This window comes from Allobrachymonas denitrificans DSM 15123, assembly GCF_900110225.1.
Classification (GTDB): Bacteria; Pseudomonadota; Gammaproteobacteria; order Burkholderiales; family Burkholderiaceae_C; genus Brachymonas; species Brachymonas denitrificans.
Genome location: NZ_FOCW01000007.1, coordinates 1 through 91,014, shown reverse-complemented (window position 1 = coordinate 91,014; position 91,014 = coordinate 1). Strand labels below are relative to the sequence as shown.

The following is a 91,014-nucleotide window of genomic DNA, read 5'->3' as shown; positions in this document are numbered from 1 at the left end:
CGAATCCGGTAAAGACCATGAAGTCCAGGCGTACGCGCAGGGCCTGTTCCAGCTGGGCATCAGACAGGCCGTGCCACTGACCGAGCAGCATGAGCTTGAACATGCCCAGGCGGTTATAGGGCTCGGGGCCACCGGCACCCGACTTCTCACGCTGGTACAGTCCCTTGAGGTGGCCGGCGATGGAATGCCAGTCCAGCAACTCGTGCAGCTTCATGCTGGGACTGTCCTGCACCAGCGGCTTGGCACCCATCAAGAAGAAACTGTCCATCGCGATCATCCTCCTGCTGTCATTGGAACATGGTTTGTTGGGCTTCCGGGGGGTTATGCAACGGTCTTAGGCTGTGCAAGCTGCATCAGGGGCCGCGAGCGGCGCCAGCGCAGCCGCCTCGGCACCCGTCGCCATTGATTACAAGACCTTTACCGGCACCCTCTTCCACGCCGACCACTACGGCCCCTTCATGGCCACCATCACCAACGGCAAGCTGGAAAAGGTCACCCCCACCGCGCACGATAAGATGCCCACGCCCATGCTGACCGACGGCGTGCTGGCCCGCACCTACGACAAAACCCGCATCGCCGGTCCCATGGTACGCAAGTCCTATCTGGAATGGGTGCAGAAGGGTAACAAGGGCAGCAACAAGCCGGAATTGCGCGGCCAGGATGAATGGGTGCAGGTGAGCTGGGATACCGCCCTCGGTCTCACCGGCAAGGCCATTCTGGACACGATCGAGAAGCACGGCAACGAAGGCTGCTTCAGCAGCTCCTACGGCGGTTGGTCGCACGGCGGCATCTTCCGCCCCAATGTGCTGCAGGGCCGCTTCTTCAACCTGCTGGGCGGCTCGTCCATGACCACGGGCGACTGGTCCGCCGGAGCCGGCCAGATCATCATGCCCATGGTGATCGGCGACATGGAGGTGTACTCCGCCCAGACTTCCTGGGAACAGATGCGCGACAACACCGAGGTCTTCCTGCTGGTAGTCTGCGATCCGGACAAGAACAACCGCATCGAATACACCGCCTGCGACCACGAAATGTACAGCGGCTGGGATGCCATCAAGCAGGCCGGCTGCAAGTTCATCTCCATCAACCCGCAGGTCACCACCACCGACGAGAAGATGGGTGCGGAATGGGTGAAGATCATCCCCAACACCGACACCGCCCTGTTCCTCGCCATGAGCTACCACCTGCTCGAACAAGGCAAGCACAAGCAGGATTTCATCGACCAGTACACCGTCGGCTTCGACCGCTTCAAGACCTACCTGCTGGGCAAGGGCAAGGACAAGGACGGCACCCCGCCCAAGACCCCTGAATGGGCCAGCAAGATCACGGGCATTCCGGCCGACAAGATCCGCGAGCTGGCTGACCTGATGGCCAGCAAGCGCACGCAGATCGGCGGCTCTTGGTCGATCCAGCGCGCGCACCACGGCGAGATGCCCTACTGGGCCATCGTCAACTTCGCCTGCATGCTGGGCAACATCGGCCTGCCTGGCCAGGGCGTGGGTTTCAGCTGGCACTACGGTGGTGGCGGCATGCCGCAGTCTGGCGGCACCGCACCCACCGGTCTGTCGCAGGGGCGCAATCCGGTGAAGAAGATCTGTCCTGCCTCCCGCATCACCGAGATGCTGGAAGGTCCGGGCAAGCCCTTCGTCTACAACGGCACTACCTACACCTACCCCAAGGTCAAGCTGATCTACAACGCCGGCAACAATTTCATGAGCCATCAGCAGGACACGAATGCGCTGATCCGTGCCATGCAGAGCGTGGACACCGTGATCGTGCAGGATTGCTGGTGGAATGCCTCCTCGCGCTGGGCCGACATCGTGCTGCCTGCCACCACCACGGTGGAGCGCGACGACATCACCTCCGCCGGCACCTACAGCATCGACAAGGTGTTTGCCATGAAGCAGCTGATCGCCCCGGTAGGTGATGCGCTGGATGATTTCGAGATCTTCCGCCGCCTGTCCGCCCTGTGCGGCATCGAGTTCGCCTTTACCGAAGGCCTCAAGCCAATGGATTACATCAGACAGGCCTACGAGAAATCCTCGGCGGTCAAGGACACCCCCTTCGCCAAATTCTGGGAAGAAGGCCATGCTCCCATCAAGGTGCCCGAGGAGGCACGCAAGTGGGTGCGCCATGCCGAATTCCGCGCAGACCCCGCCAAGCACCCGCTGCATACCCCGAGCGGCAAGATCGAGATGTATTCCGCCACCATCGACAAGATGCGTCTGGACGACATGCCACCCATGCCCAAGTTTCTGCCGCCGGCCGAATATCTGGGCAACGCCAAGCCGGACGAGGTGCACGTGGTGAGCCCGCACCCCTACTACCGCCTGCATTCGCAGATTGCCAATGCCGAACCGGTGCGCAAGCTGTACGAGATCCAGACGCGCGAGCCGCTCACCATCAGCCGCGCCGATGCCGAAAAGCGCGGCATCCAGGACGGCGATCTGGTCGAACTGTACAACGAGCGCGGCGCGCTGGTGGTGGGCGCCAAGGTTTCCGACAAGATCATGCCCGGCGTGGTGAGCATCTACGAGGGCGCGTGGCCGCAGCTGGACAGCAAGGGCCGCTGCAACAACGGCCTGGTCAACTTCATCACCTCCAACCGCCGCGCCAGCAAGCTCACCCAGGCCACCACCGCCAACACCTGCCTGGCCAGCCTGCGCAAATGCACCGATGCCGACCCGGGTGGCAGCAAGGCCTTCGAGCCGCCCGCCATCACGAAGAGCGACATCGCCTTCGACGCGAAGTTCTACGCACTCGATCGTGCCGCCGCACTGCGTGCAAAAGCCACGGCCTCCATGGGCAAGGGCGAGAAGATCTTCTACCAGCGCTGCACCGTCTGCCACGGCCCGCGCGATCCGGCCCAGTACACGCTCAAGCAGTGGCAGGGCATCACGCCCAGCATGTTCCAGCGCGCCGGCCTGAATGATGGCGAGAAGCAACTGGTGATGGAGTTCCTGCAGAAGAACGCCAAGCAGGGCTGATGTGAACAAGTCGTCCCGGCCATGCTGCTGCGTGCCGGGACTGTTTGCAGAGGCTCAAAACGCGTAACGCGCCATCACGAACGCAATGTTGCCGTAGCGCCTGTCCTTGTACTTGCCACCTGGAATATAGGTGGCATACAGCGAAAAGTCGCCGTAGCCCAGTTCCGCCACCGGCAACACGGCCGGAAACGGCAGGTAGTTGTGGAAATACCGGCGTGCGGTGACAAAAGCCGTGTAGCCCAGGCCGGCAAAAAGTCCGGAAGGCTGGGTACGCCAGGTTTGCAGATAGCCGGCCACCGGCTGCACATCCCCTTCCGAATCCCTGAAGGCCAGTGCGTAGAAGCTGTAGTGGCTTCGGCCATCCGGCGTTGTGGCGCTGCGCCCAATGCCCAGCCCCCAGGGCTGTTCGTTCAGGCTGGATCGCTCCTCTGGCGTGTAGGTATTGCGGTCATGCCAGGCATGCAGGGGCAGATAGAGATCCACCTTGCCGTTTTCGCCGGCCGCGTTCCAGCGATTGGACACCGTGTCGATGGCGCGATCCAGCAAGGAATCCGCATGCGCCAGGGCTGGCATCGCACACAGCAGGAACATCAGGACAGATCGGCGCATGCAAGCTCCAGGAGAATCGCTCTGCCGACGCGGCAGAAGCCGCCATATGTTGCAAAACGTATATGACACTTTCGAGACAGCTTGCGGCCGGATGCCCCCACACTGCAGTGCGCCGCAGCATGGCTTGGGGAAACCCCCGCTGCACACGTTAAAATAAGTAAATTCGTCTGTACAACCATGCGCCACACAGGCGCGCGTGCCGGAGCAAGCATGAACATCGAACAAGCCCGTTTCAACATGATCCAGCAGCAGGTCCGCCCCTGGAACGTGCTGGATGATCAGATTCTGGAACTGCTGGAAGAGGTCAAGCGGGAAGACTTCTGCCCTGCCGAACATCGCGACATGGCCTTCATGGATCTGGAAATCCCGATCGGCCACGGCCAGGTCATGCTGACCCCGCGCGTACAGGCCCGCCTGGTGCAGGACCTGCAACTCAAGCCCACCGACAAGGTGCTGCAGATCGGTACCGGCACCGGCTACATGACGGCCCTGTTGGCCAGCCGCAGCCAGCAGGTACAGGCTTTCGAAATCCATCCCGAACTGGTCAAGCAGACCGCCGACAACCTACGCAAGGCAGGCATTTCCAATGTAGACCTGCGCCACGGCGACGGCTTGGCTGGTGCACTGGCAAACGGCCCCTACGATGCCATCGTGCTGTGCGGCTCCGTGCCTGCCATCCCGCATGAACTGCAGGACAAGCTGGCCACCGGCGGCCGCCTGATCGGCGTGGTCGGTCACGAGCCCATGATGCACGTGCACCTGGTCACGCGCGCCAACTCCGGCACCTTCGACACCGTCAAGCCCTGGGACGTGATCATTCCGCGCCTGGAAGGTTTCCCCGAGGTGTCGCGCTTCCGTTTCTGATTCCCGGCGTCCCGCCGTGACTGTTTCCGAACTGGCTCCGGCCCAGGTTGCCGACTGGGCCGCACAGGTGCGCGCCAGCGGCCTGACGCCCTACGTGCTGGACGTGCGTGAAGACTGGGAGCGCGACGCTGCCCATGTGCAGCCTCAGGCGGCAACTCAGGGCTTTGTGCTGCTGACCGAACCGCTGTCCCGCCTCGGCGCTTCGCTCGACCGCCTGCCCGACGACCCCGACACGCCCATTGCCTGCCTCTGCCACCATGGGGTGCGCAGTTTTCATGTGGCGCATTTTCTGGCACAGCAGGGGCATGATGCGGTGTGGAACATCACGGGTGGGATTGATGCGTGGGCTTTGGTGGATCCCACCATCGGGCGTTACTGACCCAGCAAACCTGACAAGGATGTACCGTGATTCCAGACTATCAATCCCTGATGCTTCCAGTCTTGAAAGTCACGGGCGATGGCAACGAGCACCACATGAAGGAGCTCGTCAGCACCTTGATCGATCAGTTCGGAATGACCGACGAGGAGAAAACACGCCTGCTTCCGAGCGGCACGACGCTGGTATTTGCCAGCAGGGTAGCCTGGGCCAAGACATACCTGAAGCAGGCTGGCCTGCTCTCCGCGCCCAGACGAGGCGTATTCAGGATTACGGAAGATGGCCGCGCACTCTTGGCCACGAATCCGGGGGCTATCGACAACACCCTGCTGAACAATTACGCATCCTTCAGGGACTTCCGGGATCGTTCCAGACAGGCTGAAGCAGAGCCCGCTTCGCCGACTGCAGGCGGGGATCTGTCCATCGAATCCACGCCGGAAGACGCAATGGCAGCGGCTTACAAGCGTCTTCGTACGGAATTGGAATCCGAGTTGCTACAGCAGGTGCGACAGGCGACACCTGCATTTTTCGAGCAAATCGTGGTCGACCTGATTGTGGCGATGGGCTATGGCGGTTCGCATCAGGATGCAGGAAGAGCCATCGGAAAGTCCGGTGATGGTGGCATCGACGGAATCATCAAGGAAGACAAGCTTGGCCTCGACACCATCTTCCTGCAAGCCAAACGCTGGGAAGGTGTCGTCGGGAGGCCTGAGATCCAGAAGTTTGCAGGCGCCTTGCAAGGGCAGCGTGCAAGCAAAGGCATTTTCATCACGACCTCCAGTTACTCTCGTGAAGCATTGGACTATGTCCAGCACATTGCGAGCAGGATCATTCTCATCGATGGCCCTGCCATGGTGCGCCATATGGTCGACTACAACGTCGGTGTTTCGGTCGCAGGCAGATATGAGATCAAGAACATTGATAGCGATTACTTCGAAGCCGATTGACCCCTACTCCGGCCGGTACGGTACGAAATTCCTGCCCTGCTGAGCGCATCGCACTAGGCGAGCCAGCCCCGTGCCTCAATGTCTCGCACAATCCGTTGCGCTGCCCCTTGGTGACGCTGACTGAATTCGAGCGCAGCCACCTCCATCCGGGACAATTTTTCGGTTGCAGACATCCCGTTCTTGCAGACCTCTCCAAGCTCCAGAGCCTGTTTCACTGCCTCGGCCATGCCTTCACAACGCAACGCAGCCCCTGCCTCGATGGCCTGCTCGCTGGCTTCGGCAAAGTTGAAGGTGTGCGGCCCCAGCAGCACAGGGCAACCGCAGGCGCAGGCCTCGATCAGGTTCTGCCCGCCCAGCGGCGCGAAGCTGCCGCCCATCAGGGCCAGATCAGCCAGAGCGTAGTAAAAAACCATCTCGCCCATGCTGTCGCCCAGCCAGACTGTGGGGGTGGCATCATTCCCAACGCTGACGGGAAGCGCCAAGGCTTTGGATGGTTGAGAAGCCTCGGTACCAGCAGGCGCACCCGGGTTGCCATCCGTAACTCCCCATGCACTGCGCCTGCGTACCTTCCACCCCGCCTGCTCCAGCAGGGCTGCGATTTCGTCGAACCGCTGCGGATGGCGCGGCACCAGCAACCACTGCGCAGCCAGGCGTTGTTCTGCAGGCAAGGCCGCCAAGGCATCGACCCAGAGCTGCTCCTCGCCCTCTCGGCTGCTGGCCAGCATCAGCACCGGTGTAGGCTTCTGCCCTGCCGCGGACATGGCAGCATCGCGCTCCGAGCGCAGCCGGTGTCCCAATGCCAGTTGCCGGGGATCGGGCCGGGCATCGAATTTCAGGTTGCCCGTCACGACGATCTCGGGCACGCCCAGCTGCTGCAGACGCCCGGCATCGCCTGCCGTCTGCGCATAGGCAACCTGCAACAGGCCGTAGATACGGCGCGCCAGCGAGGCAAAGCGCAGCGACTGGCGCAGGGTCTTGTCGCTCATGCGCGCGTTGGCCAGCACCACCGGAATGTCGGCGGCATCGCAGGCCGCCAGGATTTCCGGCCAGATCTCGGTTTCCATCAGCAGACCCAGGCGCGGCCGGAAGGTCTCGACAAAGCGGCGCGTCGCCGCACGGCTGTCCCAGGGCATCCAGACCTGCAGGTCACCGGGCTGCAGCAGCTTCTCTCCTTCCTGGCGCCCGGTCGCAGTGCCGTTGGTCAGCAACAGCCGCATGCCCGGGCGCGCCTCACGCAAGGCCTGCACCAGCACGGCAGCCGCACGCGTTTCACCCAATGACACGGCATGCAGCCAGACCCATTCCCCAGCATGACCCGCCGCGGCCTGCATCTCCTCAGACGTGTACTCGGCAAAACGCTGATGCACTGCATGCAGGTACAGCGGCTCCTGCGCCCCACGCCGGCGCAGCTTGCGCATCAGCAGGGGCCGGGCCAGTGCCATGGCCGTGCGGTAGAGGGTCAGCTGCATGGGCAGGAAGCGTTCAGTGCGCCGCAGCTCCCAGCACGGCATCCGGCTTCACACGGCGCAGCAGTTCCAGCATGGCATTCTGGATCCGCTCCAGCGCCTCGGGCGTGTGGCCCTCAAAGCGCAGCACCAGCACCGGCGTGGTGTTGGAAGCACGGATCAGGCCGAAGCCATCCTCCCAGTCCACACGCACGCCGTCGATGCCGTTGACCTGCGCCTGCCCGGCAAACTGCTGCTGCGCCAGCGGCAGCAATTCGGCAGCCAGACGATGCGGCTCGCCTTCGGCACACGCCACGTTGATTTCCGGGGTGGAATAGCTGGTCGGCAAGGCATTGAGCACGGCGGAAGGATCATCATGGCGGCTCAGGATTTCCAGCAGGCGCGCACCGGCATACGTGCCGTCATCAAAACCGAACCAGCGCTCCTTGAAGAAGATGTGCCCACTCATTTCGCCACCCAGCGGCGAATCGACTTCCTTCATCTTGGCCTTGACCAGAGAATGGCCGGTCTTGTACATCAGCGGCACCCCGCCGGCTGCAGCAATGGCCGGCGCAAGACGCTGCGAGCATTTCACGTCGAACACAATGGTGCCACCTGGCACGCGCTGCAGCACATCCTGCGCAAACAGCATCATCTGGCGGTCCGGGTAGATCACGTTGCCATCCTTGGTGACGATGCCCAGACGGTCGCCATCGCCATCGAAAGCCAAGCCCAGCTCCACATCGGTGTCGCGCAGGGCGCGCTTCACGTCCTCGAGGTTTTCCAGCTTGCTCGGATCGGGATGGTGGTTGGGAAAATCACCGTCCACTTCGCTGTACAGCTCGCTCACCTGGCAGCCCAGGGCACGGAACACCGACGGGGCCGTGGCACCTGCCACGCCATTGCCGCTGTCCACCACGATCTTCATCGGGCGCGCCAGCTGCACGCTGCTGACGATCTTGTCGCTGTAGGCGGGGAAGATGTCCTCCTGGCGCACGCTGCCGCCTTCGGCCAGCTGCCAGCTTTCCTGCTCGATGATTTCGCGCAGACCCTGGATTTCATCGCCATAGATGGCCTTGCCGGCCAGCACCATCTTGAACCCGTTGTGGTCCTTGGGATTGTGGCTGCCGGTCACCTGGATGCCGCTGTCGCACAGCGTATGTGCTGCAAAGTACAGCATGGGCGTGGTCACCATGCCCACGTCGATCACCTGTACGCCCACGTCCATCAGGCCTGCGATCAGCGCCCGGGCCAGCTCCGGGCCGCTCAGGCGACCGTCACGCCCGACGGCAACCACCTGACTGCCCTGCGCACGGGCACGCGTACCAAAAGCACGACCAATGGCGCGTGCCCCGTCCGCGGTCACGGTCGTAGGCACCACGCCGCGGATGTCATAGGCCTTGAAAATGGAAGCAGCAACTTGCATGAGGAGAAAGCCCGCTTGCGGACTGGTATTGTTGGATCGGCCCATTGTAAGGGGAGTAAACTGGATCATTCCCTGCGCGCACCGCGCCATCCACCACCGTTTACCAGCGAGCCCGCCATGCCTGCCGTTCCCTATCATCGCCTGCTGCAGGCGCGCAGCATCTACGCTTCTCCGCTGGGATCGCTTCACCTGGGCGCCACGGCAGATACCCTGGCCGGCGCCTGGTTCGAACCGCAAAAATACTTTTCGGTAGACGAGTTGGATGGTGTCCCCGTCGATCCGACACATCCGGTACTGAAGCAGGCCGCACTGGCGCTGGATCGCTACTTTGCCGGCGAGGAGCTGCAGAATCCCCCGCTCACCTTCGTTGAAGGCAGCCCGTTCCAGCAACGCGTCTGGCACGCGCTGGTCGGCATTCCGCAAGGGCACACCAGCAGCTACGGAGCCTTGGCCCATGCACTGGGATGCCCCGGTGGTGCCCGGGCGATCGGCATGGCGGTATCGCGCAATCCGATCAGCCTGTTCGTGCCCTGCCATCGGGTGGTGGGGGCGCGCCAGCAGCTTACGGGATACGCAGGGGGACTGGATCGCAAGATCGCCTTGCTCGAACTGGAGCATGCTCTGGTATCCGAAAAGAAGCCTGCATTGTTCGACGCCTGAGTTTTGGCGGGCCTCATCAGACTGTTTCCTTTGATTCTTTTTCTATTTTTATTAGAACTTTTTAATTAAAATGATGGGATGTGCAGACGCATCCCGTATCTCCACCGCCTTCACCGCAACCAGGGATTCAGCCTGATCGAAGTGCTGGTCACGCTGGTGCTGCTCGGCGTCGGCCTGCTGGGCGCACAGCAGATGCACGCCAATGCCTTGCGCCAGCATCGCGAAAGCCAGCAGCAGGCGCGCGCCGATCAGCTCGCGGCCGCTCTGGCGGAACGCCTGCGCGGCCATGCCGCCATGGCGCAGTTGCCCGGTGGCCCTTATGTGCTTGATGCCCGGCTGGATCATGCGCCTTCCGTGCCAGCCGATTGCGTCAGCACGCCTTGCCTCCTGCCCGAACAAGCAGCAGCGCATGACATCGCAAGCTGGATGCAGCGGGTCGCGCAGGAGTTGCCCGGCGCCCGCGTGCAGGTGTGCCCGGATGCGCAACCGCTGGATGCACAGGGTTTGCCGGACTGGAGTTGCGACGGAGCCAGCACGGGCCCCATCCGTCTGCTCGCCATCAAGCTCGGCTGGCCTACGCGCCACGACGCTGAGATGGTCCGTCCCGGCACCGTGCTTCTGGCAAGCACCGGAGCGCCGCCATGAGGCCCCTGCGTCGCCCCGCCCAGGGCTTTACGCTGGTGGAACTTCTGGTTGCCATGGCGCTGGGGCTGACCGTGATCGCCCTCGCCAGCTCCGGACTGCTGCTGGCGCGACAAGGCATGCAGCTGGTGGACCAGTCAACCCAGCTGCAGGACCGCGAGCGTCTGGCAAGGGATGTGATCACACGCCTGCTGCGGCAAGCCAGTGCAGGCCTGAACGGCGATCAGCCTGCCTTGTACGGCTGGGACAATGCCGCTTATCGCAAGCCGGAAACACTGGATTTTCTTTCCATACACAAGATCCACAATGGCAGCCGCCCCGGCCATTGCGGCAAGGTGCGTGACAGCAGCTGCCTGAATGGCAGCGACATCGTGGCCGTCCGTCTTCCATCCGGCTCCGCGCTATCCCATTGCGGGGGCACGAGTGCCCCGGTGCATCCGGTCAACCTCCTTTACCTTGCGCGCAGCAGCACGGGGGAGCCAGGCTTGTACTGCGCATACCCGAGCGCCAACGACTGGGTATCGGTGCCCCTGATCGAAGGGGTGGAAAGCCTGCAGTTTCTTTTCGGGCTGCAATCGGAGGATGCCGGCTCTTCCCACATCGTGCAGTGGAAACACGCAGGGGAACTGGAGATTTCCGGTGATGCCGCGGCCACGCGCTTGAACTGGCAGCGTGTGCACGCCGTGCAGGTGGCTCTGGTGCTGCGCAGTGCGGATGGCGTTGCGGCTCCCGGGCCAACAGTGCTGCATCCGTGGGGTGCCAGCCATGCAGAAATCGCTCCCACCGATGCGGGCGCCTCGCTGGAGTTGGCAGCAGACAGACGCCTTCGCCACATGGTGCAGTGGAGCGTCCATCTCCCCGCAGCGAAGGCCCCATCATGAAGGTGCTGACCTTCGATGAAACGCGAGGCAGCAAATGCCTTGTCTTCGACAGAGGTCCAGCCCCATGGGATCTCCGCAAGAACGGCGCACGCAAAGCCCTTGTTTCGAGTCACTGCACCAAGGTGCACCCTTCTCGGCTTCAGACAATCAGCGCCACAGGTTTCACCCTGATCCCCACCTTGATCCTGCTGCTGGCAGTCGCCCTGCTGGGCAGTGCCACCGCGCAGTGGATCACCTTGTCGGCGCGCTCCATCCACAGTGATCGCCAGCAGCAAATCGCTTACCACGCTGCAGCGGCGGCTCTCGACGATGCCGTCAGGGATGTGCTCCGCACTACGGGAGAAGCTCCTGAACGCATCGCCCTGCTTCAGTCTCTGGAATCGGCTGCCTCCTGGCCGCACGAAGGGTGTGGCAGCGTTGGCTTGCAAGGCTTGTGCGCACACCTGAATACGGAGCAGGCTGTCTTCTCCCTGACCCATGGGTCCGGCAACAGCGCCACAGGGATCGACTGGCTTGATCCGGATGCCAGTGTGGTATTCGGCACCTTCACCTCTGCCCGATACCCAAGTGGTGCTGGCGCACAGGCCGCCATGCCACCGCGTTATCGCATTCAACGCGTGATCGTTCCGACGCAGGATCAGCTTTCAAACACAACACCCTCCTACCGCATCACTGCGCTCGGTACAGGCCCGGCCCCTGCCCGCATCACGGTGCTGCTTCAGGCCGATTTCGAGCTGATCACAGGCCCTCCGCCCTCTCAGGAGCCTGACACCGCTACGGCAGCAACATCCCCACAGCTCCGCCAGCTTTCCTTCCGCCAATTGCCGGGCCCAGCCCTGACTTCCGATGACTGAATTCCGCATGCGGGGCTTTACCCTGCTCGAAACCCTGCTGGTGCTGACTCTGGTCGGCATTCTCGCCAGTCTGGCCTACCCCTCGTATGCACGCCATCTGCAAAGAGGCGAACGTCAGACCATTCAGACCGCATTGCAGGAGCAATTGCTGCAACAGGAACAGTACCGTGCACAGCATCAGCACTATGCCGCCTTCGAGGCAGGCGCGCCGGGGGATCTGCCGTTCCGTGCCGACACTGGCCATGGTAATGCGCGCTACCTGCTCGGCGCACGCGCCTGCAAGAACGACAGTGGCGAGGATCTGCCGTTGAGCGAATGCATCGACGCTTTTGCCGAGCTGGCCTCTACCACTGCGCCCAGCCCTGCCAGCCGCAATGCATTTGCCATCAACAGCTACGGTCAACGCAGTTGCCCCGACAACAACGCCCCCCACTCATGCCGGGACTGATGCCATGACACGTTCCCGCGGCTTCACCTTGCCCGAGCTGCTCGTCACGCTCACCCTGCTCGCAACGGCAAGTACCCTGGCGATCCCTGCCTATCGGGACTGGCAATCGCGCATCGAACTGCAGGAGGCGAGCGCCAGTTTCATCGCGGCAGCCCACGCGGCGCGCAGTCATGCACTGGCCACCGGCCGCAATGCACTGGTGCAGGCGCATGACGGCGACTGGAATGCCGGATGGAGGGTCTTTGGCGACGCCGACGGCGATGGCGAATGGAATGCCGATGTCGACACACTGTTGCAGGAGCGCAGCTATCCGAAGCAGGCCATCAGCATTTCTGCTCCGGCCACCGCTACCGGCAACGCCAATACCCTCAAGCAGGGCTATCTGGCGTTCAACGGACAGGGTTTTGCGCGCAACCGGGAAGGAAGTCTTGCCAATGGCCGGCTGGAGTTCCGCTTACATGACCGGTTACGCGCCGTTTTCTTCTATCGCACCGGGCGCATACGCACCTGCGATGACGAGGCCTGCTCGTAGGCGGCAGAAACTGCAATCAAGGCAATGTAGGATTAGCGAAACATCCTGCATCACTTGGGAGAGCATCACGCATTCAGCGGTCCGGCGCCCGGATCTGCACCCCAACCTGCCGCGCGCGTCCCTCGGAAAAAAAGACAACAAAAAACCGCCTGTTCACAAGAAACAGACGGTTCTGAAGAGGTGGCGGAGTGGACGGGACTCGAACCCGCGACCCCCGGCGTGACAGGCCGGTATTCTAACCAACTGAACTACCACTCCTGGTAGCTGGCCGCCTGCCGGAGCAAGCTGCCTGCCAGATGCCTTTTGCAGGCATTGTCTGGCGACCCTACGGGGATTCGAACCCCGGTACTCACCGTGAAAGGGTGATGTCCTAGGCCTCTAGACGATAGGGTCAAAACCTGGGAACTGACTAAAAAGCCTTGCACGAGTGCAAGGCTTTCGATGTTGGCGGAGTGGACGGGACTCGAACCCGCGACCCCCGGCGTGACAGGCCGGTATTCTAACCAACTGAACTACCACTCCTGGTGGTTCGCATGCTGTTTCCAGCCTGCTTGCCAAGACTGCTGTTGCCAGCAGTTTGTTTGGCGACCCTACGGGGATTCGAACCCCGGTACTCACCGTGAAAGGGTGATGTCCTAGGCCTCTAGACGATAGGGTCAAAACCTAGATTTGGTGGAGGTAAGCGGGATCGAACCGCTGACCTCTTGCATGCCATGCAAGCGCTCTCCCAGCTGAGCTATACCCCCAAATTTTGCTTCGCTTTCAACGAACTTCGTTTGCTGCGAAGACTTGAATTATAGGCCAGTTTTTAGACTTTTTGCAAGTCCCGCAAAACTTTTTTGCGTTGTTGCAATGTCAGCACGGCATCGAGGGAAGGCGTCTGGGAAGTCCCCATGACCAACACGCGCACCGGCATGGCCAAGTGCGGCATTTTAAGCCCAAAATCAGCCAGAATTTGCTTGATGGCTGCAGAAATTGCTTCCTGCGTCCAGTCACAGGTCTCCAGTTGCGTTGCCAGTGCTGCAATCGCCGGGCGCACGGCGTCCGTCAGGTGCTTGGCCTTGTCTTCTTCCGAAGCCTCCACCGACACATGGAAGCGCTCGATCCAGTCGGCCAACGCCACCAGCGTGTCGCAACGGTCCTTCAGCAGACCGCACATGGCCGGCAGGCGGCCATCGTCCAGCAGTGCGGCATCAATGCCCTTCTGCAGCAGGAACGGACGCACCAACTCGGCCAGGCGTGCATCGTCCATCGCCTTGATGTGCTGGGCATTCACCCAGCGCAGCTTGGCTTCGTCGAACTGGCCGGCGCTGCGGCCGAGGTGATCCAGATCGAACCACTCCAGGAACTGTGCGCGCGAGAAGATCTCGTCATCGCCGTGGCTCCAGCCCAGGCGCGCCAGATAGTTCACCATGGCATCGGGCAGGTAGCCTTCGTCGCGGTACTGCGTCACGGCCTTGGCACCGTTGCGCTTGCTCATCTTCTCGCCCTGCTCATTCAGCACGGTGGGCAGGTGAGCAAACACCGGCACCTGGGCACCCAGCGCCTCGAAGATGTGGATCTGGCGCGGCGTGTTGTTCACATGGTCGTCACCACGGATCACGTGGGTGATCTGCATGTCCATGTCGTCCACGCAGACGCAGAAGTTGTAGGTGGGCGTACCGTCCGGGCGCGCGATCACCAGATCGTCCAGCTCGGCGTTCTGGAACTCGATGCGGCCCTTGCACTTGTCATCCCAGCCAACAACGCCCTCTTTAGGCGTCTTGAAACGCAGCACGGGCTGCACGCCTTCGGGAATGGGCGGCAACACCTTGCCCGGCTCGGGACGCCAGGTGCCGTCGTAGCGCGGCTTTTCCTTGTTGGCCGTCTGGCGCTCGCGCAGGGCGTCCAGTTCTTCCATGCTCATGTAGCAGGGATAGACATGGCCGGAAGCCTGCAGCTGGGCCAGCACTTCCTTGTAGCGGTCCATGCGCTGCATCTGGTAGAACGGGCCTTCATCAGGCGTCAGGCCCAGCCATTCCATGCCTTCCAGAATCACGTCGACGGCTTCCTGCGTGGAACGGGCCACGTCCGTATCCTCGATACGCAGGATGAAGTCGCCCTGCTTTGCGCGGGCAAACGCCCAGGGGTACAGGGCGGAACGGATGTTGCCGAGGTGGATGAAACCGGTGGGCGACGGGGCAAAACGGGTACGGACTTGGCTCATGGGTGTCGGAGGAAAACAGGAATGGGGAACAGGACAAGCGGTACCGCCCGGCCAGCTTGCGCGTCACCCCTGCCGGGGCAGGCACAAGCACTTCGGCAAGGTCGACCTTCAGGCCAGCGTGGACAGGCCGCGCAGCAGGTCGGCCTTGAGGTCGTCCAGATGCTCCAGGCCCACGGCCACGCGGATCAACCCTTGTACCACACCGGCAGACTGGCGCTGCTCTTCGCTCAGGCGGCCGTGCGAGGTGCTGGCCGGATGGGTGATGGTGGTCTTCACATCGCCCAGGTTGGCGGTGATGCTGCACAGCTGCGTGCTGTCGATCACATGGAAGGCGCGGGCACGGCCCTGCTCGGGCGAATCGGCCTTGACGGTGAAGGACAGCACGGCGCCGCCCAGACCGTTCTGCTGGCGCATGGCCAGCTCGTGCTGCGGATGCGAAGCCAGGCCGGGATAGAACACGCGCTCCACCTGCGGCTGCTGTTCCAGCCACCGGGCCAGTTCCAACGCCTGCGCGCACTGCGCCTTCACGCGCAGCGACAGGGTTTCCAGCCCCTTCAGCACCACCCAGGCATTGAAGGGCGACAGCACCATGCCCGCAGCGCGGATGATAGGGTTGAAGCATTCGTCCACCAGTTTGCGGCTGGAGCAGATGGCGCCGGCCATCACCCTGCCCTGGCCGTCCAGGAACTTGGTGCCGGAATGAATCACGATGTCGGCACCCAGGCTGAGCGGGCGCTGCAGCACCGGCGTGGCAAAGCAGTTATCCACGGCCAGCAGCGCGCCAGCGTTATGGGCGATCTCCGCCAGTGCAGCAATGTCGCACAGGTCGGTCAGCGGGTTGGTCGGCGTTTCGGCAAACAGCAGGCGCGTGTTGGGGCGCACGGCGGCACGCCAGGCTTCGGCATCGGTCTGCGGCACAAAGGTGGTTTCGATACCGAAGCGCGCCATGTCCGTGCCCATCAGCTTGATGGTGGAGCCGAACATGGACTGCGAGCAGATCACATGGTCGCCGGTCTTGAGCAGGCCCATGGCCATCAGCAGCACGGCGGACATGCCGCTGGCGGTGGCGATGGCCGCCTCCGCACCTTCCATTGCAGCCAGGCGCTGTTCGAAGGAAGTCACCGTCGGGTTGGCCGTGCGCGTATAGGTATAGCCATCGGCCGGATGGGCAAAGTTGTGCGCGGAGGTTTCGCTGTCGGGCTGGACAAAGCTGCTGGTCAGGTACAGCGCTTCGGAGTGCTCGCCGTACTGGCTGCGCGGCAGGGCCTGGCGCACGGCCAGGGTATCGACATGCCAGCCGGTTTCGGCTGGCGCATGGAAATCTTGGGACATCGGAAAGGCAATCGGATAAAACGGCAGAGGGGACTCAGCCCTGGATTTCGGCGTTGGGCAGCGTCAGGCGCGAGGTGGAGTCACCCTCCTCACCCGTCTTGGGACGTTCCTGCTGCATGCGCGCAATGTCGCCATCGCAGATGTCGCCCGTCACGTACACGCCATCGAAGCAGGAGGCATCCATGTTCGCGATGGACGGATTGAGTCCATGCATGGCGGCCTTCAGCGCGCCGAGGTCCTGGTAGATCAGGGCATCGGCACCGATCAGGGCACGCACTTCCTCGTCCGTGCGGTTGTAGGCCACCAGTTCCTGCTGGGTTGGCATGTCGATGCCATACACGTTGGGGTAGCGCACCGGCGGCGCAGCGCTGGCCAGGTACACCTTCTTGGCGCCGGCATCACGCGCCATCTGCACGATTTCCTTCGAAGTGGTGCCGCGCACGATGGAGTCGTCCACCAGCAGCACATTGCGGTCCTTGAACTCGCTGGCCACCACATTCAGCTTCTGGCGCACCGATTTCTTGCGCACGGCCTGGCCGGGCATGATGAAGGTGCGGCCCACGTAGCGGTTCTTGACGAAGCCTTCGCGGTACGGCAGGCCCAGCACATGCGCCAGTTGCATGGCGCTGGGGCGGCTGGATTCGGGAATCGGGATCACGGCGTCGATCTCGGACGGCGGCACCATGGAAATGACACGCTTGGCCAGTGCCTCACCCATCTTGAGGCGGGCGCGGTACACGGACACACCATCCAGTTCAGAATCGGGACGGGCCAGATAGACATACTCGAACAGGCAAGGGTTGAGCACCGGATGCTCGGCGCACTGCTGGGTATGCACATTGCCTTCCAGATCGACGAACACGGCCTCGCCGGGCGCCACGTTGCGGTCGAACGGCACGCCCACGCCCTCCAGCGCCACGGATTCGCTCGCCACCATCACGGTGCCATCTTCGCTCTTGCCCATGCACAGCGGACGGATGCCGTGCGGATCACGGAAGGCCAGCATGCCGTGGCCGGCGATCATGGCGATCACGGCGTAGGAACCTTTCAGGCGACGGTGAGCAGCACGCACGGCGTCGAACACGTCCTGCACTGCGGGCGTGCGGCCGTTGCTGGTCACCTGCAACTCGTGCGCCAGCACGTTGAGCAGTACTTCGGAGTCGCTCTCGGTGTTGGTGTGGCGGTGGTCGGTGGAGCTGAGCTCTTCACGCAGGCTGCGCGCGTTGGTCAGGTTGCCGTTGTGCACCATCACGATGCCGAAGGGCGCGTTCACGTAGAAGGGCTGCGCCTCTTCCTCGCTGTAGGCATTGCCCGCCGTGGGGTAGCGCACCTGGCCCAGGCCGCAGTTGCCCGGCAGCGCACGCATGTTGCGGGTGCGGAACACGTCGCGCACCATGCCCTTGGCCTTGTACATGAAAAACTTGCGGTCCATCTGCGTGGCAATGCCCGCCGCATCCTGGCCGCGGTGCTGCAGCAGCAGCAAGGCGTCATAAATCAACTGGTTCACCGCCGAACGGCTGACCATGCCCACGATTCCACACATAATCTGTACCCTTCCTTGCTGCAGAGCTGTCCGGCTGCAGCACCCGATTCATTCACGCTTTCGCATCAAGAGCCGGCGGCAGCCAGCCCCGTATTTCGTTCGGCAGCAACGGCGACACCTGCTGCAGCGACGCCGTCAACCAGCCAGCTGCCGGCGACTGCGTCCACCAGCTGCCCTGGTGCAGGGGCGTGGACCACACGGCCACCGTCAGCAGCCACAGTAGCACCACGGCGCGCAACGCGCCAAAGCCGGCACCCAAGACCCCGTCCACGGCACCCAGCCCCAGGCCCTGCAGGCTGCGCCGTATCGCGCCGGTAAGCAGGCTGATCAGCAGCAGCACCAGCACGAACACCAGCGCAAAGGCCAGTACATACTGGGCCTGCTCGCTCCAGCCACGCATCAGTTCGCTCGCGCCAAACCAGATCTTCACGGCCGGCGCCGCCCAGCGCGCAGCCAGGAAAGCCGCCACCCAGGACAGCACGGAGGCCAGTTCTGCCACCAGCCCGCGCACCATGCCCAGCGCAATCGACAGCAGCAGGACCGCGATGCAGATGGCATCGAACAATCCCGCCGACTGCCACAGGCTCAGCACGCTATCCATCACGATTCAACCCTGCCGTCAGTAACTGTACATCGACACCGGCAAGCCGAGCGCCTTGACCTTCGCGGCCACGCGTTCCATTTCCTTGCGGGTGGTAAACGGACCCATGCGCACGCGGGTGACTTCCTTGCCACCGATCTTGACCTTCTGCGTGAAGTTGCTGATGCCGGCGGCGGACAGCTTGCGGCGCGTTTCTGCAACGCGCGCGTCCTCGACAAAAGCACCCACCTGCACCACGAAGCGGCCCTTTTCCGGGAAGTCATAGTTGACAGCCGGCTTTTCTGCGGTCTTCTGGGCTTCTTCACGCGCCTTCTGTTCAGCCAGCTTGCGCTGCTCCGCTTCCTTCGCCTTCTGCTCGGCCAGGGCACGCTGTTTCTCGGCTTCTGCCTCGCGGGCGGCCTTTTGTTCGGCTGCACGCTCTTCCGCTGCCTTTTGCTGCGCCAGACGTGCTTCGGCTGCCTTCTCTTCCGCAGCCTTCTTGTCGGCGGCACGCTTTTCAGCCGCCTTCTGCTCGGCCAGACGGCGCTCCTGCGCCTTCTTGTCGGCAGCGCGCTTCTCGGCAGCCTTGCGGTCTGCCTCTGCCTGCCTGGCAGCCTGTTCCTCATCGGCCTTGCGTCTGGCTTCAGCTTCCTTCTCTGCCTCGGCAGCCGCCTTGTCCTGTTCGGCGCGCTGCGCCGCTTCGTCGTCACGGCTGGCGGCATCATCGGCAGCAGGCTGGGCAGCCTGTGCGCTGCCGGCATCGGCCACGATTTCCTCGTTGTCGGCCAGGCTCTTCTGCACGTCCACGCGCGCGGCAGGCGAACCGGCCGCCACCACGTCGACCTTGTCATCCATCACAATCGGGATGGTGGGCGATACGGTGCGCGGCTCAGCGTCGAACACGAGGGGAAACAGGATGACGGCAGCCACCACCAGAACGGCGGAACCGATCAGGCGATGACGCGCGCGACGGCGCAGGTCTTCGGCAGACGGCACCAGCCCGGCAGGAGCACGGCTCTTGTCGGCGGCAGCGTCGGCCGGAGCCGGATTTTGGGGGCTGGAATTTCGGTTTGAGAAAATTGCCATGCAACAACCAGTGGTTCAGGATCCTGCAGGTGCGGCCTTGTGGGCGATGTGCACCTGCTTGCGGGTGCGGCGGTTGCCGCGCTCAGTCCGCCACATGTGGAGCCGAAAGGCGGGGCAAAGGTTCCCGCAACACTTCACCCACCGTGTAGAAGGATCCGAAAACCACAATTCTATCAGCCGGGTCTGCTGCCGCAATGGCGGCTTGCAGTGCCTGTTGCGGGCTGGAATAAGTCTCTGCCTGCGATTGCACCACGCGCCCGCCCTGCCCGCTGCAGCATTCCTGCCACTGCGCCAGCAGGCCTGCCGCGGTTTCGGCGCGCGGCGTGGGCAGATCGGTGAAATACCAGCGGTCGATCACAGGATGCATGCGGCGCAGCATGTCGCCCAGATCCTTGTCGGCCATGGCACCGAAAACGCCGTGCGTGGTCGGGTAATACGGCATGGCATCCAGGTTGGCCACCAGTGTTGCCGCGGCATGCGGGTTGTGGGCCACATCGAGCACCAGCGTCGGCTGGCCGGGCACCATCTGGAAGCGGCCCGGCAGCTCCACGGTGGCCAGACCCAGCCGCACCGCCTGCGCCGGCACCGGCAGGCGATCACGCAGTGCCGTGAGCGCGGCCAGCACGCCAGCCGCATTGACCAGCTGGTTGGCACCGCGCAGGCCGGGATAGGCCATGCTGCTGTAGCGGCGGCCACGACCGGCCCAGCTCCACTGCTGCTGGTCACCGGCAGTGTTGAAGTCGCGCCCCACCAGCCACAGGTCGGCGCCCAGCTTTTCGGCGTGCTGCACGATGCTCTGCGGCGGCATCGGATCACTCACCACCGCCGGCTTGCCGGGGCGCATGATGCCGGCCTTTTCCACGCCGATGGTCTCGCGGTCGTTGCCCAGGAACTGCACGTGGTCGATGTCGATGCTGGTGATGATGGCGCAGTCGGTATCGATCAGGTTGACGGCATCGAGGCGGCCGCCCATGCCCACCTCGAGGATGACGGCATCCAGTCGGGCGCTGGCCAGCGCATCCAGAATGGCCAGCGTGGTGAATTCAAAATAGGTCAGGCTGATGTCGCCGCGAGCCTGTTCCACGGCCGCGAAGTGCTGGCACAGCACGGCCTCGTCCAGCGGCTCATTATTGATGCGGCAACGCTCGTTGAAATGCACCAGGTGCGGCGAAGTGAACAGGCCGGTGCGGTAGCCGCCCTGACGCAGAATGCTTTCGAGCATGGCGCAGGTCGAACCCTTGCCGTTGGTGCCGGCCACGGTGAACACCGGACAGTCGAAGTGCAGCCCGGCGCCGTCATGCATGCGCGCAGCCACGGTGCGCAGGCGGTCCAGGCCGAGATCGATGGTGACGGGGTGCAGCTGCTCGCAGTGGGCCAGCCACTGGTCAAGAGTGGTGAAGGATTGCATGGCGCATATTGTCCCAGACTCGACCCCGGCCTGACGCACTGCATCACGCGAACCCGGCCGATAATGCGGGCATGAACGACAGCAGCACCCCCACCATTACCGTCTACGGCATTCCCAACTGCGACAGCGTGAAAAAGGCCCGCGTCTGGCTGGACCAGCAAGGGCTGGCCTACCAGTTTCATGATTTCAAGAAGCAGGGAGTTCCAGCTGAAGCCCTGCAGCACTGGCTGGACAAGGCAGGCTGGGAACGGGTGCTGAACCGCAAGGGAACCACCTGGCGCAAGCTCGATGCAGAGACACAGGCCGGCGTGGTCGATGCCGCCTCTGCCGCTGCCCTCATGCAGCAGCAGTCCAGCGTGATCAAGCGGCCGGTGATCGACTGGGGCCAGGGGAGCCTGACGGTGGGCTACACGCCCGATGAGTGGCCACCGGCGGCCTGACTGGCCACTGGAAAAACGCCCGGAGATTGCACTGCAGCGATGTGGGAAGGCTGCACCACTCTGGCGCTATGCCTTCCGCTACACGTACTCAGACGGCCTGCCGACGCTGCAGCATCCGGCAAGCCGCGAACGCCGCTATCACCGGTGGAACTGGCCCTCGGCCTCGGGCTGGGAAATCACCTCGAGGATGCGCAGTTCGAGCGTGCGGCCGCCCGGCATCGGCCAGGCGATGGATTGCCCCACCGACAGACCCAGCAGCGCACTGCCGGCCGGCGCCAGCACGGAGATCGTGTCCGGCGCTCCGGCACCCTTGGGATAGACCAGGGTCAGCGCATGCTGGCTGCCGGTCTTGACATCCTCGAAACGCACGGTGGAGTTCATGGTGACCACACCGGCAGGCATGTCCTGCGGCTCCACCACGCTGGCACGCCGCAACTCCTGCTCCAGCGCGTCCACGCCCGGCAGGCCGTGGGCCAGGTCGGACTCCAGCAATTGCTCGATGCGATCGTAATCCAGGCTGGACACGATGATGGGCGGATGGGAAGAAGGTGCAGCTTGCATGTTGTTCTCGGTGTGCGGGGTTGCCAGACGCAAAAGCTTCCCATGCTAGCCGTAATTGCGGCCTTTTGACAACTCTTGCGCAATCATCCGTGTTACTCAGTGCGTCTTTTCAGCGGCTTGGCACGGCAAGCGACCACGCAACTGATGCCGTGCACTGAAAAACCATCGCCATTCGCGTTCACGGCGGCGGACTCTGCTAATCTCGACGCATTCTCCGCTCCCTGACCGCCTCCCTGCCCTGTCGATGCAAGCCGCCCTGAACTTCCTGATGCTGCACTGGAAAAGCCTGCTGGGCTGGGTGTGGCTGTTGACGGGCATCTATCTGGCGATCCGCATCGTGTGGCAACAACGCTCGCCGGCGGCGACGCTGGCCTGGATTCTGGCGCTGTGCCTGATTCCGCCGGTGGGCCTGGTGCTGTACCACTTCGTCGGCCCGCGGCGGGTGGAGCGGCAATCCCTGCGCCGCATGCGCAGCCGCGCGTTGCTGGCCTCGGAAACCGATCTGCAGGCACTGCGTGCCAACAATCCGCATCCGCCGGTCTGGGCCACGCAGCACAGCCGGCTGATCGAAGCCAGTTCGGGCATTCCGCCTTCCAGCTGCTCGAAGGTGGAGCGGCTGCTGGGCGGTGCAGCCACGCTGCGCTCCATCCTGCAGGCAGTGCAATGCGCCTGCCAGCACATCCATCTGGAGTACTACATCTTCGAGCCGGACCAGACCGGCAAGCGCCTGCTGAGCGCCCTGACCGAACGCGCACGCAACGGAGTGAAAGTGCGCCTGCTGGTGGATGGTGTGGGCTCGTCCGCCCTACTCGGCTGGCGCGGCCGGGCCATGCTGCAGGCCTTTGTGCAGGCGGGCGGCGAGTTTGCCGTGTTCCACCCCGCGCGGCTGGACCGCTGGCGCCCGCTGGTGAACCTGCGCACCCACCGCAAGATCGTGGTGGTGGACGGCAGCATCGGCTTTACCGGCGGCATCAACATCACCGACGAGGAAAACGAGGAGCAGCTGCCCAAGACCGCCTACCGCGACACGCATCTGCGCATGGAGGGCGCCGGCGTGCGCTGGCTGCAGTACGTGTTCATGCAGGACTGGGTATATGCCAGCGGCAAGCACCGCTTCGAACCGGAGGTGCTGGCGCCGCACGCGCCCGGCCCGTTTGCCGTGCATGTGGTGGCCTCTGGGCCGGACAGCGATGGGCAGTCCATCCACCAGAGCGTACTGCACGCCATCAGCATTGCCGAGCAGCGCATCCTGCTCACCACGCCCTACTTCGTGCCGACCGAGCCGACCTTCTTCGCCCTGATGAATGCAGCGCTGCGCGGGGTGAACGTGCAGATCCTGGTGCCGCGCCGCAGCGACTCCTGGCTGGTGACGGTGGCGGCACGCTCCTATTTCGGCGTGCTGCGCGAAGCCGGCGTGAAAATCTTCGAGTACCAAGGCAACATGCTGCATGCCAAGACGCTGGTGGTGGACGACAACTACAGCATGGTGGGCACGGCCAACTTCGACAACCGCAGCTTCCTGCTCAACTTCGAGATTGCCGTGGCCCTGTTCAGCCCCGAGCTGAATCGCCAACTGGCCGACGACTTCGTGCATGACCTCGGACGGGCCCGGCTGGTGGCCTTCAACCCGCGCAGCACGCAGTGGTATCACCGCCTGCCGGCCTCGTTTGCGCGCCTGCTGTCGCCACTGCTGTGAGGCGCCGCCGGTTCCGGCCCGGCGCAAAAAAAGGTAACATTCACACTTTGCCGCAATTGCGCCGGCAATGTCTTCGCACGAGAACCGCATCCATGACTTCCCCCCTGAGCAACGTGGCCCTGGATCCCAAGGCCAATGTCTATTTCGACGGCAAGTGCGTCTCGCACAATTTCACCCTGGCTGATGGCACCAAAAAATCCGCCGGCGTGATCCTGCCCGCGACGCTGACCTTCAATACCGGCGCTCCCGAAATCATGGAATGCGTGGCGGGCTGGTGCGAATACAAGCTGGCCAGCAGCGATGCCTGGCAGCGCAGCAATGCTGGCGAGAGCTTCAGCATCCCTGGCAATAGCGCCTTCGACATCCGCGTGACCGAGCCCTACCACTACATCTGCCACTTCGGCTGATCGGTCCGCCCTTTCCGTATTTCCACTGACGACACGCCATGTCCAACACCATCCTGCAATCGATTCCCGCCGGCCAGAAGGTCGGCATTGCCTTCTCCGGCGGCCTGGACACTTCCGCCGCCCTGCTGTGGATGCGCCAGAAAGGCGCCGTGCCCTACGCCTATACCGCCAACCTGGGTCAGCCTGACGAGTCCGACTATGACGCCATCCCGAAGAAGGCGATGGAATACGGTGCCGAACAGGCCCGCCTGATCGACTGCCGCACGCAGCTGGCACACGAAGGCATTGCCGCCATCCAGTGCGGTGCCTTCCACATCAGCACCGGCGGCATCTACTACTACAACACCACCCCGCTGGGCCGCGCCGTGACCGGCACCATGCTGGTGGCCGCCATGAAGGAAGACGACGTCAACATCTGGGGTGACGGCTCCACCTTCAAGGGCAACGACATCGAGCGCTTCTACCGCTACGGCCTGCTGACCAACCCGGCGCTGAAGATCTACAAGCCCTGGCTGGACCAGCAGTTCATCGACGAACTGGGCGGCCGCGCCGAAATGAGCGCCTTCATGACCGCCAACGGCCATGGCTACAAGATGAGCGCCGAGAAGGCCTACTCCACCGACAGCAACATGCTGGGTGCCACGCACGAAGCCAAGGATCTGGAAGAGCTGAACAGCGGCATCCGCATCGTCAACCCGATCATGGGCGTGGCGTTCTGGAAGCCGGAAGTGGAAGTGAAAGCCGAGGAAGTGCGCGTGCGCTTCGAGGAAGGTGTGCCGGTTGCCCTTAACGGCAAGGACATCCACGATCCGGTGGAACTGTTCCTGGAGGCCAACCGCATCGGCGGCCGCCACGGCCTGGGCATGAGCGACCAGATCGAGAACCGCATCATCGAAGCCAAGAGCCGCGGCATCTACGAAGCCCCTGGCATGGCGCTGCTGCACATTGCCTACGAGCGCCTGGTGACCGGCATCCACAACGAGGACACCATCGAGCAGTACCGCATCAACGGCCTGAAGCTGGGCCGCCTGCTGTACCAGGGCCGCTGGTTCGATCCGCAGACCCTGATGCTGCGCGAAACCGCCCAGCGCTGGGTGGCCCGTGCCGTGACCGGCGAAGTGACGCTGGAACTGCGCCGCGGCAACGACTACTCGCTGCTGAATACCGAGTCGCCCAACCTGACCTACGCGCCAGAGCGCCTGAGCATGGAAAAGGTCGAGAACGCGCCCTTCTCTCCGGCCGACCGCATCGGCCAACTGACCATGCGCAACCTGGACATCGTCGACACGCGTGACAAGCTGGGCATCTACGCCAACAGCGGCCTGCTGCAACTGGGCGAAGGCGCTGCCATGCTGAAGCTGGAAGGCAAGAAGGACTGATTTCCTTCTGTCATCTGCTGACAAGCCGCCTGTTGCGCAAGCCGGGCGGCTTTTTTGCGTCCGTTGCGCCAGTCCGTGCAATCCTGCTTTGCGCGGCACGATTCGGAAACACGGGCGTGCCACTCGTATTGCGGCCAGACCGGGTAGACCGACCGGGCGCACCAGCTTCTTGAATCAGGACTTTTCACCCTGCAAGAGCCCTTTGCCTGCCGCGCGATCGTTGTGAGCTGGAACACAAGCAAGAACGCCCGCAAGCAAAGCCATGCGGGCGTCTTGAAACACCAAACCCCAAGCTGATCCGGTCAACGATCAGCCACTGGGGGGCAGCGTTGTGATCAGCGGCGGCCACCCAGGAAGGTGGCGCCCATCTTGAGCAGGTCACCCAGACCCACCTGGCCGTCACCGTCCTGATCCAGCACGGCGTTCATCAGAGTGCCGCCCAGGCCACCCTGCTGCTGCACCTGCGCGCGTTCCTGGCCGAGCATGCCGCCCAGGGAACCGGAGTTCATGCCGCCTGCCATCACCTTCTTGGCCAGGAAGGCCATCACAATGGGGGCCAGAATCTTCAGTAGCTGCGCCGACTTGTCGGAACCGATGCCAGTTGCCTGACCCAGGCCTGCTTCGGCACGTGGCTGGGCACCACCGAAGATGTGGCCGAGGATGCTGCCGCCGTCCATCTGGCGCGAGGGAGCGGCCATGGCGCCACCACCCAGCAGGGAGCCGAGCAGACCGCCCAGATCCAGGCCGCCTGCGGCTGCCGGAACATGATCACGTTGCAGCGCGCCGAACAGGTCTTCCGCGCCCTGCGGAGACTGGGCGTTGCGGCCCAGTGCACCCACGATCATGGGAATCGCGGCGGTAATGGCGTTCTGTGCCTGGGAGTTGTCGGTGCCCAGCTGGCCGGCGATCTGGCCCAGCAGCGGTCCTTGCAGCTGGCCCAGCAGCTCGTCGACGATGGAGTTGTTCATGGTTGGCATCCTTCCTGAAATAAGGGATCACGTTTTCTGATCATACGATGCCGTCCGCTTCAAAGTGTGCGCATGCGCCTGCGACAAAACCGAAATAGGTGAAAACCTTCACACTACGCGGAGCCGACGCTCGCGCTCTTCAGGCAATCCGTGCGCACGGACATGCGCAAGGAGATGAATCAGAGCCCCTCACACCACCACCGGCTCCGGCTCCAGCCGTATGCCGAAGCGCTCGTACACGCTGGCCTGGATGGCACCGGCGAGAGTCATCACTTCGCCACCGGTCGCGCGGATGCCGGTTTCGCCAAAGCGGTTGACCAGCACCAGCGCCTGCTTCTCGTACACGCCGGCATTGCCCATGCTCTTGCCGCGCCAGCCGCAGGCATCGATCAGCCAGCCGGCAGCCAGCTTGATGGTCCCATCGGGCATCTCGTAGTGCACGATGTTGGGCTCGCGGTTGATGATGTCGCGGCATTGTTCAGCCGTAACCACCGGGTTCTTGAAGAAACTGCCGGCATTGCCGATCACGGCGGGATCGGGCAGCTTGGCGCGGCGGATGGCCACCACCATGTCGAACACCTGCTGCGCGCTCGGATCGGTGATCTGCAACTCGGCCATCTTGCGCTGGATGTCCAGATAGCCGATTTCGGCACGCCATTGTTTGGGCAGCGCAAAGCGCACATGGGTGATGACGGCCTTGCCGGCCAGCCCATGGTCGCCCGGCTTGACCGGGGCGTGCTTGAACACGGAATCGCGATAGCCGAAGCTGCACTGGGCCGCCGTCAGCGTGAAGGCGCGGCCGGTTTCGATCTCGACGGCATCCAGGCTGTGGAAGCGGTCCTGCAGCTCCACGCCATAGGCGCCGATGTTCTGCACTGGCGAGGAGCCCACCACGCCGGGAATCAGTGCCAGGTTTTCCAGGCCCGGGAAGCCCTGCTGCAGCGTCCATTCCACGAAGCCGTGCCAGTTCTCGCCAGCGCCGGCCTGCACGATCCAGTACTTGTCATCCTCGTCCACCAGCGCCTTGCCCATGATCTCGATCTTGAGCACCAACTGGCGCACATCGCCGGTCAGCACCAGATTGCTGCCGCCACCCAGCGCCAGCCAGCCCTTGGTCAGCAGTTCGGGCTGCTCGCTGAGCGCCTGCAGCTCGGCGGCGGAGCGCACGTGCAGCAGGTCGTAGGCGCGTGCGGAAATGCCGAAGGTGTTGAAGGTATCCAGAGAGGCGTTGCGTTCGAGGCGGAGAATAGTCATGGGGGATAATTGTCCCACCAATCCCACAAGACACACTACGAGCCAGGAGCCCTCATGCCCTCTTTTGATACCGTCTGCGAACCCAATCTGGTCGAAGTCAAGAATGCCGTCGAAAACACTGCCAAGGAAATCGGCACCCGCTTCGACTTCAAGGGCACCAGCGCCGCCATCGAGATCAAGGACAAGGAAATCACCCTGTTCGGCGATGCCGACTTCCAGCTGCAGCAGGTGGAAGACATCCTGCGCAACAAGATGACCAAGCGCAACGTGGACGTGCGCTTCCTCGACCTGGGCAAGGTCGAGAAGATCGGCGGCGACAAGGTCAAGCAGGTGCTCAAGGTGCGCAACGGCATCGAGAGCGAGCTGGCCAAGAAGATCCAGAAGCTGATCAAGGACAGCAAGATGAAGGTGCAAGCCTCCATCCAGGGTGATTCGGTGCGCGTGACCGGCGCCAAGCGCGACGACCTGCAGGCCGCCATGGCGCTGATCAAGAAGGACGTGACCGACGTCCCCCTGAGCTTCAACAATTTCCGCGATTAAAGCGCGGCAGTCGCCACCACTTCGATGCGCCAGTCCGGATCGGCCAGCGCCGCCTGCACGGTGGCGCGCGGCGGGCTGTTGGCGCTGTCGACCCAGGCATCCCATACCTGGTTCATCACCGCGATGTCGGCCATGTCCGCCAGGAAGATCTGGCACATGAGGATGCGCGACTTGCTGCTGCCGGCTTCCTGCAGCAGGCGATCGATGGTGGCCAGCACCTGGCGCGTCTGGCCGGCCATGTCGGCGCTGGCGTCGTCAGGCACCTGCCCGGCCAGATAGACCACACCGTTGTAGATGGCGGCGTCGCTGTAGCGCGGTTCGACGTTGAGGCGGCGGATGGATTCGGTCATGGCAGTGGCTCCTCGGCTTATTTCTTGCTGCCGAGGCGGCCTTCCTGGCCGGCCAGCAAGCGACGGATGTTGTCACGGTGGCGCCACAGCAGCAGCATGCTCATGACGATGATGGACATCAGCACCGGCCCTTCCACCTTCCACCAGCCATTGATGCCCAGCATGTAGACCAATGGCGCCGCCATGGCTGCCACCAGCGCGGCCAGCGAAGAGTAGCGGAACACGAAGGCCACGATCAGCCAGATGGCCAGCACCAGCAGGCCCAGCCAGGGGCCGAAGCCGATCAGCACGCCAGCCGCCGTGGCCACGCCCTTGCCGCCCTTGAAGCGGAAGAACACCGGGTACAGGTGCCCCAGGAAGGCGGCCAGGCCCACCAGCGCCACATCGGTGGCGCCCAGCCCCCACTGGCTGCCCCAGTGCTGCACGATGAACACCGGCAGCCAGCCCTTGAAGGCATCCAGCAGCAGCGTGAAGATGGCGGCCTGCTTGTTGCCGCTGCGCAGCACGTTGGTGGCACCGGGGTTGCCGCTGCCATAGCTGCGCGGGTCGTTCAGGCCCATGGCCTTGCTGACGATGACGGCAAAGCTGAGCGAGCCGACCAGATAGGCCAGCACGATGGCGATCAGGGAAGAGGTTTGCATGGTGTCCGGAAAAGAGGTTGCAGGTTCAGGCGCTATTCTGCCAGTGCGCAGTCCACCGGCTGCGCCTGCAGCAGCTGGATGCACACTTGCGGATCGATGCCGAGCAGATAGCCGCGCCGGCCGCCGTTGATGGCAATGCGGGGCAAGTCCAGAATGCTGCGTTCGATATAGACCGGCATGGCACGGCGCGTGCCGAAGGGCGAGGTGCCGCCCACCAGGTAGCCGCTGTGGCGCTGCGCCACTTCCACGGCGCACGGTTCCACCTGCTTGGCACCGATCTGGCGCGCCAGCTGCTTGGTGGACACGCTGCGATTGCCGTGCATCAGCACGATCAGCGGCTGGCGGTCCTGGTTCTGCATCACCAGCGTCTTGACAACGCTGAAGGGATCGAGCCCCAGCACCTCGGCGCTGTGGCGTGCGCCGCCATGCGGCTCCCACTCGTAGCTGTATTCGTCGAATGCGATGCCTTCTGCACGCAAGAGATGCGTGGCAGGGGTTTCGCTCACATGCTGTTTCTTGGCCATGCCCCGATTATCAGGCTTGCCAACCCTGCTCCTGACCCCCCCTTGCCGGCCTGTCAACGGCCGGGCACCTGCAAGGGGCCCGCAAAAACAACACCGGATCCTCGGTCCGACGCAGCATTTGCAACGATTCGCAAGCACGGGCGTGCCGCACCATTCAAGCGCAGCGATTTATTCTTCAAGCCATTGAATACATTGACACTTCACCCTGCCTCACACGTCATCAACCTGTCAGAACCCTGACAAGGGAGAAGCAGGGTTTTCGTGATGTTTTTCCCGCTTTGCTTGCGAATATGCTCGGGAATCGGTGATTTGCACGCTGCTGCGATACAAACAATTACCAGTCCGATCAGTGCCGTCCTACAAATTGGTCATGATCCGCTGCCTAGAATGTAACCGTTGCGAGCAAAAACCCCCTGCAAGCAATCATTTTCAAAGGAGATAGGAATATGAAAAAGGCTTTCACTTCCCTGACTATTGCTGCTTCCGCTGCCGCCCTGCTGGCAGGTTGTGCCGCTGACGGCACCATGACCAACACCGGCAAGAACTCCGCCATCGGCGCAGTCATCGGTGCCGGTCTGGGCACCGTGGTCGGCAACCAGGTTGGCGACCGCGACAACCGTACCCGCGCTACCGGCGCTGCCGTTGGCGCTGCTCTGGGTGCTGCCGGTGGTTACCTGTGGTCCCAGCGCATGGAACAGCAGAAGCAGGCCATGCAGCAAGTGACCGCCGGTACTCCCGTTCAGGTCTCCCAGACTGCGGACAACCGCCTGAAGATCAACATCCCGGCTGACGCTGGCTTTGCCACCAACTCGGCCGTGCTGAACGCCAACATGTACCCGATCCTGCAGCGTCTGGCTCAGACCCTGAACCAGAACCCGGCAGCCACCGTGTCCGTGGTGGGCCACACCGACAGCACCGGCTCTGACGCCATCAACAACCCGCTGTCCCAGCGCCGCGCTGATGCCGCCAAGGCCTACCTGGTAAGCCAGGGTGTTGCCGCCAGCCGCATCGCCACGTCCGGCGCCGGCTCCACCCAGCCGATCGCCAGCAACGCTACCGTGGATGGCCGCGCACAGAACCGTCGCGTCGAAATCTTCGTGGCCGAACCGGCTGCCCGCTAATTCACGCGGTTTACCCTGCGTTGAATGCAAAAGCCACCTTCGGGTGGCTTTTTTGCGTCGGCTGCAGGCATACTTTGTAGTTTGACCGATCGAGTTTTCCGTACACCATGGCCTCCGACACCCTGACCCCGCCCTACCAGCCCCGGCGCCCCGCGCAATCACGCATGCTGCCGATCCGCGACCTGCAGCACCATGTGCTGGAATGGGGCACGGCGCGTGAAGGCCAGCCCCTGCTGGTGCTGTGTCACGGCTGGATGGACGTAGCGGACTCCTACCAGTTCCTGGTGGATGCGCTGCAGCAGGAGCGCCACATCATCGCGCCCGACTGGCGCGGCTTCGGCAACACCCCGGCCACGCAGGCCGATCATTTCATCTTTGCCGACTATCTGCTGGATCTGGACTATCTGCTGGACCATTTCGCCGGCGACACGCCCGTGGATCTGGTGGGGCACAGCATGGGCGGCAACATCGTCACGCAGTATGCCGGCGTGCGCCCCCAGCGCGTGCGGCGCCTGGTGAACCTGGAAGGTTTCGGCCTGCCTGCAACAAAGCCCGAGGACGCCCCCCAGCGTCTGGTGCAGTGGATGGACAATGTCCGCGCGCTGCGTGCCGGCACGCTCAAGCTGCGCCACTACCCGGACCTGCCCGCCGTGGCGCGTCGCCTGCAGCAGACCAACGCCCGCCTGCCGCTGGACAAGGCGCTGTGGCTGGCCCGCCGCTGGGCCGAGCAGGATGCCGAGGGGCACTGGCACATCCAGGCCCATGCCGGCCACAAGATTCCCAACCACCAGCTTTACCATGCCGACGAAGCCATGGCCTGCCTGGCCTGCATCACGGCACCCACACTGTGCGTGGAAGCCCGTGACGACAGCATTGCCCAGTTCTGGGGCGAGCGCTACACGCAGGAAGAATACCGCGCCCGCATGGCCCGCATTCCCGACGTGCGCCACGCCACCGTGGACGATGCCGGCCACATGCTGCACCACGACCAGCCCGAAGTGCTGGCCCGTCTGATTGAAGATTTCCTGGGCGCCGAGCAGCCCGCCTGAACGACATGACTCACACCTTTCTCTGGCACGACTACGAAACCTTCGGCATCGACCCGCGCAGCGACCGGCCGGCCCAGTTTGCCGCCATCCGCACCGATGCCGACCTGAACGAGATCGGCGAGCCGATCAATATCCTGTGCCAGCCGGCGCCGGACTATCTGCCCAGCCCCGGCTCCTGCCTGATCACCGGCATCACCCCGCAGCAGTGCCTGCAGCAGGGCATGCCCGAGTGGCAGTTTGCACGCACCATCCACGAGGCGATGGCGCAGCCGGGCACGATTGGCGTGGGCTACAACACCATCCGGTTCGACGACGAATTCACGCGATTCCTGTTCTGGCGCAACCTGATCGACCCTTATGCACGCGAATGGCAGAACGAGTGCGGCCGCTGGGATCTGCTGGATGTGGTGCGCATGACCTATGCGCTGCGTCCGCAAGGCATCGAATGGCCGGTGGTGGATGGCAAGCCGAGCTTCAAGCTCGAACACCTGAGCGCCGCCAACGGTCTGGTGCACGATGCGGCACACGATGCCTTGTCGGATGTGCGTGCCACCATCGCGCTCGCACGCCTGCTGCGCGAGAAGCAGCCGCGCCTGTTCGAGTTTGCGCTGGGCCTGCGCCGCAAGGACCGCGTGGCACAGGAGCTGGGCCTGCCCGCCACGCAGCAGACGGCGCAGCCTTTCCTGCATGTCTCCGGCATGGTGCCGGCCGATCGCGGCTGCCTGGCGCTGATGTGGCCGTTGGCCAGCCATCCCACCAACCGCAACGAGCTGCTGGCCTGGGACTTGCGCCATGATCCTTCGGAGCTAGCCCTGTTGGATGCCGAAGCCATTCGCACGCGCCTTTTCACGCGCAGCGATGCGCTGCCTGAAGGTGTGCAGCGTCTGCCGATCAAGAGCATCCACCTGAACAAGTCGCCCATGGTGGTGCGTAACCTGCGCACGCTCAGCCCGGAAATGGCGGCGCGCTGGCAGTTCGATCTGGAACCGCAACTGCAGCATGCCGTGGCGGCACGCGACCTGCCCGACATGAGCGCCATCTGGGCGCAGGTGTTCACACGCCCGACAGCAACTGCCCCCGTGGATGTGGACGGCGACCTGTATGGCGGCTTCCTCAGCAATGGCGACCGCCGCAAGCTGGAAGACCTGCGCCAGCTATCGCCGGCACAGCTGGCCGCCAGCCGCACCGGCTTCGAAGACGAGCGCCTGCCCGAACTGCTGTTCCGCTACCGAGCACGCAACTTCCCCGACACGCTCAATCCCGAAGAGGCGGAGCAATGGCAGGGACACTGTGCATCGCGATTGCTGGATGGAGCCGGCGGAGCGCGCAGCGTGGACGCCCTGCTGGCCGAGCTGGACGAGTTGCAACAGCAGGATCTGGAGCCCGCCAAACAGCAGGTGCTGGACCAGCTGTACGAATACGCGGAAATGGTGGTGCCGCAGGAATGAAGCTCAGCGGTCCTTGCCGAACAACACCAGCTGGAAGAAGCGCAGCAATTCGGCATCGAGCGCTGCCTTGATGCCGACAAAGTCGGCCGGGCGTGGCTCGCTCTCGCGTTGCGCTTCGGCCCGGTGCATGGCTTCGGCGCGACGGCGTGCATCGGCATCGTCCGAATGCACCGCATGGTCGGCCAGTACGCGCACATAGCCCGCGCCCACTTCGGCCAGCCCGCCGATCACGTACACCGTATGGCCTTCTCCATGGCGCTGGTCGCGATAGACCAGCGGACCTGCACGCAACAGCAGCAGCATGGGATCATGGCCGGGCAGCACGCCCAGGCTGCCTGCCTCGCCGGGCAGCGTCACCTCCTGCACATCGCCCTCGAACAGCAGGGCATTGACCGTGCTGACCTGCAGGTGCAGCTTGTCGGGCAAGGCTGCAACGCCTCCGGGATGGAAACTGCCCACATTGGCCCGTTGTCCCTGTTTGCCCGCGCCTGCGTCCGCATCCACCGGCATGGTGGGCGCGCCGGACGGCACTCTGGTGGAGATGGTCTTATCGTTCATCGACTGCCGCTGCTCCTGCCACGATTTCGATCAGCTCGCGCGTGATCGCTTCCTGCCGTGCCTTGTGGTACTGCAGGGTGAGTTCATCCACGCGGCGGTCCGCGTTTTCGGTGGCGGCCTTCATCGCCGTCATGCGCGCCGCCTGCTCGCAGGCCGAGTTCTCTGCCACCGCCTGGTAGATGATGGTTTCCACATAGCGTCGCAGCAAGGCGTCCACCGCCTCCTGCTCGCCCGGTTCGTACACGTAATCTACTGGCGCATATTCGGCACGCGCCATGGCCGGAGGCTGCAGATAGGCTGGCACGCCGACCAGGCGCTCATCCAGCGGCAGGAAACGCGACACGATGGGTTCGTAATTGAGTGTGTTGACGAAGCGGTTGGTGGCCACGTACAACTCGTCGATCTCGCCCTTGAGAAACTGCATGATGGGCACCGACATGGTGCCGAGCAACTCCTCGGAATGCTGGAATTCGCAGCCACAGGGCACATGCGCCACCACCTTGAAGCCGGCGCGGCCCAGGGTCGACAGCCCGCGCAAGCCCACCACCGTGAGCGACACTTCGCGCCGAGCCTGCTCCCACGAGGCCAGCTGCGCCACCACCTGTTGCAGCAGGCGTGTGTTGAGCGGTCCGCACAGACCCTTGTCCGTCGTCACCACAATCATGCCGATGCGGTGCGCCGGCACGCGCCGGGCCATCAGCGCCGGCTGATAGTCCGGATCCACGCGCACCAGACGCGCCATCATGCCGCGCAGGATGCGACCATAGGGACGGATCGCCTCGGCCCGCTTGCGCGCCTGGGCCAGCTTGGCAAAGGAGATTTGCTGCATGGCCTTGGTGATCTTGCGCGTCTTGCTGATGTTGGCAATCTGGGCGCGGATGTCGCGGGTATTGGTCAACTGCATGCTTTCTATTCTGCACCCTTGTGCCCGTCTTGCGCCAAATCTGGTGCATGCGGGAACGGGGATGATTCATTATATGAATCAATTAAATGATGCATTGGCCTGCCTCACCTATCCGGAGCATCGCGCGGGGTCACCCCACCCGGCTCCGGCAAGCGGGCACAAAAAAAGCCACGGCATGGCCGTGGCTTAGCAGAAAGCACTGCGGCACATGGCCGCAGCCTTGCTTACATGCGTTCGAAGATGGCAGCAATACCCTGGCCGCCACCGATACACATGGTGACCAGCGCGTAGCGGCCGCCAGTGCGCTGCAGCTCGTGCAGGGCCTTGACGGTGATGACCGCGCCGGTGGCACCGATGGGGTGACCCAGGGAGATGCCGGAACCGTTCGGGTTGACCTTGGCCGGATCGGCGTTCAGGCCACGCGTGACGGCGCAGGCCTGGGCGGCGAAGGCTTCGTTGGCCTCGATCACGTCCATGTCATTGATGGTCAGGCCGGCCTTCTTCAGTGCGATGTTGGAAGCGGGCACCGGGCCGATACCCATGATGCGCGGCTCGACACCGGCGTGGGCGTAGGCAACCAGACGGGCCAGCGGCTTGGCGCCACGGGCCTTGGCGGCTTCGCTGTCCATCAGCACCACGGCAGCAGCCGCATCGTTGATGCCGGAAGCGTTGGCAGCGGTGACGGTACCGTTTTCCTTGACGAAGACCGGCTTCATCTTCTGGAAGTCCTCGATCTTGGCGCCCGGACGGAAGTGCTCGTCCTTCGCGAACACCACATCACCCTTGCGGCCCTTGATGGTGACCGGCACGATCTGGTCCTTGAAGCGGTCCTCGGCCCAGGCCTTCTCGGCGCGCTGGTGGCTCTCGAGGGCCAGGGCATCCTGGTCTTCGCGGGTGATGTTGAAGTCCTTGGCCACGTTCTCGGCCGTCACACCCATGTGGATGGTCTGGAACGGGTCGTTCAGGGCGCCGACCATCATGTCGACCATCTTGGTGTCACCCATGCGGGCGCCCCAGCGGGTGTTCAGGCTGGCATAGGGGGCGCGGCTCATGTTCTCGGCACCGCCGCCGATGGCCACGTCGCAGTCACCCAGCAGGATGGACTGGCTGGCAGACACGATGGCCTGCAGGCCGGAACCGCACAGGCGGTTGACGTTGAAGGCCGGGGTTTCGATCGGGCAGCCGCCGTTGACGGTAGCCACGCGGGACAGGTACATGTCCTTGGGCTCGGTGTTGACGACGTGGCCGAACACCACATGGCCAACGTCCTTGCCTTCGACGGAGCCGCGAGCCAGCGACTCGCGCACGACCAGCGCGGCGAGTTCGGTGGGGGGCACATCCTTCAGGCTGCCGCCATAGGTACCAATGGCAGTACGGACAGCGCTGACAACTACAACTTCACGCGACATGGTTCTCTCCTCACACTCAGGTGGATCTTGCTAACGGAAAATGGAATTTGCGCACAACTTCCTGATACCGGACTGACACGCGGTCAAACGTATCGACCGGTGACACGCAGATACATGATAGCGCAGCATCTGCGGGTGACCGGGTTGGCGCATTCACCTACTTGGCGTTCTGGCGCTCAGTAACGCTCGGGCACGTACATGGCTTCCGGAATCGGATGGCGCACGTAATCAGGGTGGCGGGTGCGCTCGGGCAGGATCACCTCGGGGCGCTCCACCTCGGTGTAGGGCAGGCTCTCCAGAATGTGGCTGATGCAGTTGAGGCGGGCACGTTTCTTGTCCACCGCCTGCACCACCCACCACGGTGCTTCCTCGATATGTGTGCGTTCAAGCATGACTTCCTTGGCCTTGGTGTAGGCCTCCCAGCGCACGCGGCTCTGCAGGTCCATGGGGCTGAACTTCCACTGCTTGAGCGGGTCATGGATGCGGCTCAGGAAGCGGCTGTGCTGCTCGCCATCGCTGATGGAAAACCAGTACTTGAGCAGACGGATGCCGGAGCGCACCAGCATGCGCTCGAATTCGGGCGCGCTGCGGAAGAACTCCTCGTATTCCTCATCGGTACAGAAGCCCATGACGTGCTCGACGCCAGCGCGGTTGTACCAGCTGCGGTCGAACAGCACGATCTCGCCGCCGGCGGGCAGGTGCGACACATAGCGCTGGAAATACCACTGGGTACGCTCGCGGTCGTTGGGTGCGGGCAGTGCCGCCACGCGCACCACGCGCGGGTTCAGGCGCTGGGTGATGCGCTTGATCACGCCGCCCTTGCCGGCCGAATCGCGGCCCTCGAACACGATCACCACCTTTTCCTTGGTGAACTGTACCCAGTCCTGCAGCTTGACCAGTTCGGCCTGCAGGCGCAGCAGCTCTCGGAAATACAGGCGGCGGTCGAGCGTGCTGTGGTGACCTTCGCCGGTTTCGTGGCTGATCAGGCTGTCGGCATCTTCCAGTTCGAGTTCCAGGAATTCGTCATAGCTGTCCATGACTTCCTGGCTCATGCGCTGGTACAGATTGCCCAGATCGGCCGGATGGGTCTTTTCTTCCCCACTCATATGCATTCCCCTTTGTCTTGTGTCGTGGGTTGCCCCATTTTTTCAAACAGGCATGGTGGCAGAGATTTGCGACATAAATATGACAAATTGATGGCATGCAATAAGAGCCAGACAGCCGGGCGGAATCTCATTTCCGCTTTCGGCTGCCTGCTGTTTCGGACGCGTAGATCAGGCCGAACGCCAGGGCGTTGCCGGCAAGCCGTGCCAGCGCGTTCCCGGAGGGATGGCTTCGCCTTTCATCACCAGCGTCAGCGGTCCCAGTTGCGCGCCATCGGCCACCTGCGCGCCATACAGCACGGTGCAGCGCGGACCGAGCGTGACGCGGCTGCCGATGCGCACATGGTCGACCTTCATCACGCGGTCTTCGAACAGATGGGTCTGCGGGCAGCACAGTGCGTTGAGTTCGCTGTGGTCGCCAATGTGCACGCAATCGAATTCGGTGATGTCGGTGGTGTCCATGTAGACACCGCGGCCAATGTGACAGCCCAGCAGGTTGAGCGCATCCGACAGCCAGGGCGTGCCGCGCAGGTAGCGCAGGAACCAGGGCACGGTGATGCCCTCGTACATATTGGTTGCCGCCTCAGACAGCCAGACAAACGGCGTCCACATCGGCACGGAATGCTGCCGGTAACGCCCCAGGGTCAGCCACTTGAACAGTGCCACGAAGACATAGGTGGCAAAGCCGAACAGCACGCCGCCCAGCGCCACATCGACCGCGACTTCACCCCAGCGTCCGCTCGCTGCCAGCGGCATGGCATCCAGCACCAGTGCGTAACCCACGGCGATGACCAGCGCGTGCGGTGCGGCAATGCGGAAGGCCTCCACCAGGCCGCGGCCCAGCTTGCGCCACGGTGAAGGCGCAAAGGTCAGATGTTCGGGAAAGCCGCTGACAACCTCGCGCGCGGGCAGGTGCATCGGCGGCGAGCCGACCCAGGTGTCCCCATCCTGCATGGCGGCATTGCGCGGCACGGAACTCATGACCCCGATCAGGACGTTTTCCGGAATCGTGGTGCCATCCGGCACGTAAGCGCCATTACCGACAAAGCTGCGGCGCGACACCACGGTGGGCTTCACGGTCATCCAGCCGCCGTCGATGTGCTCGTCCCCCAGCATCACCGCATCGGCAATGAAGCACTCGTCGCCGAGCGTGAGCATGTCGGGCACCACGCCCAGCGCCGTGGACAGCTCGGTTTCCTTGCCCACCTTGGCACCGAGCAGGCGGTACCAGGTGGCGGAGTAGATGGTGGCATAGACACCGTGCAGCACGGCCAGACTGGATTCCTGGATCTGGTTCACCAGCCACTTGGCCAGATAGCGGTTGCTGTGGATCGGCCAGGTGCCTTCGCGCATTTTCGGCAGGAACAGCCAGCGGATGCCCGCCGCGATCAGTACCGTCGCAAGAATGAACACGAGGCTGGCTGGCAAGGCCAGCAGGAAGAACTTGAGTAGGCGCAGGCCGAAGGCTTCCCAGTCGTTGATGGCACCGGCGTCGAACAGGGGCTGGATGGCGATTTCGTCAATATCCAGCACGTCGATCAGCAGGAAAGTGGGAAATACCGGCAGGAAGAACAGCACGGCCATCGCCAGCGAGCCCAGCACGAAGAAGCCATTTTCCAGCCACTTGCGCGCGGCACTGACTGGTTGGCGCGCTGGCAGGGTTGCCGGGTCGAAATCCCCCCGTTCACGCGCGGGAGAGCCGTGCCAGACCTTGCGGGGCGGCACCTGCTGCCCACGGCCGAGCGCGGATTGCCCTTCCAGATGACCATAGGCGCCAATGCGGGTGTCACCCTCGATCACCACGTAGGAGCCCACACAGGCCTCCGGCCCGATGGTGATGGCGCCCAGATGCAGCATGCCGCCTTCAACGCGGGCATTTTCCAGATTGACGGCATTGCCGATGCTGGCCCCGTCGCCGATTTCCACCAGCTCCGGCACGCGCAGGGTGACCGAGCCGAGATTGACCTCTGCCCCCACCTTCGCTCCCAGCAGTCGCAGCCACCAGGCGTAAAGCGGCGAGCCGTTGATCATGTAGGTGGGAACGGCTTCGGTCAGACGGTCGGCCAGCCACCAGCGGTAGTAGGTCCAGCCCCACAACGGGTAGCTGCCGGGCTGGAGACGACCGGCAATCAGCCACTTGCCGGCCCAGGCCAGCACGAACTCGGCCAGGGTGGTGATCAGGAAGGCCCACACCGACATGGCGATGGCGCGCCAGATCGAGTCGCCCGGATCGCCGGTATAGAAATGGTAGGCAAAGAATGGCGCCAGCCATTGCGCCATCTTGAGCAGTACCAGAAACGGGATGGCCAGCCCCTGCGCCAGGCCGCAACGCCAGCGGCGCCAGGCGCTGTGGATGAGAAACGGGCGTTCCGCTGTCTGGCTGGCAGGTTCCGCAAGGTGCAACTGCAGCGCCTCGGCGATCAGGCCGATACGGCGGTGCTGATAGATGTCGGCCACGGTTGTCTGCGCCAGACGCACATCCTGCCGCAATAGCGAAACCAGCCGCGCCGCGAACAGCGAGTGACCGCCGAGATCAGCAAAAAAATCCATGTCGCGGCGCAGCGGCTGGCCGGGGAACAGCTTTTCGAGCTGGGCAAACAGCGCCTGCTCTGCGGGCGTTTCCGGCTGGTCGCTACCCTCGGCAGGAGCCGCGGCTGCCAGAGGCTGCGCCTTGAGCACCTTGCGGTCGATCTTGCCGCTAGACAGGCGCGGCATAGCAGGCAGGGCCTCGAAGCGGGCCGGCACCATGTAGGGCGGCAACACATCCGCCAGGCCATTGCGCAGCGCCGTGCCGCTGGGCGTTTCGGTGCCGGATGGCACGTAGAAGGCCACCAATTGGTCGATGCCCTCGTCATTGAGCAGCACCACAGCGGTGGTCCCGACGCCGGGCTGTCTTGCCAGCACCGCCTCGATTTCGCCCAGCTCCACGCGAAAGCCGCGAATCTTGATCTGGTCATCCGCGCGGCCCAGGCACTGCATCTGCAAGCGGCCGCCCTGCTCTTCCACGCGGGCCAGATCGCCGGTGCGGTAGAGGCGCGCCTCCTGCGGATTGCGGGCCCAGGGGTTGGGCAGGAATTTCTCGGCAGTCAGCTCGGGACGACCGAGGTAGCCGGCGGCCACTCCGCGGCCGGTGATGCACAGTTCGCCGGTCTCGCCGAACGGCAGGAGCTTCAGTGGCGGGACCTGACCATCGACGATGGCGTCGGGATCGATCACCTCGATCACCTCGATCACCAGCAGACCGTAGTTGGGCAGGGCTTCGCCAATGGTGACCGGTTCACCGGGACGGAGTTCGGCCAGCGAGGCCGAAACGGTGGCCTCGGTCGGTCCGTAGGTGTTGAACATCTGCCGCCCATGCGCCCAGCGTTCCACCAGCGTTTGCGGACACATCTCGCCGCCCAGATTGATGATGCGCAAATTGGGCACGTCCTGCGCGAACAGCGCCAGCAGCGTCGGCACGGCATGCAGCACGGTGATGTCGTTCTCGATCAGCGCACGCGGCAGCGCTTCGGGATCCCCTGCGATCTCCTTGGGGGCAATCCACAGCGTGGCGCCTGCCAGATAGCTGATCCAGATTTCCTCGAAGGACATGTCGAAGGCCACCGAAAAACCCTGGTAGACCTTGTCATCCTCCCGGATGCCCAGCCGCGCATTTTCGCTGCGCAGGAAATGGCAGATGCTGCGCTGCGTGATGGCGATGCCCTTGGGCTTTCCTGTGGAGCCGCTGGTGTAGATCACGTAGGCCGTGTAGTCGGGCGATGTGCCTTCGCGCCGCTGCAGCACGGTGCCCTCCGGCAGGGCTTGCAACAGTTCCTGCGCCGTCAGGATGCGGGCTGTGATGCCGGGCTGCTGCCGCACGGGCTCGCCGTGGTGGGCATCGATCAGCAGCGCACGGGCCTGGGCATCTTCCAGACAGATGGCAATGCGTTCCACCGGCACTTCGGCATCGAAGGGCAGCCAGGCTGCGCCCGTCTTGGCAATGGCAAGCTGCAGCACCAGCAGGTCGATGCCGCGCGGCAGCCACAGGCCGACCATGTCGCCCGCCCGGATGCCGGCCTGCAGCAGGCGGTGCGCCACGGCATCCGCAGCGGCGTCCAGTTCAGCATAGCTCAGCTGCCGTTCTCCCGCCACGAGCGCGATGCGCTGCGGCACGCGCCGGGCGGTCGCCTCGAACACATCCGCCAGGATCTCCTCGCGCAGCAGCTCGGGCAATGCGGGGCCGCGCAGCACATGGTCTCTTTCTGATTCCGACATGGGTCACTCTTCCGGCACGTCTGCTCAGCTGCAGGCGCGCAAAAAAGCCGGGGCGGCACCGGTGGCTGTTCACCACCGGCCCGATGGCCCGGCAAATGCAATGCGTCTTTCAGGGGCTTATCTGGTTGCGCAGGCCGCACCTCGGTCAGCACGGTTGCCGGCGCCGCGGGCAGCGGCCTCGCTCATGTACTGGCCCTTCTTCGTCTTGCCGAAGTACTTGGTGCCGGGGCAGTGGTAGACCTTGGCAGCCGTGTTCACCCACACTTGCGTACCACCCAGACCGGCGCCCGAAGCGGCCTTGGCAGGCACGGCCGGAACGGCAGGCGTGGCCGGCTTGGCAGGAGCCACGCCGGGTTTTGCCGGGGTGGCGGGAACAGCCGGCTTGGCCGGTGTCGCAGCCGTCACCGGCTTCATCGGAGCGGGTTTGACCGCGGTGCTGGCCGACGCAGGCTTGGCCGCCAGCTTGCCGACGGTTACCGCCGGAGCCGGTTTGACAGCCACTGCAGCCGCCTTGGGCGGAGCACTGGCCTTGGCGGCAGGGGTAGCCGGTGCAGCCATGGCAACACCGCCAGCCAGCAGGCAGGCAGCAAACAGGGTGGAAACGGAAGCTTGGCGCGGGATGCTCATCAGAAAACTCCTCGGTGAAAAACAGGAAAACTTCTGGGATCCAATCTTGCGCGCGCAGCCGATGGCTTGCATGACAAAGCGGGGGCCCGGCTGTTGCAATTGCAATGCAGCGGGAGCACCGGGGGGCAGCGGCCCATGCCTTACTGGCGTCAGGGCTTCTGCAGAAGGCTGCTGAGCGCGTCAGCCAGCTCCTGACGCTCCAGTGGCTTGCGCAGTATGTGCCGTATGCCCAGTTCCGCCGCGCGCGCTGCCAGCATGGGACCGCCCTGGCCAGTGAGCAGAATCACCGGAAGCTGCTCCAGTGCCCCACCTGCCTCGCGCAGCCGCAGAACCAGTTCTGTGCCTGTCAGTTCCGGCATGCGCTCATCGGTGATCAGGGCAGCGAAATGGGAGGGTTGCGTCTGCAGCATGTCGAAGGCGCGCAGCGGCCGTGTTTCGGCTGTCGCGTCCAGGCCCAGCGATTTCAACGTTGTGGCTGTCAAGGCGGCCAGTTCCGGTTCGTCGTCCAGCACCAGCACGCGGGCGGGCACCCTGCCCCAGGTCTTGCCCTGGTCACGATCAGGCCCGGACTCTGGTTCGAGAGACGGGAGAGCGCTGTGGAGCGAATCTCCTGCCGCAGGCGGTAGCCTCCCTTGCCCGAATTCCTGGCTAGATGGTGAATCCTGCCCCTGTTCCTGCCCTCGCTCCTGCCCCGGCTTCCAAGGCTGCGCCCGATGTTGCTCCTGCACTGGCGCACAAACCGGCAGCCACAGCGCAAACCGCGCGCCCTCACCTGGCTGACTCTGTACATCGATGGCGCCATGCAACTCCACCACGGCCCCATGCACCACAGCCAGCCCCAGGCCGGTTCCGCCCTCTCCTGCCCGCGTGGTGTAGAAGGGCTCCAGCAAGTGCTCCATCGACACCGGATCGATACCCCTGCCCTCGTCCGCCACCACAAGACGCAACCACTCGCCCGCTGACAGGCGGCTGTGCGACAGCACCTGCTCGGCATCCACCCGTTCCTGCCCCAGACTCACCTGCAACACCCCCCCTTCAGGCATGGCCTGCAGGGCATTCACGCACAGGTTCAGCACGGCCTGATAGGCCTGCGCCGGGTCACCGCGTACCCTTCCCTCCGGGGCGGCCAGTTGCACATCGAGCCGGATGCCCGGCTGCTTCAGGCTGCGCACATGTTCCAGGACTTCTTCCACCACCGTCTGCAGCACAAATACCACCGAACGCCGCGCACCGCCACGGCTGAAGGCCAGAATGCGCTCGGTCAGCGCACGCCCCCGGGCGGTTGCCCCGATCAGGCGGTCCAGCTGGCGCGCCTGGGCACTGCCGGGCTCGGCCTTGTCCAGCGCCATTTCCCCATAGCCGGCAATCGCGCCCAGCACGTTGTTGAAGTCATGCGCCACTTCGCCCGCCATGCGCCCCAGTGCTTCCAGCCGCTCGCCCCGCGCCTGCTGCAGCCGCAGGGCCTGCTGCGCCTGCTCATGCCGGCGCTGCGCCCGCTGCAGAATCCACAGTGCTGCGGCCATCACGGCAGCCAGCAACACCAGCAGAACCGCAGCCATCTGCGCGGATGCCCGCCAGTCGTGCAACACCACATCCCGACTGCGAAACAGATCCACCTGCAGGCCATAGCCCTCGATCAGCACATGCTCGGCCAGATGCACATGCCGGGACAGGGGCGATCCATCGGTCGATGCCAGCAAGGTGCCATCGCTGCGCGACACCCGCATTTCCGCCTCGTCCTCCGGCAACGCGCTCTGGAAAGCCCCCAGTAGCACATCGGCCGGCACACCGGCCACCACCCAACCATAGCGGGCGGTTTCCATCGGCAAGGCAATCGCCACCAGCGGACGGGCAGCGGACGGATCGGCAAAGGGCCGGCTGAACGAGAGGCTCTCGACGGCATTCGCCTTAAGCGGAGGCGCAAATCCGTCGACCGGAGGAAAGCCGATGGCATCGGAGCGCGTCACGCCCCGCCCCTGCGGATCGAGCAGCCACAGCGTCTGTGCCATCGGCATCAATTCCACGCGCCGGCGCAATCGGGCCGAGGCCTCTGCTGCATCGTCCGGCATGCCGTCTTCCTCGATGGCATTGGCAATGGCCGTCAGGCCTTCGTCCACGCCATCCAGCCCGCGCTCCAGTTCGTCGGAAACCACCACGGCCAAGGTGTGCAGCGCGCGCTGCTGGTCGCGCAGGGTGGAAACACGCATCACCCACAGTGCCGAAGCCGTCAGCACGGCCAGCATCACCCACACCAGCAACAGGGCGACCCAGGCCATCCTGCCGCTGGACAGGAAGGCCGACATGGAGAGCGGGCGCCGGGGCGGCTTTTTCTCCGTTACCATCGCAAGCATGTCTCCCCTGAACCAGCCCCATGTATTGGTCGTCGACGACGATCCGGATGTGCGTGACATGGTCTGCGACTACCTGCAGGAAAACGAGTTGCGCGCCACGCCCTGCAGTTCCGGTCGCGAAATGATAGCCTGCTTCGACAATCAGGCGATCGACCTGGTGCTGCTCGATCTGAAGATGCCGGGCGAAGACGGCCTGGATCTGGCGCGCCAGTTGCGCGCACGCGCCACCGTGCCCATCATCCTGCTCACTGGTCGCACCGAAGAGGCCGATCGCGTGATGGGCCTGGAACTGGGCGCGGACGACTATGTGACCAAGCCCTTCAGCCCGCGCGAACTGCTGGCGCGCGTGCGTGCCGTGCTGCGCCGCTACCAGGTGCAGGCCACGTTGCCGCAACGGGACAGCGCCCGCCGCGCCTTCCGCTTTGCCGGCTGGGAACTGAACCTGCGCACGCGCCGGCTCAAGACGCCCGATGGCAGCTACGTGGATTTGTCCAACGGCGAGATCAGCCTGCTGAGCGCCCTGTGCCAGGCGCCGCGCCGCGTGATGTCGCGCGACCAGCTGCTGTCCATGTCGCGACTGCATGAGGCCGAGGTGTACGACCGCACCATCGATGTGCAGATCCGGCGCCTGCGGCTGAAGCTGGAGGAAGACCCTGCGCATCCGAGGTTCATCGTGACGGAGCGCGGATCAGGCTATATGCTGGATTGCGATGTGGAAACGCTGTACTGAGCTGCCACAGGCCCTGCCCCCAAGGCGTGGATAGCGTTCCAGTCCCACGTGTTCGGGGCGATCCCGCTAAAGTCGGAATCTGATGCAAGAACAGGAGCATGTCATGGTTGCACCGTCCCATTCGCAACGTTTTCCTGCACGCAGCGCCATGCTGGGCGAAGGCATGGAAATCCGGCGTGCCCTGCCCACCGCGCGCAAGCGCATGATCGGCGCCTGGTGCTTTCTGGACCATGCAGGCCCGGTGCAACTCGGACCGGACGATGGCATGCATGTGGGCGCGCACCCGCATATCGGCCTGCAGACCTTCACCTGGATGATCGAAGGCGAAATCATTCACCGCGACTCCCTCGGCGTTGAACAGACCATCCGTCCCGGTCAGGTCAACCTGATGACCGCCGGACGTGGCGTGGCCCACACCGAAGACAGCGCCGCCAACGGCGCGCGCCTGCACATGGCGCAACTCTGGATCGCCCTGCCGGACAGCCAGCGGCATTGCGAGCCGGCGTTCGAGAACTATCCCGAGCTGCCACAGGTGGCGACCGGCGGTTTTCTGGCCACCGTGCTGGCCGGCACTGCGCTGGGGCAGACGGCGCCTACGCGCATCTACAGCCCCCTGGTTGGCGTGGATCTGGTGGCAGAAGCTGCGGCACATGCTACCCTGCCCCTTGATCCGGCCTTCGAGTACGGGCTGCTGGTTTTGCGTGGCGAAGTCACGGTTCAAGGAGAGCAGCTGGGGACCGGAGAGCTTCTCTACTTCGAGCCCGGCCGCCATGAACTGCAGTTGCAAAGCCATGGCGCTGCGCAGGTGCTGCTGGTGGGCGGCACGCCGTTCGAGGAAGATGTGCTGCTTTGGTGGAACTTTGTGGCGCGCACGCAGGAGGAAATCGAGCAGGCGCGGGCAGACTGGATCAATGACAGTGGCCGGTTTGGCACCGTCAGGCCCGGCAGCACTGCGGGGAGGCTGGATATACCATCGCTGGATGGAGCGCGGTTGCGGGCCAGCCGATAGGGCGCAAGAAAAAAGCACCTGCCGCAAACGCTGCAAGTGCTTGATTTTCTTGACCATCTGGCGGAGAGAGAGGGATTCGAACCCTCGATACAGGAGAACCTGTATGCCGGATTTCGAATCCGGTGCATTCGACCACTCTGCCATCTCTCCGTGGTCTGTTCATTCCGCAGCAAGGATGCTGCAGGAAACAGGCGATTTTACATGCAAGTGACAGCCTCCGCAAAGAGGCAGGCCGCATTTTTTGCTGCGATCAGTCCGCGCGCAGCACACTCAGGCCGCCCATGTAGGGGCGCAGTGCTTCCGGCACCTCGATGCTGCCGTCGGCCTGCTGGTAGTTTTCCAGCACGGCCACCAGGCAGCGGCCCACGGCCAGGCCGGAACCGTTGAGGGTGTGCACCAGTTCGTTCTTGCCCTGTGCGTTCTTGAAGCGGGCCTGCATCCGGCGTGCCTGGAACGCTTCGCAGTTGCTGACCGAGCTGATCTCGCGGTAGGTGTTCTGCGCCGGCACCCACACTTCCAGATCATGCGTGCGCGTGGCGCCAAAGCCCATGTCGCCAGTGCACAGCACGATCACGCGGTACGGCAGGCCCAGCTTCTGCAGGATGGCTTCGGCGTGGCTGGTCATTTCTTCCAGCGCCTCGTAGCTCTTTTCCGGGTGCACGATCTGCACCATCTCCACCTTGTCGAACTGGTGCTGGCGAATCATGCCGCGCGTGTCACGGCCATAGCTGCCGGCTTCGGAGCGGAAGCAGGGGCTGTGCGCCGTCATCTTGATCGGCAGCTCGGATTCGGCCAGCACGGTGTCGCGCACGGTGTTGGTGAGCGGCACTTCGCTGGTGGGGATCAGGTACAGCGGGGTGTTGTCCGGGTGCTCCTCGGTTTCCTGGCCGCCCTTGCGCGCAGCGAACAGGTCACCCTCGAACTTGGGCAGCTGGCCGGTACCGCGCAGGCTGTCAGCGTTGACGATGTAAGGCGTGTAGCACTCGGTGTAGCCGTGCTCGGTGGTCTGCACGTCGAGCATGAACTGCGCCAGCGCACGGTGCAGGCGCGCAACCGGGCCGCGCAGGAAAGAAAAACGCGAGCCCGACAGCTTGGCGCCGGTGTCGAAATCCAGGCCCAGCGGTACGCCCAGGTCCACATGGTCCTTCACCTCGAAGTCGAACTGGCGCGGGGTGCCCCAGCGGCGCAGTTCCACGTTGTCGGCTTCGTCCTTGCCCACGGGCACGCTTTCATGCGGCAGGTTGGGCACGCCGGGCAGGATGGCCTCGATATCGGCCTGGATTTCGGTCAGGCGTGCGGCACTGGTTTCCAGCTCCTGCTTGATGGAGCCGACCTGGGCCATCACCGCCTCGGCGCCGGCATGATCGCCCTTGCCCTTGAGCTGGCCGATCTGCTTGGACAGCGTGTTGCGCTGGGACTGCAGCTCTTCGGTGCGGGTCTGGATGGTCTTGCGTTCGGCTTCCAGCGCGGTGAAGGCGGCCACGTCCAGGTAAGGCTGCGGATTCTTGCGCGTCTGCAGGCGGGCCACTACCTTGTCGAGGTCTTTGCGAAGCAGGAGGATGTCTAGCATGGAAATACTTCTGATGGGATGCGCGGCCCAGGCCGCGCCAAAAACGGGAGTTACTGGTTGTCGAGCTTGAGGCCCTTGGGCAGCGGAAACTTGAGCGTTTCCTGTACGCCATCCATGGTACGCACGGAGACGGCACCATAGGCCTTGATGCGGGCCACCACATCATTCACCAGCACCTCGGGCGCAGAAGCGCCTGCGGTAACGCCCACGGTGGTGGCACCGGCAAACCATTCGGCCTGCAGCTCATCCGCATTGTCGACCATATGGGCCGGAACGCCCAGCCGGCGCGCCAGTTCGGCCAGCCGGTTGCTGTTGCTGCTGGTGGGGCTGCCCACCACGATGACCACATCGGCCTGCTGGCTCAGCACTTTCACAGCGTCCTGGCGGTTCTGCGTGGCATAGCAGATGTCCTGCTGCTTGGGCTCGCGGATGTTAGGGAAGCGCGCCTTGACTGCAGCCGTGATGGCTGCGGCATCGTCCACGCTCAGCGTGGTCTGCGTGACCACGGCCAGCCTGTCGGTCTGCGCCGGCTGCACGTGGGCCACATCGTTCACGTCTTCCACCAGGTGGATGCCGCTGTCGAGCTGGCCCATGGTACCCTCCACTTCGGGATGGCCCTTGTGGCCGATCATGATGAATTCGTAGCCCTCTTTCGCCAGCTTGGCCACTTCCACATGCACCTTGGTCACCAGCGGGCAGGTGGCGTCAAACACCTGAAAGCCGCGCTGCGCCGCCTCTTCCTGCACCGCCTTGCTCACGCCATGGGCGCTGAACACCAGCGTGGCACCGGGTGGCACCTCGGCCAGATCCTCGATGAAGATGGCGCCGCGGTTCTTGAGGTCGTTCACGACATGGGTGTTGTGCACGATTTCGTGACGCACATAGATCGGACGGCCGAATTTCTGCAGCGCGCGCTCGACGATGTCGATGGCGCGGTCCACACCGGCACAGAAGCCGCGCGGCGCCGCCAGCACGATGCCGGCGTCGGGCGCGGTAACGGGCTGCGAAAGATCGCGTTCAGTCATAGCACACCAATGATCTGCACCTCGAAGGTGACCGGCTGGCCCGCCAGCGGGTGGTTGAAATCGAACAGGATGGCCTCTTCGCCCAGCTCGGCGACGGTGCCGGCAAACTGGCCTTGCGCATCGGGCGTCGGAAACTGCACCACTTCGCCCACGGCATATTGCTCGTCCGGGTCGCCCATTTCCTTGAGCACGCTGCGCTTGAGCCACTGCAGCATCTGCGGATTGCGCTCGCCAAAGGCCGCGCCGGCCGGCAGCTCGAAAGTGGTATGCGTGCCCTCGGGCAGGCCGATCAGCATCTGCTCGATGGCCGGCGACAGCTCGCCATTGCCCAGCGAGAGCGTGGCAGGCTGCTCGAGAAAGGTGTCGATGACGTCACCCTGCGGGCCGGACAGGCGGTAATGCAGGGTGAGAAAGGAATCGGCTTGCACCACGGGCGTGCCCGGGGCTGCGGTGTTGGTGGCTTCAGTCATGATCCGGTCCGGAGTTGGATGCGCTATTGTAAGAGGCTGCCTGTTGCACCGGGACCATGCGGGCTTTGCAGCCTGTCCGTGGTCAAGTCTTGATGTCGCCATTTATAATACTTTTTATTTAAAAAATGGATTTTTATGGCCTTCCACGATCTTCCGCACACCTCGCGTCCGCGTGAACGCCTGTTGCAGCACGGCGCCGCAGCGTTGGGCGATGTGGAACTGCTCGCCCTGCTGCTGCGCACCGGCACGGCAGGACGCAACGTGCTGGTAATGGCGCAGGACGTGCTGGATGCCTGCCAGGGGCTGGCGGGCCTGCTGCATGCCGATGCGCGCACGCTGGGGCAGATCAAGGGTCTGGGCGGCACGGCCAAACGCGCCGAGCTGCTGGCGGTGATGGAGCTGGCGCGGCGGGCCATGGCACAGCAGCTGCAGCAGCGCACCCTGCTCAACCACCCGGCGCTGGTTGCCAACTACCTGCAGCTGCATCTCGGCCATCTGCCGCACGAATGCTTTGCCGTGCTGTTTCTCGACAGCCAGCACCAGCTGATCCAGCTGGAAACGCTGTTCCGCGGCACGCTGAACCAGACCAGCGTCTACCCGCGCGAAGTGGCCTTGCGCGCACTGCACCATCACGCTGCCAGTGTGGTGCTGGCGCACAACCACCCCAGCGGGCAGGTGCAGCCTTCCAGTGCCGACATCGCGCTCACGCGCCAGTTGCAGCAGGCACTGTCGCTGCTGGACATCCGCGTGCTGGACCATATCATCGTCGCACGCGGCAAGAGCCTGTCCATGGCCGAGCAGGGACTCATGCCCGCTGCCTGATATTCTTGTGCCCCTATGCGCCCTGCCCTCACCCGCCACCTGACCGATATCGTTCCCTTTGCCCATGCGCTGCTGCAACACGTCCTGCAGCCCGGTGACGTGGCGATCGATGCCACGGCCGGCAACGGGTACGATACCTTGCTGCTGGCACAGTGGGTGGGCGATGGCGGGCGGATATACGCGTTCGATGTACAGGCCCAGGCCATCGAGGCTACGCGTGAGCGGTTGCAGGCGCACGGGCTCGCAGACCGGGTCAGCGTGATCCATGCAGGGCACGAAACCGTGCTGCAGCATGTAACGCAACCGGTGCAGGCGGCAGTGTTCAATCTGGGCTACCTGCCCCGCAGCGACAAGCAGATCACCACCCAGGCGGACAGCACCATCGCGGCGTTGCAGGGCATCTGGCAACTGCTGCGTCCGCATGGCGTGATCGTGCTGGTGGTGTACCACGGGCACGCGGGGGGCAAGCAGGAACGCTCGGCGGTGGAGGATTACGTGTGTGGTCTGGATCCGGCTGCCGTGCGCGTGGTGCGTTATGCGCTGGCGAATGTGCCGAATGACCCGCCGTATGTGCTGGCGTTGGAGAAGCTGGAGCCGTTCCGTTCAGACAGCTCCGGGCGTACATCCGATATGCAATAACCGCCACAGGGCTTTGGTAGCCCTCAATCCCCCAACACCACCCCTTCACGCCGCGGATCCGCACCACCAAAATAGCCGCGCGGCGTTTTCTGGATCGCCTGCAGGCCGCTGGTCATGTCTATCTCGCGCACCTCGGCGCCGCGCTGGCGCAAGGCTTCCGCCGTCGCTGGTGCAAAGCGCTTCTGCTCCAGCAAGGTGGGGCCGTTGGTCGACCCAAAGTTGGGCAGGTCGATCGCGCGCTGTGCATCCAGGCCCCAGTTGAGCGTGCCGTAGAGTGTCTTGGCAACGTAATGGATGATGAGGGCGCCCCCGGGGCTGCCGGCGCTCATCAGCAGTTCGCCGCGCCGTCCATCCGGCTGTTTGCCGTAGACCAGAATGGGTGCCATGCTCGAACGCGGGCGCTTGCCCGGCTGCACGCGGTTCGCAATCGGGCGCCCTGCGGCATCCCTGGGCGTGAAGCTGAAATCCGTCAGCTCGTTGTTGAGCAGAAAGCCTCCGGCCAGTCCCTTGCCGCGGTTGACCATCATCCGGGAGCCGAACTGGTCCTCGATGGTGGTGGTCATGGAAACGGCGCGGCCCTGCGCGTCGATCACGCTGATATGGCTGGTGCCGTATTCCGGCTGGGCCGGCATGGGCGCCAAAGCCACGCGCAGGCTAGCGGGCTGGCCCGGCTCTGCCGTCTTCATGGATTTGGCCTGCGGCCCCTGCTGGATCAGCGCTGCACGCTGCTGCAGGTAGACGGGCTGCAGCATGGACTGCCAGTTGCCGCCCGGCGCCTGCACAAAAGCCGGATCAGCCACGTACTGCGCACGGTCGGCAAAGGCCAAGCGTGCGGCTTCGGTGTACAGATGCAGCCAATCGGCATTCGGCTGGCCCTGCTGCAAGGGCAGCTTCGCTGCATCGGTGTGCCTGAGGATGCCGAGAATCTGGCCGATGGCCAGCGTGCCGGAACTCGGTGGCGGCATGCCGCAAATCTCGTAGCGGCGGGCGACGGCCTCGTAATCGAAACAGAGCGCCGGACTGACGCGCGGCTGGTAACCGGCCAGGTCAGACAGTGCCAGTTTGCCCGGATTGGCGGCATGCCCCTGAACCGTGCGCACCATCGCCTGCGCCACCTCGCCCCGCATCAGGAAGCGCGATCCCTTGCTGGCAATGCCGCGCAGTACTGCCGCGTATTCGGGATTGCGCAGCACGTGGCCGACGGGCCAGGGCTGTCCATCCGTGCCGTAGAAATAGGCCGCCGCAGTGCTGTCGTTGTCGCGCAGGTATTTTTCGGAGGCGAGCAGGCGATGCAGGCGCGGGCTGACAGGAAATCCTGCCTCGGCCATGCGGATCGCCGGCGCAAACAGGCGTGCCCACGGCAGCTTGCCCTGCCTGCGTTGCACCTGTTCCAGCATGGGCACCACGCCGGGTACCCCTACCGAGCGGCCACCGACCACTGCCTGATGAAACGGCAACGCCTTGCCATCCGGCCCGAGGAACAGGTCTTCGCGCACCGTTGCCGGCGCCGTCTCGCGGCCATCCCAGGCCAGCAAGCTCTTGCCGTCGTCATAGAGCAGGAAGGCACCGCCTCCAATGCCGCTGGATTGCGGCTCGACCAGTCCCAACACCATCTGCACGGCAATCGCCGCATCCAGTGCATTGCCCCCTGCACGCAGAATCTCCAGCCCCGCCTGCGTGGCCAGCGGATTGGCTGCAGCCACGGCATGCTTCTGCCACTGCCAGCCCGGCTTGCCGGTCCAGCCGCTGGAGGCTTCCGGGTTGGGCGGAATCGTCGACAGTGCGGGCGTGCCGGGTCGCGACGTCACCGCGGCTTGTGCGCCCGAAGCCGGGACAGACGGAGCCTGTACCGTGCCGCACCCTGCCAGGGCGGACAGGAAGGCAACAGCGAGGAGCGAGCGGGTCAGCACCTGTGTCATGGAAGATCCTTTCATGGCCACAGGCATGGCGCGTCAACGCGCCCAAATCCCTGCGATCCCGTTCAGAGCAGCGTGGTCCGCGCACATGCGGCCGCGAGCACGTCCAACACGGCCCGCCCCTATGCGCCGGCCGCGTGCATCGTGGGCAAGGCGCGTCTTATTCGACGCCAGCGTCTTCCTCGTCCTTGGCCGGCCAGTCGCGGATGTAGGCCTTGAGCATCTTGTTCTCGAAGTTCTGGCTTTCCACCACGGTCTTGGCCACGTCGTAGAAGCTGATCACGCCCTGCAGCACCTTGCCTTCCATCACCGGGATGTAGCGCGCGTGGTGGTCCAGCATCATGCGACGCACTTCGTCCAACGCGGTTTCGGGGGTGCAGGTGATGGGGTGGTCGTCCATGGCGGCGCGCACCGTGGAGTTGCCCAGGCTGCCGCCATTCTTGGCAAGCTGGATGTTGATCTCGCGGAAGGACAGCATGCCGGCCAGTTCGCCGTGCTCCATGACCACCAGTGCCCCGATGTCCTTCTCCACTACCACGTTCAGCGCGTTGAGCAGGGAATCGTCAGGGTGCACCGTGTACAGCGTATTGCCCTTGACGCGAAGAATGTCACTAACTTTCATGTTGGCACCTTGTCTCTGGAATGGCCGGTGAAGAATGAAACAACAGGATCAATATAGCCCACATTTGGAGACATTTTCCTCCGTGTTAGCCCGCTGCACCCTGCATATACACTTGCACCATCGGCAAGACAACGAAGGAGACCCCATGCCTGGTTATGCCAACCCCGGCTTCGACACACTGGCACTGCATGCCGGCGCCACCCCTGACCCGGCCACCGGCGCGCGCGCAGTACCGATCCACCTGACCACCTCGTTCGTGTTCCAGGACAGCGACCACGCTGCGGCCCTGTTCAACATGGAGCGCGCAGGTCACGTCTACTCCCGCATCAGCAACCCGACCAATGCCGTGCTGGAACAGCGCATGGCGGCGCTCGAAGGCGGTGTGGGCGCAATCGCCGTGGCCAGCGGCCAGGCGGCGCTGCACCTGATCATCAGCACGCTGATGGGCACCGGCAGCCATATCGTGGCCAGCGCTGCGCTCTATGGCGGCAGCCACAACCTGCTGTCGTACACGCTGCCGCGCTTCGGCATCGAAACCACTTTTGTGCCGCCTGGCGATCTGGAAGCCTGGCGCAATGCGGTGCAGCCCAATACCAAACTGTTCTTCGGCGAAACCGTGGGCAACCCCGGCCTGGACGTGCTGGACATTCCCGCCGTGGCCGACATTGCCCACGCTGCGGGCGTGCCGCTGGTGGTCGACTCCACGCTGACCACGCCGTATCTGGTGAAGCCGCTGGAACTCGGCGCGGACATCGTCTACCACTCGGCCACCAAGTTCCTGAGCGGGCATGGCACGGTGATGGGCGGCGTGGTGATCGATGGCGGGCGTTTCGACTGGGAAGAATCCGGTAAATTCCCCGAACTGACCGAGCCCTATGACGGCTTTCACGGCATGGTATTCAGCGAGGAAAGCAGCACCGGCGCCTTCCTGCTGCGCGCGCGCCGCGAAGGCCTGCGCGACTTTGGCGCGGCACTCAGCCCGCACAGCGCCTGGCTGATCCTGCAGGGTCTGGAAACGCTGCCGCTGCGCATGGAGCGCCACATGGCCAACACCGAAAAGGTGGTGAACTTCCTGGCCAGTCACCCGTTCGTCACCCGCGTGGGCCATCCGTTGCTGGAGAGCCACCCGAGCCACGCCCTGGCTGGCAAGCTGCTGCGCCACGGCACACGCGGCGCGGGCAGCGTGTTCAGCTTTGACATCGCAGGCAACCGCGCGCAGGGCAAGGTGTTCATCGAATCGCTCAAGCTGTTCAGCCATCTGGCCAACGTGGGCGATTGCCGCAGCCTGGTGATCCACCCGGCCAGCACCACGCATTTCCGCATGGACAACGCGGCGCTGGCGCAGGCCGGCATCACGCAGGGCACCATCCGCCTGTCCATCGGTCTGGAAGACCCGGATGACCTGATCGACGATCTCAAGCGCGCGCTCAAGGCCGCAGAAAAGGCAGGAGGCCAGGCATGAAACGCACCGTCAACAACGAAGTGCTGTACGCCTACACCGGCGGCAAGGACTACAACCCCGATCTGCCCACCATGGTGTTCATCCATGGCGTGCTGAACGACCACAGCGTGTGGGCACTGCAGAGCCGCTTCTTTGCCAACCACGGCTTCAACGTGCTGGCGGTCGACCTGCCCGGCCACGGCCGCAGCACCGGTGCACCGCCGGCCAGCGTGGCCGAAGCCGCTGCCAGCGTGCTGGCGCTGCTGGACGATCTGCAGGTGACCGAGGCGGTGCTGGTGGGCCACAGCTGGGGCTCGCTGATTGCCCTGCACGCTGCCAGCCTGGATCCGCAGCGCATCGTGCAGCTGGTGCTGGTGGGCACAGCGTTCCCGATGCCCGTGTCCCCCGCGCTGCTGGACATGTCGGTGTCTGCGCCCGACAAGGCGATCGACATGGTCAATACCTTCTCGCATTCCACGCTGTGCGCGGCCGTGCCCGGCCAGGGCGCCAATACCGGCAGCTGGACCTATGGCGGCGCGCGTGCGCTGATGCAGTACGTGCTAGCCAGCAACCGCGAGCACAACGTGTTCAACATCGGCTTCAACGCCTGCAACAGCTACGCCACCGGGCTGGAAGACATCGCCAAGGTAAGCTGCCCGGTGACCTTCGTGCTCGGCAGCGCCGACCAGATGACGCCGCCCAAGGCCGCCAAGGGACTGATCGGCGCGGCGGCCAAGTCGCAGGTCTTTTCCCTGCCTGCCGGCCACAGCCTGATGACCGAAGCGCCGGATGGCGTGCTGCGCGCCATTCAGGCGGCAGTGAAAGGCATGTCGCAGGTGCGCGTGACGGCGTGATGCGGCAGCGTCGCGATGGGATGGTGCGTGCAGGCCCTGCCCGCATTCTCGTCGTGACGGAGGCCATCCCAACCCTCGGCACAAACCCATGACCCTCAGACAAGACCTGTTTGATCTCGCCCGCCATTTCGGGCTGAACCCCGCGCAGGGAACGGCCCTGCACACGGCAGCCGGCATGGATGTGCAGCCGGCAGCGGCAAACCGGCTTGCCGTGCCCTCGCTGACCCTGCTGGCCGCCATGCTGGCGGGCTTTGGCGTGATTCTCTGGATCGCCGCCAATTGGGGGCTGTGGAGCCGCAGCACGCACTTCGCCCTGCTGGGCGGATTGCTGCTGGCAAGCAGTGCCGGTGCCTGGGTGCTGGCTCCCCGGCGGGGCGCCGGTGTGGCCCTGGGCCTGGTGGCGCTAGCCACGCTGGGCGGCCTGCTGGCCTACTTCGGGCAGACCTATCAGACTGGCGCCGATCCATGGCAGCTGTTTGCGCTTTGGACCGGGCTGGCCCTGCCGCTGTGCCTCGGCCTGCGCAGCCGGGTGCTGTGGATGCCGTGGAGCCTGATTGCCAACACGGCAATCAGCCTGTGGGCCTGGGCGCAACTGGAGCGCTGGGTGGGTGCCGGAACACCGCCGACGATGACGCCGCTGCTGCTGGCACTGGGCGCCAGTGCGCTGGTCAGCATGGCGCTGCATCCGGCGTGGCGCGCCTGGACCGGCAGCGACCGGCTGGCCCACCGTGTGGCCGTTTTCTGGACCGTGCTGCTGACCGGCAGCCTGTCACTGATGCAGTTCCTGTCGCACATGGGGCAGGTCGTGGCCCTGCTGCCCGGCCTGGCCCTGCTGGGGGCGGCCGTGGCCTGGTATGGCATGCGGCGCCATTTCGACGTTTTCATCCTGAGTGCGGCCACCCTGGCTGCGCTGGTCTTGCTGTTCGCCCTGGTCGCAGAGAAGCTGCTGGGGCGTGGATATTTCGATCAGTTTAATCTCGCGCTACTGGGTATGGTCGCCATGCTGGCCCTGGCCGGTGCAGTGGCCTGGATCATGAAACGCCATCGCCTTGCCGGGGCTGCTCTGCCCGACCCTGCCTCTGCCTCTGCCTCTGCCTCTGCCTCTGCCTCTGGCTCTGGCTCTGGCTCTGGCTCTGGCTCTGGCTCTGGCGGCAGCCATGATGACAAGCTGCATCCGGCTAACGCTGCTGCGGCTTCACTTCCGCACCAAGCGCTTGCTCCGGCGCTGGATCTCGGCGTGGCCCAGGGATGGTGGACATCCCGCGCACGAGGACTGAGCGCCTTGCAGCCGGACGAGCAGGAGCGCCCCTGGGCGGTGGTGCTGCTCACGGCGCTGGGGGCCTGGCTGGCGGTGCTGCCCTTTGTCGCAGCGCTCACCATGTTCGCCTCCAGCACGGAAACCATTGCGCTCTCGCTCGGTGTGCTGCTGTGTGCGGGCAGCCTGTGGCTGTTGCGTCGCCCGCGCCTTGCCTTGTTTGCGGAGCAGCTAGCGTATGCCCTGCTGGTGACCGGGCTGGCCTTTGTCACCCTGGGCGTTTCAGGGCTCTGGAACGAGCGCGCTGCCCTGTGGGTGCTGACTGCCCTGCTGCTGATGCTGGTGTGGGCGTTACGAGCTCCCTGGCTGCAGTTGCTGCTCGGCGCTGCCCTGTGCACCCTGATCCCCATGCTGGCCGCCAGCCTGCTCTCGCGCGGCACCGACTACTGGCTGCTGGATCAGCCCTGGAGCCTGGCCTGGCTGCCTGCCGTGATGGCGCTGGCCTGGCCGGTCGCGATGCTTCTGCGCCCGGGGCGCTGGCAGGGCATGCCGCTGGTGCGCCATGCTGCGCGGCGCGAAGCGTTCTGGGCCGGATGGATGCTGACCGTGCTGGTGCAGCAGGCCGCCAGCGCGGGCATGACCTTCATGCTGGCTGGCATGATGGGAGGGGGCGGCGGTGGTGGCGGCTGGAATCCCGACATCCTCACGGACGCCAGCGGCCTGCAGTTCTGGCAATGGTGGCTGCCGCTCAGCTCCGGCTTGTTTGCTGTGGCAGGCTACGCCATCGCGGCACAACGCTGGCCACTGCTGCGTCATCCTGCGCTGGGCCTTCTGGCCGTGCTGCTCACCATAGCGGCCTGGTTCCTGCCCTCCCTGGGCATTCCGCTGTGTTTCCTGGCAACCGCAGCTGTCACGCAACGCTGGCGTCTGGCCGCGGCTTCGGCGCTGGCTGTCGGCTGGGTGGTGGGAGCCATCTATTACCAGACCGACTACCTGCTGGTGCACAAGGCGCTCTCGCTGCTGGCGCTGGCTCTGGTCGTCGGTGCGGTAGCGCTCTGGTTGCAGCGCAGTCTGGTCGCGGCCGATCCGCTGCGTTCGCCAGGCATGCTGCCTGCCTCGCCGGCAAGTTCCACGCTCGTGGCAAACCCCTCTCCGCAGCGCCTGCGCCGTCATCTGGTGCTGCTCGCGCCTCTGGGCGCAGCGGCCGTCCTCGTGCCTGGCCTGATGCAGAACGAAGCGTTGATCCGCGATGGGGAACGCCTGCTGATCAAGCTGGCACCCGTCGATCCGCGCTCGCTGCTGCAGGGTGACTACATGGCGCTGGCCTTTGAGCTGTCGCCGGACGGTTCACGCATGCCGTCCGAAGAGAATGCGATCCCCGCCACCTATGCCGTCTTCCGGCGCGAGGCCAGCGGGCTGGCGACCATCCAGCGGCTGGAATACGACGAAAGCCGCCCTGCCCTAGCGGCCAACGAACGCCGCATCCGGCTGGGTCAGAAAAACGGGCAGCCGCTGCTGGTGACGGATGCCTGGCATTTCAAGGAAGGCACGGGCGAGCGCTGGGCCCAGGCTGCCTACGGCGATTTCCGCCTGCGCAGTGACGGACGTGCCTTGCTGGTGGGACTTGCGGATGCGCAGTTGCGGCCGATTCCGAAAGACTGAGAGAGCAATAGCTGCAGGGGTTGCGATCGACTGCTTTGGCGGCTCAGAGATCAAGGCACGATTGGCAGCCCCTCCCTCTTTCGGCTTGGTGCTCTCTGGCTCTACCGCTGATGGCTGATGGCTGATGGCTGATGGCTGGACAGCTTACTTGCCCTGTCCGCTCTGTCCAGCCAAGTCAACGGCTCCCGCTGACGTGTTCACCACAGTCTCCCGCTTCAGCGCATCCAGCAAGGTCATGTCCGCCAGCGTGTGCTGCCACAGCGGCTGCAGCTGTGGCGTCTGCGGTAGCAGCCAGCGCGCGATGAGCGGCTCCAGCCGGGTTTTCTCGGCCGGCACCAGCAGCACCCAGGGGGAATCTTCCTCATCCAGCCGGCCTACCCAGCGCAACTCCGCCAGTTCTTCCAGCACCGGCTCCAGTTGCGGCGCTTCCACCCGCAGCTGCTGCGACAGCACCTCCAGCGAGAGCCCGCGCGCCGGAGTCTGCTGTGCGTGATTCAGCTTGCGCAGCAGCTCGATCGCCAGCTGCATCTGCCAGCCCATGCCCTGTCCGTGGCGGCGCAGGCCATGCAGCAGGGCCGGAAGATAGGCGGCAATAACCGCTCCCAGCAGGATGATGATCCAGGCCAGATACACCCACAGCAGCAGAATCGGCAGGGTGGCAAACGTGCCATACACCACGGAGTAGGACGGCACGCGCGCCAGATACAGGGCCAGCAGGCGCTGCGCAAGGGCAATGCCGGCCGCCGCGAACACACCGCCCGCCAGCGCATGCGTCCAGCGCACGCGCGTGTTGGGCACGAAATGGTAGAGCGCGGCCATCCCCCCGGCCATCAGCGCAAACTCCACCGTGTTGATCAGGAACTGGATGCCCCCCGGCGTGCCGACCGGCGTGCCGGTGATCCAGCCCTTGGACAGCGAAAGCACATAGGACGTGGTCGCAATGCTGGCCCCCAGCACCACCGGGCCGATGGTCACGGCTGCCCAGTAAATAAGCAGTCGCTGGCCCAACGGACGCTGCTTGCGCACGCGCCAGATCGCATTCAGATGCTCGTTGATGCTGGACATCAGCAAGAACGCCGTCAGCACAAAGAACACCGTGCCCGCGGTGCCCAGCTGCTTGGCATGGCTGGCAAACACCGTCACGCTTTCCACCACCGGGTTGGCAATGGCGGATGGAATCAGGTTCTGCACCATCCACTGCTCCAGCGCCTGCTGCAGCTTGCCGAACATCGGAAAGGCCGTGAAGATGGACAGCACCACCGCAAAGAACGGCACGATGGCGGTCAGCGTGGTGAAGGTGAGGCTGCTGGCGGTGAGCGACAGATGGTCCTCGCGGAAACGCTGGCGCAGCATGGCGAGCGTTTCGCGCCACGGAAAATCCAGCAGCAGCAAGGGCAGCCGCGCATGAAAATCGAGCAAGCGTCTGAGCAGTTTCTGCATGGGCGCCATCATGCCATCATTGTGCGACGATGCCACTGCTTTCGTGGTAGCCTTGGCAGCCTTCTTCTGCCGCTGGCAGCCCCATGCCAGCCCCATCACCATGACAGAATTCAACGACCTCAGCCTGCAGCCCATACCGCCCACCCCTGCCATCCGCCGCACACGCATTGCCGCGGTGGCGCTGCTGCTGGCGCTGGTGGTGTTGCTGGTGGCGTGGGAACTGTGGCTGGCGCCGGTGCGTCCGGGCGGCTCCTGGCTGGCGCTGAAGGCACTGCCGCTGTGCCTGCCGCTGGCCGGCCTGCTCAAGAACCGCATGTACACCTACCGCTGGCTCAGCCTGATGGTGTGGATCTATTTCTGCGAGGGCGCCGTGCGCGCCTGGAGCGACCGCGCCCCCAGCAGCTACTACGCGCTGCTGGAGGCCATCCTGTGCGTGGCGCTGTTTGTGGCGTGCGCCATGCATATCCGTTTGCGCTTCAAGGCGGCGCGGCAGTTCTTCGCCGCCACGCTGGCGCAGGCCGAGGCTGATGCAGGCACACAGGTAGCAAGCGCGGGAACCTCGGCTACCACCCCTGCCGCCTCGCAACAAGCCTGAGTTCTTCCCGCCCAGGCCGCACGAGGGCCGCCTATGCGGCTGGCCCCAATCGCGCCTGCGCGGCCTCCACGGCATCGTCCACACTCCAGAACACCGGCACAAGCACGCCGGAACTTCCGTCCAGCAGGCCGGCGCGGTGCAGTGCGTCCCGCGGCCGGTCCTTCACGCGCGCCAGCATGAGGGTACAGCCCCGGTGCGACAAGTCGGTAGCCAGTTCCGCCAGTGCCTCCACGCTGGTCGAATCCAGCGCATCGCACAGTTCCATGCTGAGCACCAGTACCTGCGTGTCATGCGCCAGGGCCTGCTCGCGCATCCCGGCAAAAATGCGCTCGGCGTTGGCGAAGAAGACCGGCTCCTCAGGCCGGAGCACTGTCACGCCAGGCGTGCGCAAGGCCTCGGTGTGGGCATCGCGGTCCAGATAATCCCGCGTGCCGGGTAACTGGCCCAGCTCGCTCCACAAGGGGCGCGAAAACCGTCGCACGACCAGCAGCACCGACAACCCCACCGCCAGCAGCAGCCCGAACAGCACACCAAACACCAGCACCGTAGCCGCCGCCACCCAGGCCAGCCAGGTGTCGCTACGCAACCGCATGCTGTTCAGTACCGTACGTGGCCACAGCCCGTGCGCCAGAATGCCGATGACCACGGCCGCCAGCACCGGCACCGGCAACAGCGCCAGCCAGCCGCGGCCCTGCCACAACAGCAAGGCCAATGCCAGCGCGGCGGCCAGTCCGGTCAGCTTGCTGCGCCCGCCGGCGGCTTCGTTGGCTGACGATGCCGAAAACCCCGCGCCCACCGGCAAGCCCTGCAAGGCCCCGCTGGCCAGGTTGGACAGCCCCAGAGCCAGCAATTCACGTCGCGGCGCCACGCGATCCCCGTGCTGCAACGCTAGGGTCCGCACCGAACCCCAGGATTCGGCAAACAGGATCAGCAACAGCGCCGGGGCGATTTCTGCGGCGCGCAGCCAGTAGGCATCCGACAGGTGCGGCCAGTGCCAGCCGCTCCATGCCCATGCCACCTGCCCGACCAGTGCAACGCCGGCCCTGGCTGGCTCCAGAATGGCGGAGGCAATCATGCCCGCCATCAGGATCAGCAGGGACGGCGGCAGCAGCAACCAGCGATGGAGGCGCTTGAACACCAGCCACAGCACCAGCGCTGCCAGCCCCCAGACCAGGCTCGGGCCATGCACCAGCGCAGCGTAATGCCACAGTTGCTGCAGCAAGGGGAAGAAGCCCGCCGCCGACACCTGCATGCCCAGCAGATGCGGCAACTGGCGCACGATGATAGTGAGCGCCAACGCCCAGGCAAAGCCGCGCAGCACCGGCCGCGAGACAAATGCCCCCAGAAACTCGGCCCGCAGCGCCCAGGCCAGCAACAAGAGCCCACCCGTCAGGATGACCAGCGCAAAGCCCATCGGCATGCCGCCCACAGCCACGGCCGAGGCAAAGATCGCCGCAGCCGACGAGGTGGGCGAGACGATGGCAAAGCGGCTGCTGCCGAACCAGGGATACAGGCACAGACCCACCAACGCCGCCAGCAACGCATGCGCCGGTGGCACGTTGGCGATGGCGGCGTAGGCCACCGCCTCCGGCAGCAGCACGCCGGCAACGGTCAGGCCGGCAAACACATCGTCCAGCACCGGGCGCAGCCACTGGCGCTGCCCCATGCTGGCGCTGCCCTGGTCATTGGCTGTCACTGCCGATGGCTGCCTGCTCCCGTCCAATTCCTGTCTCCTTGCGCCGTCTCGCGCTGCAGAAGCATTATCCGGCGGCAGCGCCCTGCATGGCGCCGTATCATTGCGCCATCATGCAAGACACTTTTCCGGATTCCCTGGCGCGCATTGTGGGCGCCTCCCATGTGCTGACCGGCGATGACGCCGCCCCCTACTGCCGCGACTGGCGCAAGCGTTATCAGGGGCAGGCGCTGTGCGTGGTCAAGCCCGGCAGCACGCAGGAGGTGGCGGAGGTGGTCAAGGCCTGCGCGGCGGCCGGAGTGGCCATCGTTCCGCAAGGCGGCAATACCGGGCTGGTGGGCGGTTCCGTGCCGAATGACGACGGGCGCAACATCGTGCTGAACCTGCAGCGCATGCACGCCGTGCGCGCCATCGATGTGGCCAACCAGACCATCACGGCCGAAGCCGGCTGCATCCTGCAGAACGTGCAGCAGGCTGCCAGCGATGCGGGCTGGCTGTTTCCGCTGAGCATGGCCAGCGAAGGCAGCTGCACGCTGGGCGGCAACCTGGGCGCCAATGCGGGCGGCACACAGGTGCTGCGCTACGGTAACAGCCGCGAGTTGTGCCTGGGGCTGGAAGTGGTCACGCCGCAGGGCGAAGTCTGGAGCAGCCTGCAGGGCCTGCGCAAGGACAACACCGGCTACGATCTGCGCGACCTGTTCGTGGGCAGCGAAGGCACGCTGGGCATCATCACGGCCGCCACCATGAAGCTCTATCCGCAGCCCAAGGTGCAGCTCACCGCCTGGGCGGCCGTGCCCTCGGTGCAGGCAGCGGTGGATCTGCTCGGGCTGGCACGCCAGCATCTGCATGCGGGGCTGACCGGTTTCGAGATGATGGGCCAGTTTGCCCTGTCGCTGGTGGACAAGCATTACCCGCAACTGCGCGTTCCGCTGTACCGCGACACGCCGTATTGCGTGCTGCTGGAAAATGCCGATTTCGAAGGCGAACAACACGCGCGTGAACGTTTCGAGGCCTTGCTGGAAGCCGCCATGGAACAGGGCTGCGTGACCGACGCCATCGTGGCCGAGAACCTGACGCAGGCGCATACCCTGTGGCATGTGCGCGAGAGCATTTCGCTGGCGCAGGCGGAGGAAGGACTGAACATCAAGCACGATATTTCGGTGCCGATCTCGGCCATCCCGCAGTTCGTGCAGGAAACCGATGCAGCGCTGGCCGAGCATGTGCCGTCGGTGCGCATCGTGAATTTCGGCCATCTGGGTGACGGCAATCTGCACTACAACGTGCAGGCGCCCGAGGGCGTCGATCCGGCGCGCTTTCTGGCGGAGCAGGAGCCGGGCATCAACACCATCGTGTTCGATGCCGTGCACCGCTTTGGCGGCAGCATCAGCGCGGAGCATGGCATCGGCCAGCTCAAGCGCGATACCCTGCCCAAGTACAAGTCGCCGGTGGCGCTGGGGCTGATGCGGGCGATCAAGCAGGCGCTGGATCCGCAGGGGATCATGAATCCGGGACGGGTACTCTAGGCACTTCCCGTTCTTGCCACCCAAGCCCCCGCCTTGAGTTGTGCGGCCCAGGTTCCCTAATCCGCTCGGCGCCGCTCCCGCCTTCATGCCTGGGTACAGACACATGAATCGTTCCCGGGGCAGCGTTCTTTCATATCCTTATTGACCGCTCTCTTCAGCGCTGCTCCGTACAATCAACCCATGCAGAATCCCGCCCCTTCCAACCAGTACGAAACCTTTCTGCGCCATGTGCGCGATACCGGCGTGGCCAAGGCCGACCGCACGGGCACCGGCACCACCAGCGTGTTTGGCTACCAGATGCGCTTCGACCTGAGCCAGGGATTTCCACTGGTGACCACGAAAAAAGTACATCTGAAGAGCATCATCTACGAACTGCTCTGGTTCCTCCGCGGCGACGGCAATGCGCGCTGGCTGCAGGAGCGTGGCGTGACGATCTGGGACGAATGGGCGCATCCCGAAACCGGCGATCTGGGTCCCGTGTATGGCGTGCAGTGGCGCAGCTGGCCCAGGCCCGATGGCGGGCATATCGACCAGATCGCGCAGGTGATGGAGACCCTGAAGAGCAATCCGGACTCGCGCCGCATGATCGTGAGTGCCTGGAACGTGGCCGAGCTGGACAAGATGGCCCTGATGCCCTGCCACGCCTTCTTCCAGTTCTACGTGGCCAACGGCAAGCTGAGCTGCCAGCTGTACCAGCGCAGCGCAGACATCTTCCTGGGCGTGCCATTCAACATCGCCAGCTATGCCCTGCTCACGCACATGGTCGCGCAGCAGTGCGGGCTGGAGGTGGGCGAGTTCATCTGGACCGGTGGCGACTGCCATATCTACAGCAACCACAGCGAACAGGTCGACCTGCAGCTGTCGCGCGAACCCTTCCCCTATCCGCAGCTGGTGATCAAGCGCAAGCCGGCGGATATCTTCAGCTACGCGTTCGAGGATTTCGAGGTGGTGGATTACCAGCACCATGCGCCGATCAAGGCGCCAGTGGCGGTGTGATAAAAAATCCCGATCAGGGTTAGTCAACGAATTGATGTAGTTTTTCAATGCAAACCCTGACCCGCAAACAACTCATCGCCCTGCTGGTGCTCACCCTGATGTGGGGCATCAACTGGCCAATGATGAAGCTCTCGCTGCGCGAGCTGCAGCCGCTACATTTCCGGGCACTCACCATGAGTCTGGGCATGCTCGGGCTGATGCTCTACTTCCGCACGCGCGGGGTACGGCTGATGCCGCAGGGCTGGAGCGAATGGCGCGCCATCCTGATCCTGGCGCTGCCGAACATGCTGGGCTGGCACGGGTTGTCGATCTACGGCCTGCAGCAACTCTCTTCCGGGCGCGCTGCCATTCTGGGCTTCACCATGCCGGTGTGGACGGTGCTGCTGGGCGTGCTGTTCTACCGCGAGCAACTCAGCAACCGGCTGATCGTGGCCGTGGTGGCCGTACTGGCGGCCATCGGGCTGCTACTGGCGAACGAACTGGGCAATCTGGCGGGACGGCCAGTGGGCATCCTCTGGATGCAAGGCGCTGCCATCTGCTGGGCACTGGGCACGATCTGGACGCGCCGCCTGCCCACCACCCTGCCGACCGAAGCGCTGATCGTCTGGATGATGGCCTTTGGTGCCCTCACCATGGGCCTGCTCGCGGGCATGCTGGAAGCACCGCAGCGCTATGACTTCAGCGTTCCGGTCTGGCTCAGCCTGATCTACGGGGTGCTGATCAACTACGGCGCGGCGCAGGTGCTGTGGTTCAGCCTGGCGCGCGCCCTGCCGCCAAGCACCAGCGCCATGAGCGTGATGGCGATTCCGCTGATCGGCATCATGAGCGCCACCGTCATCGTGGGCGAATGGCCGCACTGGCAGGATTTTGCTGCCGTGGGTTGCGTGATGCTGGCGATTGCCGCGGTGCTGCTGCCGCGGCGCGGCGGCTGATCAGCGGTTGCGGAACTGGTCGTGGCACTTGCGGCAGGTGCTGCCGGCGTCGATCACCAGCTTCTTCAGCACATCCAGGTCACCGGCGCGAGCGGCGGCGGGCAGCTTGTCCACCTTCTCGCGCAGCTGCTGTGCACTCGCATCGAAGCGCGGCCTGGCGGTCCAGACAAACTCGTTGGCACGGGTGTTGACCAGCGGCGCACCGCTGCCGGGCACAAAGCCGTGGAACGGCAGGCGCGCCATCACCATCACCACGTTGGCGTCTTCCACCGCCTGCGCCTGATCCCACGGAATGCGCTTGAGCGCCATGGCGCTGAGGCGGCTGAAGTGGTGCTCCATCACCTCGAACGCGCCCTTGCGGTAGGCCACGGCATCTTCTGCCTTGGGAAACGTCATCCATTGCGCGGACGCCGCCACGCTCGAAAAACCCAGGCCTGCCACCAGCACGGCGCGGCCCCATTGTGCGATTGACTTCATGATCCGATCCTGCAACGCCGGCTTCCTGGCGGGCGCCCCGGTTGCGCGCCTCCGTCCCCCGTCCGGCAAACCGGCCTACTATACACAGAATGGGCAAGGCAGCAGGACGCCCGGTTACAACCGTCATGCGCTGCCACAACTTGCCTACAATGCCCGCATGAAACCCGCCCTGCACCTCATCTACGCACGCGCCCGCAACGGCGTGATCGGCCATCAGGGCCAGATGCCCTGGCATCTGCCGGAAGATCTGGCGCATTTCAAGCGCGCCACGCTGGGCGCGCCCGTCATCATGGGCCGCAAGACCTGGGACAGCCTGCCGGAGAAATTCCGCCCCCTGCCCGGCCGGGCCAATGTGGTGGTCACGCACCAGCGCGACTGGACCGCGCCCGGCGCCATCGTGGCCCACAGCCTGGGCGATGCCATCGTGCAATGTGGCGACGTACCGACCATCTGGGTGATGGGTGGAGCCAACGTGTATGCGCAGGCGCTGCCGCTGGCCGATCAGGTGGTGGTGACCGAAATCGACGCGGATTTCGAAGGGGATGCCTATGCGCCGATTCTGGGGCCGGAGTTCCAGCCTATTGAGCGCGAGGAGCATGTGGGGGCGCAAGGGCTGCCGTTTGCGTTTGTGACCTACCAGCGGGTGGGCTGATTCGTCCATATCAGGCTTGCGCGGGGACAGGCTCCTGCTGGACTCGCAAGATCCAATTTCACTTGGCAAAGAATGTTGTCTTGCCCTCGTTTTTGCAAAAAACACAATTAAATCAATCACACGAAAATGCAATTCGCCACCTGGAACGTCAACTCCCTCTCCGTCCGCCTCCCGCAAGTCCTCGACTGGCTCGCCACCAACCCCGAGGTGGAAGTGCTGGCACTGCAGGAAACCAAGCTCACCGATGACAAGTTCCCGCTGCAGCTGCTCAACGAGGCGGGTTTTCAGGTGCATTTCTTCGGCCAGAAGACCTACAACGGCGTGGCCCTGATCTCGCGCACGCAGACCGGCACCGACGTGGTGCGCAACATTCCCGGCATGGATTGCGACATGGCACGCGTGCTGAGCGCGACCTACACGGCGCCCAACGGCCAGCCGGTGCGCGTGGTGAACGGCTACTTTCCCAACGGCCAGGCGCCTGGCACCGACAAGTTCGCCTACAAGATGCGCTGGCTCACCGCCCTGCGCGAGTGGCTGCGTGGCGAGCTGGTGAAGACGCCGCAGCTAATCCTGCTGGGCGACTTCAACATCACCTTCGACGATCTCGACGTGTACGACCCGGTGGCACTGCACGAGACCATCCACTGCACCACCGAGGAGCGCACCCATCTGCAGGATCTGATCGGCCTGGGCCTGACGGACAGCCACCGCCTGTTTCCCCAGCCCGAGAAAAGCTACAGCTGGTGGGATTACCGGGGCTTCGCCTTCCGCCGCAACAATGGCCTGCGCATCGACCACATTCTGGTGAGCGATGCGCTCAAGCCCTTCGCGACGGCCTGCAGCATCGACCGTCTGCCGCGCAAGAACGAGCGCCCCAGCGACCACACTCCGGTGGTGCTGACGCTGGGTGCCACGGCCTGACAGGTCTTTGCAAATAGCCGGCGGATCTAAGAACCGCCGGCAATACCGAAGCAACTTTATATTCTTTTAATTACATTAAGAATACGAATACCATGACTTTCAGTTTTATTGAAACCGAAAGGACATGGTCATGCAATTCCCACCCTCCTCCCGCCGCCAGCTGCTGAACGCGCTCGCCAGCTCCGGTCTGGCCCTGGCAGCCTCCACCGTCGCTGCCCCCGCCCTGGCCCAGGCCGGCAACGCAACCGTGCAACTGCTGAACGTCAGCTACGACCCGACGCGCGAGCTGTATCAGGACATCAACCAGGCCTTCGCCGCCAGCTACCGCCAGTCGACCGGCACCAGCGTGCAGGTGCGCCAGTCGCATGGCGGCTCGGGCAAGCAGGCGCTGTCCGTGCTCAACGGCATGAAGGCGGATGTGGTCACGCTGGCGCTGGCGGCCGATATCGACCAGCTGGCACAAGCCAGGCTGCTGCCGGTCGACTGGCAGAAACGCCTGCCGCAGAACAGCACGCCCTATCGCAGCACCATCGTGTTTCTGGTGCGCAAGGGTAACCCCAAGGCCATCCGCGACTGGGGCGATCTGGTCAAGCCGGGGGTGTCGGTGATCACGCCCAACCCCAAGACCTCCGGTGGCGCGCGCTGGAACTATCTGGCCGCCTGGGGCTGGGCCCTGAAAAAGACTGGCTCGCAGCAGCAGGCACGTGATTTCGTGAGCAAGCTCTACCGCCAGGTGCCGGTGCTGGACACCGGCGCACGCGGTTCGCTCATCACCTTCACCCAGCGCGGCATCGGCGACGTGCTGCTGTCCTGGGAGAACGAGGCCTATCTGGCGCAGAAGGAACTGGGCAAGGGCCAGTTCGACATCGTGACACCCTCGGTCAGCATCCTGGCCGAGCCGCCGGTGGCGGTGGTGGAGCGCAATGCCGACGCCAACGGCACGCGCAAGGCGGCACAGGCCTATCTGCAGTTTCTCTACACCCCGCAGGCCCAGCATCTGATCGGCAAGCACTACTACCGTCCGGCCGATGCCACAGTCGCGCGTAGCTATGCCCACCAGTTCTCCAGGGTCCAGCTGTTCACCATCGACCAGCTGTTTGGCGGCTGGGCGCAGGCGCAGAAGACGCACTTTGCCAATGGCGGCGTGTACGACCAGATCTTCCGGGCAGCGAAGTAAGTCATATGCAATTCTTCGCATAAACAAACAACAACATATTCGTTTTCAAGTATGTAGTGAATGCCTACCATGCAGACATTCACTCAGACAGCGCTGGCATGCTGCGGCGCTGCTCCCCGGATAACAAGGACACTTTCCATGACGATCTCCTTCCAGCGCCGCCCCGTCGTCGCCTTCCTTACTGGTTCCCTGATCACCCTGGCTGCAGGCACGCTGGCCGGCTGCGGCAAGAACGCGCCGGACACGGCCGCCAGCGGCAGCGCCTCTGCCGCAGCGGGCAACACTGCCGCGGCCGATGCCAACAAGCTGCTCAACGTCAGCTACGACGTCTCGCGCGAGTTCTACAAGGACATCAACGCCGCCTACCTGCCCGTTGCCAACAAGGACGGCGGCAAGCTGGAGATCCAGCAGTCGCACGGCGGCAGCAGCAAGCAGGTGCGCGGCGTGGCCGAAGGCCTGCAGGCCGATGTGGTCACCATGAACCAGGCGAGCGACATCGACTTCCTGGCCGGCAAGGGCCTGGTCGACAAGGACTGGGCGAAGAAATTCCCCGACAACGCCGTGCCCAACACCTCCCTGTCGGTGATCCTGGTGCGCAAGGGCAACCCCAAGCAGATCCATGACTGGGCCGATCTGGCCAAGGCCGGCGTGCAGCCCATCATTCCCAACCCCAAGGTGACCGGCAACGGCCGCTACACCTGGGTGGCGATCTGGGGTGCAGCACTCAAGTCCGGCAACAACGAGGCGCAAGCTGCCGAGCTGACCGGCAAGGTGTTTGCCCAGGTGCCGGTGCTGGATGGCGGCGGCCGCGCGGCCACCACCACCTTCGCCCAGCGCAACATCGGCGATGCCCTGGTCACCTTCGAAAGCGAAGTGCCCCTGATCCAGCGCGAATTTGGCGACAACTTCGAGGTGATCTATCCCAAGTGGACGGTGCTGGCCGAAAACCCGGTCGCCATCGTCAACAGCGTGGTCGACAAGAAAGGCACGCGCCAGGCCGCCACCGACTACCTGAACTGGCTGTGGTCGCCCGAGGCGCAGGAAATTGCCGCCAAGCACCACCTGCGTCCGCGCAATGCCGAGGTGCTGGCCAAGCACGCCAAGGATTTCCCGCAGCAGCAGACCTTCACCGTGGACGAGCTGTTCGGCGGCTGGAGCAATGCACTGAAGGTGCACTTCAGCGATGGCGGCACCTATGACAAGGCAATGGCGCAGCGTCGCAAGTAAGCGGAGCTAGCGGCGCTGCCCGTGCCGCAGGGCGTGATGCCGATGGCTGCCAGCACATCGTGCGCCATCTGCACACGCCCTCCCCCTTGAAACACACCGCTTCTCCACGCCTCCCATGACTTCCAGCCTCACGCTTCCCCCTTCTGCCGTGACCACCCTGCCCCTCTCCCGACAACGGACTGCGCGCCCCTGGCGCAACCCGCTGCTCAAGAGCCACAGCGTGCTGCCCGGCTTCAACCTGTCGCTCGGCATCGCCGTGCTGTATCTGGGCCTGATCGTGCTGATCCCGCTGGCTGCGGTATTTTTCAGCAGCGCACAGCTGGGCTGGGAGGCGTTCTGGAACATCGCCACCGATGCCCAGGTGGTGGCCTCGTACAAGCTGACTTTCGGTGCCTCCTTCCTGGCGGCGCTGGCCAATGCGGCAACCGGCCTGCTGGTGGCCTGGGTGCTGGTGCGCTATGAATTTCCCGGCCGTCGCCTGCTGGACGCCATGGTCGACCTGCCCTTTGCCCTGCCCACCGCCGTGGCCGGCATCGCGCTGACCACGCTGTACGCTCCGAATGGCTGGATCGGCAGCCTGCTGCCCTTCAAGGTCAGCTACACGCCGCTGGGTGTGTGGGTGGCGCTCACCTTCATCGGCCTGCCCTTCGTGGTGCGCACGGTGCAGCCGGTGCTGCAGGATCTGCCGCGCGAACAGGAGGAAGCCGCCGCCCTGCTCGGCGCCAGCCGCTGGCAGACCTTCCGCCACGTGCTGCTGCCCACGCTGCTGCCCGCCCTGCTCACCGGCTTTGCGCTGGCCTTTGCCCGCGCGCTGGGCGAGTACGGCTCGGTCATCTTCATCGCCGGCAACATCCCGTTCGAAACCGAAATCACCTCGCTGCTCATCATCGGCAAGGTGGAACAGCAGGACATCGCCGGCGCCTCCGCCATTGCCGTAGTGATGCTGGTCACCGCCTTCGTGCTGCTGCTGATCCTGAACCTGCTGCAAGCCTGGCAGCGTCGCCGCCTGCCGGCCTGAGCGAGGAAGACCCTATGTCCCGCCCCACAACGTCTCCCACCAGCGAATCGCCCTGGCTGCGCCGCATGCTGATCGGCACCGCGCTGCTGTTCATGGCGCTGTTCCTGCTGGTACCGCTAATCAGCATCTTTGTCGAAGCCTTCCGCCAGGGGCTGCAGGTGTACTGGGCCGCCATCACCGAACCGGATGCGCTCTCGGCCATCAAGCTCACCCTGCTGGCCGCCGCCATCGCCCTGCCGCTCAATGCCATCTTCGGCATCGCAGTAGCCTGGGCCGTGACCAAGTTCGACTTCCGCGGCAAGAGCCTGCTGCTCACGCTGATCGACCTGCCGTTCTCTGTCTCGCCGGTGATTGCCGGCCTGGCGCTGGTGCTGGTGTTCGGCGTCAACGCCGCGCTGGGCGGCTGGCTGGAGGCCAACGGCCTGCAGGTGATCTTTGCCGTGCCGGGCATCGTGCTGGCGACCGTGTTCGTCACCTTCCCCTTCGTGGCGCGCGAGCTGATTCCGCTGATGCAGGCACAGGGCAGCGCGCAGGAAGAAGCCGCGCGCATCCTGGGCGCCAGCGGCTGGCAGATTTTCCGGCGCGTGACGCTGCCCAACATCAAGTGGGCGCTGCTGTACGGCCTGATCCTGAGCAATGCCCGCGCCATGGGCGAGTTCGGCGCGGTATCCATCGTGTCCGGCCATATCCGCGGCCAGACCAACACCATGCCGCTGCACATCGAGGTGGTCTACAACGAATACCAGTTTGCCGCCGCCTTTGCCGTGTCTTCACTGCTGGCGCTGCTGGCGCTGGTCACCCTGGTGCTCAAGTTCGTGGTCGAACGCCGCAGCCACGCCTGAACCTGACGAAAGCTTCCCATGCAGATCCGCATCCAGAACCTGAACAAGTCCTTCGGCCGCACCGTGGTGTGCGACAACGTCAACCTGCAGATTGCCAGCGGCGAACTGCTGGCCCTGCTCGGCCCCTCCGGCTCCGGCAAGACCTCGCTGCTGCGCGTGCTGGCCGGACTGGAACTGCCGGACAGCGGCAGCGTGCATTTCGACGAGCGCGACGTGACCTGGGCCGACGTGCGCAGCCGCAACATCGGCTTTGTGTTTCAGCACTACGCGCTGTTCGCCCACATGACGGTGGCCGACAACGTCGCCTTCGGCCTGACGGTGCTGCCCGCGTCGCAACGCCCCTCCAAAAAGGAGATTGCCGAGCGCGTGGCGCACCTGCTGGACAAGGTGCAGCTGGCCCCGCTGGCCAAGCGCTATCCGCACCAGCTCTCCGGCGGCCAGCGCCAGCGTGTGGCCCTGGCGCGCGCGCTGGCCACGCAGCCCAAGGTGCTGCTGCTGGACGAACCCTTCGGGGCGCTGGACGCCAAGGTGCGCAAGGAACTGCGCCGCTGGCTGCGCCAGATCCACCACGACATGGGCGTGACCAGCATCTTCGTCACGCACGACCAGGAGGAGGCGCTGGAAGTGGCAGACCGTGTGGTGGTGATGAACGCCGGCCGCATCGAGCAGGTCGGCACGCCGAACGAGGTGTACGAGCACCCGGCCACGCCTTTCGTCATGGAATTTCTCGGCGACGTGAATCCGCTGCACCCGCAGGGCAGCGCCACGCCCACCTATGTGCGCCCGCACCAGATCGAGGTGCTGCCCGCCGCGCCCGGCTCAGCTGCGCCACAGGATGGCATTGCCGCGATCTGGAAGCAGACGCAGGTGGTCGGCCCCTACACCTATCTGGAGTTCCAGCGCAGCGACAGCGCCCAGTTGATCGATGTGCAGCTCACCCGCAGCGAACATGAACAGCTGGCCAGCCGCATGCCGTTTGCTGCCGGCACGCCGGTGTGGCTGCGGCCGACACGCGTGACCGAGTTTGTCGAGGCGGGGGCGGGAATCTGAGCGGCACAGCTCCCGCCAGTTCGAGCAGCGCACCTGCGGAAGCTGGTGCACAAGCCGGGCGCGCTTTTATAATGCCCGATGCGGTCTTGGTACCGCGCTTCTTGTGCCTGCGCGTGCTGCGCAGTCCTTAAGCTGTTCCGTTTCCGCGGGCCAGCGGCTGCCTCGACAAATCGGAGTTCCCATGATTTCCAACGCCTCGCGCCGTCTGGCGCTGCGTGGCCCGCTGGCCATTGCCGCCGCTGCATTCGCCCTCGCGCCCCTGCACGCTTCCGCCGCCGACAAGGTGCTGCGCGTTTCCGCCATTCCCGACGAAGCCCCCACCGAACTGCAGCGCAAGTTTGCCCCGCTGGGCAAGTACCTGGAAGCCGAAACCGGCATGAAGGTGCAATTCATTCCCGTGTCCGACTACGCTGCCGTGGTCGAGGCGCTGGCCAGCAACAAGATCGACATGGCCTGGCTGGGCGGCTTCACCTACGTGCAGGCCCGCATCCGCACCAAGGGCACTGCCACCCCCATCGTGCAGCGCGCCGAGGACGCCAAATTCACGTCCAAGTTCATCACGGCCAGCCCCGCCATCAAGTCGCTGAACGACCTGAAGGGCAAGACCTTTGCCTTCGGCTCCCCCTCCTCCACCTCGGGCAGCCTGATGCCGCGCTACTACCTGCAGCAGGCCGGCATCACCCCCGAAAAGGATTTCAAGACCGTGGCCTACTCCGGCGCGCATGACGCCACCGTCGCCTTCGTCGCGGCCGGCAAGGCCGAAGCCGGCGTGCTGAATACCTCCGTGTGGGACAAACTGGTCGAGCAGAAGAAGGTGGACCCGGCCAAGGTGCGCGTGTTCGCCACCACTCCCACCTACTACGACTACAACTGGACGGTGCGCGGCAATCTGGATCCGACCCTGGTGAAAAAGCTGACCACGGCCTTCCTCAAGCTGGACCCCGCCAAGCCGGCCGACAAGCAGATCATGGATCTGCAGCGCGCCAGCAAGTTCATCCCCACCACCAAGGCCAACTACGACAGCATCGAGAAAGCCGCCCGTACCGCCGGCCTGCTGAAGTAAGCCGGCCATGGGGTTTGCGCTGGAGGGCGTGGGGCTGACCCACGCCAATGGCCATGTCGCCCTGCGGCAGGTATCGCTGCAGGTGGCGCAAGCGGAATGCGTGGCGCTGATCGGCCCTTCCGGGGCCGGCAAGACCACGCTGCTGTCCGTCATCGGCACCGCTCTGGCACCGGATGCGGGGCAGTTGCGCGTGCTCGACCAGCCCAACCCCGCCAGGCTGGGCAGCGCGGCCCTGCGCCGCCTGCGCAGCCGCATCGGCACCGTGCACCAGGCCCCGCCGCTGCCGGCACGCCAGCGCGTCGTCACCACGGTGCAGGCAGGCCGCATCGGCCAGTGGCCCTGGTGGAAAAGCCTGGCCTCGCTGTTCTACCCGCTGGATATTGCGGGGGCCCGCGCTGCGCTGGAACCACTGGATCTGTCCGACAAGCTGTTCGTGCGCTGCGACCAGCTTTCCGGCGGCCAGCTGCAGCGCGCCGGCATTGCCCGCGTGCTCTACCAGCAGCCCGAACTGCTGCTGGCAGATGAGCCCGTCTCCGCCCTTGATCCCGCCCTGGCCCTGTCCACCGTGCGCCTGCTGGTGCAACAGGCCCGTAGCAGCCACTGCACGCTGGTCACCAGCCTGCATGCGGTCGATCTGGCGCTGGAGTGCTTTGACCGCATCGTCGGCGTGCGTGCCGGCGAGTTGCTGTTCGACCTGCCTGCTGCGCAGGTAACGCAACAGCATCTGCAGGAGCTGTACGCCAGCGAAGGGCAGGAACTGCCACGACTGCAGACGCCCGGAGCCGACAGTGTGCATGCCATTCAGGCCACCGTCGCCGTCCCCGAATGTCACTGAATCCGGCGCTTTCCCTGCGTGACCGCGATCCGGCTGCACCGCACCGGCTGGCGTGGCTGCTCACGGCCTGCGTGATCCTGTGGCCGCTCTGGCAAGGCGCCGGCATCCAGCCGGGCACGCTGCTCGATCCTGCCAACCTGCAGCCCATGGGCCAGTTTCTGGCCGCCTTCCTGCCGCCGGAAACCGGCAGCGAATTCCTCGGCTATCTCGGCCAGGCCACGCTGGAAACGCTGGCCATTGCCACAGCCGGCATGACATTGGCCATCGTGCTCGCCATTCCGCTGGGCTATCTGGCCAGCGGTGCGGGGCGGCTCAAGCCCAGCCTGAACCCCGGGACGCGTGCGCTGCTGACCGTGCTGCGCGGCATTCCGGAGCTGGTCTGGGCGCTGGTGTTCGTGCGCGTGTTCGGCCTGGGGCCAACGGCGGGCGTGCTGGCGCTGGGGCTGACCTATGGTGGCATGCTGGCCAAGGTCTATGCCGAGATCCTGGAATCCGTCCCGCCCCAGCCCGCGCGTGCGCTGCTGCACACGGGCGCGCGTCGCCCGCTGGCGCTGCTGTACGGCGCCGTGCCACTGGCCGCGCGCGAACTGGTGTCCTACACCGTCTACCGCTGGGAGTGCGCCATCCGCGCCTCGGTCGTAATGGGCTTTGTCGGTGCCGGTGGCCTCGGCCAGTTGATGGACCAGGCCATGAAGATGCTCAACGGCAGCGAAGCCGCGAGCATTCTGCTGGCTTTCGTTGCCTTGGTGCTGGCGGCCGACCTGCTCTCCAGCCTGCTGCGGCGCTGGATGGATGCTGCCCCTGCGCAGCGCGTATCCCCCATCCGGTGGCGCGGGGCCAGCGGCATGCTGCTGGCTCTGGCTGCAGTAGTCGCCAGCTTCCGCTTTCTGCAACTGGACTTCGGCCTGCTGCTGGATGAAACCTCACTGCAGTCCATGGGCGAATTCGTGCTGGGATTCTTCCCGCCCGCGTTCGAACGCGAGTGGATGTGGAAAGTGCTGATAGCCAGTGGCGAAACCCTGGCCATGTCCATCATGGGCACACTGTTTGCCGCCGTGCTGGGCCTGCTGCTGGCACTGCCGCGCTGGCGCGCCCCCTGGGTGCTGCTGAGCAACCTGCTGCGCTCCGTGCCCGAGCTGGTCTGGGCCACGCTGACGGCGCTGGCAGCCGGCCTGGGCGCCTTTGCCGGCACGCTGGCCCTGATGCTGCACACGGCAGGCGTGTTCGGCAGGCTGTATGGCGAAGCGCTGCAGAACACTCCGCCGCAGCCGGCCATGGCGCTGCAGCACAGCGGCGCCCCCCGCCCGCTGGCCTTTCTCTACGGCACCCTGCCCTGCGTGCTGCCGCAATTGCTGGTCTACACCCTGTACCGCTGGGAAATGAACGTGCGCATGGCCGCCGTGCTCGGCTTTGTCGGCGCCGGCGGTCTGGGACAGCTGCTCTACGTGGAGCTCTCGCTGTTCCGCCATGCCGAGGCCGCCACGGTGATCATCGCCATGCTGGTGCTGTCGGTGCTGGTGGATTGGGGCAGCGCCTGGCTGCGGCGACGGCTGGCCGGGTACTGATGGGCTCGGCCTTTCGTTGCGCCCCTGGCGAGTTTACAGCTGCGACTTGATCGGCAGCACGAAACGCTCGATCAGCTTTTCCTTCAAGGGGCGGTTCACCCAATCCTGATGGGTATAGGGCCGGGACTGTTTCAGATCCTGCTCGAACACCCCCGTCATCTTCGCGGCAAAGCCATGGTCGTACACGTTGAGGCTGGCCTCGTCGTTCAGGCGGAAGGAGCGTGAATCGAAATTGGTCGAGCCGACCGACACCAGCTCCTGATCCACGATCAGCATCTTGTTGTGCATCATGGTGGGCAGGTATTCATGGATCTCCACGCCCTGCTCCAGCAAGGGCCCCCAGGATGCCTTGGACGCCAGCCGCACCGTGTCCGAATCGATATGCTCGCCGGGCACCAGCACACGCACGCGCACGCCGCGCTGGCGCGCCTCCAGCAGCGAACGGATGATGAGTTCATCCGGCACGAAATACGCCGCTTCCAGATCGATGCTCCTGTCCGCTGCGGCAATCGCCATCAGGTACATCAGGTGCATGCTCTCGCTGCCGCCCGAGGGTGAACTGATGAACATGTGCGCATCCATGTTGCCGGCCGTGCCGTTCGGCGGGAAATACGGGGCGCCATTGAGCACCTCTCCCGTCGCCTTGATCCAGTTGTCGTTGAACGCCGCCTGAAACTGCGTCACCGCCGGCCCAACCAGTTCAAAGTGCATGTCGCGCCAGTGCTCCGGATCCTGCGCGCGCCCCTCCCACTGATCGGCAATGCCCACGCCCCCGGTAAATGCGCGCTTGCCATCCACAATGAGCAGCTTGCGGTGCGTGCGGTTGTTCATGCGCGCGAGGTTGTACCAGTGCAGCGGGCGGTAGCGGTGCACCTTCACCCCGGCCTGCTTCATCAGGTCGAGCAAGTCCCGCTCCATCTTCAGGCTGCCCACCCAGTCCAGCAACACATTCACGCGTACGCCAGCCTGCGCGCGCTCGGCCAGCAATTCCGCCATCTTGCGGCCGATATCGCCGGACCAGTAGATGTAGGTTTCGAAATTGATGGTCTGCTGTGCGGAAGCAATGGCCTCCAGCATGGCAGGGAAGATTTCCGCACCATTCTGCAGATCCCGCACCTGATTGCCCGGCACAATCGACGGCCCCAGCAGCACGCCCATCTCGCGGCGGAATTGGGGATCGGAAATGGCGTAGCGGTGCGCCAGCTTGCGCTCGAGCTTCTTCTCGGGCGTGGCGAAATTCAGCGCCAGAAGCCCCGCAAGCAGGGTCACAAGGACGGTGATGAGAATGACCCAGAACACTTTGCGTTTTTTCCACATGGCTGATGCCGGATGAAGGGGGTTGCAACGCAGTGTAAGTTGCGGGGGTGATGCGCTGTGTCAGAAAAAATCCCGATGTAACGTTGGGCACGAAAAGACTTGGGACCGCACCCTACGCTAGGGAAGTTGCCGAGGGCCAAGGCCGCAGGCCCGTCGTAAAGTGGACGCCTCTCTGCCTCCATTCCTGTTTCCCGCATGGCCCTGATCCAGTACATCACCCACATCCATCTGGCACACGGTGCCCTGTCCGAGCTGCCCGCCGAAATCGCCCGCATCGGCATGCGCAAGCCGCTGATCGTGACCGATCCCGGTGTGCGCGCCGCAGGGCTGCTGGACAAGGTCGAAGCCGTACTCGCAGGGCAAGCCTTCGCCGTGTTCGATCAGGTCAGCTCGAACCCTACCGAGGCCTCGGTGCTGGCCGGCGTGGAAGTGGCACGCAGCCAGGGCTGTGACAGTCTCATTGCCGTCGGCGGCGGCTCCGCCATCGACTGCGCCAAGGGCATTGCCATCGCGGCCACGCACGCCGGACCGCTGACGCAATACGCCACCATCGAAGGCGGCTCGCCCCGCATCACCGATGCCGTGCTGCCGCTGATTGCCATCCCGACCACCAGCGGCACCGGCAGCGAAGTGGCGCGCGGCGCCATCCTGATCGTGCAGGACGGCCGCAAGCTGGGCTTCCATTCCTGGCATCTGGTGCCACGCTCGGCCATCTGCGATCCTGCGCTCACGCTCGGCCTGCCTCCCGCCCTGACCGCCGCCACCGGCATGGACGCCATCGCCCACTGCATCGAGACCTTTCTCGCCCCGGCCTTCAACCCTGCCGCCGACGGCATTGCTCTGGAGGGGCTGCGCCGCGGCTGGTCCCATATCGTGCGCGCCACTGTCGATGGTCTGGATGAGGAAGCGCGCCTGAACATGATGACTGCGTCCATTCACGGCGCGCTGGCTTTCCAGAAAGGCCTGGGCTGCGTGCACTCGCTCAGTCACAGCCTGGGCGGCGTCAATCCCGGCCTGCATCACGGGACGCTCAATGCCATTTTCCTGCCGGCAGTGGTGCGCTTCAACAGCGAGGCAGCATCGGTGCGCCAGGAGCAGCGGCTGGACCGGCTGGCGCAGGCCATGGGCTTGTCTGGCGGCGATGCGGTAGCGCTTGCACTCGCGGCCATGGTGCAGACATTGAATCTGCCGGCCGGACTGGCCGCACTGGGCGTGGTCCCCGGCCAGTTCGACACCATCATCGCGCACGCGCTGGCCGACCATTGTCACAAGACCAACCCGCGCCAAGCCAGCCGCGAGGATTACCTGCAGATGCTGGAGGACTCCATGCGGATCTGAATCCGCCCTACTACGCCGCCTTGCGTGACCGCGGCAGCCATGCCTGCCCGTTCACCAGCAGGATGCCCAGCAACACCAGCACCGCGCCCACCACAAAACCCGGCTCCAGCGGCTCGCCCAGCAGCCACACGCCCAGCGCCACGCCAAACAGCGGCGTCATGAAAGAGAACACGCCGAGGCGCGAAGCGAGGTATTTGCGCAGCAACCAGAACCACACCAGATAGCTGGCAAACGACACCAGAATGCCCTGGAACAGCACGCTGCCCCAGGCCAGCGTCGTGTGGCGAATCTCGCCCAGTCCCATCAACCAGGCTGCCGGCAGCAGCACGACAAAGGCGCCGATCAACTGGTACTGCAGCGTGCGCGTTGCCGGGGCATTGGCCAGGCTGGATAGGCGTACGGCGACGGTCGTTCCCGCCCATCCTGCAGCGCCGACCAGCACCAGGAAGTCGCCCAGCAAGGTGGCACCGCCACTGCCATGGCTGCCACGCCAGAGAAACGCGAGCGCCACCCCGGCAAACGCAAGCAGGATGCCCGTCCACTGCACGCGGTTCAGGCGTTCGGACGGCAGGCGCCAATGCAGGGACAGCGCCACAAAAATGGGAGCGGTATAGAGAAAGACCGCTGCATGCGAAGCGGTCGTATGGCGGATGCCTTCCGCCACAAACAGGAATTCCAGCGCAAACAGCAGGCCGACAACCAGCCCCGGTTTCCAGTCACGCCCGGCAAGATCCAACGGCTCGCCGCGCCAGCGCATCATCAGCCAGACCAGCACGGCCGAGATGCCGGAGCGCAGCGCCACCTGCATCATGGGCGAGATGTCGACGGCAGCGGCCTTGAGCAGCACCTGCTGCAGCGCCCAGGTCAGGCACAGCACGAACATCAGGCCAGCCGCCTGGGCGTCGATCGGTTTGCGGGTGTCCATGAGCGGCAGTCAGTGTCCATGCATGCAAGGTGAGGTCATGCATCATAGCTGCAGCCGCCGGTTCGAGCGCGGACGGGCCATTTGCCCGAAGCCGCGCTCACCAGAATACGAAATCAGACCGGGGCGTTGGAGTCCTGCGGAATGACGGAGCCGTTTTCCGGGGGAACCGTGGATTTATCCTTGCTGCACAGGGACGAGCACATGCCCTTGCATTCGTTGCGAAAGACATAGCCGACAGCAGCCAGCACGGCGGCGAGCAGGGTGAGTTTCTTCATGGTCGTTCTCCTTGAAACGAAACAATGGACTGACCAGTATCGCTGCCGGATTCTGCAACGCCCGTCGGTCCGTGTGCCCTGCCCGTGTAGTCCTGGGCCGGCAGGCTGCAAACTGCCAGCCCGATGCGGGCTTCAACGCAGGAAGAAATACCCCCACCCCGTCAGCACCAGCACACAGAACACGTTCAGCACTGCACCGGCGCGCACCATCTCCTGCTGGCGTACATGGCCCGTACCGAACACGATCGCGTTCGGTGGCGTGGCGACCGGCAGCATGAAGGCGCAGGACGCACCGATGCCGATCATCATCACCAGCACCATGGGCGGCATGCCCATGCGCTCGGCAATGGCGGCAAACACCGGCACCAGCAGCGCCGCCGAAGCCGTGTTGCTGGTGAATTCGGTCAGCACGATGATGAAGGCGGTGACGCCAAAGATGATGAACAGTGGCCCGGCCCCGGTCAGGAAAGCTGCCACCTGGTCACCCAGCACGGCCGACGCGCCCGAGCTGCGCAGCAGGCCAGACAGCGTGAGGCCGCCCCCGAACAGGAACAGCACGCCCCAGTCGGTGTTGTCGGAAATCTGGCGCCACGTGGCCAGCCCCAGAATGGCAATCGCCACCGCGGCAGACAGCGCGATGAAGGTGTCGGGCGCCGTCACCTTCAGGGCCTTGGCCACATCGCCGCCCAGAATCCAAGCCAGCGCCGTCAGGCCGAACACCACCATGGTCAGAATGCGCTTGCTGGTCCACGGGATGGATTCGTGCGGCACCGAAATGCGGCGATTCAGGTTGGGGCGGAACACCAGCCACAGCGTCAGCACCATCAGCGGCATCAGGATCAGCATCAGCGGCAGGCCGATCTTCATCCAGCCGGCAAAATCCAGGTTCAGTGCGCGTGCGGCAATGGCGTTGGGGGGCGAACCCACCAGCGTGCCCAGGCCGCCGATCGAGGCCGAATAGGCAATGCCCAGCAGGATGAAGATGAAGGTGTTGCGCTCCGTCTTCTTGTCCAGATGGCTCATGATGCCCAACGCGAGCGGCAGCATCATGGCGGCGGTCGCGGTGTTGCTGATCCACATGGACAGCGCCGCCGTCACGCCAAACAGCAAGAGCGCGGCAATGCCCAGATGCGAGCCTGCCAGCGACATCAGCCAGAACGCGATCTTGCGGTCCAGTTTCTGCACATGCAGCGCCGTCGCCAGCGCAAAACCGCCAAAGAACAGGAAGATGATCGGATCGGCAAAGGTGGCCAGCGCCTTGGCCGTATTGAACTCGGGGAAGCCGAGAATCAGTGCACCCACCGGAATCAGCAGCGCGGTCACCGTCACGTGAATGGCTTCGGTCAGCCACAGAATGGCAATGAACAGCAGGAGTGCCAGCCCCTTGGCCGGCGTGGACTCGATGCCGGCCGATCCGGTCAGCAGGAAATAGCTGCCCACACTCAGCACAAAAGCCACGCTCACAATCAGCCAGGAGCGTACCAGGCCGGCATTGATCTGATGCATTACATCGGTGGGGTGTTCAATCACACCCACTGCGGCGGATGTCGTCGGGCTCGTCATGCGTAGTCCTTTCTGGTGCCGACAGGCCGGCTTGTGGCGAGCCTTGTCGATGATCTTGATGGATAAAACGCGCATGATGACACACATTGATTGCAGTTAGCTGCAACTTGATACATCTGCGCTGCGGCGCGGCCGCCGTCCCCTCTGGGATTACCCCAAGCCCAAACGCCGTTTCTCGCGGTAAAGTGTGGCCCGTTTTTTCTGCAGAGCCGGCATCACCTGCCATGTAGGGAAACACCATCCCCACGCCCACCCGGCGCAAACAGGGCGCCTGCCAACAGCAGCGGCGCACAGCAACAAGCACATGGAAAACATCGACATCACCGTATTGCGCGCACTGCGCGACTGGCGTGCCGCCGGCCAGCAAGCGCTGCTGGTCACCGTGGTACGCACCTGGGGCTCCTCGCCCCGGCCGGTCGGGTCGATCATGGCCCTGTGTGAAAACGGCAGCGTGGTCGGCTCCGTCTCGTGTGGCTGCATCGAGGACAACCTGATCTACCGCTACGCCTGCCCCGGCGCCACCGATGCGCTGCCGCACGAGGGGGTTCCGCAGAGCGTGAAATACGGCGTCACGGCCGACGAGGCGCACCGCTTCGGCCTGCCCTGCGGCGGTACGCTGGAGCTGCTGTTCGAGTTCAACCCCGACGGCGCCAGCCTTGCCGAGCTGGTGCAGGCCCTCGAGGCCGGTCAGCTCATGGCCCGGCGGGTGAGCCTGACGGATGGACAGGTTTCCCTGATCCCCGCGGACGCGCCGGCAGAACTTGCCATCAACGACACCAGCCTAGTCAACACCTTCGGCCCCGCCTACCGCATGCTGATCATCGGCGCCGGCCAGATGAGCGAATACCTCGCCACCATGGCTCAGTTCTGCGGCTTTGCCGTCAACGTGTGCGATCCGCGCGATGAATACCGCAGCAGCTGGTCGGTACCGGGCGCGCACCTCAGCACCGAGATGCCGGACGATCTGGTCCTCTCCTTCAAGCCGGACCGCCGTACCTGCGTCATCGCCCTCACGCATGATCCCAAGCTGGACGATCTGGCGCTACTGGAGGCCCTGGAGACGCCCGCCTTCTACATCGGCGCCATCGGCAGCCGCCGCAACAATGCCGCACGCCACCAGCGCATGAAGGAGCACTTCGGCTACAGCGATGACAGCCTGCGCCATCTGCGCGGCCCCATCGGCATCTTCATCGGCAGCAAGACACCGCCGGAAATTGCGGTGAGCATCATGTCCGAAGTGCTGGCCGTGAAGAACGGCGTGACGCTGCCACGCGATCTGGACGTGGCACACGTGAAGAACCAGCAACTGACCGCCGACCAGAGCGGCTGCGTGCTCGGATGACCAAGGGCGCAACCGGCCTCCCCCGCATCGGCGCCGTGCTGATGGCCGCCGGCGCCGGCCGCCGCATGAGACACCGGCCCAAGTGCCTGCTGCTGCGCGATGGCGAGCCCCTCCTCGTCCACTCCCTGCGCATGCTGGCCGCTGCGGGGCTGTCGCAGGTGGTCGTGGTGCTGGGACACCACGCCGAGCCGATTGCAGCAGTGCTGGAGCAGTGCCGCTCTGCGGCAGACGTTTCGACTGCCGTGCAATGGACCGTCAATCCCAACCCCGACGCCGGCACCGCCAGTTCGCTGCACTGCGGGCTGGACGGCATCCTCGTCACCCTGGCCGACCAGCCCCTGATCACCGCAGACGACATCCGTACCGTGCTCGCCGCCTGGCAAACGCGCGCGCCGGGTACCCAGTTGCTCATCCCCCGCTTCCAGGGCAATCCCGGGCACCCCCTGCTGTTCGACACCGCCCTGCGCCAGACCCTCATGGCCGAATCCATGGGCGTGCGCGAATGGCGCAAGACCCGTCCCGAAACAGTCTCCTGGCTCGACGTCAACCACCCCCGCCACACCCTGGACGTGGACACCGAGGCCGATCTGGCACAACTGGCTGCGGAGCATGGGGTGCAGTTACACCACGGCTGACAGAACCCTCCTGCTTGCAATGGCAAACCTGGCACGGCAAGGGAGCTGACGGCGCCCGACAAGCCCATGCGCTAGCGTGCCCACACGCAAATACTGCCGATGCATTCCACACCTGACCCGCTGTTGCAGCAAGCCCACAGCCAGCATCAGGAAACCACGCCACCCCCCGCCTTTCCAGCTCCGCCGCCCATCTCAGGGCAAACCAGCATGTAAAGAATCCGTCATGTTGCATATACCTGCGACCGTTCCCACTTTGTCGGAACCACGCGTGGCGGGCGGCCACCGGTCAGGCAATACTTGCCAGCACCACAGCCGTTAGCACCTGCACCTTTGATACTTGGACGCTCCAGGCGCCCAGGATAAGTAATCAAAAGGCAACGTGCCCACGCCTCAGCCCTAGCTCCTGACCGTGCACATTGCCATCGGGAGAATTACGGTGTTCAAACCAGAAATAAGCCGGCGCAGTTTCATGAAGACTGCCGCTGCCCTGGGCGTCATTGCGAGCGTGCGTCCGGCCAAGGACGCGCTTGCCGAGGTGCTCATTCCCTCGGGCAGGCAGGAAACCCAGTGGATCACTGGCAACAAGCTCAACTACCGCCGTGACGGTCTGGCCAAGGTCACCGGCCAGAAGGTCTTTGCCATCGACCTGCGCGCCAGGGACATGCAAGGCTGGCCGGCCCAGCAATCCCACGCCCTGACCCTGCACGTTCCGCGCGCTGACCGTCCCTACCTGGGTCTGGACCTGTCCGTGCTGGGCAGCGACTACCAGCCGGACGTGCTCATCGACGCCGAATCTGTCGAAGCCGACGGCCTGCGCATGCCGGAGCCCAGCTTCTACGGCGAGTTCTTCCTCAAGAAGGGCCAGCTCTCGCCCATGCTCGGCCATCCGGTGGCCCTGGCCATCTGGCACGACTACGAGAAGTTCCGCGTCGCCAACGCGCGCCTGCGCTTCAACGACGCCATCTTCCGCTTTGGCGAAGAAACCGCGCAACCCGCACGCAAGCCCTACGTGGCCGCGCGCTTCGTGCGCGTGCAGGGCGAGGACGCCTATGGCGAGGACAAGTTCTCGCCGATGAAGAACACCACCATCTGGCCGGATCTGGACGAGCAAGGCGTGCACTGGCCGGGCCACGATCACCCCGCCTTCGGCGCGCTGATGCCCGAGTCGGAACGCATCCAGAACGAGATGAAGCAGCCCCGTGACGGCATGCGCGTCTTCTCGCGCAAGTACTACAGCCAGTCGGTCGAGCACGTGGCGATGGAGCCGGAAAACGGCCTGGCCTGGTACAACACCAACGGCGCCACCCTGCACATGGTCGGCGCCACCCAGGCGCCCTACGCCACGGCCGAGCACATCATGCACATGGTCAAGGACAGCAAGCTGCCCCTGAACAAGCTCGATTTCATCACCGCCTATACCGTGGGCTACGGCCAGAAGGAACATCACCCCTTCCCCTACTACGTGGTGCTGGCCGCGCTCTACGCGCAGGGCCGCCAGGTGCGTCTGGCGCTGGATCGCTGGAAGCACTTCCAGTTCGCTCTCAAGCGCCATCCCTTCGATACCGATGCCGCCATCTCGGTCGACAAGGACGGCAAGTTCCGGCACTTCAGCTGCCACATGGTCGGTGACGGCGGTGGCGTGCAGAACTTCAGCCCCTCGGTCGGCACCGTGGCCGTCACGGCCGCGCAGTCGGTCTACTACTTCCCCGAAAGCGATCTGTCCACGCAGGTGAACCCGTCCATCGGCGTCACCTCCGGCTCCATGCGCGGCTACGGCACCGTGCAGTCGATGGCCTACATCGAGATGCTGGTGGATGAGATCGCCCAGGAAATCGGCCTGGATCCGATCGAGCTGCGTCAGCGCAACGTGCTCAAGAGCGGCATGAAGAACACCCAGGGCGCCTCGCCGGCAGGCCATCTGCGCATCGGCGAGATTCTGGAGCTGGCCGCGAAGGAGCCCCTGTGGGTCGAGCGCGCCAAGCGCAAGGCCGAGTACGAAGCAGCCAACCCCGGCATGCTCTACGGCGTGGGCTTCGGCGCTTCGCAGAAGGACTTCGGCACCGGCGCCGAGGCCTGCATCGCACAGATCGAAATCTCGCCCGAAGGCCGCCTCAAGATGCGCCACATCGCCAACGAGATCGGCACCGGCAGCACTACCTCGCAACTGGTGACGGTGGAGAGCATCCTGTAGATGGCGGTCTCCACCGGCACCGGCAAGGTTCAGCTGCTGTCGCACAAGACCTGGCTGGAATGCGGCACCCCCATTGTTCCGGAGCTGATTTCCGGCCAGATGCAGGGCGGTGTCGTCATGGGCATCGGCCATGCCCTGTACGAAGACCTGCCGCGCGATGCCACCGGCCCCGGCAACGGCCAGTGGGGCCTGAGCCGCTACCACGTGCCGCGCGCCAGCGAAGTGGCGGTGTGGAAATCCGAGGGCCACGTGCTGCCCCCGCTCTCCCGTACCGACCCGCCCAAGGGCATGGCCGAGGTCGTGATGATTCCCGTCGTGGCCGCCTGCGTGCACGCCATCGCGGCAGCAACCGGCAAGCGTTTCTATGCAACGCCCGTGACGCCGGAAAAGATCAAAGAGGTGATGTGATGCAAGAGCGTATTCAGTTTTCGGCCACGATCAATGGCAAGAAAGTGGGTCCGGTGGATCTTCCAAAGGACCTGATGATGGTCGAGTACCTGCAGGAATACCTGGGCATGAACGGTACCCGTCTGGGTTGCGGCCAGGGCGTGTGCCGTGCCTGCACCATCATCGTGGATGACCCGAAGAAGGGTTCCGGCACCGTTCCCGCCTGTATCACCGGCATCGCCTGGCTCAACGGCAAGACAATCCGCACCATCGAGGGCATCGCCAGCATGGACGACAAGGGCGTGGTGCACCCGTCCGACCTGCAGAAAGCCTTTCTGGAGCACTACTCCTTCCAGTGCGGCTACTGCACGCCGGGTTTCGTCAACTCGGCCACCGTGCTGATGGAATCGCTGCAGAAAAATCCTGTCCTCGCCAACGATGTCGAGGAAGTCATCGAGCAAAGGCTGGAGTCCCACATCTGCCGCTGCACCGGCTACGTCCGCTATTACGCGGCGGTGCGCGACGTGATCGTCAAAACCCCCGGCCTCACCACGGGCAAACGCACCAGGGAGGTCGTGAATCATGGCTAAGCGCACATGGATGAAGGGCCTGATCGGCTTGGCGGGCGTTGGCGCGCTGGTAGCTGGCGGCCTGTACCTGTACGGCAGTTCGAGTGGCAATACACCGCCTGCCACGGTGGATTTCGCCGCCCTCGACACCCAAGCAACGCAGCAGCTGTACCAGCGTGGCGAACAGGTGTTCCGCGCTGGCGACTGTGCAGCGTGCCACAGCTCCCCGCAATCCGGCAACGAGCTGGCCGGTGCCGTGTCCATCGTCACCCCCATGGGCACCCTGCACGGCACCAACATCTCGCCCTCGAAGCAGCATGGCATCGGCAACTGGACGGCTGACGATCTGTATCGCGCCGTGGCCGCCGGCGTCGCTCCAGGACGCAAGGTGCTCTACCCCGCCATGCCCTACGTCAGCTACCACCAGATCACGCGCGCCGACGTCGATGCGCTCTGGTTCTGGCTGATGAAGCAGCCGGCCGTGGAAGTGGCCAACAAGCCCAACGCAATGAACTTCCCCTTCAACATCCGCCCGGCCGTGGCGATGTGGAACGTGGTCAACCGCCCTGACCCGAAAGAGGCAGAACCTGGAACGGACGAAATCGCCCGCGGCAAGTATCTTGTGAACGTGCTGGGCCACTGCGCCGAATGCCACAGCCCGCGTACCGGCATCACCTTCGCCATCGACCGCTCGCGCGATCTCGGCGGCAACGTGATCGAAGGCGCCTACGCGCCGCCGCTCACGCCCGAGGCCATGAGCCAGCGCGGCTGGACCAAGGAACATCTGGTGCAATTCTTCCGCACCGGCCTGTCCCCGCAGGGCTCGATGACCTTCCGCATGTTCCCTGTGCTGGAACACTCGACCTCGCGCATGCCCGAAGAGGACGTCCGCGCCATGACCGCCTACCTTACGCAGAACCAGCAGATGCCTGGCCCCAAGGTCGAGCCTGCACCGGCACAAGCGCAGCTCAACGTCAATGGCGAACGCCTGTACCTCGGCCTGTGTGCCGGCTGCCACGGAGTCCAGGGTGACGGACAGCCCCACTCTGCCGTCCCTATGCGCACCAACACCACCGCCATGTTCTCCACCCCGATCAACCTGATCCGCGTCATCCGCGAAGGCGTGCCCGAGCACGACCTGCCCAACGGCGGACGGGTGCAGACCATGCCTGGCTAGGCCGACAAGCTGGACAACCAGGAAATGGCCGATCTGGTGAACTACATGCGCCAGACCTGGGGCAATCAGCCTGGCAACGTGACTGCGGAGCAGGTGGAGAAAGAGATCAGGACCATTGAGCACAGCCAGTGATGACAGGCCGAAAACGCCATCACGAAATTTGACTACCGCCCGGGACTACGGTGCGGTACGGGCGGCCTCCACAAGAGGCCCCTCTTTCGTTTCCGGAATGAAAAACGCCACCCGATGGCGTCTCCATCGGGTGGCGTTAGTGGGGTAAATGGTGGCGGATGGTTGACCATGTGCAGACCGGCCTCCCGAGCTGATGAGCACTGGCGCGGGTTGCTGCGGGCTTGCGGGTGTTTCCCCATAACTCAGTACGCACTATTACCCTGATGCGTCTCCAGCCATCGCTGCCCAAGGCGAGTCCGCCGGTAGCGTTGCTTACTGCTGCGCGGTGTTTCGGGTCGGGTCATCTCCACCAGGCCAGAAGCGAGCGCGGGCAACAGGTATGCCTTCCGGAAATGCTTTTCGTCCTTCAGATCCAGGGCCTGCTGCAGTCCTGTCCGGGACAATTCTTCCTGCAAGGCCAACACGACCCGCACAACTTCGGGGGCGACTTCAGGGGTAACTTCGGGGGCGACTTCCCCGGTGACTTTTGGGGGCACCGGCCGGGCCAACGGATGGCAGGGCAGCCGGATCACAAACGAAAGTCGATCCTCATCTGATTCAAACAGCGGCGCGGGCGAGCCATTGGCGGCCATCACCTTGAGGATTTTCGGGATGCCCGTCGAGCGACCTTCCGTCAGATCAAGCTCCTTCAGGAATTCACCGATACGCCGGTTGCGGTAGCGGCGGCTGACCGCACGCCCGGCCTGGAAATCCTCCAGCCGAATCGACCGATCCGGGCCAGGGAAACTCAGGATGACCAATTCTTCGTTGCTGATGCGCACCTCAATGGGCTCGCGCTCTTCGTAAGACCGGTGATAAACCGCGTTGACCAAAGCTTCCTCGATCGCAGCGTAGGGAAAATTCCAGACCCGCGTGGCCTCGGCGCGGTCGGGGTGCTTGATGACTGTCTCGCGCAAGAAGTTGCGCTGGATGTAGCTCAAGGCCTCGCGCGTCATCCGCGCCAGAGGGCCTTTGAAGATCTTTTCCTCGAAGCGATCCCCGCCCGCGCCTTCGGGAAACCAGACCACGTCGATCTGCACGGCGGGGAAGAAGCGCTCCGGTGTATCGTTGAAAAACAGCAGGCCCACGTTCTTGGGCCACGGTGATTCGGTAGGGCCACCCGCCACATTCATCTGGCGAGCCAATGCCTCGACCGAAAGCCCGGGCGCATCCTCTGCCAGCGTGCTGCCAACCTCCTGCAAAAAGGCCTGCATCAAGGGCTTCGACAGATCATCGATTCGTGCCGAATGGTTGTAGCGGTCATCGAATGGCACCTTGGCCGCCAGGCTCAACAACTCTTGCTCGGTTTCGCCCTTGGCCTCGACCGTGCTGCTGTACCTGCGGATGAAGACTTCCAGACCTTGTGCTTCGCCGTAATGGCTTCCGGCGCTTTGTAAGGCCGGTTCTGCCCGCCCGGTGCCCACAGCACGATCAGCTTGCGCCCCTCGACTTCCTCGATGCTCAATACCGGGAAGTACGGCGGCTGGATCAACTGGCAGGCGGCCAACAATTCCTGCTGAATCTTGTCGAGCTGGTTATCGGCCAGCCCCACCGGCGGAAACACCGGTTGACCATTGGCATCACAATCCTGCCCGATCACCACATAACCGCCGCCGAGGTTTTCGAAGTCGTTGGCGAAGGCGCACACGGTACGGATGATCGGGTCCGGATTCCACCCGGCCTTGTACTCGATGCGCTCGCCCTCAACCGTGCGCTGGCGCAGCAGGTCATTCAGGTTGATCGGAAGTTTGCCCATATTTATTCGTCTCCCGCCAGACCAGCCGCCGACCAGAAATGGTCGAAGTCATCGCCCACGCCCCAGCCAACGTTTTGCCCCAACTGGCGCACCCGGTCGAGCCTGGCTAGGAATGCCGCCTGCTGCGCAGCGGGCAAGGCCAGCACGTATTTCAGCGCCTGTTCGAACATCCGTACCAGTGCGTCATAAAAGCCTTCATCGTCCATGCCGCAACCGGCCAGAAAATCGAACACTTCCTCGCAGTAAAACACCGTGAGTTCGGCCAATCCCTCTGGCTGGCCCAGTGCCTTCTTGTAATCGCTGATGGCCTTCTTGGCCTTGCTGACCGAGATCGGGTTGCGAAAGTCAGGCGGGTTGATCCATCGGATGATTACATCCTTGAAGGGCTCCAGCGGGTCGTCGCCCAGCCCAAAACGAGCGTGCAAAAACGCCTTGTTGTCCTTGCTGGCGGCGTACAGGTCTTGCACCAGCCCCAGCAAACCGGCGCGGTCGAAATCGGCCAGCTTGGTTTTGACGTCGCTCCAACTGGGCGTGGCTTTGGTGGTTTTCTTCGTTGCCATGCGAATCAGTCCCTGGCCCGAACCATTAAGCACGCCTTAATGGTTGCCGGCAGGCATTCGGTTGCCAATAAACGAGCGATGATGTCATCCTCACGCATTCGCCGAAATGTCATGGTTTTACCCCATACGATCCAGCCAGACGGTTCAGCAAGTCTTGGTGTCGAGACTCCATGAACCGCCCCGGGTTTCGAGGAGGCTGGTTGGTTTAAGTGGACACCTCTGCCAAGGTGTTGCTGTCGGCAAGTTGCCTCCAGTAGTTTGCCTCAGCTTCTGCCGGCGGGATACCCCCGATCGGCGTGAGCAGTCGGACGTGGTTGAACCAGTGCACCCATTGCAGGGTCGCCAGTTCCACGGCTTCCCTGGTCTTCCAGGGGCCC

82 protein-coding genes, 6 tRNA genes and 2 pseudogenes are annotated in these 91,014 nt (G+C 64.4%); 45 read left to right on the top strand and 45 right to left on the bottom strand.

The features are described from left to right. The coding region (locus BMW28_RS10660; protein WP_407640952.1) for a transposase at positions 1–268 on the bottom strand (268 nt) is incomplete at its 3' end. A gap of 73 nt (positions 269–341) precedes the next feature. Between BMW28_RS10660 and BMW28_RS10655 the strand changes: the two genes are divergently transcribed. Next, positions 342–2,987 carry a molybdopterin-dependent oxidoreductase gene (locus tag BMW28_RS10655; protein ID WP_159430750.1) on the top strand — a complete coding sequence of 882 codons (2,646 nt, stop codon included), beginning with the start codon at positions 342–344 and terminating at the stop codon, positions 2,985–2,987. Positions 2,988–3,041: 54 nt separating this feature from the next. On the opposite strand, the gene BMW28_RS10650 is transcribed toward BMW28_RS10655, so the two are convergent. After that, on the bottom strand, positions 3,042–3,596 hold the full coding sequence (locus tag BMW28_RS10650; protein ID WP_091817680.1) for a hypothetical protein: 555 nt from the start codon (positions 3,594–3,596) through the stop codon (positions 3,042–3,044). A 210-nt stretch (positions 3,597–3,806) separates the two neighbouring features. Here BMW28_RS10650 and BMW28_RS10645 point away from each other — a divergent pair, with 210 nt between their 5' ends. From BMW28_RS10645 to BMW28_RS10635, 3 genes are read left to right on the top strand one after another with little or no spacing between them, the layout of a single operon-like run. Continuing rightward, entirely contained in the window at positions 3,807–4,460 is a 654-nt protein-coding gene (locus BMW28_RS10645; protein ID WP_091817717.1) for a protein-L-isoaspartate O-methyltransferase family protein, read from the top strand. Between the two features lie 16 nt (positions 4,461–4,476). Beyond that, a complete protein-coding gene (locus tag BMW28_RS10640) occupies positions 4,477–4,839 on the top strand; it encodes a rhodanese-like domain-containing protein (RefSeq protein ID WP_234970122.1) in 363 nt (120 codons plus the stop codon). A gap of 26 nt (positions 4,840–4,865) precedes the next feature. Next, positions 4,866–5,783 carry a restriction endonuclease gene (locus BMW28_RS10635; protein WP_234970121.1) on the top strand — a complete coding sequence of 306 codons (918 nt, stop codon included), beginning with the start codon at positions 4,866–4,868 and terminating at the stop codon, positions 5,781–5,783. A gap of 53 nt (positions 5,784–5,836) precedes the next feature. Here the strand turns inward: BMW28_RS10635 and BMW28_RS10630 are convergent, their stop codons facing one another. Then, positions 5,837–7,252 carry a 3-deoxy-D-manno-octulosonic acid transferase gene (locus BMW28_RS10630; RefSeq protein WP_091817711.1) on the bottom strand — a complete coding sequence of 472 codons (1,416 nt, stop codon included), beginning with the start codon at positions 7,250–7,252 and terminating at the stop codon, positions 5,837–5,839. 13 nt (positions 7,253–7,265) lie between these two features. Further along, positions 7,266–8,654, bottom strand: coding sequence for a phosphomannomutase/phosphoglucomutase (locus tag BMW28_RS10625; RefSeq protein ID WP_091817675.1), 1,389 nt, complete (start codon positions 8,652–8,654; stop codon positions 7,266–7,268). Positions 8,655–8,771: 117 nt separating this feature from the next. Between BMW28_RS10625 and BMW28_RS10620 the strand changes: the two genes are divergently transcribed. The 6 genes from BMW28_RS10620 (at position 8,772) to BMW28_RS10595 (ending at position 12,671) form a co-directional block, all read left to right on the top strand. Then, positions 8,772–9,314 (top strand): methylated-DNA--[protein]-cysteine S-methyltransferase, encoded by a 543-nt coding sequence (locus BMW28_RS10620; RefSeq protein WP_091817672.1) that lies wholly within the window; start codon positions 8,772–8,774, stop codon positions 9,312–9,314. 78 nt (positions 9,315–9,392) lie between these two features. Next, positions 9,393–9,959: a type IV pilus modification protein PilV gene (gene pilV, locus BMW28_RS10615; protein WP_091817669.1), complete on the top strand. Its 567-nt coding sequence runs from the start codon at positions 9,393–9,395 to the stop codon at positions 9,957–9,959. Further along, positions 9,956–10,837, top strand: coding sequence for a PilW family protein (locus BMW28_RS10610; protein WP_091817666.1), 882 nt, complete (start codon positions 9,956–9,958; stop codon positions 10,835–10,837). Before pilV ends, BMW28_RS10610 begins: the two co-directional genes overlap by 4 nt. After that, on the top strand, positions 10,834–11,691 hold the full coding sequence (locus BMW28_RS10605; RefSeq protein WP_091817662.1) for a PilX N-terminal domain-containing pilus assembly protein: 858 nt from the start codon (positions 10,834–10,836) through the stop codon (positions 11,689–11,691). The genes BMW28_RS10610 and BMW28_RS10605 overlap by 4 nt, the downstream gene beginning before the upstream one ends. After that, a complete protein-coding gene (locus tag BMW28_RS10600; RefSeq protein WP_091817660.1) occupies positions 11,684–12,139 on the top strand; it encodes a type IV pilin protein in 456 nt (151 codons plus the stop codon). The genes BMW28_RS10605 and BMW28_RS10600 overlap by 8 nt, the downstream gene beginning before the upstream one ends. Before the next feature lie 4 nt (positions 12,140–12,143). After that, positions 12,144–12,671, top strand: a complete 528-nt coding sequence (locus BMW28_RS10595; protein ID WP_159430751.1) for a GspH/FimT family protein — start codon at positions 12,144–12,146, stop codon at positions 12,669–12,671. 181 nt (positions 12,672–12,852) lie between these two features. Here the strand turns inward: BMW28_RS10595 and BMW28_RS10590 are convergent. The 11 genes from BMW28_RS10590 to folC all read right to left on the bottom strand — a co-directional run bounded on the left by BMW28_RS10590 (position 12,853) and on the right by folC (position 20,826). Beyond that, positions 12,853–12,929: transfer RNA gene (locus BMW28_RS10590), tRNA-Asp, on the bottom strand. 59 nt (positions 12,930–12,988) lie between these two features. Continuing rightward, positions 12,989–13,064, bottom strand: a tRNA-Glu gene (locus BMW28_RS10585). A 52-nt stretch (positions 13,065–13,116) separates the two neighbouring features. Then, positions 13,117–13,193, bottom strand: a tRNA-Asp gene (locus BMW28_RS10580). A gap of 60 nt (positions 13,194–13,253) precedes the next feature. Further along, positions 13,254–13,329: transfer RNA gene (locus BMW28_RS10575), tRNA-Glu, on the bottom strand. 12 nt (positions 13,330–13,341) lie between these two features. Further along, positions 13,342–13,417 (bottom strand) — tRNA-Ala (locus tag BMW28_RS10570). A gap of 62 nt (positions 13,418–13,479) precedes the next feature. Next, complete coding sequence (gene gltX, locus BMW28_RS10565) at positions 13,480–14,877, bottom strand: glutamate--tRNA ligase (RefSeq protein ID WP_091817654.1); 1,398 nt, start codon at positions 14,875–14,877, stop codon at positions 13,480–13,482. Between the two features lie 108 nt (positions 14,878–14,985). Continuing rightward, on the bottom strand, positions 14,986–16,209 hold the full coding sequence (locus BMW28_RS10560; protein ID WP_091817651.1) for an O-succinylhomoserine sulfhydrylase: 1,224 nt from the start codon (positions 16,207–16,209) through the stop codon (positions 14,986–14,988). A gap of 34 nt (positions 16,210–16,243) precedes the next feature. Next, positions 16,244–17,752 carry an amidophosphoribosyltransferase gene (gene purF / locus BMW28_RS10555; RefSeq protein WP_091817649.1) on the bottom strand — a complete coding sequence of 503 codons (1,509 nt, stop codon included), beginning with the start codon at positions 17,750–17,752 and terminating at the stop codon, positions 16,244–16,246. A 52-nt stretch (positions 17,753–17,804) separates the two neighbouring features. Then, a complete protein-coding gene (locus BMW28_RS10550) occupies positions 17,805–18,353 on the bottom strand; it encodes a CvpA family protein (RefSeq protein ID WP_091817648.1) in 549 nt (182 codons plus the stop codon). Between the two features lie 18 nt (positions 18,354–18,371). Continuing rightward, positions 18,372–19,418 (bottom strand): SPOR domain-containing protein, encoded by a 1,047-nt coding sequence (locus BMW28_RS10545; RefSeq protein ID WP_091817645.1) that lies wholly within the window; start codon positions 19,416–19,418, stop codon positions 18,372–18,374. Positions 19,419–19,500: 82 nt separating this feature from the next. Next, complete coding sequence (gene folC, locus BMW28_RS10540; RefSeq protein WP_091817643.1) at positions 19,501–20,826, bottom strand: bifunctional tetrahydrofolate synthase/dihydrofolate synthase; 1,326 nt, start codon at positions 20,824–20,826, stop codon at positions 19,501–19,503. A 71-nt stretch (positions 20,827–20,897) separates the two neighbouring features. On the opposite strand from folC, the gene BMW28_RS10535 reads away from it, so the two are divergent. Beyond that, on the top strand, positions 20,898–21,266 hold the full coding sequence (locus BMW28_RS10535; RefSeq protein ID WP_091817639.1) for an ArsC family reductase: 369 nt from the start codon (positions 20,898–20,900) through the stop codon (positions 21,264–21,266). A gap of 138 nt (positions 21,267–21,404) precedes the next feature. Here the strand turns inward: BMW28_RS10535 and rnk are convergent, their stop codons facing one another. Then, positions 21,405–21,827 (bottom strand): nucleoside diphosphate kinase regulator, encoded by a 423-nt coding sequence (rnk, locus tag BMW28_RS10530; RefSeq protein ID WP_091817708.1) that lies wholly within the window; start codon positions 21,825–21,827, stop codon positions 21,405–21,407. Between the two features lie 244 nt (positions 21,828–22,071). On the opposite strand from rnk, the gene cls reads away from it, so the two are divergent. The 3 genes from cls to argG all read left to right on the top strand — a co-directional run bounded on the left by cls (position 22,072) and on the right by argG (position 25,309). After that, positions 22,072–23,523: a cardiolipin synthase gene (gene cls / locus BMW28_RS10525; protein WP_234970120.1), complete on the top strand. Its 1,452-nt coding sequence runs from the start codon at positions 22,072–22,074 to the stop codon at positions 23,521–23,523. A 92-nt stretch (positions 23,524–23,615) separates the two neighbouring features. Then, positions 23,616–23,930, top strand: a complete 315-nt coding sequence (gene ppnP / locus BMW28_RS10520; RefSeq protein ID WP_091817636.1) for a pyrimidine/purine nucleoside phosphorylase — start codon at positions 23,616–23,618, stop codon at positions 23,928–23,930. Positions 23,931–23,968: 38 nt separating this feature from the next. Then, positions 23,969–25,309 (top strand): argininosuccinate synthase, encoded by a 1,341-nt coding sequence (gene argG / locus BMW28_RS10515; RefSeq protein WP_091817633.1) that lies wholly within the window; start codon positions 23,969–23,971, stop codon positions 25,307–25,309. Between the two features lie 335 nt (positions 25,310–25,644). Here argG and BMW28_RS10510 read toward each other — a convergent pair whose 3' ends face one another. Together BMW28_RS10510 and murB are read right to left on the bottom strand one after the other, a co-directional pair. Next, the gene (locus BMW28_RS10510; RefSeq protein ID WP_091817631.1) at positions 25,645–26,277 is read right to left on the bottom strand and encodes a DUF937 domain-containing protein; all 633 of its coding nucleotides are present in this window, start codon (positions 26,275–26,277) and stop codon (positions 25,645–25,647) included. Positions 26,278–26,466: 189 nt separating this feature from the next. Further along, entirely contained in the window at positions 26,467–27,531 is a 1,065-nt protein-coding gene (murB, locus tag BMW28_RS10505) for a UDP-N-acetylmuramate dehydrogenase (protein WP_091817628.1), read from the bottom strand. Positions 27,532–27,585: 54 nt separating this feature from the next. Between murB and BMW28_RS10500 the strand changes: the two genes are divergently transcribed. Continuing rightward, on the top strand, positions 27,586–28,071 hold the full coding sequence (locus BMW28_RS10500) for a YajQ family cyclic di-GMP-binding protein (RefSeq protein WP_091817626.1): 486 nt from the start codon (positions 27,586–27,588) through the stop codon (positions 28,069–28,071). Here the strand turns inward: BMW28_RS10500 and BMW28_RS10495 are convergent. The 3 genes from BMW28_RS10495 to BMW28_RS10485 are packed head-to-tail and all read right to left on the bottom strand — an operon-like array spanning position 28,068 to position 29,586. Continuing rightward, complete coding sequence (locus BMW28_RS10495) at positions 28,068–28,421, bottom strand: RidA family protein (protein ID WP_091817623.1); 354 nt, start codon at positions 28,419–28,421, stop codon at positions 28,068–28,070. The two genes, BMW28_RS10500 and BMW28_RS10495, sit on opposite strands and share 4 nt — an antisense overlap. 17 nt (positions 28,422–28,438) lie before the next feature. Further along, the gene (gene plsY, locus BMW28_RS10490; RefSeq protein WP_091817620.1) at positions 28,439–29,062 is read right to left on the bottom strand and encodes a glycerol-3-phosphate 1-O-acyltransferase PlsY; all 624 of its coding nucleotides are present in this window, start codon (positions 29,060–29,062) and stop codon (positions 28,439–28,441) included. A gap of 32 nt (positions 29,063–29,094) precedes the next feature. After that, the gene (locus BMW28_RS10485; RefSeq protein WP_091817618.1) at positions 29,095–29,586 is read right to left on the bottom strand and encodes an aminoacyl-tRNA deacylase; all 492 of its coding nucleotides are present in this window, start codon (positions 29,584–29,586) and stop codon (positions 29,095–29,097) included. Positions 29,587–30,032: 446 nt separating this feature from the next. Here BMW28_RS10485 and BMW28_RS10480 point away from each other — a divergent pair, with 446 nt between their 5' ends. The 3 genes from BMW28_RS10480 to sbcB all read left to right on the top strand — a co-directional run bounded on the left by BMW28_RS10480 (position 30,033) and on the right by sbcB (position 33,204). Further along, positions 30,033–30,707 (top strand): YiaD family glycine zipper/OmpA-like lipoprotein, encoded by a 675-nt coding sequence (locus BMW28_RS10480; protein WP_091817615.1) that lies wholly within the window; start codon positions 30,033–30,035, stop codon positions 30,705–30,707. Positions 30,708–30,814: 107 nt separating this feature from the next. Then, positions 30,815–31,756, top strand: coding sequence for an alpha/beta fold hydrolase (locus tag BMW28_RS10475; RefSeq protein WP_091817612.1), 942 nt, complete (start codon positions 30,815–30,817; stop codon positions 31,754–31,756). A gap of 5 nt (positions 31,757–31,761) precedes the next feature. After that, a complete protein-coding gene (gene sbcB / locus BMW28_RS10470) occupies positions 31,762–33,204 on the top strand; it encodes an exodeoxyribonuclease I (protein WP_091817610.1) in 1,443 nt (480 codons plus the stop codon). Positions 33,205–33,207: 3 nt separating this feature from the next. Here sbcB and atpC read toward each other — a convergent pair whose 3' ends face one another. The 7 genes from atpC to BMW28_RS10435 all read right to left on the bottom strand — a co-directional run bounded on the left by atpC (position 33,208) and on the right by BMW28_RS10435 (position 44,410). Continuing rightward, positions 33,208–33,762, bottom strand: coding sequence for an ATP synthase F1 subunit epsilon (atpC, locus tag BMW28_RS10465; RefSeq protein WP_091817607.1), 555 nt, complete (start codon positions 33,760–33,762; stop codon positions 33,208–33,210). Next, entirely contained in the window at positions 33,752–34,666 is a 915-nt protein-coding gene (gene atpG / locus BMW28_RS10460; protein WP_091817603.1) for an ATP synthase F1 subunit gamma, read from the bottom strand. The genes atpC and atpG overlap by 11 nt, the downstream gene beginning before the upstream one ends. Before the next feature lie 224 nt (positions 34,667–34,890). Continuing rightward, a complete protein-coding gene (bktB, locus tag BMW28_RS10455; RefSeq protein WP_091817600.1) occupies positions 34,891–36,075 on the bottom strand; it encodes a beta-ketothiolase BktB in 1,185 nt (394 codons plus the stop codon). A gap of 176 nt (positions 36,076–36,251) precedes the next feature. Further along, a complete protein-coding gene (ppk2, locus tag BMW28_RS10450) occupies positions 36,252–37,127 on the bottom strand; it encodes a polyphosphate kinase 2 (RefSeq protein WP_407640953.1) in 876 nt (291 codons plus the stop codon). Between the two features lie 222 nt (positions 37,128–37,349). Beyond that, positions 37,350–41,432 carry a Pls/PosA family non-ribosomal peptide synthetase gene (locus BMW28_RS10445; RefSeq protein WP_091817595.1) on the bottom strand — a complete coding sequence of 1,361 codons (4,083 nt, stop codon included), beginning with the start codon at positions 41,430–41,432 and terminating at the stop codon, positions 37,350–37,352. 117 nt (positions 41,433–41,549) lie between these two features. Beyond that, positions 41,550–42,059: a hypothetical protein gene (locus BMW28_RS10440; protein ID WP_091817592.1), complete on the bottom strand. Its 510-nt coding sequence runs from the start codon at positions 42,057–42,059 to the stop codon at positions 41,550–41,552. A gap of 149 nt (positions 42,060–42,208) precedes the next feature. Continuing rightward, positions 42,209–44,410 carry a sensor histidine kinase gene (locus tag BMW28_RS10435; protein ID WP_159430749.1) on the bottom strand — a complete coding sequence of 734 codons (2,202 nt, stop codon included), beginning with the start codon at positions 44,408–44,410 and terminating at the stop codon, positions 42,209–42,211. On the opposite strand from BMW28_RS10435, the gene BMW28_RS10430 reads away from it, so the two are divergent. After that, positions 44,409–45,140: a response regulator gene (locus BMW28_RS10430; protein ID WP_091817702.1), complete on the top strand. Its 732-nt coding sequence runs from the start codon at positions 44,409–44,411 to the stop codon at positions 45,138–45,140. The two genes, BMW28_RS10435 and BMW28_RS10430, sit on opposite strands and share 2 nt — an antisense overlap. 103 nt (positions 45,141–45,243) lie before the next feature. Beyond that, complete coding sequence (locus BMW28_RS10425) at positions 45,244–46,149, top strand: pirin family protein (protein ID WP_091817699.1); 906 nt, start codon at positions 45,244–45,246, stop codon at positions 46,147–46,149. A gap of 58 nt (positions 46,150–46,207) precedes the next feature. Here the strand turns inward: BMW28_RS10425 and BMW28_RS10420 are convergent. The 4 genes from BMW28_RS10420 to BMW28_RS10405 form a co-directional block, all read right to left on the bottom strand. Then, positions 46,208–46,299: transfer RNA gene (locus BMW28_RS10420), tRNA-Ser, on the bottom strand. A 100-nt stretch (positions 46,300–46,399) separates the two neighbouring features. Continuing rightward, a complete protein-coding gene (gene serS / locus BMW28_RS10415; protein ID WP_091817588.1) occupies positions 46,400–47,719 on the bottom strand; it encodes a serine--tRNA ligase in 1,320 nt (439 codons plus the stop codon). A gap of 50 nt (positions 47,720–47,769) precedes the next feature. Next, positions 47,770–48,744, bottom strand: a complete 975-nt coding sequence (gene ispH / locus BMW28_RS10410) for a 4-hydroxy-3-methylbut-2-enyl diphosphate reductase (protein ID WP_091817585.1) — start codon at positions 48,742–48,744, stop codon at positions 47,770–47,772. Further along, positions 48,741–49,214, bottom strand: coding sequence for an FKBP-type peptidyl-prolyl cis-trans isomerase (locus tag BMW28_RS10405; RefSeq protein WP_091817582.1), 474 nt, complete (start codon positions 49,212–49,214; stop codon positions 48,741–48,743). The genes ispH and BMW28_RS10405 overlap by 4 nt, the downstream gene beginning before the upstream one ends. Positions 49,215–49,349: 135 nt before the next feature. Between BMW28_RS10405 and radC the strand changes: the two genes are divergently transcribed. Both radC and BMW28_RS10395 read left to right on the top strand, forming a co-directional pair. After that, a complete protein-coding gene (radC, locus tag BMW28_RS10400) occupies positions 49,350–50,036 on the top strand; it encodes a RadC family protein (RefSeq protein ID WP_091817579.1) in 687 nt (228 codons plus the stop codon). A gap of 15 nt (positions 50,037–50,051) precedes the next feature. Then, positions 50,052–50,675 (top strand): tRNA 5-(aminomethyl)-2-thiouridylate-methyltransferase MnmM, encoded by a 624-nt coding sequence (locus BMW28_RS10395; RefSeq protein ID WP_091817576.1) that lies wholly within the window; start codon positions 50,052–50,054, stop codon positions 50,673–50,675. A gap of 23 nt (positions 50,676–50,698) precedes the next feature. Here the strand turns inward: BMW28_RS10395 and BMW28_RS10390 are convergent, their stop codons facing one another. Together BMW28_RS10390 and BMW28_RS10385 are read right to left on the bottom strand one after the other, a co-directional pair. Continuing rightward, positions 50,699–52,594, bottom strand: a complete 1,896-nt coding sequence (locus BMW28_RS10390; protein ID WP_091817573.1) for a gamma-glutamyltransferase family protein — start codon at positions 52,592–52,594, stop codon at positions 50,699–50,701. A 157-nt stretch (positions 52,595–52,751) separates the two neighbouring features. Further along, positions 52,752–53,213, bottom strand: a complete 462-nt coding sequence (locus BMW28_RS10385) for a CBS domain-containing protein (RefSeq protein ID WP_091817570.1) — start codon at positions 53,211–53,213, stop codon at positions 52,752–52,754. 145 nt (positions 53,214–53,358) lie between these two features. On the opposite strand from BMW28_RS10385, the gene BMW28_RS10380 reads away from it, so the two are divergent. From BMW28_RS10380 to BMW28_RS10370, 3 genes are all read left to right on the top strand, one after another. Beyond that, a complete protein-coding gene (locus tag BMW28_RS10380) occupies positions 53,359–54,675 on the top strand; it encodes an O-acetylhomoserine aminocarboxypropyltransferase (RefSeq protein ID WP_091817567.1) in 1,317 nt (438 codons plus the stop codon). Then, positions 54,672–55,508 (top strand): alpha/beta fold hydrolase, encoded by an 837-nt coding sequence (locus BMW28_RS10375; protein WP_091817565.1) that lies wholly within the window; start codon positions 54,672–54,674, stop codon positions 55,506–55,508. The genes BMW28_RS10380 and BMW28_RS10375 overlap by 4 nt, the downstream gene beginning before the upstream one ends. Positions 55,509–55,596: 88 nt before the next feature. Then, on the top strand, positions 55,597–58,425 hold the full coding sequence (locus BMW28_RS10370; protein ID WP_091817562.1) for a GDYXXLXY domain-containing protein: 2,829 nt from the start codon (positions 55,597–55,599) through the stop codon (positions 58,423–58,425). 144 nt (positions 58,426–58,569) lie between these two features. Here the strand turns inward: BMW28_RS10370 and BMW28_RS10365 are convergent, their stop codons facing one another. Beyond that, complete coding sequence (locus BMW28_RS10365; RefSeq protein ID WP_234970119.1) at positions 58,570–59,865, bottom strand: YihY family inner membrane protein; 1,296 nt, start codon at positions 59,863–59,865, stop codon at positions 58,570–58,572. Between the two features lie 100 nt (positions 59,866–59,965). Here BMW28_RS10365 and BMW28_RS10360 point away from each other — a divergent pair, with 100 nt between their 5' ends. Continuing rightward, positions 59,966–60,460, top strand: coding sequence for a DUF2069 domain-containing protein (locus tag BMW28_RS10360; protein WP_091817697.1), 495 nt, complete (start codon positions 59,966–59,968; stop codon positions 60,458–60,460). A gap of 31 nt (positions 60,461–60,491) precedes the next feature. On the opposite strand, the gene BMW28_RS10355 is transcribed toward BMW28_RS10360, so the two are convergent. Then, positions 60,492–62,156: a SulP family inorganic anion transporter gene (locus BMW28_RS10355; protein WP_234970118.1), complete on the bottom strand. Its 1,665-nt coding sequence runs from the start codon at positions 62,154–62,156 to the stop codon at positions 60,492–60,494. A gap of 110 nt (positions 62,157–62,266) precedes the next feature. Here BMW28_RS10355 and BMW28_RS10350 point away from each other — a divergent pair, with 110 nt between their 5' ends. From BMW28_RS10350 to BMW28_RS10340, 3 genes are all read left to right on the top strand, one after another. Further along, complete coding sequence (locus tag BMW28_RS10350) at positions 62,267–63,676, top strand: FAD-binding oxidoreductase (RefSeq protein ID WP_091817691.1); 1,410 nt, start codon at positions 62,267–62,269, stop codon at positions 63,674–63,676. Positions 63,677–63,856: 180 nt separating this feature from the next. Continuing rightward, positions 63,857–64,672 (top strand): thymidylate synthase, encoded by an 816-nt coding sequence (locus BMW28_RS10345; RefSeq protein WP_091817557.1) that lies wholly within the window; start codon positions 63,857–63,859, stop codon positions 64,670–64,672. Positions 64,673–64,719: 47 nt separating this feature from the next. Next, positions 64,720–65,604 carry a DMT family transporter gene (locus BMW28_RS10340; RefSeq protein ID WP_091817555.1) on the top strand — a complete coding sequence of 295 codons (885 nt, stop codon included), beginning with the start codon at positions 64,720–64,722 and terminating at the stop codon, positions 65,602–65,604. Here the strand turns inward: BMW28_RS10340 and BMW28_RS10335 are convergent, their stop codons facing one another. Next, positions 65,605–66,081: a c-type cytochrome gene (locus BMW28_RS10335; RefSeq protein WP_091817553.1), complete on the bottom strand. Its 477-nt coding sequence runs from the start codon at positions 66,079–66,081 to the stop codon at positions 65,605–65,607. 157 nt (positions 66,082–66,238) lie between these two features. Here BMW28_RS10335 and BMW28_RS10330 point away from each other — a divergent pair, with 157 nt between their 5' ends. From BMW28_RS10330 to BMW28_RS10285, 10 genes are all read left to right on the top strand, one after another. Next, a complete protein-coding gene (locus tag BMW28_RS10330) occupies positions 66,239–66,733 on the top strand; it encodes a dihydrofolate reductase (RefSeq protein WP_091817689.1) in 495 nt (164 codons plus the stop codon). 126 nt (positions 66,734–66,859) lie between these two features. After that, positions 66,860–67,654 (top strand): exodeoxyribonuclease III, encoded by a 795-nt coding sequence (gene xth / locus BMW28_RS10325; protein ID WP_091817550.1) that lies wholly within the window; start codon positions 66,860–66,862, stop codon positions 67,652–67,654. Positions 67,655–67,784: 130 nt separating this feature from the next. Beyond that, positions 67,785–68,831, top strand: coding sequence for a sulfate ABC transporter substrate-binding protein (locus tag BMW28_RS10320; protein WP_091817686.1), 1,047 nt, complete (start codon positions 67,785–67,787; stop codon positions 68,829–68,831). Positions 68,832–68,969: 138 nt separating this feature from the next. Further along, the gene (locus BMW28_RS10315) at positions 68,970–70,058 is read left to right on the top strand and encodes a sulfate ABC transporter substrate-binding protein (protein ID WP_091817547.1); all 1,089 of its coding nucleotides are present in this window, start codon (positions 68,970–68,972) and stop codon (positions 70,056–70,058) included. Positions 70,059–70,173: 115 nt separating this feature from the next. Beyond that, the gene (cysT, locus tag BMW28_RS10310; protein ID WP_091817545.1) at positions 70,174–71,076 is read left to right on the top strand and encodes a sulfate ABC transporter permease subunit CysT; all 903 of its coding nucleotides are present in this window, start codon (positions 70,174–70,176) and stop codon (positions 71,074–71,076) included. Between the two features lie 14 nt (positions 71,077–71,090). Next, complete coding sequence (gene cysW, locus BMW28_RS10305; protein WP_091817542.1) at positions 71,091–71,918, top strand: sulfate ABC transporter permease subunit CysW; 828 nt, start codon at positions 71,091–71,093, stop codon at positions 71,916–71,918. Between the two features lie 18 nt (positions 71,919–71,936). Next, positions 71,937–72,968, top strand: a complete 1,032-nt coding sequence (locus tag BMW28_RS10300) for a sulfate/molybdate ABC transporter ATP-binding protein (protein WP_091817539.1) — start codon at positions 71,937–71,939, stop codon at positions 72,966–72,968. A 181-nt stretch (positions 72,969–73,149) separates the two neighbouring features. Continuing rightward, positions 73,150–74,031 carry a putative selenate ABC transporter substrate-binding protein gene (locus tag BMW28_RS10295; protein WP_091817536.1) on the top strand — a complete coding sequence of 294 codons (882 nt, stop codon included), beginning with the start codon at positions 73,150–73,152 and terminating at the stop codon, positions 74,029–74,031. A gap of 7 nt (positions 74,032–74,038) precedes the next feature. Continuing rightward, positions 74,039–74,866, top strand: a complete 828-nt coding sequence (locus BMW28_RS10290) for a phosphonate ABC transporter ATP-binding protein (RefSeq protein ID WP_091817533.1) — start codon at positions 74,039–74,041, stop codon at positions 74,864–74,866. Beyond that, positions 74,857–76,431, top strand: a complete 1,575-nt coding sequence (locus BMW28_RS10285; RefSeq protein WP_091817529.1) for a PhnE/PtxC family ABC transporter permease — start codon at positions 74,857–74,859, stop codon at positions 76,429–76,431. Before BMW28_RS10290 ends, BMW28_RS10285 begins: the two co-directional genes overlap by 10 nt. 33 nt (positions 76,432–76,464) lie before the next feature. On the opposite strand, the gene BMW28_RS10280 is transcribed toward BMW28_RS10285, so the two are convergent. After that, positions 76,465–77,748 carry a phospholipase D-like domain-containing protein gene (locus BMW28_RS10280; protein ID WP_091817526.1) on the bottom strand — a complete coding sequence of 428 codons (1,284 nt, stop codon included), beginning with the start codon at positions 77,746–77,748 and terminating at the stop codon, positions 76,465–76,467. A 195-nt stretch (positions 77,749–77,943) separates the two neighbouring features. On the opposite strand from BMW28_RS10280, the gene BMW28_RS10275 reads away from it, so the two are divergent. Then, entirely contained in the window at positions 77,944–79,086 is a 1,143-nt protein-coding gene (locus tag BMW28_RS10275) for an iron-containing alcohol dehydrogenase (protein WP_091817523.1), read from the top strand. A 10-nt stretch (positions 79,087–79,096) separates the two neighbouring features. Here the strand turns inward: BMW28_RS10275 and BMW28_RS10270 are convergent, their stop codons facing one another. The 3 genes from BMW28_RS10270 to BMW28_RS10265 all read right to left on the bottom strand — a co-directional run bounded on the left by BMW28_RS10270 (position 79,097) and on the right by BMW28_RS10265 (position 81,849). Next, positions 79,097–80,011 (bottom strand): DMT family transporter, encoded by a 915-nt coding sequence (locus BMW28_RS10270; protein ID WP_091817522.1) that lies wholly within the window; start codon positions 80,009–80,011, stop codon positions 79,097–79,099. Positions 80,012–80,124: 113 nt separating this feature from the next. Further along, the gene (locus tag BMW28_RS12935) at positions 80,125–80,286 is read right to left on the bottom strand and encodes a hypothetical protein (RefSeq protein WP_159430748.1); all 162 of its coding nucleotides are present in this window, start codon (positions 80,284–80,286) and stop codon (positions 80,125–80,127) included. A gap of 132 nt (positions 80,287–80,418) precedes the next feature. Beyond that, entirely contained in the window at positions 80,419–81,849 is a 1,431-nt protein-coding gene (locus BMW28_RS10265) for an SLC13 family permease (RefSeq protein WP_200785786.1), read from the bottom strand. 304 nt (positions 81,850–82,153) lie between these two features. Here BMW28_RS10265 and BMW28_RS10260 point away from each other — a divergent pair, with 304 nt between their 5' ends. From BMW28_RS10260 to BMW28_RS10240, 5 genes and pseudogenes are all read left to right on the top strand, one after another. Beyond that, entirely contained in the window at positions 82,154–83,191 is a 1,038-nt protein-coding gene (locus tag BMW28_RS10260) for an XdhC family protein (protein WP_091817517.1), read from the top strand. Next, complete coding sequence (locus BMW28_RS10255) at positions 83,188–83,826, top strand: nucleotidyltransferase family protein (RefSeq protein ID WP_091817513.1); 639 nt, start codon at positions 83,188–83,190, stop codon at positions 83,824–83,826. The genes BMW28_RS10260 and BMW28_RS10255 overlap by 4 nt, the downstream gene beginning before the upstream one ends. A 436-nt stretch (positions 83,827–84,262) precedes the next feature. Further along, positions 84,263–86,425: pseudogene (locus tag BMW28_RS10250) on the top strand (xanthine dehydrogenase family protein molybdopterin-binding subunit). Then, positions 86,425–86,994: a (2Fe-2S)-binding protein gene (locus BMW28_RS10245; RefSeq protein ID WP_091817510.1), complete on the top strand. Its 570-nt coding sequence runs from the start codon at positions 86,425–86,427 to the stop codon at positions 86,992–86,994. The pseudogene BMW28_RS10250 and the gene BMW28_RS10245 overlap by 1 nt, the downstream one beginning before the upstream one ends. Further along, on the top strand, positions 86,987–88,150 hold the full coding sequence (locus BMW28_RS10240; protein ID WP_234970117.1) for a c-type cytochrome: 1,164 nt from the start codon (positions 86,987–86,989) through the stop codon (positions 88,148–88,150). The genes BMW28_RS10245 and BMW28_RS10240 overlap by 8 nt, the downstream gene beginning before the upstream one ends. A 374-nt stretch (positions 88,151–88,524) precedes the next feature. On the opposite strand, the gene BMW28_RS10235 is transcribed toward BMW28_RS10240, so the two are convergent. The 4 genes and pseudogenes from BMW28_RS10235 to BMW28_RS12805 form a co-directional block, all read right to left on the bottom strand. Next, entirely contained in the window at positions 88,525–89,613 is a 1,089-nt protein-coding gene (locus BMW28_RS10235; RefSeq protein WP_200785785.1) for a Fic family protein, read from the bottom strand. Next, on the bottom strand, positions 89,610–90,077 hold the full coding sequence (locus BMW28_RS13030; RefSeq protein WP_200785784.1) for an AlbA family DNA-binding domain-containing protein: 468 nt from the start codon (positions 90,075–90,077) through the stop codon (positions 89,610–89,612). The genes BMW28_RS10235 and BMW28_RS13030 overlap by 4 nt, the downstream gene beginning before the upstream one ends. A gap of 2 nt (positions 90,078–90,079) precedes the next feature. Further along, the gene (locus BMW28_RS10230; protein WP_234970116.1) at positions 90,080–90,637 is read right to left on the bottom strand and encodes a hypothetical protein; all 558 of its coding nucleotides are present in this window, start codon (positions 90,635–90,637) and stop codon (positions 90,080–90,082) included. A 205-nt stretch (positions 90,638–90,842) separates the two neighbouring features. Next, positions 90,843–91,014: pseudogene (locus BMW28_RS12805) on the bottom strand (IS3 family transposase); the annotation flags it as partial.

Excerpts from the sequence above, each read along its gene's own strand:
- BMW28_RS10370 (WP_091817562.1), top strand. The coding sequence starts at position 55,597 with ATGACCCTCAGACAAGACCTGTTTGATCTCGCCCGCCATTTCGGGCTG.
- BMW28_RS10360 (WP_091817697.1), top strand. The coding sequence starts at position 59,966 with ATGACAGAATTCAACGACCTCAGCCTGCAGCCCATACCGCCCACCCCT.
- argG (WP_091817633.1), top strand. The coding sequence starts at position 23,969 with ATGTCCAACACCATCCTGCAATCGATTCCCGCCGGCCAGAAGGTCGGC.
- BMW28_RS10280 (WP_091817526.1), bottom strand. The coding sequence starts at position 77,748 with ATGTGGAAAAAACGCAAAGTGTTCTGGGTCATTCTCATCACCGTCCTT.
- cysW (WP_091817542.1), top strand. The coding sequence starts at position 71,091 with ATGTCCCGCCCCACAACGTCTCCCACCAGCGAATCGCCCTGGCTGCGC.
- ispH (WP_091817585.1), bottom strand. The coding sequence starts at position 48,744 with ATGACTGAACGCGATCTTTCGCAGCCCGTTACCGCGCCCGACGCCGGC.
- BMW28_RS10595 (WP_159430751.1), top strand. The coding sequence starts at position 12,144 with ATGACACGTTCCCGCGGCTTCACCTTGCCCGAGCTGCTCGTCACGCTC.
- BMW28_RS10625 (WP_091817675.1), bottom strand. The coding sequence starts at position 8,654 with ATGCAAGTTGCTGCTTCCATTTTCAAGGCCTATGACATCCGCGGCGTG.
- BMW28_RS10535 (WP_091817639.1), top strand. The coding sequence starts at position 20,898 with ATGAACGACAGCAGCACCCCCACCATTACCGTCTACGGCATTCCCAAC.
- cysT (WP_091817545.1), top strand. The coding sequence starts at position 70,174 with ATGACTTCCAGCCTCACGCTTCCCCCTTCTGCCGTGACCACCCTGCCC.
- plsY (WP_091817620.1), bottom strand. The coding sequence starts at position 29,062 with ATGCAAACCTCTTCCCTGATCGCCATCGTGCTGGCCTATCTGGTCGGC.
- BMW28_RS10240 (WP_234970117.1), top strand. The coding sequence starts at position 86,987 with ATGGCTAAGCGCACATGGATGAAGGGCCTGATCGGCTTGGCGGGCGTT.
- BMW28_RS10335 (WP_091817553.1), bottom strand. The coding sequence starts at position 66,081 with ATGAAGTCAATCGCACAATGGGGCCGCGCCGTGCTGGTGGCAGGCCTG.
- BMW28_RS10330 (WP_091817689.1), top strand. The coding sequence starts at position 66,239 with ATGAAACCCGCCCTGCACCTCATCTACGCACGCGCCCGCAACGGCGTG.
- BMW28_RS10395 (WP_091817576.1), top strand. The coding sequence starts at position 50,052 with ATGCGCCCTGCCCTCACCCGCCACCTGACCGATATCGTTCCCTTTGCC.
- BMW28_RS10485 (WP_091817618.1), bottom strand. The coding sequence starts at position 29,586 with ATGGCCAAGAAACAGCATGTGAGCGAAACCCCTGCCACGCATCTCTTG.
- BMW28_RS10300 (WP_091817539.1), top strand. The coding sequence starts at position 71,937 with ATGCAGATCCGCATCCAGAACCTGAACAAGTCCTTCGGCCGCACCGTG.
- BMW28_RS10270 (WP_091817522.1), bottom strand. The coding sequence starts at position 80,011 with ATGGACACCCGCAAACCGATCGACGCCCAGGCGGCTGGCCTGATGTTC.
- BMW28_RS10385 (WP_091817570.1), bottom strand. The coding sequence starts at position 53,213 with ATGAAAGTTAGTGACATTCTTCGCGTCAAGGGCAATACGCTGTACACG.
- BMW28_RS10435 (WP_159430749.1), bottom strand. The coding sequence starts at position 44,410 with ATGCTTGCGATGGTAACGGAGAAAAAGCCGCCCCGGCGCCCGCTCTCC.
- BMW28_RS10320 (WP_091817686.1), top strand. The coding sequence starts at position 67,785 with ATGCAATTCCCACCCTCCTCCCGCCGCCAGCTGCTGAACGCGCTCGCC.
- BMW28_RS10290 (WP_091817533.1), top strand. The coding sequence starts at position 74,039 with ATGGGGTTTGCGCTGGAGGGCGTGGGGCTGACCCACGCCAATGGCCAT.
- BMW28_RS10620 (WP_091817672.1), top strand. The coding sequence starts at position 8,772 with ATGCCTGCCGTTCCCTATCATCGCCTGCTGCAGGCGCGCAGCATCTAC.
- BMW28_RS10510 (WP_091817631.1), bottom strand. The coding sequence starts at position 26,277 with ATGAACAACTCCATCGTCGACGAGCTGCTGGGCCAGCTGCAAGGACCG.
- atpG (WP_091817603.1), bottom strand. The coding sequence starts at position 34,666 with ATGCAGTTGACCAATACCCGCGACATCCGCGCCCAGATTGCCAACATC.
- murB (WP_091817628.1), bottom strand. The coding sequence starts at position 27,531 with ATGACTATTCTCCGCCTCGAACGCAACGCCTCTCTGGATACCTTCAAC.
- serS (WP_091817588.1), bottom strand. The coding sequence starts at position 47,719 with ATGCTAGACATCCTCCTGCTTCGCAAAGACCTCGACAAGGTAGTGGCC.
- BMW28_RS10245 (WP_091817510.1), top strand. The coding sequence starts at position 86,425 with ATGCAAGAGCGTATTCAGTTTTCGGCCACGATCAATGGCAAGAAAGTG.
- BMW28_RS10495 (WP_091817623.1), bottom strand. The coding sequence starts at position 28,421 with ATGACCGAATCCATCCGCCGCCTCAACGTCGAACCGCGCTACAGCGAC.
- folC (WP_091817643.1), bottom strand. The coding sequence starts at position 20,826 with ATGCAATCCTTCACCACTCTTGACCAGTGGCTGGCCCACTGCGAGCAG.
- BMW28_RS10265 (WP_200785786.1), bottom strand. The coding sequence starts at position 81,849 with ATGACGAGCCCGACGACATCCGCCGCAGTGGGTGTGATTGAACACCCC.
- BMW28_RS10500 (WP_091817626.1), top strand. The coding sequence starts at position 27,586 with ATGCCCTCTTTTGATACCGTCTGCGAACCCAATCTGGTCGAAGTCAAG.
- cls (WP_234970120.1), top strand. The coding sequence starts at position 22,072 with ATGCAAGCCGCCCTGAACTTCCTGATGCTGCACTGGAAAAGCCTGCTG.
- xth (WP_091817550.1), top strand. The coding sequence starts at position 66,860 with ATGCAATTCGCCACCTGGAACGTCAACTCCCTCTCCGTCCGCCTCCCG.
- BMW28_RS10380 (WP_091817567.1), top strand. The coding sequence starts at position 53,359 with ATGCCTGGTTATGCCAACCCCGGCTTCGACACACTGGCACTGCATGCC.
- BMW28_RS10475 (WP_091817612.1), top strand. The coding sequence starts at position 30,815 with ATGGCCTCCGACACCCTGACCCCGCCCTACCAGCCCCGGCGCCCCGCG.
- BMW28_RS10650 (WP_091817680.1), bottom strand. The coding sequence starts at position 3,596 with ATGCGCCGATCTGTCCTGATGTTCCTGCTGTGTGCGATGCCAGCCCTG.
- sbcB (WP_091817610.1), top strand. The coding sequence starts at position 31,762 with ATGACTCACACCTTTCTCTGGCACGACTACGAAACCTTCGGCATCGAC.
- BMW28_RS10365 (WP_234970119.1), bottom strand. The coding sequence starts at position 59,865 with ATGCAGAAACTGCTCAGACGCTTGCTCGATTTTCATGCGCGGCTGCCC.
- bktB (WP_091817600.1), bottom strand. The coding sequence starts at position 36,075 with ATGTCGCGTGAAGTTGTAGTTGTCAGCGCTGTCCGTACTGCCATTGGT.
- BMW28_RS10630 (WP_091817711.1), bottom strand. The coding sequence starts at position 7,252 with ATGCAGCTGACCCTCTACCGCACGGCCATGGCACTGGCCCGGCCCCTG.
- rnk (WP_091817708.1), bottom strand. The coding sequence starts at position 21,827 with ATGCAAGCTGCACCTTCTTCCCATCCGCCCATCATCGTGTCCAGCCTG.
- ppnP (WP_091817636.1), top strand. The coding sequence starts at position 23,616 with ATGACTTCCCCCCTGAGCAACGTGGCCCTGGATCCCAAGGCCAATGTC.
- ppk2 (WP_407640953.1), bottom strand. The coding sequence starts at position 37,127 with ATGAGCCAGGAAGTCATGGACAGCTATGACGAATTCCTGGAACTCGAA.
- BMW28_RS10545 (WP_091817645.1), bottom strand. The coding sequence starts at position 19,418 with ATGGCAATTTTCTCAAACCGAAATTCCAGCCCCCAAAATCCGGCTCCG.
- BMW28_RS10275 (WP_091817523.1), top strand. The coding sequence starts at position 77,944 with ATGGCCCTGATCCAGTACATCACCCACATCCATCTGGCACACGGTGCC.
- BMW28_RS10605 (WP_091817662.1), top strand. The coding sequence starts at position 10,834 with ATGAAGGTGCTGACCTTCGATGAAACGCGAGGCAGCAAATGCCTTGTC.
- BMW28_RS12935 (WP_159430748.1), bottom strand. The coding sequence starts at position 80,286 with ATGAAGAAACTCACCCTGCTCGCCGCCGTGCTGGCTGCTGTCGGCTAT.
- BMW28_RS10405 (WP_091817582.1), bottom strand. The coding sequence starts at position 49,214 with ATGACTGAAGCCACCAACACCGCAGCCCCGGGCACGCCCGTGGTGCAA.
- BMW28_RS10425 (WP_091817699.1), top strand. The coding sequence starts at position 45,244 with ATGGTTGCACCGTCCCATTCGCAACGTTTTCCTGCACGCAGCGCCATG.
- BMW28_RS10645 (WP_091817717.1), top strand. The coding sequence starts at position 3,807 with ATGAACATCGAACAAGCCCGTTTCAACATGATCCAGCAGCAGGTCCGC.
- pilV (WP_091817669.1), top strand. The coding sequence starts at position 9,393 with ATGTGCAGACGCATCCCGTATCTCCACCGCCTTCACCGCAACCAGGGA.
- BMW28_RS10295 (WP_091817536.1), top strand. The coding sequence starts at position 73,150 with ATGATTTCCAACGCCTCGCGCCGTCTGGCGCTGCGTGGCCCGCTGGCC.
- BMW28_RS10480 (WP_091817615.1), top strand. The coding sequence starts at position 30,033 with ATGAAAAAGGCTTTCACTTCCCTGACTATTGCTGCTTCCGCTGCCGCC.
- BMW28_RS10430 (WP_091817702.1), top strand. The coding sequence starts at position 44,409 with ATGTCTCCCCTGAACCAGCCCCATGTATTGGTCGTCGACGACGATCCG.
- BMW28_RS10610 (WP_091817666.1), top strand. The coding sequence starts at position 9,956 with ATGAGGCCCCTGCGTCGCCCCGCCCAGGGCTTTACGCTGGTGGAACTT.
- BMW28_RS10440 (WP_091817592.1), bottom strand. The coding sequence starts at position 42,059 with ATGAGCATCCCGCGCCAAGCTTCCGTTTCCACCCTGTTTGCTGCCTGC.
- BMW28_RS10345 (WP_091817557.1), top strand. The coding sequence starts at position 63,857 with ATGCAGAATCCCGCCCCTTCCAACCAGTACGAAACCTTTCTGCGCCAT.
- BMW28_RS10375 (WP_091817565.1), top strand. The coding sequence starts at position 54,672 with ATGAAACGCACCGTCAACAACGAAGTGCTGTACGCCTACACCGGCGGC.
- BMW28_RS13030 (WP_200785784.1), bottom strand. The coding sequence starts at position 90,077 with ATGGGCAAACTTCCGATCAACCTGAATGACCTGCTGCGCCAGCGCACG.
- BMW28_RS10560 (WP_091817651.1), bottom strand. The coding sequence starts at position 16,209 with ATGTCCCAAGATTTCCATGCGCCAGCCGAAACCGGCTGGCATGTCGAT.
- BMW28_RS10350 (WP_091817691.1), top strand. The coding sequence starts at position 62,267 with ATGCAAGACACTTTTCCGGATTCCCTGGCGCGCATTGTGGGCGCCTCC.
- BMW28_RS10340 (WP_091817555.1), top strand. The coding sequence starts at position 64,720 with ATGCAAACCCTGACCCGCAAACAACTCATCGCCCTGCTGGTGCTCACC.
- gltX (WP_091817654.1), bottom strand. The coding sequence starts at position 14,877 with ATGAGCCAAGTCCGTACCCGTTTTGCCCCGTCGCCCACCGGTTTCATC.
- BMW28_RS10550 (WP_091817648.1), bottom strand. The coding sequence starts at position 18,353 with ATGGATAGCGTGCTGAGCCTGTGGCAGTCGGCGGGATTGTTCGATGCC.
- radC (WP_091817579.1), top strand. The coding sequence starts at position 49,350 with ATGGCCTTCCACGATCTTCCGCACACCTCGCGTCCGCGTGAACGCCTG.
- BMW28_RS10315 (WP_091817547.1), top strand. The coding sequence starts at position 68,970 with ATGACGATCTCCTTCCAGCGCCGCCCCGTCGTCGCCTTCCTTACTGGT.
- BMW28_RS10255 (WP_091817513.1), top strand. The coding sequence starts at position 83,188 with ATGACCAAGGGCGCAACCGGCCTCCCCCGCATCGGCGCCGTGCTGATG.
- purF (WP_091817649.1), bottom strand. The coding sequence starts at position 17,752 with ATGTGTGGAATCGTGGGCATGGTCAGCCGTTCGGCGGTGAACCAGTTG.
- BMW28_RS10600 (WP_091817660.1), top strand. The coding sequence starts at position 11,684 with ATGACTGAATTCCGCATGCGGGGCTTTACCCTGCTCGAAACCCTGCTG.
- BMW28_RS10285 (WP_091817529.1), top strand. The coding sequence starts at position 74,857 with ATGTCACTGAATCCGGCGCTTTCCCTGCGTGACCGCGATCCGGCTGCA.
- atpC (WP_091817607.1), bottom strand. The coding sequence starts at position 33,762 with ATGAACGATAAGACCATCTCCACCAGAGTGCCGTCCGGCGCGCCCACC.
- BMW28_RS10445 (WP_091817595.1), bottom strand. The coding sequence starts at position 41,432 with ATGTCGGAATCAGAAAGAGACCATGTGCTGCGCGGCCCCGCATTGCCC.
- BMW28_RS10390 (WP_091817573.1), bottom strand. The coding sequence starts at position 52,594 with ATGACACAGGTGCTGACCCGCTCGCTCCTCGCTGTTGCCTTCCTGTCC.
- BMW28_RS10260 (WP_091817517.1), top strand. The coding sequence starts at position 82,154 with ATGGAAAACATCGACATCACCGTATTGCGCGCACTGCGCGACTGGCGT.
- BMW28_RS10230 (WP_234970116.1), bottom strand. The coding sequence starts at position 90,637 with ATGGCAACGAAGAAAACCACCAAAGCCACGCCCAGTTGGAGCGACGTC.